This window comes from Enterobacter cloacae complex sp. GYL001, from assembly GCF_049237125.1.
Taxonomy (GTDB): Bacteria; Pseudomonadota; Gammaproteobacteria; order Enterobacterales; family Enterobacteriaceae; genus Enterobacter; species Enterobacter hormaechei_C.
In genome coordinates, this window is sequence record NZ_JBMKGW010000007.1 from 108,080 (window position 1) to 219,828 (window position 111,749).

At 56.3% G+C, this 111,749-nt stretch carries 96 protein-coding genes and 3 pseudogenes (1 of these 99 cut by a window edge); 59 read left to right on the forward strand and 40 right to left on the reverse strand.

Translation table 11 applies throughout. From position 1 onward, the window contains the following. Positions 1-556, reverse strand: partial view of an alpha/beta hydrolase gene (locus ACOTWU_RS14380; RefSeq protein WP_126499289.1) — the beginning only. It extends 572 nt beyond the left edge of the window; 556 of the gene's 1,128 nt are visible here — the first part of the coding sequence; its start codon is at positions 554-556; its stop codon lies beyond the left edge, outside the window. 114 nt (positions 557-670) lie between these two features. Here ACOTWU_RS14380 and ACOTWU_RS14385 point away from each other — a divergent pair, with 114 nt between their 5' ends. The 3 genes from ACOTWU_RS14385 to ACOTWU_RS14395 all read left to right on the forward strand — a co-directional run bounded on the left by ACOTWU_RS14385 (position 671) and on the right by ACOTWU_RS14395 (position 2,671). Beyond that, a complete protein-coding gene (locus ACOTWU_RS14385) occupies positions 671-1,555 on the forward strand; it encodes a LysR family transcriptional regulator (protein ID WP_126499297.1) in 885 nt (294 codons plus the stop codon). Between the two features lie 85 nt (positions 1,556-1,640). After that, positions 1,641-2,318, forward strand: coding sequence for a type A chloramphenicol O-acetyltransferase (catA, locus tag ACOTWU_RS14390; RefSeq protein ID WP_126499288.1), 678 nt, complete (start codon positions 1,641-1,643; stop codon positions 2,316-2,318). A gap of 38 nt (positions 2,319-2,356) precedes the next feature. Further along, positions 2,357-2,671 (forward strand): nitroreductase, encoded by a 315-nt coding sequence (locus ACOTWU_RS14395; protein ID WP_126499287.1) that lies wholly within the window; start codon positions 2,357-2,359, stop codon positions 2,669-2,671. Positions 2,672-2,785: 114 nt separating this feature from the next. Here the strand turns inward: ACOTWU_RS14395 and ACOTWU_RS14400 are convergent, their stop codons facing one another. The 5 genes and pseudogenes from ACOTWU_RS14400 to ACOTWU_RS14420 all read right to left on the reverse strand — a co-directional run. Continuing rightward, a complete protein-coding gene (locus ACOTWU_RS14400; RefSeq protein ID WP_032634159.1) occupies positions 2,786-3,097 on the reverse strand; it encodes a YebG family protein in 312 nt (103 codons plus the stop codon). Positions 3,098-3,206: 109 nt separating this feature from the next. Continuing rightward, positions 3,207-3,821 (reverse strand): Tat proofreading chaperone DmsD, encoded by a 615-nt coding sequence (gene dmsD / locus ACOTWU_RS14405; protein WP_047731124.1) that lies wholly within the window; start codon positions 3,819-3,821, stop codon positions 3,207-3,209. 44 nt (positions 3,822-3,865) lie between these two features. Continuing rightward, positions 3,866-4,720, reverse strand: coding sequence for a dimethyl sulfoxide reductase anchor subunit family protein (locus tag ACOTWU_RS14410; RefSeq protein ID WP_220719709.1), 855 nt, complete (start codon positions 4,718-4,720; stop codon positions 3,866-3,868). 1 nt (position 4,721) lies between these two features. After that, on the reverse strand, positions 4,722-5,339 hold the full coding sequence (locus tag ACOTWU_RS14415) for a DMSO/selenate family reductase complex B subunit (protein WP_017384545.1): 618 nt from the start codon (positions 5,337-5,339) through the stop codon (positions 4,722-4,724). 10 nt (positions 5,340-5,349) lie between these two features. Continuing rightward, positions 5,350-6,384: pseudogene (locus ACOTWU_RS14420) on the reverse strand (molybdopterin dinucleotide binding domain-containing protein); the annotation flags it as partial. Positions 6,385-6,441: 57 nt separating this feature from the next. Here ACOTWU_RS14420 and ACOTWU_RS14425 point away from each other — a divergent pair. The 5 genes from ACOTWU_RS14425 (at position 6,442) to ACOTWU_RS14445 (ending at position 12,402) form a co-directional block, all read left to right on the forward strand. After that, entirely contained in the window at positions 6,442-8,034 is a 1,593-nt protein-coding gene (locus tag ACOTWU_RS14425) for a site-specific integrase (protein ID WP_163311709.1), read from the forward strand. A gap of 13 nt (positions 8,035-8,047) precedes the next feature. Continuing rightward, complete coding sequence (locus ACOTWU_RS14430) at positions 8,048-8,662, forward strand: hypothetical protein (RefSeq protein ID WP_252049297.1); 615 nt, start codon at positions 8,048-8,050, stop codon at positions 8,660-8,662. 1,443 nt (positions 8,663-10,105) lie between these two features. Beyond that, the gene (locus tag ACOTWU_RS14435; protein ID WP_252049295.1) at positions 10,106-10,417 is read left to right on the forward strand and encodes a hypothetical protein; all 312 of its coding nucleotides are present in this window, start codon (positions 10,106-10,108) and stop codon (positions 10,415-10,417) included. 434 nt (positions 10,418-10,851) lie between these two features. After that, complete coding sequence (locus tag ACOTWU_RS14440; RefSeq protein WP_116349416.1) at positions 10,852-11,343, forward strand: hypothetical protein; 492 nt, start codon at positions 10,852-10,854, stop codon at positions 11,341-11,343. A 69-nt stretch (positions 11,344-11,412) separates the two neighbouring features. Next, complete coding sequence (locus ACOTWU_RS14445; protein WP_116349417.1) at positions 11,413-12,402, forward strand: hypothetical protein; 990 nt, start codon at positions 11,413-11,415, stop codon at positions 12,400-12,402. 715 nt (positions 12,403-13,117) lie between these two features. On the opposite strand, the pseudogene ACOTWU_RS14450 reads toward ACOTWU_RS14445, so the two are convergent. The 3 genes and pseudogenes from ACOTWU_RS14450 to ACOTWU_RS14460 all read right to left on the reverse strand — a co-directional run. Continuing rightward, positions 13,118-14,542 (reverse strand): annotated as a pseudogene (locus ACOTWU_RS14450) (DMSO/selenate family reductase complex A subunit); the annotation flags it as partial. Between the two features lie 130 nt (positions 14,543-14,672). Continuing rightward, complete coding sequence (locus tag ACOTWU_RS14455) at positions 14,673-14,978, reverse strand: DUF1161 domain-containing protein (protein WP_003857424.1); 306 nt, start codon at positions 14,976-14,978, stop codon at positions 14,673-14,675. Positions 14,979-15,106: 128 nt separating this feature from the next. Then, on the reverse strand, positions 15,107-15,862 hold the full coding sequence (locus ACOTWU_RS14460) for a glycosyltransferase family 25 protein (protein WP_040117589.1): 756 nt from the start codon (positions 15,860-15,862) through the stop codon (positions 15,107-15,109). A gap of 136 nt (positions 15,863-15,998) precedes the next feature. Between ACOTWU_RS14460 and ACOTWU_RS14465 the strand changes: the two genes are divergently transcribed. After that, complete coding sequence (locus ACOTWU_RS14465) at positions 15,999-16,709, forward strand: YnfC family lipoprotein (protein WP_017384542.1); 711 nt, start codon at positions 15,999-16,001, stop codon at positions 16,707-16,709. 17 nt (positions 16,710-16,726) lie between these two features. On the opposite strand, the gene speG is transcribed toward ACOTWU_RS14465, so the two are convergent. Both speG and ACOTWU_RS14475 read right to left on the reverse strand, forming a co-directional pair. After that, positions 16,727-17,287: a spermidine N1-acetyltransferase gene (speG, locus tag ACOTWU_RS14470; RefSeq protein WP_003857416.1), complete on the reverse strand. Its 561-nt coding sequence runs from the start codon at positions 17,285-17,287 to the stop codon at positions 16,727-16,729. Beyond that, positions 17,287-17,625, reverse strand: coding sequence for a DUF1283 family protein (locus tag ACOTWU_RS14475; RefSeq protein WP_252049294.1), 339 nt, complete (start codon positions 17,623-17,625; stop codon positions 17,287-17,289). The genes speG and ACOTWU_RS14475 overlap by 1 nt, the downstream gene beginning before the upstream one ends. A gap of 150 nt (positions 17,626-17,775) precedes the next feature. Between ACOTWU_RS14475 and ACOTWU_RS14480 the strand changes: the two genes are divergently transcribed. The 7 genes from ACOTWU_RS14480 to ACOTWU_RS14510 all read left to right on the forward strand — a co-directional run bounded on the left by ACOTWU_RS14480 (position 17,776) and on the right by ACOTWU_RS14510 (position 26,576). Next, complete coding sequence (locus ACOTWU_RS14480; protein ID WP_040117590.1) at positions 17,776-18,102, forward strand: YnfA family protein; 327 nt, start codon at positions 17,776-17,778, stop codon at positions 18,100-18,102. A gap of 110 nt (positions 18,103-18,212) precedes the next feature. Then, entirely contained in the window at positions 18,213-19,427 is a 1,215-nt protein-coding gene (gene manD, locus ACOTWU_RS14485; protein ID WP_017384541.1) for a D-mannonate dehydratase ManD, read from the forward strand. Positions 19,428-19,441: 14 nt separating this feature from the next. Then, a complete protein-coding gene (locus tag ACOTWU_RS14490) occupies positions 19,442-20,461 on the forward strand; it encodes a Zn-dependent oxidoreductase (protein ID WP_220719581.1) in 1,020 nt (339 codons plus the stop codon). A gap of 73 nt (positions 20,462-20,534) precedes the next feature. Beyond that, on the forward strand, positions 20,535-21,920 hold the full coding sequence (locus ACOTWU_RS14495; RefSeq protein WP_032670001.1) for an MFS transporter: 1,386 nt from the start codon (positions 20,535-20,537) through the stop codon (positions 21,918-21,920). Next, a complete protein-coding gene (gene uxaC, locus ACOTWU_RS14500) occupies positions 21,917-23,323 on the forward strand; it encodes a glucuronate isomerase (protein WP_058700311.1) in 1,407 nt (468 codons plus the stop codon). Before ACOTWU_RS14495 ends, uxaC begins: the two co-directional genes overlap by 4 nt. Positions 23,324-23,350: 27 nt before the next feature. Then, on the forward strand, positions 23,351-24,889 hold the full coding sequence (locus tag ACOTWU_RS14505; protein WP_045348162.1) for an MFS transporter: 1,539 nt from the start codon (positions 23,351-23,353) through the stop codon (positions 24,887-24,889). A gap of 223 nt (positions 24,890-25,112) precedes the next feature. Continuing rightward, entirely contained in the window at positions 25,113-26,576 is a 1,464-nt protein-coding gene (locus tag ACOTWU_RS14510) for a fructuronate reductase (RefSeq protein ID WP_252049293.1), read from the forward strand. A gap of 44 nt (positions 26,577-26,620) precedes the next feature. On the opposite strand, the gene ydfZ is transcribed toward ACOTWU_RS14510, so the two are convergent. Next, on the reverse strand, positions 26,621-26,824 hold the full coding sequence (gene ydfZ / locus ACOTWU_RS14515; RefSeq protein WP_003857405.1) for a putative selenium delivery protein YdfZ: 204 nt from the start codon (positions 26,822-26,824) through the stop codon (positions 26,621-26,623). 287 nt (positions 26,825-27,111) lie between these two features. On the opposite strand from ydfZ, the gene ACOTWU_RS14520 reads away from it, so the two are divergent. Further along, positions 27,112-27,543 carry a universal stress protein gene (locus ACOTWU_RS14520; RefSeq protein ID WP_015570611.1) on the forward strand — a complete coding sequence of 144 codons (432 nt, stop codon included), beginning with the start codon at positions 27,112-27,114 and terminating at the stop codon, positions 27,541-27,543. A 35-nt stretch (positions 27,544-27,578) separates the two neighbouring features. Here the strand turns inward: ACOTWU_RS14520 and ACOTWU_RS14525 are convergent, their stop codons facing one another. Together ACOTWU_RS14525 and ydfG are read right to left on the reverse strand one after the other, a co-directional pair. Next, on the reverse strand, positions 27,579-28,265 hold the full coding sequence (locus ACOTWU_RS14525; RefSeq protein WP_003857403.1) for a GntR family transcriptional regulator: 687 nt from the start codon (positions 28,263-28,265) through the stop codon (positions 27,579-27,581). A 90-nt stretch (positions 28,266-28,355) separates the two neighbouring features. Further along, positions 28,356-29,102: a bifunctional NADP-dependent 3-hydroxy acid dehydrogenase/3-hydroxypropionate dehydrogenase YdfG gene (gene ydfG, locus ACOTWU_RS14530; RefSeq protein ID WP_022647991.1), complete on the reverse strand. Its 747-nt coding sequence runs from the start codon at positions 29,100-29,102 to the stop codon at positions 28,356-28,358. A gap of 143 nt (positions 29,103-29,245) precedes the next feature. On the opposite strand from ydfG, the gene dcp reads away from it, so the two are divergent. Then, positions 29,246-31,279, forward strand: a complete 2,034-nt coding sequence (dcp, locus tag ACOTWU_RS14535; protein WP_126499228.1) for a peptidyl-dipeptidase Dcp — start codon at positions 29,246-29,248, stop codon at positions 31,277-31,279. 261 nt (positions 31,280-31,540) lie between these two features. Here dcp and ACOTWU_RS14540 read toward each other — a convergent pair whose 3' ends face one another. Further along, the gene (locus tag ACOTWU_RS14540) at positions 31,541-32,599 is read right to left on the reverse strand and encodes a YncE family protein (RefSeq protein WP_017384534.1); all 1,059 of its coding nucleotides are present in this window, start codon (positions 32,597-32,599) and stop codon (positions 31,541-31,543) included. A gap of 164 nt (positions 32,600-32,763) precedes the next feature. On the opposite strand from ACOTWU_RS14540, the gene fhuE reads away from it, so the two are divergent. Beyond that, the gene (gene fhuE / locus ACOTWU_RS14545; protein ID WP_126499238.1) at positions 32,764-34,932 is read left to right on the forward strand and encodes a ferric-rhodotorulic acid/ferric-coprogen receptor FhuE; all 2,169 of its coding nucleotides are present in this window, start codon (positions 32,764-32,766) and stop codon (positions 34,930-34,932) included. Between the two features lie 5 nt (positions 34,933-34,937). Here fhuE and ACOTWU_RS14550 read toward each other — a convergent pair whose 3' ends face one another. After that, positions 34,938-35,159, reverse strand: a complete 222-nt coding sequence (locus ACOTWU_RS14550) for a hypothetical protein (RefSeq protein WP_126499229.1) — start codon at positions 35,157-35,159, stop codon at positions 34,938-34,940. Positions 35,160-35,526: 367 nt separating this feature from the next. On the opposite strand from ACOTWU_RS14550, the gene ACOTWU_RS14555 reads away from it, so the two are divergent. Both ACOTWU_RS14555 and ACOTWU_RS14560 read left to right on the forward strand, forming a co-directional pair. Further along, positions 35,527-36,441, forward strand: coding sequence for an extracellular solute-binding protein (locus ACOTWU_RS14555; RefSeq protein WP_126499239.1), 915 nt, complete (start codon positions 35,527-35,529; stop codon positions 36,439-36,441). 14 nt (positions 36,442-36,455) lie between these two features. Further along, positions 36,456-37,202: a molybdate ABC transporter permease subunit gene (locus tag ACOTWU_RS14560; protein ID WP_017384530.1), complete on the forward strand. Its 747-nt coding sequence runs from the start codon at positions 36,456-36,458 to the stop codon at positions 37,200-37,202. 320 nt (positions 37,203-37,522) lie between these two features. On the opposite strand, the gene ACOTWU_RS14565 is transcribed toward ACOTWU_RS14560, so the two are convergent. Both ACOTWU_RS14565 and ACOTWU_RS14570 read right to left on the reverse strand, forming a co-directional pair. After that, positions 37,523-37,762: a DinI family protein gene (locus ACOTWU_RS14565; RefSeq protein WP_003857390.1), complete on the reverse strand. Its 240-nt coding sequence runs from the start codon at positions 37,760-37,762 to the stop codon at positions 37,523-37,525. An 87-nt stretch (positions 37,763-37,849) separates the two neighbouring features. Further along, positions 37,850-39,112, reverse strand: coding sequence for an amino acid permease (locus ACOTWU_RS14570; protein WP_017384529.1), 1,263 nt, complete (start codon positions 39,110-39,112; stop codon positions 37,850-37,852). Between the two features lie 632 nt (positions 39,113-39,744). Between ACOTWU_RS14570 and ACOTWU_RS14575 the strand changes: the two genes are divergently transcribed. Together ACOTWU_RS14575 and ACOTWU_RS14580 are read left to right on the forward strand one after the other, a co-directional pair. Then, positions 39,745-40,110 carry a hypothetical protein gene (locus tag ACOTWU_RS14575; RefSeq protein WP_045348167.1) on the forward strand — a complete coding sequence of 122 codons (366 nt, stop codon included), beginning with the start codon at positions 39,745-39,747 and terminating at the stop codon, positions 40,108-40,110. 10 nt (positions 40,111-40,120) lie between these two features. Beyond that, positions 40,121-42,217 carry a pyrroloquinoline quinone-dependent dehydrogenase gene (locus ACOTWU_RS14580; protein WP_045335264.1) on the forward strand — a complete coding sequence of 699 codons (2,097 nt, stop codon included), beginning with the start codon at positions 40,121-40,123 and terminating at the stop codon, positions 42,215-42,217. Positions 42,218-42,291: 74 nt separating this feature from the next. On the opposite strand, the gene ACOTWU_RS14585 is transcribed toward ACOTWU_RS14580, so the two are convergent. Then, complete coding sequence (locus ACOTWU_RS14585; protein WP_063151511.1) at positions 42,292-42,882, reverse strand: DUF4142 domain-containing protein; 591 nt, start codon at positions 42,880-42,882, stop codon at positions 42,292-42,294. A 227-nt stretch (positions 42,883-43,109) separates the two neighbouring features. On the opposite strand from ACOTWU_RS14585, the gene ACOTWU_RS14590 reads away from it, so the two are divergent. Both ACOTWU_RS14590 and ACOTWU_RS14595 read left to right on the forward strand, forming a co-directional pair. Beyond that, the gene (locus ACOTWU_RS14590; protein ID WP_003857380.1) at positions 43,110-43,388 is read left to right on the forward strand and encodes a DUF1471 domain-containing protein; all 279 of its coding nucleotides are present in this window, start codon (positions 43,110-43,112) and stop codon (positions 43,386-43,388) included. A gap of 297 nt (positions 43,389-43,685) precedes the next feature. Further along, positions 43,686-43,859, forward strand: coding sequence for a GnsA/GnsB family addiction module toxin (locus ACOTWU_RS14595; protein WP_006808842.1), 174 nt, complete (start codon positions 43,686-43,688; stop codon positions 43,857-43,859). A 178-nt stretch (positions 43,860-44,037) separates the two neighbouring features. Here the strand turns inward: ACOTWU_RS14595 and ACOTWU_RS14600 are convergent, their stop codons facing one another. Next, positions 44,038-45,027, reverse strand: a complete 990-nt coding sequence (locus ACOTWU_RS14600) for a 2-hydroxyacid dehydrogenase (RefSeq protein WP_017384525.1) — start codon at positions 45,025-45,027, stop codon at positions 44,038-44,040. A gap of 210 nt (positions 45,028-45,237) precedes the next feature. Between ACOTWU_RS14600 and ACOTWU_RS14605 the strand changes: the two genes are divergently transcribed. From ACOTWU_RS14605 to ACOTWU_RS14615, 3 genes are read left to right on the forward strand one after another with little or no spacing between them, the layout of a single operon-like run. Then, positions 45,238-47,877 (forward strand): YdbH family protein, encoded by a 2,640-nt coding sequence (locus ACOTWU_RS14605; RefSeq protein ID WP_126499230.1) that lies wholly within the window; start codon positions 45,238-45,240, stop codon positions 47,875-47,877. Then, positions 47,874-48,065, forward strand: coding sequence for a YnbE family lipoprotein (locus ACOTWU_RS14610; RefSeq protein ID WP_003857369.1), 192 nt, complete (start codon positions 47,874-47,876; stop codon positions 48,063-48,065). The genes ACOTWU_RS14605 and ACOTWU_RS14610 overlap by 4 nt, the downstream gene beginning before the upstream one ends. A 7-nt stretch (positions 48,066-48,072) precedes the next feature. After that, complete coding sequence (locus tag ACOTWU_RS14615; RefSeq protein WP_023296550.1) at positions 48,073-48,390, forward strand: YdbL family protein; 318 nt, start codon at positions 48,073-48,075, stop codon at positions 48,388-48,390. Here the strand turns inward: ACOTWU_RS14615 and feaR are convergent, their stop codons facing one another. Beyond that, positions 48,391-49,299: a transcriptional regulator FeaR gene (gene feaR, locus ACOTWU_RS14620; RefSeq protein ID WP_126499231.1), complete on the reverse strand. Its 909-nt coding sequence runs from the start codon at positions 49,297-49,299 to the stop codon at positions 48,391-48,393. 241 nt (positions 49,300-49,540) lie between these two features. Between feaR and ACOTWU_RS14625 the strand changes: the two genes are divergently transcribed. Then, positions 49,541-51,040, forward strand: a complete 1,500-nt coding sequence (locus tag ACOTWU_RS14625) for an aldehyde dehydrogenase family protein (protein ID WP_017384522.1) — start codon at positions 49,541-49,543, stop codon at positions 51,038-51,040. Between the two features lie 98 nt (positions 51,041-51,138). Here the strand turns inward: ACOTWU_RS14625 and ACOTWU_RS14630 are convergent, their stop codons facing one another. From ACOTWU_RS14630 to paaZ, 4 genes are all read right to left on the reverse strand, one after another. After that, the gene (locus ACOTWU_RS14630) at positions 51,139-52,245 is read right to left on the reverse strand and encodes a GGDEF domain-containing protein (RefSeq protein WP_180262898.1); all 1,107 of its coding nucleotides are present in this window, start codon (positions 52,243-52,245) and stop codon (positions 51,139-51,141) included. A gap of 51 nt (positions 52,246-52,296) precedes the next feature. Further along, positions 52,297-54,270, reverse strand: coding sequence for an alkyl/aryl-sulfatase (locus ACOTWU_RS14635; protein WP_017693485.1), 1,974 nt, complete (start codon positions 54,268-54,270; stop codon positions 52,297-52,299). A gap of 168 nt (positions 54,271-54,438) precedes the next feature. After that, entirely contained in the window at positions 54,439-56,712 is a 2,274-nt protein-coding gene (gene tynA / locus ACOTWU_RS14640; protein ID WP_032671108.1) for a primary-amine oxidase, read from the reverse strand. Between the two features lie 195 nt (positions 56,713-56,907). Next, positions 56,908-58,947 (reverse strand): phenylacetic acid degradation bifunctional protein PaaZ, encoded by a 2,040-nt coding sequence (paaZ, locus tag ACOTWU_RS14645; protein ID WP_220719569.1) that lies wholly within the window; start codon positions 58,945-58,947, stop codon positions 56,908-56,910. Between the two features lie 285 nt (positions 58,948-59,232). On the opposite strand from paaZ, the gene paaA reads away from it, so the two are divergent. The 13 genes from paaA to paaY all read left to right on the forward strand — a co-directional run bounded on the left by paaA (position 59,233) and on the right by paaY (position 70,426). Beyond that, entirely contained in the window at positions 59,233-60,162 is a 930-nt protein-coding gene (paaA, locus tag ACOTWU_RS14650) for a 1,2-phenylacetyl-CoA epoxidase subunit PaaA (protein ID WP_032103760.1), read from the forward strand. Positions 60,163-60,174: 12 nt separating this feature from the next. Beyond that, positions 60,175-60,462, forward strand: coding sequence for a 1,2-phenylacetyl-CoA epoxidase subunit PaaB (gene paaB, locus ACOTWU_RS14655; protein ID WP_003857353.1), 288 nt, complete (start codon positions 60,175-60,177; stop codon positions 60,460-60,462). 8 nt (positions 60,463-60,470) lie between these two features. After that, positions 60,471-61,217 (forward strand): 1,2-phenylacetyl-CoA epoxidase subunit PaaC, encoded by a 747-nt coding sequence (gene paaC, locus ACOTWU_RS14660; protein WP_015570597.1) that lies wholly within the window; start codon positions 60,471-60,473, stop codon positions 61,215-61,217. A gap of 11 nt (positions 61,218-61,228) precedes the next feature. Beyond that, positions 61,229-61,726, forward strand: a complete 498-nt coding sequence (paaD, locus tag ACOTWU_RS14665; protein ID WP_040118299.1) for a 1,2-phenylacetyl-CoA epoxidase subunit PaaD — start codon at positions 61,229-61,231, stop codon at positions 61,724-61,726. A 7-nt stretch (positions 61,727-61,733) separates the two neighbouring features. After that, positions 61,734-62,804 carry a 1,2-phenylacetyl-CoA epoxidase subunit PaaE gene (gene paaE, locus ACOTWU_RS14670; protein ID WP_033486769.1) on the forward strand — a complete coding sequence of 357 codons (1,071 nt, stop codon included), beginning with the start codon at positions 61,734-61,736 and terminating at the stop codon, positions 62,802-62,804. Next, positions 62,801-63,568: a 2,3-dehydroadipyl-CoA hydratase PaaF gene (gene paaF / locus ACOTWU_RS14675; RefSeq protein ID WP_015570595.1), complete on the forward strand. Its 768-nt coding sequence runs from the start codon at positions 62,801-62,803 to the stop codon at positions 63,566-63,568. The genes paaE and paaF overlap by 4 nt, the downstream gene beginning before the upstream one ends. Further along, positions 63,568-64,356 carry a 2-(1,2-epoxy-1,2-dihydrophenyl)acetyl-CoA isomerase PaaG gene (gene paaG / locus ACOTWU_RS14680; protein WP_087654018.1) on the forward strand — a complete coding sequence of 263 codons (789 nt, stop codon included), beginning with the start codon at positions 63,568-63,570 and terminating at the stop codon, positions 64,354-64,356. Before paaF ends, paaG begins: the two co-directional genes overlap by 1 nt. A 1-nt stretch (position 64,357) precedes the next feature. After that, entirely contained in the window at positions 64,358-65,782 is a 1,425-nt protein-coding gene (paaH, locus tag ACOTWU_RS14685) for a 3-hydroxyacyl-CoA dehydrogenase PaaH (protein WP_126499233.1), read from the forward strand. Further along, positions 65,772-66,194, forward strand: a complete 423-nt coding sequence (gene paaI, locus ACOTWU_RS14690; RefSeq protein ID WP_015570592.1) for a hydroxyphenylacetyl-CoA thioesterase PaaI — start codon at positions 65,772-65,774, stop codon at positions 66,192-66,194. The genes paaH and paaI overlap by 11 nt, the downstream gene beginning before the upstream one ends. Beyond that, positions 66,194-67,399, forward strand: a complete 1,206-nt coding sequence (pcaF, locus tag ACOTWU_RS14695; protein WP_017384512.1) for a 3-oxoadipyl-CoA thiolase — start codon at positions 66,194-66,196, stop codon at positions 67,397-67,399. Before paaI ends, pcaF begins: the two co-directional genes overlap by 1 nt. Positions 67,400-67,425: 26 nt before the next feature. After that, a complete protein-coding gene (gene paaK / locus ACOTWU_RS14700; protein WP_017384511.1) occupies positions 67,426-68,742 on the forward strand; it encodes a phenylacetate--CoA ligase PaaK in 1,317 nt (438 codons plus the stop codon). Between the two features lie 133 nt (positions 68,743-68,875). Next, on the forward strand, positions 68,876-69,811 hold the full coding sequence (gene paaX / locus ACOTWU_RS14705; protein ID WP_039270818.1) for a phenylacetic acid degradation operon negative regulatory protein PaaX: 936 nt from the start codon (positions 68,876-68,878) through the stop codon (positions 69,809-69,811). A gap of 9 nt (positions 69,812-69,820) precedes the next feature. After that, the gene (gene paaY / locus ACOTWU_RS14710; RefSeq protein ID WP_006810541.1) at positions 69,821-70,426 is read left to right on the forward strand and encodes a phenylacetic acid degradation protein PaaY; all 606 of its coding nucleotides are present in this window, start codon (positions 69,821-69,823) and stop codon (positions 70,424-70,426) included. 42 nt (positions 70,427-70,468) lie between these two features. Here paaY and ACOTWU_RS14715 read toward each other — a convergent pair whose 3' ends face one another. Then, positions 70,469-71,104, reverse strand: a complete 636-nt coding sequence (locus tag ACOTWU_RS14715; RefSeq protein WP_040117609.1) for a helix-turn-helix domain-containing protein — start codon at positions 71,102-71,104, stop codon at positions 70,469-70,471. A gap of 202 nt (positions 71,105-71,306) precedes the next feature. Here ACOTWU_RS14715 and ACOTWU_RS14720 point away from each other — a divergent pair, with 202 nt between their 5' ends. After that, positions 71,307-73,283 carry an alkyl/aryl-sulfatase gene (locus tag ACOTWU_RS14720; protein ID WP_040117610.1) on the forward strand — a complete coding sequence of 659 codons (1,977 nt, stop codon included), beginning with the start codon at positions 71,307-71,309 and terminating at the stop codon, positions 73,281-73,283. Positions 73,284-73,340: 57 nt separating this feature from the next. On the opposite strand, the gene ACOTWU_RS14725 is transcribed toward ACOTWU_RS14720, so the two are convergent. After that, entirely contained in the window at positions 73,341-74,093 is a 753-nt protein-coding gene (locus ACOTWU_RS14725) for a hypothetical protein (RefSeq protein ID WP_017384508.1), read from the reverse strand. 1 nt (position 74,094) lies between these two features. Then, positions 74,095-74,292 carry a hypothetical protein gene (locus ACOTWU_RS14730; protein WP_003857318.1) on the reverse strand — a complete coding sequence of 66 codons (198 nt, stop codon included), beginning with the start codon at positions 74,290-74,292 and terminating at the stop codon, positions 74,095-74,097. 257 nt (positions 74,293-74,549) lie between these two features. Between ACOTWU_RS14730 and ACOTWU_RS14735 the strand changes: the two genes are divergently transcribed. The 8 genes and pseudogenes from ACOTWU_RS14735 to ACOTWU_RS14770 all read left to right on the forward strand — a co-directional run bounded on the left by ACOTWU_RS14735 (position 74,550) and on the right by ACOTWU_RS14770 (position 80,423). Then, a complete protein-coding gene (locus ACOTWU_RS14735; protein WP_017384507.1) occupies positions 74,550-74,984 on the forward strand; it encodes a nuclear transport factor 2 family protein in 435 nt (144 codons plus the stop codon). Then, positions 74,981-75,700: an SDR family NAD(P)-dependent oxidoreductase gene (locus tag ACOTWU_RS14740; RefSeq protein WP_040117612.1), complete on the forward strand. Its 720-nt coding sequence runs from the start codon at positions 74,981-74,983 to the stop codon at positions 75,698-75,700. Before ACOTWU_RS14735 ends, ACOTWU_RS14740 begins: the two co-directional genes overlap by 4 nt. After that, the gene (locus tag ACOTWU_RS14745; RefSeq protein WP_023303690.1) at positions 75,697-76,956 is read left to right on the forward strand and encodes an NAD(P)/FAD-dependent oxidoreductase; all 1,260 of its coding nucleotides are present in this window, start codon (positions 75,697-75,699) and stop codon (positions 76,954-76,956) included. Before ACOTWU_RS14740 ends, ACOTWU_RS14745 begins: the two co-directional genes overlap by 4 nt. 1 nt (position 76,957) lies before the next feature. Continuing rightward, on the forward strand, positions 76,958-77,680 hold the full coding sequence (locus ACOTWU_RS14750; protein ID WP_023296566.1) for a DUF1365 domain-containing protein: 723 nt from the start codon (positions 76,958-76,960) through the stop codon (positions 77,678-77,680). Continuing rightward, entirely contained in the window at positions 77,677-78,897 is a 1,221-nt protein-coding gene (locus ACOTWU_RS14755) for an SAM-dependent methyltransferase (protein WP_126499234.1), read from the forward strand. Before ACOTWU_RS14750 ends, ACOTWU_RS14755 begins: the two co-directional genes overlap by 4 nt. Then, positions 78,894-79,379, forward strand: a complete 486-nt coding sequence (locus tag ACOTWU_RS14760) for a DUF2878 domain-containing protein (protein WP_040117615.1) — start codon at positions 78,894-78,896, stop codon at positions 79,377-79,379. Before ACOTWU_RS14755 ends, ACOTWU_RS14760 begins: the two co-directional genes overlap by 4 nt. Further along, positions 79,376-79,893 (forward strand): annotated as a pseudogene (locus ACOTWU_RS14765) (hypothetical protein). Before ACOTWU_RS14760 ends, ACOTWU_RS14765 begins: the two are co-directional and overlap by 4 nt. After that, positions 79,890-80,423 (forward strand): DUF3833 domain-containing protein, encoded by a 534-nt coding sequence (locus tag ACOTWU_RS14770; protein ID WP_032653483.1) that lies wholly within the window; start codon positions 79,890-79,892, stop codon positions 80,421-80,423. The pseudogene ACOTWU_RS14765 and the gene ACOTWU_RS14770 overlap by 4 nt, the downstream one beginning before the upstream one ends. On the opposite strand, the gene ACOTWU_RS14775 is transcribed toward ACOTWU_RS14770, so the two are convergent. Both ACOTWU_RS14775 and ACOTWU_RS14780 read right to left on the reverse strand, forming a co-directional pair. Next, positions 80,420-80,878 carry a DMT family transporter gene (locus ACOTWU_RS14775; protein ID WP_045341552.1) on the reverse strand — a complete coding sequence of 153 codons (459 nt, stop codon included), beginning with the start codon at positions 80,876-80,878 and terminating at the stop codon, positions 80,420-80,422. The two genes, ACOTWU_RS14770 and ACOTWU_RS14775, sit on opposite strands and share 4 nt — an antisense overlap. A 4-nt stretch (positions 80,879-80,882) precedes the next feature. Then, positions 80,883-81,317: a DMT family transporter gene (locus tag ACOTWU_RS14780; RefSeq protein WP_003857304.1), complete on the reverse strand. Its 435-nt coding sequence runs from the start codon at positions 81,315-81,317 to the stop codon at positions 80,883-80,885. Positions 81,318-81,415: 98 nt separating this feature from the next. Between ACOTWU_RS14780 and ACOTWU_RS14785 the strand changes: the two genes are divergently transcribed. Continuing rightward, positions 81,416-82,348 carry a LysR family transcriptional regulator gene (locus ACOTWU_RS14785; RefSeq protein WP_045341554.1) on the forward strand — a complete coding sequence of 311 codons (933 nt, stop codon included), beginning with the start codon at positions 81,416-81,418 and terminating at the stop codon, positions 82,346-82,348. Between the two features lie 3 nt (positions 82,349-82,351). Here the strand turns inward: ACOTWU_RS14785 and ACOTWU_RS14790 are convergent, their stop codons facing one another. Together ACOTWU_RS14790 and ACOTWU_RS14795 are read right to left on the reverse strand one after the other, a co-directional pair. Further along, positions 82,352-83,380: a methionine synthase gene (locus tag ACOTWU_RS14790; protein ID WP_003857302.1), complete on the reverse strand. Its 1,029-nt coding sequence runs from the start codon at positions 83,378-83,380 to the stop codon at positions 82,352-82,354. A gap of 25 nt (positions 83,381-83,405) precedes the next feature. Beyond that, entirely contained in the window at positions 83,406-84,380 is a 975-nt protein-coding gene (locus ACOTWU_RS14795) for a DUF1852 domain-containing protein (protein WP_039272119.1), read from the reverse strand. A 168-nt stretch (positions 84,381-84,548) separates the two neighbouring features. Here ACOTWU_RS14795 and ACOTWU_RS14800 point away from each other — a divergent pair, with 168 nt between their 5' ends. Continuing rightward, positions 84,549-85,088 (forward strand): DUF2058 domain-containing protein, encoded by a 540-nt coding sequence (locus tag ACOTWU_RS14800; protein WP_003857300.1) that lies wholly within the window; start codon positions 84,549-84,551, stop codon positions 85,086-85,088. A 7-nt stretch (positions 85,089-85,095) separates the two neighbouring features. Here ACOTWU_RS14800 and ACOTWU_RS14805 read toward each other — a convergent pair whose 3' ends face one another. Together ACOTWU_RS14805 and azoR are read right to left on the reverse strand one after the other, a co-directional pair. Further along, a complete protein-coding gene (locus ACOTWU_RS14805) occupies positions 85,096-85,782 on the reverse strand; it encodes an RluA family pseudouridine synthase (RefSeq protein WP_015570578.1) in 687 nt (228 codons plus the stop codon). 90 nt (positions 85,783-85,872) lie between these two features. Continuing rightward, positions 85,873-86,478 (reverse strand): FMN-dependent NADH-azoreductase, encoded by a 606-nt coding sequence (azoR, locus tag ACOTWU_RS14810; protein WP_015570577.1) that lies wholly within the window; start codon positions 86,476-86,478, stop codon positions 85,873-85,875. A gap of 203 nt (positions 86,479-86,681) precedes the next feature. On the opposite strand from azoR, the gene hrpA reads away from it, so the two are divergent. Continuing rightward, positions 86,682-90,584 carry an ATP-dependent RNA helicase HrpA gene (hrpA, locus tag ACOTWU_RS14815; protein WP_252049292.1) on the forward strand — a complete coding sequence of 1,301 codons (3,903 nt, stop codon included), beginning with the start codon at positions 86,682-86,684 and terminating at the stop codon, positions 90,582-90,584. A gap of 85 nt (positions 90,585-90,669) precedes the next feature. Here hrpA and ACOTWU_RS14820 read toward each other — a convergent pair whose 3' ends face one another. The 4 genes from ACOTWU_RS14820 to ACOTWU_RS14835 form a co-directional block, all read right to left on the reverse strand. Next, positions 90,670-91,329 carry an O-methyltransferase gene (locus tag ACOTWU_RS14820; RefSeq protein ID WP_045345243.1) on the reverse strand — a complete coding sequence of 220 codons (660 nt, stop codon included), beginning with the start codon at positions 91,327-91,329 and terminating at the stop codon, positions 90,670-90,672. Between the two features lie 73 nt (positions 91,330-91,402). After that, the gene (locus ACOTWU_RS14825; RefSeq protein ID WP_017693459.1) at positions 91,403-92,782 is read right to left on the reverse strand and encodes an efflux transporter outer membrane subunit; all 1,380 of its coding nucleotides are present in this window, start codon (positions 92,780-92,782) and stop codon (positions 91,403-91,405) included. Next, entirely contained in the window at positions 92,779-93,861 is a 1,083-nt protein-coding gene (locus ACOTWU_RS14830) for an HlyD family secretion protein (RefSeq protein WP_017693458.1), read from the reverse strand. Before ACOTWU_RS14830 ends, ACOTWU_RS14825 begins: the two co-directional genes overlap by 4 nt. Before the next feature lie 22 nt (positions 93,862-93,883). Beyond that, a complete protein-coding gene (locus ACOTWU_RS14835) occupies positions 93,884-95,536 on the reverse strand; it encodes an MFS transporter (protein WP_017384496.1) in 1,653 nt (550 codons plus the stop codon). A 214-nt stretch (positions 95,537-95,750) separates the two neighbouring features. Here ACOTWU_RS14835 and ACOTWU_RS14840 point away from each other — a divergent pair, with 214 nt between their 5' ends. From ACOTWU_RS14840 to cybB, 3 genes are all read left to right on the forward strand, one after another. Next, the gene (locus ACOTWU_RS14840) at positions 95,751-96,545 is read left to right on the forward strand and encodes a YdcF family protein (RefSeq protein ID WP_017384495.1); all 795 of its coding nucleotides are present in this window, start codon (positions 95,751-95,753) and stop codon (positions 96,543-96,545) included. A 198-nt stretch (positions 96,546-96,743) separates the two neighbouring features. After that, positions 96,744-98,183 (forward strand): aldehyde dehydrogenase, encoded by a 1,440-nt coding sequence (aldA, locus tag ACOTWU_RS14845; RefSeq protein WP_045327920.1) that lies wholly within the window; start codon positions 96,744-96,746, stop codon positions 98,181-98,183. A gap of 87 nt (positions 98,184-98,270) precedes the next feature. After that, a complete protein-coding gene (cybB, locus tag ACOTWU_RS14850) occupies positions 98,271-98,801 on the forward strand; it encodes a cytochrome b561 (RefSeq protein ID WP_015570570.1) in 531 nt (176 codons plus the stop codon). A 41-nt stretch (positions 98,802-98,842) separates the two neighbouring features. Here cybB and ACOTWU_RS14855 read toward each other — a convergent pair whose 3' ends face one another. Beyond that, complete coding sequence (locus ACOTWU_RS14855; RefSeq protein ID WP_220719565.1) at positions 98,843-99,910, reverse strand: oxidoreductase; 1,068 nt, start codon at positions 99,908-99,910, stop codon at positions 98,843-98,845. 13 nt (positions 99,911-99,923) lie between these two features. After that, complete coding sequence (locus tag ACOTWU_RS14860) at positions 99,924-100,667, reverse strand: DeoR/GlpR family DNA-binding transcription regulator (RefSeq protein WP_015570569.1); 744 nt, start codon at positions 100,665-100,667, stop codon at positions 99,924-99,926. Positions 100,668-101,399: 732 nt separating this feature from the next. On the opposite strand from ACOTWU_RS14860, the gene ACOTWU_RS14865 reads away from it, so the two are divergent. Both ACOTWU_RS14865 and ACOTWU_RS14870 read left to right on the forward strand, forming a co-directional pair. After that, on the forward strand, positions 101,400-102,737 hold the full coding sequence (locus ACOTWU_RS14865; RefSeq protein WP_045911718.1) for a TolC family outer membrane protein: 1,338 nt from the start codon (positions 101,400-101,402) through the stop codon (positions 102,735-102,737). Positions 102,738-102,858: 121 nt separating this feature from the next. Beyond that, on the forward strand, positions 102,859-111,749 hold an 8,891-nt coding region (locus ACOTWU_RS14870; RefSeq protein ID WP_421625782.1), incomplete at its 3' end, for an Ig-like domain-containing protein.

Consider the following 111,749-nt stretch of genomic DNA (forward strand, 5'->3'; position numbering starts at 1 on the left):
TGGCGACCGCCTTCACGCGGGTATCCATGGATGCCGCGTTCAGCGCCATACCGCCCCAGCCGCAGATCCCGAGAATGCCGATACGGTTACGGTCGACTTCTTTCTGTAATCCGAGGAAATCCACTGCGGCGCTAAAGTCTTCGGTGTTGATATCAGGGGAGGCAACGTTACGCGGCTGGCCGCCGCTTTCACCCGTGTAGGATGGGTCGAAGGCCAGGGTCACGAACCCCTGTTCAGCCAGAGTCTGGGCGTAAAGACCGCTGGATTGTTCTTTAACCGCACCGAATGGTCCACTGACGGCAATCGCCGCCAGCTTCTGGTCGCCGCTGTTCCTGGGAATGTACAGATCGCCCACCAGGGTGATCCCGTATCGGTTCTCAAACGTCACCTTGCGGTGGTCGACTTTATCGCTCTCGGCGAAGGTCTTATCCCAGGTTGTCACCATCGAAACGGGGGCGGCAGGATTTCGTGTTTCTGCATAACTCATTGTTGTTACTCCACTTAATGATGCGCACAGCAGCAGCGCAACGGACAGTTTTTGGGTGAATGTTTGCATAAGAGGTACCGTGTGTTGTTGTAATGCGGTCATTATAGTTAGCAGAAATAGTGCTGATTAGAGGCCAAAAGCTGCTAGGATTAATATCATATTGTTATGAATTGATGAGGCATGATGGCGAAGCGGGAAAACTACAATGAGCTGTATCTGTTTATCCAGGTGGTGCGGGAGGGAAGTTTCACGGCAGCCGCGCAACGGCTCGGGCTGGCACAATCCGGGATCAGCCGATCAGTTCGCGAGCTGGAAGAGCGGCTGGGCGTTCAGCTTCTGGTGCGTACCACGCGCAAACTGTCGCTGACCCATGCCGGGGAGCAACTTTACCAGACCGCTGGTTCAGCCTTTGATGCGCTCGATACCGGGCTGACCAGACTCGCGCATTACCGCCAGACGCCGTCCGGCACGGTGCGCATTAATGCCAGCCAGCACGCCATCGAAAAATGCCTGCTGCCAAAGCTCGCTATCTTCAAACAGCGTTACCCGGATATCCGTCTGGAATTGATCAATGAGAGCCGGTTCGTGGATATCATTGCCGAGCGATTCGACGCGGGCGTCCGGCTGGGACCGGAGGTGGGACAAGGAATGATTGCCGTGCGCATCACGCCCGATATGGAGATGGCTGTGGTTGCCGCTCCGGCGCATTTTCGGCGCTATGGTTTCCCGCAGACGCCCGCCGATCTGGATGCTCATCCCTGCATTGCCTACCAGTTTGCCGACGCTAACCACTATCAATGGGAGCTTGTTCATGACGGGAAGCATATTACTCACCGCCCGGAGGGGCAATGGGCCTTTTCCGACAGCTACATGGAGGCCGAAGCGGCCCGGCTGGGACTCGGGCTGGCCTATGTCCCGGTTGAGCTGGTGGCTGACGATCTGGAGCGTGGCACGCTTATACGCGTCTTACGGCGCTACAGCCTGCGGATGGACGGACTGTACCTCTATTATCCACACCGCAACGTGTCCCCGGCGCTGAGAGCGGTGATTGATACGCTGAAAATTTAGGGTGCCCCTACGCTACGGTCTATACAGCCCATACGTTTGTGATACGCTACTATTTTATATAGCGCAGCTCAACTAAGGCTATGAAATGACAAAAATAACGCCAGAATATACGGTAGTTGACTTATCACGTTGGGCAAGAAAGGAACACTTTGAAGTATTTCAGGGCTTTGCTCAATCTACATTTAACCAAACGGTTCAGCTGGACATTACCGTGCTGCTAAAGCATATCAAAGAGGTTGGCTGGAAATTTTATCCTGCGATTATTTCCCTTATTTCTCACGTCGTAAACCGGCATCCGGAATTCCGGATGGCCATGAAGGATGATGAGCTTGTAATATGGAATGAGGTTCATCCAAGCTATACTCTTTTCCATAAAGAAACGGAGACATTTTCATCGTTGTGGAGTCATTACGATGGAAATATTCACCATTTTCAGCGCGTTTATGCAGAAGATGTCGCCCGCTATGGCAATATCCTTGCTTACTGGCCTAAGGAAGAGTCCCGGGAAAATATATTTTTCATCTCGGATATCCCGTGGGTCAGCTTTAGCAGTTTCAACGTCAACGTCGCTAACATGCGGAATTTTTTTGCGCCCATGTTCACGTTTGGAAAATACTATAACCAGGATGGAAGAGTCTTGTTGCCATTCGCTGTTCAGGTCCACCATTCTGTTTGTGATGGCTTCCATGTGGCAAGGCTGATCAACGAGTTACAAGAGTTGTGTGATAATCTACCGCACCATTCAGAGGCGCCCAACGTGTGATTCACGTGTTTTTAACATACGCCTGACGAGGGGAAATAATGGAACCGAATTTTACGCCAGAACAGATTGAAATGATTAACCGCATTGTTTTCGAGCAGATCGAGACCATGCATGAGAAAGTGGCTGAAATAATCGCAGATACAGAGACGGTGGCGCATCAGCGCCTGAAGGATAACGGGATCACTATGACAGATTTCTATCCTGCGAATAAAAATTTCCTGATGATGACCCTTGTACAGGATCTGATAGATAAAGTGCACGGGGGCGATAAGGGCCTGGCCAAAACAATGATAACCATGGAAGCAAAAAGGCTGAATATCAGCGTAAACGTTGAGGCGGACAAATCAAGATAACAGGACGTAAATTTACGGTTACGGTTGATGAATATAAGGTTCAGCCGACCATAATAAAGCCGCGAGCCGTTTTCGGCCCGCGGCAGCAGGACAGGTGATGAGATGTTCTGACGATCAGGCGGCTTTGACGGCCCGGATTTTTTTGCTGCTATCCGCATCTGATGCTGTTTTATCCGTTGCAGCATTGAGCTCAGGAAGCTTGCTGGTACGCAGGATATGCTGCACGGACTCTTTCTGCTCGGCGAGATAAAGACCAAGGTTCTCCGCCTGCGTTTCATCCATCTGCATTCCGCTTTGCAACAGCCAGTCGGTGAACGCTTCTGCCATATCGAGCAGTTTGTCGTGAGCGTCAGCCTCTTTCTTACTGGCAAATGTCATTTTCTCTTCACCTTTTCTTACGACAACAAATTTTGTTTCAACAGCCATTGTGCACCCCTGTATACTGTAATTATATACAGTATAGCAGTTGTGACGTTGTGTTGCAGCAAAAATGTGCGAACCTGGCCTGCACAACGGGTGGACAAGCCAGGCGCTGTTATCGGTACAGCGTTTTTTCGGCAATCGGGATCAGCAAAGTAGACTGCCATTCCGCCAGCGTCAGCTGGGCAAGTTTACCCAGCGCGGTGTAGAACGGATGGGCCGCGTTTTCAACGAATACGCTCAGGAAACGCGTGCTCCATGGCAGCAGATGCCAGGCAAGAAGCTGGTCGCGTTCTGTTTCGCGACCGTTCTCGGCAAGCCATGCCGCCAGCATCAGCAACGTTCCGAAATGATCTTCGGGCTCATTCTGCTGCATCTCAAAGGCGATATGGTTTTCACGCATCCACTGACGCAACGCGAGGGTCGAATCGCCAAACAGCACGGACTCGCGATCAAGCCAGACCGAGCCCCACGGGGGGGCGGGCAGGGCATACGGGCCAATAAACAGACGCTGCCAGGCGTCTTTCAACGCTTCATCCGATGGGGTCTTAAACATACTGGCGACAGGCAGCAGATTTTCCTCCGCCAGCGGCCAGTCCTGAACCCAGTCACCTGCGGTCAGGGCACTCACCAGCGGCGCGGTCTGCTCGCTGTCTGGGGCGAAATAAAACAGCGCGCCCAGTACCCGGGCGCTGAACGCGAACGATTCGCGGTGTGAGACTTCATTCATTACAACTTTCCTTACTTGCGCGCGGGTAGCCCCGCGCACCTGTGTTAACCTGCAATTGCTAACCCTGCGGTCATATGCAGACCATAAAATAGCCCACGGCCAATCAGTTCACCTAGCGCCACCAGCACGACACCTGCAAACAGGCCGAGCGTTTTTGGCTCCTGACGACGAATCAGCGGGCAGAGCCAGCAGCCTAAACCCGCCGCCAGCAGCGCGATGCGCCATACCTGAAGCGAACCATAATCCGGAAGCAGGGCGTTAGCCTGCTGGATGGAACTCTGTATCGTCCCCAGCGTATTGCTTTGCAACACGACGACCGCCACGCAGACGATAAGTGCCAGTACGCTGACAGACGCGGCAAGAGTACCTTTGAATGTCACGTTTGCCACGCGCAGCAGCAGCGCGGCCAGCAGAGGACCAGCAAGCACCATCGTCAGGAAGAAGCTCAGCGTGGTGTAACCCGTATACCAGGTCGGGACAATCTCAATCTGATAGACCCGGGTCATCGCCCAGACGAAAACGATGCCCAAGAGCTGGCTGACAACCAGCCAGATTTTGCCCAAAGCTGGGGGCATTTTACCGATAACCGACACCAGCCACCAGAAACCGCCCACGGCAAAGAAGATCGAACCCGCCGCGATCTCATTACTCAGCGCTGACGCGCCCACGCGGTTAAGCGAGTTGAAGGCACGCAGCGGAGAGCCAAGATGCAGTACCGAGGCCATAAACCCAATACCCATTACCAGCCAGAGAAAAAACAGGCTGCGCACGATGCGCATTCTGGCCTTGTCATCATTTTCCTTAAGCCAGACGAAGCCCATCACGATTAACGCGCCGGCCACGCACTGCCCGAAAACGGTGAAGATCACCAGCGGCCATTCATGCCATCCACTTCCCATCTCACACCTCCTTCGGGTTTGCCAGGTAGCCGGTGGTGTCACCCGTCGGACGGCTGTTGGCGTTAGGTTTAATCACAATACTCGGCTTCGTGAAGTGCGCAGACGGCAGCGGCGCGACGGCAGCAAGCTGACCGTGTTTTTTGCGCAGCTCCTCAATCGGGCCAAAGTCCAGCGCGCGCAGCGGGCAGGACTCGACGCAGATGGGCTTTTTGCCGTCGGCCACCCGGCTGTGGCAGCCGTCGCACTTGGTCATGTGGCCTTTGGCGGCATTGTACTGCGGCGCGCCGTACGGGCAGGCCATGTGGCAGTAACGACAGCCGATGCAGACATCCTCGTCTACCACCACAAAACCGTCGTCGCGCTTGTGCATCGCCCCGCTCGGGCAGACCTTGGTGCAGGCCGGATCTTCGCAGTGGTTGCAGGCAATCGACAGGTAATAGGCGAAGACATTCTGATGCCAGACGCCGTTATCCTCCTGCCAGTCGCCGCCCGCGTATTCATAAATTCGCCGGAAGCTGACGTCCGGGGTCAGGTCTTTGTAATCCTTGCAGGCCAGCTCGCAGGTTTTGCACCCGGTGCAGCGGCTGGAATCAATAAAAAATCCATACTGAGTTGTCATCGGTTAATCCTTATGCCTTCTCGATCTGCACCAGGTTCGTGTGCTGCGGGTTGCCTTTCGCCAGCGGTGACGGGCGGTGCGTGGTCAGGGTATTGATGCAGGAGCCGTGATCGACACGATCGCCGCTCATGTTGGCGTCATGCCAGGCGCCCTGGCCCATCGCGCTTACGCCGGGCATGATGCGTGGGGTGACTTTCGCGGCAATACGCACTTCGCCGCGGTCGTTGAAGACGCGCACCATATCCCCGTTTTTGATACCACGTTGCTCCGCATCCACAGGGTTAAGCCACACCTCCTGGCGACAGGCGGCCTGGAGCACATCCACGTTGCCGTAGCTGGAGTGGGTACGGGCTTTAAAGTGGAAACCGAACAGTTGCAGCGGGAATTTGCTGCGCTCGGGCGCGTCCCAGCCTTCAAAGGTTGAGGTATAGACCGGCAGCGGGGTGATGGTTTCGTCTTTTTGCAGTTCCCAGGTTGCCGCAATATCCGCCAGCTTGCTGGAGTAGATCTCGATTTTGCCCGACGGGGTTTTCAGCGGATTGGCATCCGGATCGTCACGGAATTTTTTATAGGCCACAAAATGTCCGTTAGGATCTTTGCGCTTATAAATACCCATTTTTTTCAGCGCATCGTAGGATGGCAGCAGCGGATCTTTGGCGACCATTTTGGCGTACAGGTAGCGCAGCCACTGCTCCTGCGTACGGCCTTCGGTGAATTTCTGATGGATATCCGGTCCGAGGCGTTTCGCCACTTCACTCATGATCCAGTAGATGGGCTTGCGCTCGAACTTCGGGGCGGTAACCGGCTGGAGAAAAATCAGGTATCCCATGTTGCCGGCGTAATCGTTGGGGATGATATCTTCCTGCTCGACGGTCATCAGGTCCGGCAGAACAATATCGGCATACTTCGCGGACGAGGTCATAAAGTTGTCGATGACGACGATCGTTTCGCACTTGCTCTCATCCTGCAAAATGTCGTGAGTTTTGTTGATATCGGAGTGCTGGTTGATGATGGTATTACCCGCGTAGTTCCAGATGGACTCCACTGTCAGACGGATGGACGGACTTGAAGTAGTTGACTCAACGCTACTTAAGGTCCTGATATGACTGACATTAACCATGACAACACTGTATATTCATCCAGTTCTTTCTCTGGGTCTCCCTATCTGTATGGGCAAGTCTACACCCCAAGTCCTGACACAAGGCTGACACAAATCAATCTACTCGGCGTAGCTAAGCCTCAGTTAGTCCGTAGAGCCAATGGTCGATATACTATCCGCTTCAGACTCAAGGGACAGACCACACCGTTTCTTTCAGTATCGACCCGCAGCACAGACAGGAGAGTAGCCACAATGCGTCAGAGAGAGCTTGCAGCCACAGCTAAGGCCTTCATGTTGGATAGACCTGAAGTCTCGCTACAGGAGCTTACAGAGCACCTCCGGTCTATGGCTGAGCAGTTCCTGACAGACGCTAGTGACGATTACTGGAATGGACTTGAGGTCGCTACTTTGGTGGACGAGAAGTCCAACCTGAAGGAGCTAGCCGCTACGCAAGCCTTAAGTCTGGACCAGCAGAAGGGCATAAGGTTAGCGCTTGAAGTCCTGACCGCAGCACAGCAGAGGGTAGACACTGGTGATACCTCTGGTCTGATTAAGCTGATTGATGATAATAACCATACTGATTACTCAACTATAGGCGACTCTACGTCAATTCTGAAGAATGAGCAGGGGGATAGACCAGTAGTTTTCACACAGGAGCGCCAACCTGAGGTCACTATCTGTAGTTTTTCTGAGCTAGTGTCCTCGCTGCTGGCTGAGAAGGTCCAGACCCTGAAGTCCTCCAGCTACAAGGACCTCTCGTCCTCACTAAATACTGTCTCCCGGTTCCTGCCTGAAGACATGGACCTGATGTCTCGCTCTGAGTGGCTGGCTGTCAGGGACGCTATGCTGGCTTCTGAGGTGAGACCGTCGACGATTAACAAGCTGCTGACTAAGGCGAAGATGTGTCTGGACTATGGCCTGATGAATGGGCAACTTGAGGGCCGCAACCCGATTGAGCGCATGAAGTTAACTAAGGATGTAGACTCCAAGCGTAGAGCATTCACTGACGAGGAGCTGGAGAGACTTCTTGTCCGGGTAGAGGCTGAGTATCAGTTCACGCGACACACCGCTCACACGACCTCTGAGGCTCGCAGATGGGCGACTCTGGTATCTGTGGTCACTGGAGCTAGGTCTGCTGAGGTCTGCCACCTGATTAAACGTGACATTGTAACGATTGATAAGATGGTCTGTATCGACATCAATGAAGATGGGGACGGGAAGTCCGTAAAGAACAAGCATTCAGTCCGACTTGTACCGCTAACCGATGGCGCTTATGGGTTTGACCTGACGTCCTTTCTGTCGTGGGTAGACGCTCAGCCTGATGATGGTCCTCTCTTCGGGATGACACCGAGCGCCTACTCTAGCTGGTTTAACTCTCGGGTCCTGACTGAGGCCCTGCCAGACGCCGATAACGTCTCGCTTCATAGTCTGAGGCATTGGCTGGCGACCCGTATGAAAGAGCGTGGTGTCAATCTGGTGGACGCTCAGGGCATCTTAGGTCATAGCTCGCAGTCAATCACTTACGACCTGTACGGGAAGGGGCACGCGGTTGGACGTCTGGCTGATGCGCTAAATCTGGCACTGGTAGGGATGTGAGTGGAGAATCGTAATGGTTAAAGAGTTTAAAGTTAAAGTCCGTAAAGAAAATAAGCCGTCATATGAATGTATGATTACTGCTGAAACCTGTTTGGGGTTAGCAGGTCTGGCGACCGAGGAGTGGGAGCGTGAGCACCATTATCGTACAGGTATCATATTCACTGCCTTTGCTATTGAGGCTATGTTCATCTTCTATAGAAAACAGGTTGACCCCGGTTACGATAAGACGAAACCAGAGTGCAGAAAGACAATGCACAAGAAAACGTTAAAATTGTGCGGCTTTACTAATTATATGGGGACAAAACCTTATCAAATTATCAAAGAGTGTCTTGAGGTAAGAGATGCAATTGCTCACGGCGATTCGTACACTTCCAGCTTTAATTTCTCAGCGGATCATTTGGATAACCAAGACGATATTGCAAGAGGTGTCTTGGCGGTAAACTCCGAACAATTCCGGGGATTAACTGCCGACCTCCTTAAGAAATACATTGAGATGGCAAAGCATATTGACCATGAGATTTATGATAACGGTTACAGGCCTTCTGAAGAGGACCTCCCGGCAGCCGAGCGTAGAAACCTGATGTTAGCTTTCGGGGTCAGTGGGGTGTCAATGTGGCCTAGCGTCTGAACGTAGGGGCTTAACTAGCATTTTAAGGATAGATATGGTTCTGCGAAATATTATAATTGATATAGTTTACAAGGGTTACAATTAGCGGGCATTATACCCTCACTATAGGGAAGGGGACTAAACTATCACTATAGGGGACCCCTAGCCCTCGACCCATACACACATTCATTAAGTCTCAGGCTTCCGGTAGCGGACCGATTGGAAACCATCCGCGCACGCCTAGTGTTAAATCACCTTGCGCCTGAGACCATTCTCTTTAACGTAGGTTATCTTCCCTTTTGACAGGCGGGGAGCAGAAGACCGCATCCGACTTTAAGTTGGCTCTGCGATAATCGCTGCGCGGATAACTGAAGAACCAAGACATCATTGCTGAGGTCTGCCATCCATTGAGGACAGGCGGAAACTCAAAGAGGTTAGACCAGTGGTGTCTGAGGTTTGGGCTTTGAGTCCTGACCAGCAGGCTGGAGGAGACCATGAGTTTATCTTGTTATGGATTGTGTTATCACAATTCCCATAAGAAGAACTTTAAGTCCAGCCAGCCAAAGTAAACATGGTCGCAAATCTTATACCCTCACTATAGGGACCATGCATTCCGCCTCCGGTCTTGATGCGTCAAGTTATGCGGAAGCTCTCCCGACATTAAGTCTTTCTCAGAAGACATCCCAAGGCAAGACAGCCTCTGTCAGACCTCCTGTATCGACCTCCAGCTCGTTAGCGTTCTTCAGTCATCTCATTGGCTTAAGTCTATCACCGCTCACCATCTGGGGTCCTTACAGCTCGTCCTGACATGCGGTCTCACCTTTATATGTACATGTAGAGACACCGGGTCACTCCAGACACCAGATGCAAAACTTTGCAACCGAACGGAAAACTTTCCTACCGTCTGGTAGTGGACTTGACGCGCTCAAAACTGAGCTGGTTGGCGAGGAAGTCTCCCTCCGAGTGGAGGACCAAAGACGCTAAGCGATTCTCTACCGTCCCGCAAAAAATGCGGGCCGTGAAGACAGGGCGTTACCGCTCAAAACTGAGCAGTCACCACCACCACCATCATCTCTGGTCTTCACACGACCTCATCATCACCTCAAGTCTTTCTGTATGTCTCCTGTTGCCTGTGAGTCTCCCTATCGTTGGGGGCTTGAGTAGGCTCTCAGGGTGTGACTTCAAGAGGCATAACAAAAGGAGTACAACGATATGTCAAACCTTAACGCTAACCACATCATCTACATCGACGGTCAACCATTCAAAGCGAATGAGGACGGGATGTGGAACCTGACCGAAATCTGGAAGACCCTGAAGCTACCGAGGGGTAAGGCCCCTTCCGAGTGGAAGACCAAAGAGGCGAGACGATTTGCAGCCACTCCGGTAAAATTGCGGAGTGAGCGGGTCGGCTCTACACAGCACATCTTCTCTAATAAGCAAGTTACGCTCCGGTACGCTGGATGGGTGTCTTATGACTTTGAGTATATGGTCTACGCTGCCTTTGAGTCCATTCTGGCGATGCCTGAAGTCCAGACCGTTGTCGTCAACAAGATGGTGGAGCTGGGCTATCACGCCGAAGCTGAGCTACTGGAGCGACACTCTAACGCTGACCGAGACTACGCCCATCACCAGATGTCTACCCTGTTTAGTAAAGCGGACGGACGCAAGCCTGAGCGCCTGTATAAGGCTGTCAAAGCTGGTCACGTGACCAAGGATAAGGCCTTGAGTCTGCTCCCCGCAGGTAGCGCCTGGGCTGCACGAGTGGAGGGACTCTAAGATGATGATTGACCCTCGTACACCTATTGGCAAAGCGACCCTTCGTTACCGTGGTCTTCCCACTCGTCACCTCCTGTCCCTGCTGAGACTTGGAGTCGCTGACTCTGAGCGCCCGTACTACAGTCGAGACGAACTTATAGCGATGCTGGTCGACCGTGATTTGAATAATCAGTTACGTCGGGCGTTCGCCAAACTAGAGTCTTAACCTTATGGGGCAGAAAAGACCGCCGCATAAACCTATCGTCTGATGACCGCTCCGGAAATCTCCGGACCGCCCGTAGTGAGCTGGAGTCTTGAGTGGAAATTCCCACGCAAGGTCTTTGACCATACCAAACCTAATTTAAAACCTTTTGAGATGACCGATGCGGGGAGACCCGTAGGCATAACTGTGTCTGCGGTACCGATAGTCTCAACTCTCAAGAGGAGTAATTACTATGTTATTCAATAACCAAGACTGGAAACTGTCAGTCACCGACATCAATCTCTATGAAAATACTGTGAGTCTGGACGGTCAGTCCTATCCGCTGTCGCTCGCTATCAAGACCCTCATTCCGGGCTACCTGTCAGGCCTGCCGTCTACCAGCCGTGAGTCTATGGAGTTACTGGAAGCTCTGGCTGAAGCTGGCGTAGCTATTGGTAACTTCTTCAGTAATGACCTGATGATCGCCTACCAACGCCGCCAGATGAATAAGCGTGTCGAGGCTGAGCGTATCGCTAAAGAGCTGGCGTCTCAGAAAGAGCGTACCCGCGAAATGTTCATGACCGACGAAGAGTGGCAGAAAGAGTTACAGCGCCGCGAACAGGTCAAAGCTGAACGCCGGACCTATGGTGAGAACCTCCGCAGTGCTACCCATTCCGCTGGTCGCTCCCGTGCCGCTATCGTCGCTGACATTGAGTCAGGCGGTAACTGGATGGACAGCCTGTAAGACACACAAGTGGTCCTGACCCGATGTCGGGACCCACAGTATCCAAACTAATTTAGGAGATTGATTATTATGACTATGACTAAAGACGCTTTCCAGTTCGGCATTGAGCCTGTTCGTATCACCGACACCGACAACATTCAGGTCAATGAAGGTCTGCCGACTAACGCTGACCCGCAGGTCTATGCCCTCCAGTTAGCTAAGACGGTTAAGGCTATGCTGAACGGTGTACTTAAAGACGCTCAAGAGAACATCCCGTTCCCTGTAGAAGTCCTGCCTACCCGCAATAGCCTGCCTACTCCAATCATTGCTCACACTCTGGCTGATCGCTCTGTGGTCGTTCCTGTCCGTGGTGGTAAGCGACCTGAAGTCGTGACCGTTCCGTCTGGACAAGAAATCGTGGTCGAACCAATCGAGCAGGCTATTCTCATCTCTGAGCAGACCAAGCTCTGGGACGCCAAGTCATCCACCGGATTCACTCAGGGCACACTTCAGCAGGACGCTATGAACATCTGTGAGAATGTGGTCCGTACCATCAACGCTCGCATGGTCGACGTTCTGGAGTCCTCCAAACTGTTGAAGACCGTAGAGCTTCCTGTCCTGACTGGTAGCCTGACCGCTAAGGCAGACGCTATCATGGACGCTCTGTATGACAACACCGAGCCATCTTTCGGTTCTGAGGTTTCTGACTATGGCATTATCGCCCATGAGTCACACATCAAGGCTCTCTCTCGTCTGGCTGCTAAGCAGGGCTTCTCTGGTGAAGACGCTATCGTGGATATGCTGGGTACCGACATCGCGTATTACAACGGTGAGGACAAAGGTGTGTTCATGTTGGCTAAACGCTTCACGGCCCTGAGCTTCGGCTGCTTCCGTCACGACGGTGAGAATATTACGGTCGTCCTTTCACGTGATGGCGACTCTCAGTCCCACGACTTGGAAATCCTCGGTAAAGTGTTCGTTGTCGCTGAAGCTGCTACGACCGTCAAGATGGGCACTGGCTCAGCTACTGCCGTCCTGCCTGTAGTCAAACGCCTGAAGTTCACCAAGACCGAAGCGTAAGACCAATGGGTAAGAGCATTAGTAAAGGCTTCAGGTCCATCGCCAAGGGCCTGACAGGTGGTGGTGGGACTCAAGGTGGGGCTTCGGTCCCGCCTCCTGTAGCTCCTCCTGTAGCTCCTCCAGATGACGCTCAGCAAGCTGTAGTCGATACCCAAGGTCAGGAGACCGAGGGAGGTAAGACCATGAGCAGAGGTAAGTCTGGACTGAATATCAGCAGGACTTCAGGTGGTGGGCTATCACTGTGATTAACTAACTATGGTCTGGACCAATGGTCTGGACCTGTTGTTAATGTAATAATATAACATAACAGATAGGGGCTTTATGTCTATGACTTCCGCAGACCTGAAGTCCCTCCTGACTCTGGTCTATAAACTCGTGTTCCTCTCTGTGGGTCTCTACATGGTCCTCTCTGGTCGACTTGGTGTGGATGTGTTCGACACTCTGTCTAAGGCTGTGGGTGGACTTCTAGGTCCTTAGGTTTGGACTCACAGTGGGACCGATGGTTTCTGACAGAAAAATGTGAATGACCATCTAATACATTAAGCCAGCAGACTTCCCCCCATAGGCCCACCTCAAGTCCAGACCGAGGCCACCGGGGGTCCTGACCAGCCGTCTAGACATCCCGTCTAATGACACAAGTCTGGCACAAAGAATGACACAAGGTCTTGACTCAATGCAGGACCTCAGGCCTACTAAGGGTCCGCTTCAAGTCCTTGAAGTTCCAGATGAACTTGATCGGCACATCGAGCTTATCTTTGCCGCGTACGCCGTCGCGCAGGGCGGTCATCTCCGGTCCACGGGCAATGGCATCCGTCCAGCTGAAGCAGGAAATTTGCGTTTTCACCGGATTTTCCGGCAGCGGCATGCGTTCGATGGTGATGGTGTAGGTCGATTCGCGCGCGCCGCTGTTGCCGCCGTTAATGCCGACGTTGCCGGTCAGGATCGGCAGCATGGCGATGGCGCGGGACGTTTGCTCCCCGTTAGCCTGACGCTGTGGGCCCCAGCCCTGGCAAATGTAGGCCGGTTTCGCCGAACCGATTTCACGGGCCAGCTTAATGATGCGATCGGCAGGGATGCCCGTTATGCGAGACGCCCACTCCGGGGTTTTCGCGGTTTTGTCATCACCCTGGCCGAGAATATAGGCTTTGTAATGACCATTAGCCGGTGCGCCTTCCGGCAGGGTTTTTTCGTCATAACCCACGCAGTATTTATCGAGGAAAGGTTGATCGACCAGATTTTCATTAATCAGCACCCACGCAATACCTGCCACCAGCGCGGCATCGGTGCCCGGACGAATCGGGATCCACTCGTCTTCACGCCCTGCGGCAGTGTCGGTATAACGCGGATCGATAACGATCATCCGCGCGTTTGACCGTTCGCGCGCCTGCTCAAGGTAGTAAGTGATCCCGCCGCCGCTCATGCGCGTTTCCGCCGGATTATTGCCGAACATCACGACCAGTTTGGTGTTTTCGATATCCGATGTGCTGTTGCCGTCGTTGCTGCCGTAGGTGTAGGGCATTGCGCAGGCGATCTGCGCGGTGCTGTAGGTGCCGTAGTGGCTGAGGAAGCCGCCGTAGCAGTTCATCAGGCGCGCGACCAGCGAGGCATAAGGGGAGGAGCGGGTGATGTTGCCGCCTACAATTCCGGAGGAGTAGTTAATGTAGACCGCTTCGTTGCCGTATTTTTCGACCACGCTTTTCAGGCTCGCGGCGATGGTGTCCAGCGCTTCTTCCCAGGTGATACGCTCAAACTTGCCTTCTCCGCGTTTGCCCACGCGTTTCATCGGATAGTTCAGACGGTCTGGGTGATTAATGCGACGGCGAATTGAACGGCCTCGCAGACAGGCGCGAACCTGATGGTTGCCGTAAATATCCTCGCCGGTATTATCCGTTTCAACCCAGTAGACTTCGTCATCGCGAACGTGCAGACGTAGCGCGCAGCGGCTACCGCAGTTTACCGAGCAGGCGCCCCAGACAACTTTGTCTTCTGCGGGCTGAATAGCGGACTGCACAGCGGCGGCGGCGCTTTTCAGACCAAAAGGTAATGCGATCCCACCGGCGGCAAGCGCCAGAGATCCTATGGCAGTAGATTTAACCAGAGTTCGACGGCTTATACCGCCGTGATGTTCAACTTCGGACATAACTCACCCCATCATTGTTAATAATTATTTTCACCCGTGACTACAACCGGGCTAATGATGGGGGGAGTGTTACTTATTTAGAGGTATTAAATATTAATCCTCGTCAAATCAGGGGAATTGAGTGGGAAAATCATTGCGGCTCAGCGGGCGCATTCTCTTGCGTACCTGCGCCGCTCACCGGGTAGTTGCCGCTACTGGTGCGGGTGTACAAAATTTTGAAAGTATCGTTGGCACAATGCCCAACGACCTGCGCATCCGGCTGATCGGCCTGATCGTTCGGGACGATGTTCAGGGTAAAGCCAGACTCCGGTACGCCGTTGTTGATAATCTTCTGCTGAATGTCGCTTTTCACGCGCTCGCAGGAGTCCGGGGCCGCAAGAAGAGCGGGTGAAGCACTCATTAACAGCAGGGCGGTAATCCAGGGTAACCGTTTCATCTGTAGCTCCTTTTCACTGTGTGGACTGTAAGCATAGCAGGGTTAGGGTAAGCTTTTGTTTTTGGACCTGTCTTTCTGAATTGTCCTGGAAATGCTAAATCGCTCGGTAATTAAAAAGAATAATACTCTTACCCTTTCCCTTGATTTATTATTGGATTGAACAATGGTGTAATCGCGCGTCGGTAACGATGGCGAAGCTTTGCAGCTAAAGGTCTTTCCCGCATCAGTAATTCCCAGATTTCTTTCTTTTTGGCATCTAAAGCGGCATCGCCTTTCGATTCATTAATAGTTGAGGCGTTCGCTTCTTCGGAAAGACATACAGGAAAAGGTATGATTGAATGAATTTTAGCCAAAGATAAATCTTCGAATAAGCTCCATTTGTCAGAAACCATCCACACAGGGTATAGGTTCTGAAGGAGATTACTGGCAGCTTTTTGATTAATAATATAAGCGTGAGCAGTCGTGGCTTGTTGAGTTTTATGAATGCTATATGAGCCATTTATGCTTTTGAGAGGTTTTTTGTAATATTTATTAACTCGACTAAGAAGTAGAATCTCAGGTTTAGTCGTGCTAAGCGTTACGTTGTCGAGTATTTCACGTAAATCATTATTTATTACGACATCATCCTCGAGGATGAGAGCTACGTCGATATTTTCATATGTTATTTTTTTATATATTTCCTGGTGACTTAATGCGCAACCCACTTCACCTGGGAGAAAAGCATAATTCACCTCACGCGTGACATTTCTGCGTTCAGTTTCAGTCATTTTCCGACCGTCAATTGCTTCGATAAATTCGTGTGCAATGTTCAACTTTAATAGTTGAGATTCCATTTTTGCACGACGCTCGAGCGAGTGTTTGAGATTGATTATAAAAGTTCTCATCCTTTGAACGTTCCTTGAAGACTGTTTGGCTGGACTACATTCGTACATTTTACCAGTATTCGAACCAATTCAACATCGTTACCATACTATTTGCTACTATGAGTATCACAACCCTTTCATTCTTTTGGTAAATGATGTGAATAAATACGCAGCGATAACGCTACTGGCAACGGTACTGGTGGGATGCGACAACAACACCGCGCCGCTGTCATTTACGCCGGAGATGGCGAGTTTTTCGAACGAGTTTGACTTTGATCCTCTGCGCGGGCCGGTGAAGGATTTTACCCAGACGCTGTTCAACGATAAGGGTGAAGTCTCTAAACGTGTGACCGGCACGATGTCAACGGAAGGGTGTTTCGATACGCTTGAACTGCACGATCTCGACGCTAATACGGGCGTTGCGCTGGTGCTGGATGCTAACTACTACGTCGATGCTGAAACCCAGCAGCAGAAGGTAAAGTTGCAGGGGAAATGTCAGCTGGCGGAACTGCCGTCTGCCGGCCTGACGTGGGACACCGACGATAACGGGTTTGTGGTTGCCGCGCACAGCAAAGAGATGGAAGTGAAGTACCAGTATGACGCCGACGGCTACCCGCTGGGTAAAACTACGGTTTCCGGCGACAAGCGTTTATCGGTCAAGTCGGTGCCGTCGAAAGATCTGCGCAAGCGCATGGATTATACGGCGGTAAGCCTGTTGAACGATAAACCGATGGGCAATGTAAAGCAGAGCTGTGATTACGATCGCCACAATAACCCGGTGAGCTGTGAGCTGGTGATCACCGATGACAGCGTCAAACCTGCCGTTGAGCACAAGTACACCATCAAAAACAGCATTGAATATTATTGAGAATAAAACCGCGCAGGTTACTGCGCGGTGGGTTTAAGCAGGCTGGCGGAGGAGGACTTATGCCCGGCCAGATGCTGATGCTGGAAAATGCACATGCGGATGGTGTTACGGTATTCGCCGTTAATAAAGAACTCATGGATCAGTTCACCTTCCACCATAAAGCCCAGCTTACGGTAGATATGAATCGCTTTTTCGTTCTCTTTGTCGACGATAAGGTAAAGCTTGTAGAGATTCAGGACGTTAAACCCGTAATCCATCGCCAGCTTTGCCGCCCGCGACGCAAGACCTTTCCCCTGGTGCTCCGGTGAAATAATGATCTGAAATTCCGCCCGACGGTGAACGTGGTTGATCTCAACCAGTTCAACCAGCCCGGCTTTCTCACCCTCGCACTCCACCACAAACCGGCGTTCACTCTGATCGTGGATATGCTTGTCGTAGAGATCGGACAGCTCGACAAACGCCTCATAAGGCTCTTCAAACCAGTAACGCATCACGCTGGCATTGTTGTCGAGCTGGTGAACAAAGCGTAAATCTTCGCGCTCCAGCGGACGGAGCTTAACGTCACACGGCGTCGACATTACGGTGCTACCGTGCGGCCAGTGCGACGATCCAGACAGCGCAGGGTGTTAGGCTCCCAATAGGCGTTGACGTTGGCACTTTGCTGGCATTTGTCGCGGGCATCAAACGCGACGTCTTCTTTATCCCACTCTTTTTCCACGCGCTTATTCACTTTCTGACGCAGGCTGCGGGTGTCATTCCATTGTTCTTTGTCCATGGCGGCGTTCTGACGGCTTTGCGCGCTGTCACCAGACTCAATGATGAGTTTGCTGGTTTCGGCTGATGCCGTTGCGGCGAAGGCGAACGATGACAGCGCCAGTACGGCTGTCAGACAAAGGTGTTTGCTTAATGTAGTCATAGCGTTTCCTTTAAACGGGTGCAGACAATCGGATTACCCCGTTGGATTCTACACCAATCCGAAAGGGTGTCATACCCGCGCGGCAGGTATGGGAACGATGTGAACATTATCGCGTATGATGTCTAAATCAATCCTCACGAAACGAGAAAAATGTTCAAAACGACGCTGCTTTTTTTCGCGACCGCGCTGTGCGAAATCATCGGATGCTTTTTGCCGTGGCTCTGGCTAAAGCGGGGCGCTTCCGCGCTGCTGCTGATCCCGGCGGGTGTGTCCCTGGCCCTTTTTGTCTGGCTGCTCACCCTGCATCCGGCCGCCAGCGGGAGGGTATATGCGGCCTACGGCGGAGTGTACGTCTGTACCGCGCTGCTGTGGCTGCGCGTTGTCGATGGCATCAGGCTAAGCCTGTATGACTGGGCAGGCGCGCTGATTGCCCTGTGCGGCATGTTGATCATCGTGGCCGGCTGGGGACGCGCATAAGCGTCCTATAGTGTGATCGCCCGCTGATTTTACGATCATTATACTTGTATGGTAGTAGTGTAGTTGCGTAAATTTCCTGCATCACAACGAGCGATGTAAGGAAATGGATTATGAAGATTGTCGGGGCTGAAGTATTTGTCACCTGCCCGGGGCGTAACTTTGTCACCCTTAAAATCACCACCGATGAGGGCATTGTCGGCCTGGGTGATGCCACGCTGAACGGACGTGAACTTTCCGTTGCCTCCTACCTGAAAGATCACCTGTGCCCTCAGTTGATTGGCCGCGATGCGCACCGCATCGAAGATATCTGGCAGTTCTTCTATAAAGGCGCTTACTGGCGTCGTGGTCCGGTCACCATGTCAGCGATTTCTGCCGTGGATATGGCGTTGTGGGACATTAAGGCGAAAGCCGCGAACATGCCGCTCTATCAGCTTCTGGGCGGAGCCTCCCGGGAAGGGGTGATGGTTTATTGTCACACCACCGGGCACACCATTGACGACGTGCTGGAAGATTATGCCCGTCATAAAGAGATGGGCTTCAAGGCAATTCGCGTGCAGTGCGGCGTGCCGGGAATGAAAACCACCTACGGCATGGCAAAAGGAAAAGGGCTGGCGTATGAGCCAGCGACCAAGGGCGCCTGGCCGGAAGAGCAGCTGTGGTCCACTGAAAAATACCTCGACTTCACGCCGAAACTGTTCGACGCAGTGCGCAGTCAGTTCGGCTTCAATGAACATCTCCTTCACGACATGCACCACCGTCTGACGCCCATCGAAGCGGCGCGATTCGGCAAAAGCATTGAAGAGTACCGTCTGTTCTGGATGGAAGATCCGACTCCCGCTGAAAACCAGGAGTGTTTCCGCCTGATCCGCCAGCACACCGTCACGCCAATTGCGGTGGGGGAAGTGTTCAACAGCATCTGGGACTGCAAGCAGCTGATTGAAGAGCAGCTCATTGACTATATCCGCGCCACCATAACCCATGCGGGCGGCATCACCGGGATGCGTCGCATTGCGGACTTTGCCTCACTTTATCAGGTGCGTACCGGCTCACACGGCCCGTCGGATCTGTCGCCGATTTGCCACGCCGCGGCGCTGCATTTTGACCTGTGGGTACCGAACTTTGGCGTGCAAGAGTATATGGGGTATTCGGAGCAGATGCTGGAAGTGTTCCCGCACAGCTGGCGCTTCGATAACGGCTATATGCACCCGGGCGACAAGCCAGGGCTGGGCATTGAGTTTGATGAGAAGCTGGCGGCGAAATACCCGTACGATCCGGCTTATCTGCCGGTGGCTCGTCTGGAAGACGGCACCCTCTGGAACTGGTAAACGAGGAGCGAATGATGAAAAGCGTAGTGATCCAACAGCCGGATGTGCTGGTGATTGAAGAGCGTCCTCTCCCGTTGCCGGGCGCAGGCGACGTCCGCGTCAAAATTAAGCTCGCCGGTATTTGCGGTTCAGATAGCCATATCTATCGCGGGCATAACCCGTTTGCGAAATACCCGCGGGTAATCGGTCACGAGTTCTTTGGCGAAATAGACGCGGTTGGCGAAGGCGTGGAGGGCACCCGACTGGGCCAGCGCGTTTCGGTTGATCCGGTGATCAGCTGCGGGCACTGCTACCCGTGTTCCGTTGGAAAACCGAACGTTTGTACTTCGCTGGTGGTGCTGGGCGTCCACCGTGACGGCGGCTTCAGCGAATACGCCGTGGTGCCGGCGAAAAATGCCTGGCGCATTCCGGATGCGATCTCTGACCACCACGCGGTGATGGTTGAGCCATTCACCATTGCCGCCAACGTAACGGGGCAGGCAAAACCCACCGAACAGGATGTGGCGCTGATTTACGGCGCAGGCCCGATGGGGCTGGTCACCGTGCAGGCGCTGAAGGGCGTTTACAAGGTGAAGCAGGTCATCGTGGTGGATCGCATTGATGAGCGGCTGGAGATGGCGCAACGCAGCGGCGCAGACTGGGTCTTCAACAACGGCGAGCATTCTTTACAGGCCGCGCTGGATGAAAAAGGCATCAAGCCGACGTTAATCATCGATGCTGCCTGTCATCCGTCCATTTTACAGGAAGCGATTACGCTGGCGTCTCCGGCGGCGCGCATCGTGCTGATGGGCTTCTCCAGCGACCCGAGCCAGATTGTGCAGCAGGGGATCACCGGCAAAGAGCTGTCGATCTTCTCTTCGCGCCTGAATGCCAACAAATTCCCGGTGGTCATTGAATGGCTGGAAAAAGGGCTGATCGACCCTGAAAAACTGGTCACCCATACATTTGACTATCACCACGTTACAGACGCCATCGAACTGTTTGAAAAAGACCAGCGGCAGTGCTGCAAAGTCTTGCTCACGTTCGACCAATAATAATTCACGCGGTTAAGAGCCTGCGAAGACAGGCTCTCAGTGGTACGCATCTTACCTTGCAGAGATAGCCATTATGACTCAAGCACAACCTCAAAGAAGTACGTCAGATCTGGTGAAAGCCGCCGTATCTGGCTGGCTGGGCACCGCCCTGGAGTTTATGGATTTCCAGCTCTACTCCCTTGGCGCCGCGCTGGTGTTTCATGAAATTTTCTTCCCTGAGCAGTCCGCGGCCATGGCGCTGATCCTGGCGATGGGCACCTACGGCGCAGGCTACATCGCGCGTATTGTCGGGGCATTTATCTTCGGCAGAATGGGCGACAGAATTGGCCGTAAAAAAGTGCTGTTTATCACCATCACCATGATGGGGATCTGCACCACCTTAATCGGCGTCCTGCCAACCTACGCGCAGATCGGGATTTTCGCACCGGTGCTGCTGGTGACGCTGCGTATTATTCAGGGGCTGGGCGCGGGGGCTGAAATCTCCGGCGCAGGCACCATGCTGGCCGAATACGCCCCGAAGGGTAAACGCGGCATCATCTCCTCGCTGGTGGCCATGGGCACCAACTGCGGGACGCTGAGCGCCACGGCGATCTGGGCCGTGATGTTCTTTGCCCTCGATCGTGAAGAACTTATTGCCTGGGGCTGGCGCGTGCCGTTCCTCGCCAGCGTGGTTGTGATGATCTTCGCCATCTGGCTGCGTATGAACCTTAAAGAGAGCCCGGTGTTTGAGAAGGTAAACGATGCCGAATCCGTTGCGCCGGTTGCTGCGCAGGATACCTCGGTCGGCGCGATGTTTAAGAGCAAATCGTTCTGGCTGGCGACGGGGCTGCGCTTTGGTCAGGCCGGTAACTCTGGGCTTATCCAGACCTTCCTTGCCGGGTACTTGGTACAGACGCTGTTATTTGATAAGGCGATCCCAACCGATGCGCTGATGATCAGCTCGATTCTTGGCTTCGTCTCCATCCCGCTGCTGGGCTGGCTGTCCGATAAAGTGGGGCGCCGTCTGCCATATATCATCCTTAACATTTCAGCCATTATTCTGGCTTACCCGATGCTGTCGATTATCGTCGATAAGAGTTACGCGCCGGGCGTGATTATGCTCTCTATCATCGTTATTCATAACTTTGCGGTGCTCGGGCTGTTTGCGCTGGAAAACATCACCATGGCGGAGATGTTTGGTTCGCGAAACCGCTTTACCCGCATGGCGATCTCCAAAGAGGCGGGCGGTCTCGTGGCGGTAGGCTTTGGTCCGGTGCTGGCGGGGATCTTCTGCAATATGACCGGGTCCTGGTGGCCGATTGTGGCGATGCTGGTGGCGTACTCGCTGATTGGGCTGGTCTCCGCTTTGCTGATGCCAGAAGTGCGCGACCGCGATTTGAGCCTGGTGGAAGATGCAGCTGAACCCCTGCGCCAGAGCGATACCGCAGCGAAGCAGCGGAAATATGGAGCCCTGTCATGAGTTTTATTAACGATAACTTTATGATTGGCAATGCGAGAGGTGTTGAACTTTATCGTAACGTCGCGAAAGCGCTGCCAATTATTGATTATCACTGTCACCTGGACGCGAAAGATATCTTCGAGAATAAAAATCTCGATAATATTACCGAACTCTGGCTGGCTGGCGATCATTATAAATGGCGCGCCATGCGCGCCAACGGTATTGACGAAAAATACATTACGGGCGATGCCCCGGCGGAGGATAAATTTGCGGCATGGGCTGAAACGGTCGAAGCGAGCTATGGAAATCCGCTCTATCACTGGACTCATTTAGAACTTCACCACTATTTTAACTGTGACGAACCGCTGGGCAGGCATAACTGGCGTGAAATAATGGAGCGCTGTAATCTGCTATTGCAGCAGCCTGATTTTACGCCGAGGGAACTCATTAAACGCTCCAGGGTAGAAGTTATTTGCACGACAGATGCTCCGCTTGATGATTTACGCTACCATCAATTATTGCGTGATGACGCGACGTTCAACGTTAAGGTATTACCGACCTTCCGTCCGGACGATGTTTTTGCGCAAAACGCGGAACAGTTTGCCGACTTTATCGATCGATTAGGTGAGACGACAGGATCTAAAATCCAGACATTCAGCGATTTTGTTAAGGGAATGAGGCAGCGTATTGCCTGGTTCCACAAAATGGGGTGCCGAATTTCCGATCACGGACCCGTGGAGATCCATTTTCAGTCAGCAGATGAAAGTCAGGTTGAATCCGTGTTTGCCCGAAAGCGCCGGGGTGAAAATCTGGACGCCCGTAATAATGCGATTCTTGACAGTGCCATTTTTATTATACTGGCGCATAATTACAGGCAGCATAACTGGGCAATGCAGATACACTTCGGTGCGATTCGCAATAATAATTCCCGCATGTACCGTTCTTTGGGTAGTAATACTGGTTTTGACTCGCTGACCGATCAGTCGAATCTTGCGGCCAATCTCAACCAACTCCTGGATGCAATGGCGCAGGCTGAAGCTTTGCCCAAAACTATTCTATATAACCTCAACGCCAGCTATAACGATATTGTCGCGACGACTATCGCTAATTTTCAGACTGCGGAATTGGGCGTTAAATCGCCGATACAGTTTGGCTCCGGATGGTGGTTTAACGACACTCAACGCGGAATGGAAAACCAGCTACATAGCCTTGCGGATCAGGGGCTATTAATGAATTTTGTCGGTATGTTAACCGATTCCCGTAGTCTGGTTTCGTATACTCGCCACGATTATTTCCGACGTATTTTGTGCAATATCATTGGTGGCTGGGTGGAGCGTGGTGAAGTTCCGGATAATAACGCCATCCTAACGAAGATGGTTAAAAATATTTGCCATGATAATGCTGAAAACTATTTCAGATTCTAAATTCTACTCACTGAGTGGGGATGGAACATGTCTCGTACTGCAAAAAAAATTACTATTCCGGTTAGTATCGGCTACGGACTAACGGATATTATGGGCGGCGGTGCCTTTACCGTTATCGGCGCCTGGTTATTATTCTTCTATACGACATTTGTTGGGTTGTCACCGGTTGAAGCGGCGTCTATTGTTGCTATAGCGCGCATTGTCGATGCTATCGTTAGTTTGTTTATGGGAAGTTTCACTGACCATTTTTACAAAAACTATTTTGGTAAAAAATTTGGTCGCCGACGTTTCTTTTTGCTGATCGGTGCACCGTTGATGCTGGTCTATGCATTGCTGTGGCTTGATGGCATGACATACGGTTTTTATCTCGCCGTCTATCTTGCATTTGAAATTATTGCTGCAATGGTACTGATCCCGTGGGAAACGTTACCGTCAGAAATGACAAAAGACTTTAACCAGCGGACCAAACTCTCTACCTGTCGCATGTTTCTTTCAGCGTCCGGGACGTTTCTGGCGACATTTATTCCCGGATTACTGATAGGCTTTTTCGGGGAAAACAGCGCCCATGCCTACCTCATAAACGGCGTTATTTTTGCTGTACTGTTTATGGTATGTGTATTCATCTCGTGGAAAGTGACCTGGGAACGCGAGTTGACGCCGGAAATGCTCTCCGGGCTGGAAAAAAACACACGCCCACAAACAGCAGGGGAGAAGCTGGCTGCCTTTGGACGACTTTTTAAGGAGTATGGTTCCACCCTGAAAATCCGGGCCTTCAGGAAACATCTCGCCATCTATCTGCTGTCGTTTACCGGCAAAGATGTCTACAACACGGTATTTGTATTTTTCTGCGTGTACTGTCTGAATGTCTCTTCCTCACTGGCAGGCACGCTGCTGTCGATGAGTATTGTGGGGCTGCCCGTCACGTTAATTGCGGGTATAGGGATCATCAGATATGGGCCATCAAAGCTATATGTATTTGCCTATTCACTGATGTTGCTCTGTTTGGGGGGCTTCTTTGCCGTGTACCAGATCCCTGCGCTGAATACCGTCGCGACGCTGGTCATTCTGGCCGGGGTGTATCAGGTGGGGCGCTGCGTCCTTGAGTTTACACCGTGGAACGTGTTCCCGTTCATTCCAGATATCGATGAAATGGTCAGCCGTCAGCGTCGTGAGGGACTGTTTGCCGCGGTAATGACATTCTCCCGAAAAACCACGGTCGCTATTGCCACCTTTATTGTGGGTCTCCTGTTACAAAGCGGCGGATTTGTAAAAGGGAGCCAGACGCAGCCAACCGAAGCCATCCACACCATCGCAATGCTGATGTTCATCGGCACTGCTGCCTTGCTTATCCTGGCCCTGTGGCAGGCTCTGACATTCAACCTTAACAAGCGTACGCACAAAATCTTTGTGGATGAGCTGGATCGCCTGAAAGCCAACGGCTCTCCCCAACGCGTATCCGCCGAAGCTCGCCGGGTCGTGGAAGATTTAACAGGCTATTCCTACGACAGGTTGTGGCGTGAGCCGACGGTCCGGTCCGGCGAGCAGACGGTGCGCACCCCTGTATGAGCTGGTTTATATCTTTTGCCAGATGTCACACAACTTGATTTTTATATCACACCACTTGGCCGAAAGTTAATGTAAATCAATGTTCATGGCAGCATAACCAGTATTGTGATCGGCAGGATAAAGTAATGACACTGCCATTCTAGTTGGTTTAGTCAACCGGCGCAGCCGCACTGTCACCAGAGCGGCTGCGGATCTCAGCGTTCATAATTAACGAGTCTCAATCATGGAAAACCGTTTATTACAGGCGAAGGCAACGGGTCCTCAGTACGATCGCGACAGCCTCAAGGCACGCATTGTTCATTTAGGGTTTGGCGCCTTTCACCGTGCGCACCAGGCGGTGTACACCGATATACTCGCCGCAGAACAGGGCAGCGACTGGGGTTACTGCGAAGTTAACCTGATTGGCGGCGAACAGCAGATCGCCGATCTGAAGGCACAGGATAATCTTTATACCGTAGCAGAGATGTCTGCCGATGCGTGGACGGCGCGCGTGGTCGGCGTCGTCAAAAATGCGCTGCATGCGCAGGTCGACGGCCTTGAAACCGTGCTGGCGGCGCTGTGCGATCCGCAGGTCGCCATTGTTTCCCTGACCATCACCGAGAAAGGGTATTGCCACTCCCCGGCAACCGGACAACTGATGTTCGATCATCCGTTAATCGTTGCCGACCTGCAAAACCCCCATCAGCCGAAATCTGCGCCAGGCGTAGTGGTTGAAGCGCTGGCGCGGCGTAAGGCGGCGGGGCTGCCAGCATTCAGCGTGATGTCATGCGATAACATGCCGGAAAACGGCCACGTGATGCGCAATGTCACCTGCGCCTACGCGCGCGCTGTTGATGGCGAACTGGCCGACTGGATTGAAGCGAACGTCACCTTCCCGTCAACCATGGTGGACCGTATTGTGCCCGCCGTCACGGCTGAAACGCTGGATAAAATTGAACAGCTGACCGGCGTACGCGATCCGGCAGGTGTCGCCTGCGAGCCGTTCCGCCAGTGGGTGGTAGAAGATAATTTCGTCGCCGGACGTCCACAGTGGGAAAAGGCCGGTGCGGAACTGGTTTCTGATGTCATTCCATTTGAAGAGATGAAGCTGCGTATGCTTAACGGCAGCCACTCGTTCCTGGCCTATCTCGGCTACCTGGCCGGTTATCAGCACATTAACGACTGCATGGAAGATGAACATTATCGCGCAGCCGCGCATGCGCTAATGCTGAAAGAGCAGGCGCCGACGCTGAAAGTGAAGGGGGTGGATTTAGCTCACTATGCCGACCTGCTGATCGCACGTTACAGCAATCCGGCCCTGCGCCACCGCACCTGGCAAATCGCCATGGACGGTAGCCAGAAATTGCCGCAGCGGATGCTCGATTCCGTTCGCTGGCACCTTGTCCACCAGAAACCCTTCCCGCTGCTGGCCCTGGGTGTGGCGGGCTGGATGCGTTATGTCGGCGGTGTGGATGAGCAGGGTAACGCGATTGAGGTGAGCGATCCGCAGCTGGCGGTGATTCAGGCGGCGGTAAACGGTAGCGCTGAAGGCGAAAGCCGCGTTAGCGCGCTGTTGGGCATTGAGGCTATTTTCGGTAACGAGCTGCCGAAGGACGCGGTGTTTGTGGCTGCGGTCATGCAGGCCTATCAAACGTTGCTGCAAAAAGGCGCGAAGGCCACGGTTGCTGAGTACGCCTCCCGGCTTTAACGCGATGACATGCCGCCGTCCGCGGCGGCATGTCGGGGCGCAGCTTAGTGCATCCCCAGGCGAATCAGCTCAATCGGTTCGAACTTACCTTCGCATCCTTCGACTTCAACCGTTTTACCACGGCGCACCTGCTCGGCATTAAGGCCGTCGCTGTGGATCGCTTTAATCACGCCGAACTGGCCTGTGCCGCTAATCATGACGCGGCTGCCAGTAGTGATTGCATTTCGGTTACGGTCGTATGTCATCATGGTATTTTCTCCTCTCGTACTTATCCGTTACGGCGCTAATTCAACGGCTGCCGTTCACGGGGCACTATTAATACGCCTCTCTTTAACGAAATTATTTGCTTTTGATCAAGCTCACACTTTTTTCTTATTTCATGCAGGCGTTGACGGTTCAGGACACCACTTTACAAAGCGGACAGTTATTTTCCTTAATTGATAGTTTCCGGGTGCAAGTGTTTAGGCTTTGTTTATATCCACAATGTCATTCTGGAGGCAGAAAATAACCCTTCATCGGAAAAGGAGTCAGGCTTATGTATAAGAAAATTTTGATGCCTGTTGACGTGTTTGAAATGGATTTGAGCGATAAAGCGGTACGCCACGCGGTCAACCTCGCGAAGGCGGAAGGCGCGACGATCACCCTGGTCAACATTCTCCCTAACAGCAGCCGTTCGTTACTGCGGGGGTTCAATGCAGATATTAAGAAGTTCGAAGAGTATATGACCGCCGAGTCTGATAAGAAGATGAAGGCGCTGAAACGGCTCTTTGATATGTCCCCGGACAATATTGACTGTGAAGTTCGCTTCGGCAACGTACGCGATGAAATCATCAAGCTCAGCAAAGAGGGGAAATATGATGTCATTGTTATCGGATCAAAAAATCCGAGCATTACAACCCATCTGCTGGGTTCAAATGCTGAAACTATTCTGCGCTACGCCACTATTCCGGTATTAGTGGTCCGCTAATTACTTCGCCGCAACCGAAAGGGGGCGGCGAGGTTTTATTCTTCGCTGAACCACTCGCGGTTTTCCTGGCGAATTAACTGAACTGACTCACTAATTTCCTGAAGGTGAAGCGTCATCGCTTTATCTACGGCTTCCACGTCGCGTTTTTCCAGCGCGCTGAAAATATCATGATGCTGGCGCAGCAACATCTCTGGCGGAGAAACATGGTCGAGGCTCATGTAGCGCACGCGGTCGATGGTAGCTTTGATGTTTTCGACGGTATCCCACGCGAGCTGGCACTCGGCGATCTGCGCCAGTTTCTGGTGGAACTCGTCGTCCAGCTGGAAAAAGTCGTTTAACTGTTTGCGGTCGATGGCGATTCGTTGCTGATGCAGGTTTTGCTCCAGCAGGTAGCACTGGTTATCGTTGATGAGCGACGCGGCGCGACGCACCACGGCGCACTCGATGGCCTGGCGAACAAAACAGCCATTCCGTACCTGCGAAAGCGAAATTTTATTTACATAGCTGCCGCGCTGAGGGCGGATCTGAATAAGGCCGTTTTCTGCAAGCTTAATAAACGCCTCACGTACGGGCTGACGGGAAACGTCAAAACGTACCGAAACCTCTTTTTCTGAGAGTGGCGTTCCCGGTGGGATCAGGCAGCGAACAATATCACGGCGCAAGATGCGATATATTTGCTGATTAACGGGCTGGGTAGGATTAAGTTGCGATTCAGCGGCCATGGGTTGTGATTTCTCAGAGAGTTAACCTGAACATACTACCATTCTTTTCCCTGCCATCACATACCCGGCCCGCAGGCCGGGTGGGGTAAATTAACCGCGATGCACGCTGAGTCCGGCATAGGTCTGGCTGACGGGCATCATCTCAACCGTATTGATGTTGACATGCTTCGGCAGGGTCGCGACCCACCAGACGGTTTCGGTGATATCTTCCGGCGTCAGCGCATTCGCGTTTTCATAGGTTTTATCCGCTTTCGCGTCGTCGCCTTTGAAACGCACGTTGGAGAATTCAGTTCCGCCTACCAGACCCGGTTCAACATCGGTCACGCGGATCGCGGTTCCGTGCAGGTCGGTGCGCAGGTTCAGGCTGAACTGGCGGACAAAGGCTTTGGTCGCGCCATAGACGTTGCCGCCCGCGTAAGGCCAGCTTCCGGCGGTGGAACCGATGTTAATGATATGGCCACGGTTACGTTCAACCATGCCCGGCAGCACGGCGCGGGTCATGTACACCAGCCCTTTGTTGTTGGTGTCGATCATGTTTTCCCAGTCTTCCACGCTGGCTTTGTGGGCAGGCTCCATGCCCAGTGCCAGGCCAGCGTTATTGACCAGCACGTCAATTTCACGCCATTCGGCAGGCAGGTTGGCAATCATCTCTTCGATGGCGGCGCGGTTGCGGACGTCCAGCTGCGCGGTCAGAATGCTGTCACCCAGCTCGTCTTTTAGCTCCTGCAAACGCTCCTGACGGCGCCCTGTTGCAATCACTTTGTGTCCGTTGGCGACGAAGCGACGCGTGATGCTTTCACCAAAACCCGCTGTCGCCCCGGTAACTAAAATAATCATCTCACTGTTCCTCAACGCTTTTTGTGTTGTACTAACATAGCACGCTCTCCGGCACGTCGTTAAGGCAACATTTGTATGACGCCATTGCAGGCCGGCGCAGGCTGGCCTACTCTGGGGAGAAATACCGTGCTCAGGAGTAAACGATGTCGGTCAACAATCCTTTTTTTGAAATTAGCCTGTTGCCTTATCAGGCGCCACGTTTTGATGCGATTAACGACAGCCATTATCGTCCGGCATTTGATGAAGCAATGCGCCTGAAGCGTGCAGACATTGACGCGATTATCGCGCAGCGCGCCGCGCCGGACTTCGACAATACCGTGCTGGCGCTGGAAAAGAGCGGGGCCATGCTGTCGCGCGTGAGCAGCGTGTTCTTCGCCATGACGTCCGCACACACCAACGATGATCTTCAGGCACTGGACGAACAGTTCTCCACCGAACTGGCCGGGCTGGCGAACGATATCTGGCTAAACGATACGCTTTTCGCCCGCGTGGAAGCCGTCTGGCAGGATCGCGAGGCGCTGGATGCCGAATCCCGACGACTGACGGAGGAGATGTATCAGCACTTTGTTCTTGCTGGCGCGCGTCTGAACGCCGATGAAAAAGCCGAGCTGAAAGCCCTGAATACCGAAGCCGCCACCCTGACCAGCCAGTTCAACCAGCGCCTGCTGGCGGCGAACAAGGCGGGAGGGCTGGTGGTGGACGATGTTCACCAGCTTGACGGGCTCAGTGCGGAGGAGGTGGCTGCCGCGGCTCACGCTGCCGCAGAAAAAGGGCTGACGGATCGCTGGCTGATCCCGCTTTTGAATACCACGCAACAGCCCGCGCTGGCGGCGCTGTCGTTGCGCGAGACCCGTAAAAAGTTGTTCAGCGCGGGCTGGGAACGCACTCAGAAAGGCGACGAAAACGATACGCGCGAGCTGATCCATCGGCTTACCGCGTTACGGGCAAGACAGGCGCAGCTGCTCGGCTTTGACAACTATGCGAGCTGGAGCATTGCCGATCAGATGGCGAAAACGCCGGAAGCCGCGCTCGAATTCATGCGCGGGATAGTTCCTGCGGCACGCGGCAGGGCCGCGCTGGAGCAGGCGGATATTCAGAAGGTCATCGACGACGAGCAGGGTGGTTTTACGGTACAGGCCTGGGACTGGGCGTTTTATGCCGAACGCGTGCGCTCAGCGAAATACGCGCTGGATGAGTCACAGATCAAACCCTATTTCGCGCTCAATACCGTGCTGGAAGATGGCGTATTCTGGACCGCCACGCAGCTGTTCGGTATCCGCTTTGTCGAGCGTTTCGATATTCCGGTTTACCACCCGGATGTTCGCGTGTGGGAGATTTTCGACCACACGGGTGAAGGCATGGCGCTGTTCTACGGCGACTTTTTCGCGCGTGATTCCAAAGCGGGCGGCGCGTGGATGGGGAATTTTGTTGAGCAGTCTTATGAGTTTGCCGCGCGTCCGGTGATTTATAACGTCTGCAACTATCAAAAACCGGCGAACGGGCAGACCGCGCTAATCTCCTGGGATGATGTGATTACCCTGTTCCACGAGTTTGGCCATACCCTGCATGGCCTGTTTGCCAGCCAGCGCTATGCCACGCTTTCAGGCACCAACACGCCACGTGATTTCGTTGAATTTCCTTCGCAAATCAATGAACACTGGGCCAGCCATCCCCAGGTGTTTGCGCACTTTGCTCGTCACTATCAAACAGGCGAACCGATGCCGGATGCGCTGCGGGAAAAAATGCTCAATGCGACCCAGTTTAATAAGGGTTATGACATGACGGAGCTATTGAGCGCCGCGCTGCTGGATATGAACTGGCACGGCATTCAGGAGCCCGTTGAAGACGTGGAAGCCTTTGAAGCCGCCGCGTTGAAAAAAGAGGGGTTGGATCTTCCAGCCGTACCGCCGCGCTATCGCAGCAGCTATTTCGCCCATATCTTCGGCGGCGGCTACGCGGCAGGGTATTACGCCTATCTCTGGACGCAGATGCTGGCGGACGATGGATATCAGTGGTTTGTCGAGCAGGGCGGTTTGACGCGCGAAAACGGACAGAAATTCCGCGAGGCGATTTTGTCCCGCGGCAACAGCACTGATTTAGCTGAACTTTACCGGAACTGGCGCGGGCACGATCCGAAGATTGAACCGATGCTGGAGAATCGCGGATTGAGTGCGTAAGGCTTTTTTAGTGTGGGAACAGAACCGGGCGCGAGGCCCGGTTTTTTCTTTCCCAAAATGAATCCTTAATTCTGCGAAATTTGCAGGAGGATAGGGGCCAGCTTCACGTAGCTACACCTTTACTTTTACCCAGTAAGGATCCCCGCGACTTTAGAACATCTGGCGCTTTAACCCGGCTTTATCCGTTGGCCGGACTAAATATACTGCTTCAGCGTCCACGTTTATAAGTCAGCCATCCCTCACAGGATGGCTGTATATTGTTTAATTTAATGAAATACGAACCACACTATCCGGGCCTTTCGTCGTGTTGTCGTCATTGAAGTCCTGCTTCACGGTTACGTATAACGTTTTACCGTCCGGTGTTACCAGAAGACTGTTGGGATGGCTGGTGAACGTCCAGCTGTTTTTCACAGCATAGCTCCCGGCGTCAAGCTGCAACACCTTCCTGGATTCGCGCTGAGTGATGAAAATTTCGTTGCGCTCAGCGTTAAACTTTATTCCCAGCGCATCGCCTTTAAGACGCTTGATAACTTTCCCGCTGCGCTCATCAAATACCAGTGTGGTTTTGGCTTTTGAATCATCAGTCACGAACAGGCGCCCGGTGGCCGGATCTTCTGCCATATTCAGGAACAAATACGCTTTTTTATCTCCCGGCGTCCAGCGCTGTTCGATTTTATACGTCTCCGGGTTAATCACCAGAATTTCACCGCCGCCATTGGCGGCATAAAGGCGGTCTGTCAGCGGCGAATAAATAATCCCCGTCACCCATTTCCCGGCATTTTCGATTCGGGCTTTTAGCGTCATGGTGTTGGCATCAACCACGGAGATAAACCCAGGGTCGGCAACGCCGCCGATAAACAGTTGTCCCTTGTGGAAGAGGATTTCACGCGCACCAACCGGGTCGCCATCCTTGTCTTTGCCTTCAAACATCAGGCGCTGTAGCACCTTGCCGCTTTGCACGTCCACTTTCGATACCCCGCCATCAAGGGTGTTGGTGGTGTAGTAGACCTTGCCATTATCGTCCGCTGCCATGCCGAAGTTTTTCAGGTCGGTGTGGGTTTCACCTTGCGTGGCAAGCGTTGTGGGATCCAGTTTATAGAGCACCCCGCCGTTGACGTTTTTGAAACTCTGCGCGCTCGCAACGTACAACGCGTTTGCCGTTGGGGAGTAAACCATCTCATACAGACCGTCAGCGAGTTCGCGCTGCTTGAGCTCAGCCGAATCCGGGAGGGCTGCTGACGCCGTTGCGCTCAGGGTTAACGCCGCGGTAAGAATGCTTAAGCCCCATGTCTTTCCTTTTAGCCAATGGAATGTGTTCATTTTTTGTTCCTGTCATGCGCGAGCCGCGCTGATTTTGATAAATATACATTTATTTACATTTAACTTACAAAATTACCTGTGCATAATAAAGCAAATAATTATCATTTCCATTCTTATTTGGATGAATGATTTGCACATAACGACAACAACAGACAGGTAACATGATGATTTTTAATGGCAGGGCTAATCGCGCGAAAGCGCCCGCAGGATTAATTCCTGCTTCCTTCTCACTTTCACTGCTTGCGCTGGCAATGTCCGCCGTCATGCACCCGGCACAGGCGGATGAAAATACGCAAGAACAAGAGATGGTTGTCTACGGTGACGGGAACGGGAGCGCCGACTCGCAGCAGGATTATGCGGTAAAAACCACGCGTTCAGGCACCAAAATGCTGCTGACCCCGCGCGATATCCCCCAGTCAGTCAGCGTCGTGACGCGCCAGCGTATGCAGGATCAAGACCTGCAAACCATTGACCAGGTACTTACCAATGCCACCGGCGTTTCGTCGCAGCAGGTTGATAGCGAGCGTTCCAGCTACTTTTCCCGCGGCTTTGAAATCACCAATTTCGCCTACGATGAGATCCCCACATCAATGGGCGACGCGTGGAACTTTGGCGATGCGCAGGAAGATACTGCCATTTATGATCGTATAGAGATTGTGCGTGGCGCAAACGGCCTGATGACCGGCGCTGGCGATCCGGGAGCAACGGTGAACATGGTGCGTAAACGTGCCGACAGTAAAACCTTCAGGGGCAACGTCAGCGCAAGTTACGGAAGCTGGAACAAACAGCGTTATGTGGGCGACATCTCCGCGCCCCTCAATTCCGACGGCAGCCTGCGTGGGCGCGTCGTGGCAGGTTATCAGGATCAGGACAGCTGGCTTGACAGATATGGCAAGCGCAAGAAATTTCTCTATGGCGTCATTGAAGGCGATGTAACGGAACACACGACGGCCTCGCTGGGCTGGGACTATCAGCAAACAAACACAGCCAACCCGACCTGGGGCGGATTACCCAGCCTGTACAGTAACGGCAGCCGTACCCATTACGATCGCAACGTCAATACCTCGGCAGACTGGACGGGATACTCCGTTGAGTCGCGTAAAGTTTTTGCTAACCTCACCCACAACTGGGATAACGGCTGGTCGGTGCGTTTCAATGGAACCCACGGCGAGCAAACGTTCAATGATACCCTGCTTTATGTGATGGGCAATCCGGACGCCACCACCGGAGAAGGCGCATCAGGCTGGGGTAGTAAGGATCGCGGCAAGCGCACTCTGGACGCCTTTGATGCCTACGCCAGCGGGCCTTTTGAACTTCTCGGGCGTCAACATCAGCTGATGGCCGGAGCCAACTATAGCCGACAGCACAATGCTACCTTCAGCAAAGACGGGCCAATGGACAGTTCTCAGATTGGCATCTTCAACAACAGCTGGGACGGCAGCGTGGCCGAGCCGGAGTGGGGCGACTGGTATCAAAATGCGGATGATATCGTGCGGCAAAAATCGGCGTATACGGCGGCACGCCTGTCGCTGGCGGATCCGTTGTCGCTAATCGTTGGCGCACGTTATACCCAGTACAGCTCAGATGGCAGCAGCGGCGATATGCGTAAATACAACACAACCCCTTACGGCGGGCTGGTGTATGACATCAACGACAGCCTTTCCGCTTACGCCAGCTATACCTCAATTTTTGCCCCGCAAACCAAACGCACGAAAGAGGGGGCATGGCTCTCTCCCGTCACCGGTAAAAATTATGAAACCGGCCTGAAGGCAGACTGGATGGACGGTCGACTGACCACCAACGTTGCCGTATTCCGCATAGAACAGGAGAACGCGGGGGAGGAAATCAGCGGGGTATTCGTTAATGGATCCAGCGAACAAGCTTATCGCGCAACCAAAGGCGCAGTGAGCAAAGGGGCGGAATTTGAGGTGAACGGTGCCGTTACCGACAATCTACAGCTTACCTTCAGCGCGACCCGCTATGTTGCCCGTGATTCAGATGGCCGCTTCAACAGCTTTGCGCCGCAGACGCAGCTTAAGGTGTTCAGCCGTTACCGCGTCCCGGCGCTTCCGGATCTGACCGTAGGCGGCGGCGTGAACTGGCAGAATCAGGTGTACAAAGATGTCACCGGTCCGGACGGCGAGACGCAGCGCCTCTATCAGGGCAGCTATCCGCTCGTCGACTTGTTCGCGCAGTATCAGCTGACGAAACAGCTGGCGGTGCAGGCAAACGTTCGTAACCTGTTCGACCGCGAATACTACTCATACCTCGATGACTCTGCCGTCTATGGCGAACCGCGTAGCGTCTCGGTAAGCATGAGTTACACATTCTGATCTAATCAGCTTATTGCTATCCTGGCCATCACCTGTTCCGAAATGCGCTTCGGCCCCACCAGCGGCAACGACACGGCGATGGCCGCCATGCCATTGCCATCCTGGTAACGAATAATGTGCCGGTTTGAACGGGTGACGAGCCTGGTGCCGGAAACATTGGGCCAGTTAAAGAAGACGTATGTTGGATATGCAGTAAAACAGCCAGACGCAAAAGCGTAAATATTCAATGAACAGGACGCCCTCAGACTCGAGGGTAATCCTGAGCAATACACAACTCCTCAAGTTATTTAATCACTATGTATCTATCTATATAGCGAGTTGGGCTACAACTGTGCAAAAGACCTTGATGACAATGAGTTCAAGATTCTTCTACGCAAAGCCACGAGGAGTTTACGCAGCATGTTTCATGAACAATTGCCCACATTTGGATGACAACATCTGACTAAGTTGACCATGCACCACCCAGACCGATTTCCTTTAATTCAACCTTGCATCAACGGCGCGCTTGAGGAGGTTGTCATTGCGGTGATTTTTCTGGAAAATTCGATATATAAAAGAATACATAACGAGAGGGTGTTTATGGCCAGGAAACGAATGCAGGTTGTGCAGGTGGCGGTTGCGCTGCTGCAAATGCCATCCATGGCGCTGGCAAAGGATATCAGGGTGACTTATGCCGGTTCCATGGGCAAAGTAATGGACCAGGGGTTAGGTCCGGCTTTTTCCAGAGCAAATAACGACGGCTATCAGGGGCAGGGCCAGGGTGCATACGGGATGGCACGCCTGCTTGCAAGCCACAAAATTGAGGCCGATGTGTTTGTCTCCATCACCCCGGGGCCGATGCAAATTCTCAAAGACGCCGGGCTGATAGATGAGGCGGTCCCTGTCGCCAGTACCAGCATGGTGGTCGCTTACAGTCCTGAGGGTAAATATGCAGCGCAGTTTGAACAGGCCAACAGAAAGAAAGACGGCTCGTGGCTGACTCTGCTGACGCAGAAAGATGTCTTATTTGGCCGCACCGATCCTTATGTCGACCCAAAAGGCCAGAATATTGTGTTTAGCCTGATGCTGGCGGAAAAGTATTACAACATGCCGGGCATCACCGATAAAATTTTAGGCTCGCTGCAAAACCCACAGCAGACTCATCAGGAAGGAGGGCTGCTGGCGCGTCTGGAAAGCGGTCAGGTGGATGCAGCAGCGGGATACGAGAGTGAAGTTCGCTCAGCGCATTTGCCGTATGTCGCGCTGCCGGATGAAATAAACCTCAGCAACCCGGCGATGACGAAACAGTGGTATGACACCGTCAGTTTTACCATTAAAGACAGCAAAGGCCAGGATCAAATTCTGCACACTCAACCAATGGTGTTCTATGCGGCGGTGCTGAAAAACGCGCCGAATGGTGTAGAACAGGGACAAAAGTTCGTATCGTTCATGCAAAGCGCCGAGGGGCAGAAATTGTTCAAAGCGTTTGGCTACGCCGAACCTAAAGGAGACAGCTTATACGCCCGCTAAGAAAACCGGGCTGGGTGGCGGGGTGGTTATCTCTGCCCGCTATCCTGCTGTTAAGTATCCCCTTTATCACGCTGATTAGCGTCACGCCCTGGCATCATCTGAAGCTGGCCTGGCGCGACGACAGCGCCATTGCCGTCTCAATGGGACTGGGTGTGCTGGCGCTCGGAATTATCATTCTTATCGGCATGCCGGTGGCATGGTGGCTGTCACAAGCCACGGGTCGAAAACGATTGATCGGTGAACTGCTGGTGATGATCCCTCTGCTGACGCCACCGCTGGCAATGGGGATTTTGCTGGTTTCGGCTTTCGGGCCTTATGGCGTGATTGGCCGCTGGCTTTCACTGTTGGGAGCTACGCTGGTAAATAATCCGGCGGCGTTTGTGCTGGCTCAGGTTTACGGCGCTTTGCCTTATTTTATCGTGGTGTCGCGTTCGGCGTTTGCCACTGTTCCCAAAAATATTCTTGAAGCGGGACAAACGTTGGGAGCTTCTCCCTGGAACCGCTTTCGTTTTCTTACATTACCCCTGGCATTGCCTGGGCTGGCTTCTGCCGTAACACTCGCCTGGGTTCGCGCGGTAGGCGAGTTCGGGATCGTGATGATCTTTGCTTATTTCCCGCAGGGTATACCGGTAAAGCTGTATACCAATCTGCAAAATGACGGGGTGGACACAGTATATACTTTGCTATGGATGCTGCTGGTAGTGACGCTTCCCCTGCCAATGGTCTGCTTTGCTCTTGGCAAACGAATGGCCAGGAAATGAACACCCCTTAGATCGTCCGTTCCTCGTTCATAGCGGATGAGCTTGCTCACGTTTCCATTTCAGCGGGCTACCTCGAATAACCCCAAACCGGATTCTTCACAAAAGGCCACACACAGAAACCTCCAGTCAGTCAGACTGAAAGTGCAGGGCAGGAAGAAAATGTGGCGCGCGCTGGATATGTCTTACAATCGGATCGGTGGGATTATGCTGGGGGAACCATGGAGGCGTAAATCGGTACGTCGCGATAGCGGAAGAAATTACGCAAAGTTAACGTTGTATGCTCTTTGTCTCCCGAAGCCAGAACCGGGCTTTGCGCCCGGTTACTCTTGTATTAACCACATGTCCGACTCTTCGAACATCTCCTCAAGCATGCGGTTGAGCTTTTCACGGTCGCTTTTGCTGGCGTCGCTGTTCAGGCCGTTCGCTTGCATTGGCTTAACCGTCACGCTGGCATCAGGAAAAATCCGGTGCACGCGTTTTGTCAGTTCGGCCAGAATGATTTCCCTGGCTCCCTCCAGCCCCTGTACGTTTCGCTTGTCATAAACCAGTTCCACAAACATGATTGTTTACCTTATGGATATTACGCATGTGATTCAGCCTGAACGTAAAATACTACTGTATATGGGTACAGTCAAACGGCGTTCAGACTAAAGCATTGTCCAGAGCAATGCAGACAGCGTTGCCAGCCCCCCCAATACGACCAAAAACACCGTCACGCCGCGAAGCTCTGCCAGCGAGGGGCGGGTGTATATGAGGTACGCCGGGATCAGGAACAGGATCACCGCGATCAGTGGTCCGCAGAACATTTCAATCAGGCTGAGCACATCCGGATTGGCATAAACAATGCCATAGGTCAGCAGGAACAGCGCCAGAGAGGCCAGCCGCTTGCTGGCGTTGGCCTTTTTGCCGGATACGCTGGCAGCCAGCTGACCAAACGTTTGTGCGACCGACAGACCTACGCCGAGGAAGGATTTCGTCATACCGATGATAGCGATGAGCGGGGCAATGTGGTAAATCAGGCTGAAATCACCGTTTCCCTTCATCACCGACAGCACATTCAGGTTTTCCGCCTTCGCTCGCACAAAGTTGTCATGGGGGATCCCCAGCACGCAGCTCAGCACGAAAAAGAGGATACTGGCGAAGATAGCTAAGTAGGCGATACGGATCACGAACAGTGCCTTTTTCTCACCCTCCGCTTTCCTCTCCCGGTAGTAAGAGCTCAGCGGGGAGACCATAGGCGCACAGCAAAACGAGAAGGTAATAAGCGGCAGCGTCAGCCAGATATTTTTCAGCGTTACCGGCAGCGGCGTGGCGTTCATTTCAGCGGCCGTATCGGTCAGGTTAGACAGATGCCATCCCGGGATAAGTGATACGGCGATCAGCAGTACAGATGCCGCGAACGGCAGCGCCAGTGCGCTCATAATGGCCACGACTCTGTCCCGGCCCTTGCTAAGCACCACATACAGCGCAGCAACCACGATAAACGACAATGGCCCACGGCTGAGGGCGGTAATATGCAGATGCTCCACCAGTAAATTACTCAGCGCATTAATCAGCGCCACCCCGTAAACCAGGGTTACCGGGAAGAAGGTCACACAATAGAACAGGGTGATCAGCTTTTCACCCCTTCCGCTGAAGAAGGAGCCGAAGATCGGCAACGTGCCGTTTTCAGTCTTCTCTTCACGCATATATACACGACAAAGGAGTAAATGGGGGATCAGGGATAACGGCAGCCCCAGCAGGAGCATAACCAGAAAAATAACCGGACCACGGGTGCCGATTTCCACGGGAAGGAACAGTGTTCCCGCTCCGACGGCTGTACCATAAAGGCCCAGCGTCCAGATATTATCCTGCCAGTGCCAGTTAGAGCGTGTTGTAATATTAGCTGAGAGAGTTGTGGCTTTATTCATCATATTTTACCGCGTTGTTAGAGGGACGACGACTTATTTAGTTTTTATCTGTCTGTAGTCGTCGCTGCGCCATTACGTCACGGGTGGGAGGGGTTTGATGTTGCATACCGAAAACCTTATGTGTATGCCTGCAATAACTATCGTTATTCTTTGACGATGCTTTAACAGGCGGTTAATTAAGAAAGGGATTTGTTAAATTAACGAACAAATAACGACTGACTTTCCCTGCCTGCACGTCTGTTAATTAAAGAATAAACACCCTGTTTTATTAAGTACCATAAGGCGCCATCATATTGAAGGGGGGCTTATTTAATTATTTTATTGGGCGTGAAATTATCCCGTTATGCCTGAAATTAAAAAACAGAATGTAGACAATCGTGTAACCCGCTCGTAGCTTTCGAACCGTCTTGTAACATAACGCTCTCTTTATGGTGGCGAAGGGGTTAAGGACGTCGTATGCCTGCTATTAAACGCCCCATAAGAAAATCCTCTTCTATACTCAGTTACGTTTAGTGAAATATGCCGCCGCTCCACACGTCGCGTTCCCTTAATAGCGGCGGGCAGCAGGGGTATATATTCACGAAAACGCCTTAATAATGGTCAATTTTGCATTTTAGAGGGGGTTTCCTGGTATGTTGCATTCTCAATCCTCGCGGGTCGGCAGCATTTTGCTGCTGCTGGCCGCGATAATAGCCTTCGCGGTAGCGCTATACGCCTGGTGGACGCCGCTTACCGGCGTCAATGGCACCATTGGCGCACTGGGCGTGGTCATTGCCAGCGTAGTGCTGGCAATCCTGACCTTTATGTTACGTGCGGCATCGCGTCGTGGGGCGCGCGTTTTTCTGATTATTGTCACCCTGGTGGTGTTGGCGGGTATTGCTTTCGCCGCCGCGCTGCTGCACCAGTACATCATAACGGCAGCCATGGTGGTCGGCCTGATTGGTCTGATTATGCTGAGCAGCCATTCCGCTCGTTACAACCATCCCGTCAGAAGCTGAGGAGCCGCCCGTGCACAACGATAAGCATTATCCCTTCATAAAAGTCAGCATGACGGCGCTGGCGCTGCTGGTCGCTCCGCTCGCGCTACAGGCGCAGGATAAGGCCGCTGAAGCCTCTCAGGGGACACAGGAATCACTGAACATTGATGCGGCCGATCAGCAGGCGCCCGGAACCACAAAAACCACCGACGATGCCTCAACCGGCAGCGGTGATGGAAAGAAAGTCGCCTCGGCCAGCCAGCCAGCGACGCCGCTGGTGCCCGGCACCGCCACCTGGGACAGCTTCCACGGCCAGCTTAACGCGCAGAAATACAGTCCCCTGACCCAAATTACGGCGGATAACGTCGGGAAATTAACGAAAGTCTGGGAGTTCCATACCGGCGACGTCTCGGACGGTAAAGGCGATACGCCAGCTACCGTCTGGTCCGCAACGCCCATTTTCGCCAACGATACGCTCTACATCGGCACGCCATTCGATCGCCTGATTGCGCTGGATCCGGGGACGGGTAAAGAAAAGTGGCACTATGACACCAAATCGTCGCGCAAGGCGCTGACCCAGCCGGTGCTGAAAAATCGCGGCGTTTCCTACTGGCAGGCCAAAAATCCGGTGACAGGTGAGGCATGCCAGAAGATGGTCTATATGGGCACCGTTGACGGCAAGCTCTTTGCGCTGGACGCCGATTCAGGCAAACCGTGCAGCGGCTTTGCGAACAACGGCGTGCTGGATCTGAACCAGTGGAACACCGTTAACGCGAAGTATCCGCTCTCTGTCCTGCAACCGCCAACCGTTGTCGGCAACCATCTGCTGGTGGGCTGGGCCGGGAAGGACTGGGCCTATGCCGAAGCCCCTCCGGGCACCGTATTTTCAGTCAACGCCCAGACCGGTAAGCTTGAATGGACCTTTGAGGCGATCCCGGCAGAGATCCGCAAGCGTACCGGTACCGCCAACGTCTGGACGCACATGTCCGCCGACGAGGCTAACGGGCTGGTCTATCTCCCGGTCTCATCGCCGTCTCCCAACTATTGGGGCGGCAACCGCGTAGACGCTATTCCGCTTGGCACCTCGACCACCGCCCTGGACATCAACACCGGTAAAGTGGTCTGGTCACGTCAGTGGGTACACCACGACGTCTGGGATTACGATATCAACTCCGCCCCGACGCTGATGGACATCACCGTAGACGGCAAGCAGATCCCGGCGCTGGTGCAGGCCACCAAGCAGGGTTTCCTGTTTGTGGTTAACCGCCTGACGGGGGAGGACGTATGGCCAATCGAAGAACGTCCGGTTCCGCAGGGTGATGGGTCGGTCCAGGGCGAAGTTCTCTCGCCCACGCAGCCATTCCCGACCAAACCCGCACCGCTGCTCGACCAGTCGAAAAAACCGGAAATCTGGAAGCTGGCGGATATCGTCGGTGGCGGCCAGTGCTCCCGTCTGTGGGATAACCTGACCTATGAGGGAATGTATACTCCGCCGACCACCAAAGGCGAAGGCACGCTCACCTATCCCGATAGCGCCGGCGGCGTCCAGTGGGGCGGGGTGGCGTTCGATCCGCAAAAACAGATCGCCATCGTCAACACCTCGCATATCGTCCAGTACGTGAAGCTCTACAGCCGTGAGGATTACGATAACGCAGACAAAGACTCCGGCAACGAAAGCGGCTTTGCCCCACAGGAAGGCGCCCCGTACGGTATGCGTCTGCTGGTGGCGAGCAACTGGCTTGGCATGCCGTGCTGGCAACCGCCGTTTGGTGAAATCGTGGCGCTGGACATGCACACGGGCGATGTGAAATGGCGTCGTCCGGTTGGCGCCTCCCAGCAGTATGGCTTCTTCATGCCGGAAAGCTGGGGTTCGCCTACCATTGGTGGTCCGGCAGTGACGGCGGGCGGCGTGATCTTCATCGGTGCTTCAATGGATGCCAAAGTGCGTGCCTACTCGGTAGAGAGTGGTGAAGAGCTGTGGTCCGATCAGGCCGAAGCTCCGGCGGTAGCGAACCCGTCCGTCTATGAATATAAAGGTCGCCAGTATGTGGCCTTCGTGGCAGGCGGGAATACGATCCTGAAGGATCAGGTGGGCGATCAGGTGGTGGTCTACGCCTTGCCGGAATAATTCAGCAGGAAGGGGAAATAAACGTGGGGCCTGCGGGCCCCACTTTATTTTGCAGTAGTCGTTTTACCGACGCGTTATTTATCGGCTGATGCGCCAGCACGCGTTGACATCTGCTCGGCGGACTTCAGATGGTGCTCAACGACCGGAGTGTGCTCGTTGGCCAGAGCCTTCACATCCGGATCGTCGATTTTACTGGCGTCGCTCTTAAGCTTCGACAGCACCTTCTCGTGGTCCTTCACGCCAGCATATTCCATATACATTTTGTCAAAAGCGTCACCGCGCTGGTTTTCCAGCCTTGAGTTCAGGGCTTTATGCGCGGCGTCTGGTTCGGTCGGCAGCTCCACGCCCTTTTTCTGGGCAACGGTCTTGACTTTGGTCAGCGCGGCGCCGTGATCGTCGACCATTTTCTGGGCGAATGTTTTCACTTCACTGGTTTGGGCCTTGTCCAGGGCGAGCCTGGCGGCGGCAACTTCGTTGATATTGGCCTGCGCCATGTCCTTCAATGCTTTCTCGTCGCCGGAGCTGAGTCTGGCGTCCGGTTGAGCCTGGCCCGCAGTTTGAGTTTGCGCGGCGCTGGTTGTCTGGGCTTGTACGCCAACGGTGCTGAACATTGCTGCAACTGCTGATACGGCTAGCAGCCTTTTCAGGGTTTTACTCGTGTGCATATTGTTCTCCTGATGGTCATGGTACAGGTAAGTTTCGGTTGCTTCAGGCGCAACCGGCAGATAAATGACGACTGCACAGGTCAGTATAGTAGATGAACCTGCTGTACCCGCTGTTCAGGTCAGTAATGGCTGGTCGTGATGCTCAATCCTTCTACAATATTGATACGGATCATTTACATATTTGCTGCTAATGTTAAATATATAGATTCATCAACAGGAGGAATGATATGAAAAAAGCACTATTAGGGAGTGTATTGGCTTTAACAGTAGCAAGCTTCGGCGCGTCTGCGGCAGATATGATTTCCAAGGATGAAGCGCACCACTTCAAGCTTGAATACCTTGGTAATGTATCTGTAGGGGCTTCAGGTGGACAAATTTCTTCACCTTCAGATCTTCATCAAAAACTCTCAAAACTGGCAGACGAGAAGGGCGGGAAATACTACGTCATCATCGCTGCCCGCGAGCATGGCCCTAACTTCCAGGCCGTCGCAGAAGTCTTTAAATAATTTTCTCAAATAACACAAAAACCCGCTTCTGGCGGGTTTTTTGCTTACAGACAGCCAAAAAAATGCCCCTGATGCGGGGCGAGTGTGAGTCAAAGCTTTTCTTATATTTATCTATTTTGTGCTCTAAGGCTTTGGGACAATAACACCTTGTTCAAATAATGCAATCTAAATGCATATTTAAATGCGACGGCTGCATACGTTACACAGATAGTCTACTCTTTATATGATGAAAGGCAGTTAATCGTTAGCTGTCGCCTGCTGGAGAATGGAAACAGTAAACGGTTGCAAGAGGTAAACATGAACGTTGACGCACTGACGCAAAAGGCAGAAGAAGAAATTTCAGCGCTTATAACCAAAAAAATTTCAGAGTTACGTAAAAAAACAGGGCAGGAAGTGTCTGAAATTGAGTTTATCGCTCGTGAAGCCATGACAGGCCTCGAGGGATATGAGGTAAAAATCAAACTTATTTAATCAAAATTATTACCTGTTTCGGGACACTGGATAAAGCAGAGCGGCAAACGTCAGCTAAGACTATCCTGCGCGTGGCAGGATTGAAGCCAAAAAGCCCGGTGACGCTGCGCTTACCGGGCCTACAATTAACGCAATCCACAGGCCGGGCAGGGCGTAGCCGCCACCCGGCTTACCAGGCTTACACTATCGCGTTCGGGCACGCTTCGCCCTTTTCGAGTTGACGCAAATTCCCCAGCGTGGTTTCCGAAATGCTGATCAGCGCTTCGGCGGTCAGGAACGCCTGGTGTCCGGTGAACAACACGTTGTGACAGGCAGACAGGCGACGGAACACGTCGTCCTGGATCACGTCATTAGATTTATCCTCAAAGAACAGATCGCGTTCGTTCTCATACACATCCATACCCAACGCGCCGATTTTTTGCGTTTTCAACGCTTCGATAGCCGCCTGAGAGTCGATCAGCCCGCCGCGGCTGGTATTGATGATCATCACGCCGTCTTTCATCTGGTCGAACGCCGACTGGTTAAGCAGATGATAGTTCTCCGGGGTCAGCGGACAGTGCAGGGAGATAACGTCAGACTGCGAGAAGAGCGTTTTCAAATCGACATACTCCACGCCCAGCTCCAGCGCAGCGGCGCTTGGGTACGGATCAAACGCCAGCAGGCGCATGCCAAATCCTTTCAGGATGCGAAGGGCGGCCACGCCAATTTTGCCGGTACCGATCACGCCTGCGGTTTTACCGTACATGGTAAAGCCGGTCAGCCCTTCCAGAGAGAAGTTAGCATCACGGGTTCGCTGATAGGCACGGTGAATACGACGGTTGAGCGACATCATCATCCCGACCGCATGTTCTGCCACGGCTTCCGGAGAATAGGCCGGGACGCGAACGACCTTCAGACCCAGCTCTTTGGCGGCATCGAGATCGACGTTGTTAAAGCCCGCGCAGCGCAGGGCAATGTATTTCACGCCCTGTTTTTTTAACTCTTCCAGCACCGGTCGGCTACCGTCGTCGTTAACGAAGATACACACGCCTTCGCAGCCGTGGGCGGTTTTAGCCGTCTTTTCAGTTAGCAGAAAGTCGAAAAATTCAAGATCGAAACCGTACGTCTCGTTAACATGTTGCAGATACTTTTTGTCGTACTGCTTTGTGCTATATACCGCGAGTTTCATAAGACTTTCTCCAGTGATTTTGGAACCACGTTAGCATGTTTAAAATTATCTTACAATTTTTCAAAATTCATTGAAATCAATAAGTTCTATGAATTATTGTAGAGCATCTACTCTTAAAAATGGCATTACCTTCAACTGACTGGCTAAACATGCGACAATGAGCGGCAAGAACGGCTTATTTTTTTCGCAAAATCAGGATATTAACTGCCCATGAAGGGTAAATACAAAGCCGCAATCGCGCTATTACTGCTGCTATTTCTTGTGCCGCTGACGCTGCTGATGACGCTCGCCCAGTGGGTACCCACGCTCGCCGGGATCTGGCTCCCCGTTGGAACGCGCATCGCGTTTGAAAAAAGCCCACGGCTCACGCGCCACGCCCTGATCATCCCCGATCTCCGCTATCTGGTAGAAGAGTGTGAAATTGCCCGCGTGGAAAACGTGACTCTGTCACACCCCAGCCGCTGGGATCTGGATATTGGCGCACTTGAACTTAACTCTGTCTGCCTGAGCAAATTACCGCAATCGGCGCCATCTACGGTGGCGCCGAAAACGCTGGCGCAGTGGCAGGCCATCCTGCCCAAAACCTGGCTGACCATCCATCGCTTTACCCTTTCTCCCTGGCAGCAGTGGGAGGGTGAGCTGCATGCCTCACTGACGCCAGCCCGCCAGGACATCACCTATAAAGGCGAGCAGGTGAGCATTAAGGGGCAGTTACGCGGCCAGACCCTTTCCATCAGCCAGTTCGATGTGCAACTGCCGGATCAGCCGCAGCCCGTGAAGCTGGTCGGTGAATTTACCCTGCCGCTGGTGCCGGACGGCGTGCCGGTGAAAGGGCATACGGTCGCGACCTTTAACGTGCCACAGTTATCCTCGCTGGTCGATGCCGATCTGGACTGGGAGGACAATCAGGGCCAGCTGGTGGTCATGGCGCGGGACAACCCCGATCCGCTGCTCGATTTACCGTGGCAGATCACCGCTCAGCAGTTGACCATCAGCGACGGACGCTGGAACTGGTTAGCCTCCGGCGTGCCAATGAGCGGACGCGTCGGGCTGAAAGTGGATAACTGGCAGCAGGGGCTGGAGAAAGCCACCTTCACGGGGCGGCTCAACGTGCTGACCCAGGGGGATGCGGGTAAGGGCAACGCGGTGCTGAATATCGGTCCCGGCTCGCTCAGTATGGATAACAGCGCTATGCCGCTGCACCTGAGCGGGGAAGCCAAGCAAAACGATCTGATCCTGTATGCCAGGCTCCCGGCGATGCTGACCGGCAGCCTTTACGATCCGCAGCTTACGTTTGAACCCGGCGCTTTATTGCGCTCGCGCGGGCGCATCATCGACTCGCTGGATATCGATGAGATCCGCTGGCCGCTGGCGGGCGTGAAGCTCACGCAGAAGGGCGTGGACGGCCGCCTGCAAGCCATTCTGCGGGCGCATGAAAACGAGATGGGCGATTTTGAGCTGCATCTGGACGGCCAGGCTAACGACTTTTTACCGGACAACGGTTTGTGGCAGTGGCGCTACTGGGGTAAAGGGAATTTCACGCCAATGAACGCGCGCTGGGATGTCCGGGGAACCGGGGAGTGGCGCGACAACGTTATCGAACTGACCGATCTTTCCACGGGGTTCGACAAATTGCAGTACGGTACGATGCTGGTCAGCAAGCCGCGCCTGGTGCTGGATCACCCGGTGCGCTGGTCGCGGGACCCGGATAACCCCACCTTTAGCGGCGCGCTCGCGCTTAACGCCGGGCAAACAAGCTTTTCAGGCGGAAGCGTGCTGCCGCCGTCCGTTTTGACCTTCAGCGTTGACGGGACAGACCCGACGGTGTTCCAGTTTAAAGGGAACCTGCATGCGGACGACATCGGCCCGGTCCAGGTGAATGGACGCTGGGACGGCGAACGCCTTCGCGGTCAGGCCTGGTGGCCAAAACAGTCTCTTACGGTGTTTCAGCCGCTGATCCCGCCAGACTGGAAAATGACCCTGCGCGGCGGCGAAATGTACGCGCAGGTGGCTTTCTCCGCGGCCCCCGATCAGGGGTTTGAGGCCGGGGGGCACGGGGTGCTGAAAGCGGGCAGCGCGTGGATGCCGGATAACGAGATCAACGGCGTGGATTTTGTTCTTCCGTTCCGCTTAAGCCAGGGTACCTGGTCGCTGGGCACGCGCGGGCCGGTAACATTACGAATCGACGAGGTGAAAAACCTGGTCACAGCCCGAAATATCACCGCGGATCTCCAGGGCGATTATCCCTGGACCGAAGCGAACCCGCTCCTGCTCACCAACGTGAAGGTGGAAGCGCTCGGCGGGAAAATCACCATGCAGCAGTTGAGAATGCCGCAGCACGATCCGGCTTTACTGCGCGTGGATAATATTTCCTCCAGCGAACTGATAAGCGCGGTGAATCCGAAGCAGTTTGCCATGTCCGGCCCGGTGAGCGGCGCGCTGCCGTTCTGGCTGGACAATGAAAAATGGATCATTAAAGATGGCTGGCTGACCAACCCGGGGCCGATGACGCTGCGCATCGACCAGGACACGGCGGATGCCATTGTGAAAGACAACATGGTTGCCGGGGCGGCGATCAACTGGCTCCGCTATATGGAAATTTCGCAGTCGTGGACAAAACTCAATGTGGATAATCTGGGTGTGTTAACCATGCAGGCGGCCATTAAAGGCACCAGCCGCGTCGAAGGCAAAAGCAGTTTCGTAAACCTGAATTACACCCATGAAGAGAACATTTTTACCCTCTGGCGCAGCCTGCGCTTTGGGGACAATCTGCAAACATGGTTTGAGCAACATGCGGCGATACCCCTTCTCCGCGGTTCGACAGGCAAGGAAAGTGAGGAACAACAATGAAAAAGAGGGCTGGTGTACTCACCGTGGCCGTCGTCGCGCTGCTGTCAGGCTGCACGCCGCGCATTGAAGTGGCGGCGCCCAAAGAGCCGATCACCATCAACATGAACGTGAAAATCGAGCATGAAATCCATATCAAGGTGGATAAAGACGTTGAAGCCCTGCTGAAATCCCGCAGCGATCTGTTCTGAGGATGCCATGAAACGATTTGCTCTGATGTTACTGGCGCTGGGGATGAACGTTCACGCCGCCACGCTTACGCTCAACGATGCGCGTGCCCAGGGGCGCGTAGGGGAAACCCTGAGCGGCTATCTTGCGCCCGTTCAGCACGACGCTGAAACCCTGGCGCTGGTGAACCGTATCAACGCCGCACGCACGGAAAGTTACCAGCAGCTGGCTGACAGTAATAATTTACCCGTCGACGAGGTGGCGAAAATGGCGGGACAAAAGCTGGTGGCCCGCGCGCAGCCGGGTGAGTACGTGAAGGGAATTAACGGCAAGTGGCTGAAAAAATAGCTAGCGATAACGCCTGCGGTATTCGCCCGGCGAAACCCCGAAACGCTGCTTAAAGGCGGTGGAAAAATGGCTATGGTCGGTGAAACCCCAGCTGTAGCCAATCCCCGCCAGCTTTTCGTCATCGCTGATGGAACGCAGCGCCTGAGCGCATAAATCGAGGCGACGGTTCTTAATATACTGCGCTACCACCAGCCCTTTCCCGGCAAACATGCGGTACAAGCTACGCACGGACATGCCGCTCTCTGAAGCTATCCACTCCGGTCTTAACGCCTCCGACTGAATATGATCATCAATCAGGGACAGAACGTGGCGGAACTGACGCTCCTTGCGCGGCAGCACCTCGTCACGCTGCTGGAAGGCCGGACGCAGCAGACACACCATCGCCTCAAGCGCCGCTTCGCTTTCACTGGCGCTGAGATCGACATTGCCCATGCTCTCCTGTAGCAGTCGGTAGCTCAGCTGTACGGTAGGCAGACTGCGGGAGAGGGGCAGCGCGCACCTCACTTCCTGAAAACGCGCGTGTTGCTCAATGATTTGTCGCGGGAGCAGGAGCGAAATCTGGCGGGAACGCTCCTGCCAGTAAATGGAGCACGGGCGGGAGGCGTCAATCAGCGTGATATCCCCGGCTTTCAGCATCGCGCGCTGGTCGTCCTGTTCGATTCCGGCGCTGCCTTCCAGCTGAAACACGGTGTAGAACCAGGCGTCGTTGCCGTTTTTGATCTCCTGACGGGTGCGAAACAGGTTAACGCCTGCGGCGGTCACCGTGCTCAGCTTCAGACTTTGGGTGTAGCTGGTTTCCAGCTCGCCGAGAAACGCCCCCTCTAACGGACGTGCCGCAAAGCGCCCACAAACCTGGTTAATTTGCGCCAGCCACTGCTGAAAATTGTCCTGTTCGCTTGCACACGCCATTGATGTTCTCGCTGCACCGTCACTGTTTTCGCATTGTTGCATTTATGTTGCATTTTGTCAGGGCTACGAGGCTGACTATAGGAAAGAACACTCAACGGATACAGCGATATAAGCGGGAATTATCACGATTTGCGGACCCTGTCACAGCTGGCAAAGCGAATGTCACACAGACAAAAGCAGGAATGCGAATCCCCTCTTAGACTGCATACACACCCTGCGAAGCATAACGAAGGAGTATTCTATGTCCGAATCACACGTCGCCATCCTGCCGGGCGTGCAGCAGTTTTTAGATCGCCAGCACGGCCTGTGGATCGAAGGGCGTCAGGCGGCATCCGATAGCGAAAAGCGTCTGAACGTCTACAACCCGGCGACCGGAGAGGTTATTGCCTCTACCGCCGATGCCAGCGTCGATGATGTCGATCGTGCGGTGATGTCTGGCTGGCGCGCCTTTGTCGCCCGAAGCTGGGCCGGACGGCTGCCGGCAGAGCGGGAACGTATCCTGCTGCGGTTTGCGGATCTGGTGGAACAGCATGGCGAAGAGCTGGCACAGCTCGAAACCCTGGAGCAGGGGAAATCGATTAACATTTCCCGCGCCTTCGAGGTGGGCTGCACCCTGAACTGGATGCGCTACACGGCAGGGCTGACCACCAAAATTGCCGGTAAAACCCTCGATCTCTCGATTCCACTGCCGCAGGGCGCGCGTTATCAGGCGTGGACGCGTAAAGAGCCGGTGGGAGTCGTGGCGGGGATTGTGCCGTGGAACTTCCCGCTGATGATTGGCATGTGGAAAGTGATGCCCGCGCTGGCGGCAGGTTGCTCCATCGTGATCAAACCGTCGGAAACCACGCCGCTCACCCTGTTACGGGTGGCGGAACTGGCGAGCGAGGCGGGGATCCCGGAGGGTGTGTTCAACGTGGTGACCGGCAGTGGCGCCGTCTGTGGCGCGGCGCTGACCTCGCACCCGCGCATTGCCAAAGTGAGCTTTACCGGTTCGACGGCGACGGGCAAGCAGATTGCCCGCGCGGCGGCGGACACGCTAACGGGCGTGACGCTGGAGCTGGGCGGCAAAAACCCGGCCATCGTGCTGAAAGATGCCGATCCGGCGTGGGTGATTGAAGGACTGATGACCGGCAGCTTCCTGAACCAGGGGCAGGTCTGCGCGGCCAGCTCGCGCATTTATATTGAGGCTCCGCTGTTCGACACGCTGGTCAGCGGGTTTGAACAGGCCGTGAAATCCCTCAGCGTCGGGCCGGGCATGTCGCCGGAGGCGTTTATCAACCCGCTGGTGTCGCGCGCCCACTGCGATAAGGTCCAGGCGTTCCTGGATGAGGCGAAGGCGCACAATGCGGAGCTGATCGCCGGGAACCGGGGGCCAGACGGCAAAGGCTATTACGTTTCGCCAACGCTGGTGGTCAACCCGGATAATCATCTGCGACTGACGCGTGAAGAGGTCTTCGGGCCGGTGGTGAACCTGGTTCGTGTGGCCGACGGGGAAGAGGCGCTTCAGCTGGCGAATGACACTGAATATGGCTTAACGGCCAGCGTCTGGACGCAGAACATCAGTAAAGCGCTGGCGTATACCGACAGGTTACAGGCCGGAACCGTGTGGGTGAACAGCCACACGCTGATAGACGCCAACCTGCCGTTCGGCGGCATGAAGCAGTCCGGCACCGGGCGCGATTTCGGCCCCGACTGGCTGGACGGCTGGTGTGAAACTAAGTCGGTGTGTGTGCGGTATTAAAAAAACGCCGGGTGGCGGCTACGCCTTACCCGGCCTACGGGATGGAGGAAAAAGGTTGGTTTTGTAGGCCGGGTAAGCGCAGCGCCACCCGGCGTAACTTACAGCGACCACCGATTCCGCCCGGCCTCCTTCGCCCTGTACAGCGCCGCATCGGCGCGGGCGATGATTTCCGGGCCGGCCAGTCCTGCGGTATAGCCTGCAATGCCCATACTCGCCGTCACACATTCACTCACCTTCGACGCGCTGTGCGGAATGGCTGCGTTGCGCAGGCCAGCCTGGATCCGCGCGGCGACTTTCTCAGCAACGCTTTCTTCGCAGTCAAAGAGGATCACCACAAACTCCTCGCCACCGTAGCGCGAAACCACATCCTCTGGCGTGCGCACCGAGGTGTTCAGCACCTCTGCCACCCGCGCGAGGCACGCATCTCCCACCTGGTGACCGTAGGTATCGTTATACAGTTTGAAGTAATCGACATCCAGCATCAGCACCGCGAAGCGTTTGCCTTGCTCCACGGCGTTTTCCAGCACCAGCTCCATCGCCCGGCGGTTGGCCGTTTTCGTCAGCGGATCCTGATGGGCCAGCGCATCCAGCCGTGAAATTAAACGCTGATTCTGCTGGTTGCGACGCCACGCCTCTTCAAACCAGCTCAACAGGATATAGCGCCCGCACACGAGAATGAACGTGAACACCACCCACAGCCCGGCAAAGCGATAATTAATTTCCTGATTCAGCAGCATGCTGGCAACGGGCAGGCTTACCCATAGCGGAACGGTGAAGCAGAGAAGTGCCACCGGGTGAAAATAGAGCGCGGTCATACCGGCCATCAGCAGGGTAACGAATATAGGCCAGGGATGAGGAAGCTGTAACACGTTGATAAACCAGTAACAGCTTATCGACCACAGCAGGCTGCACATAAACAAAACAGCGCTGACGCCGCGGATGTGTCGCCAGGCCATGATCACCAGCGCCACGGAAAGGATCACCACGCCCAGCATGGAGGCGTCAATCATCTGCCGCAGAGGGGGGCTGATGTGCAGGAGGGCATCGATATGGCCGAACAACGAATTGCGCAGCAGGACCATAAGGGCAAAGCTGGCATTCACAAAGGCGAGCCACGGCAGGTTCACGGCCAGCCCGTGAACAACCATTGATTTACGGGTAGGCCATATCGCGGGTTCGGGTGTGGCTGGATGTCTTTTTTCCATTGAAGAGAATTTTCCTTGAGCGGGCGGAACGTCCGCCCGCGAGTGCTGCCTTTACGGGGTCACAATGTTAAACCAGAATTCAAATTTATCCATGTAACCGAGCATGGCATCGAGTTTTGCGGCATCGCCGGTCACTTTGATATCGCCGTTATCCTGCGCCTGTTTAAGCGTCACTTCTTTCAGGATGATTTTATTGAGCGTATCGCGGTTGAGGGTCACGGTCGCGTCAGCGTCTTTCGCTTCGGCGTTCGCCGTGTGGTTCAGCACGCCATTTTCCAGCTCCAGCTTGTATTTGCCGCCGTCGCTGCCGAGGTCGATGTTAAACACCGATTTTGCATCCGCCGCTTTTTCACCGTTAATGTGCACCGCCAGATAGTCAAAGAACATTTCTGGCGTCATCGCGCGCACGGTATCCGGGCTGGCGGTGTTCGGGGTCGGTCCTTTCACCACGCCGTTACGCAGCTCCTGGGCGCCGGTCAGGTAGAAGTTACGCCACGGGCCTGATTCAGCCTGATAACCCAGCTGCTCCAGCGCATCCGCTTCCAGGTTTCGCGCGGCCTGATTATTTGGATCGGCAAAGACCACTTTGCTGACCACCTGAGCCACCCAGCGGTAGTTCCCCTGGTCAAAGTCGGTTTTCGCTTTGCTCAGGATGGCATCCGCACCGCCCATATAGTCCACAAATTTCTTCGCGGCTTCTTCAGGCGGCAGTTCGTCCAGGGTCGCCGGGTTGCCGTCAAACCAGCCTAAATAGAGCACGTAGGTCGCTTTAACGTCATGGCTGACAGAACCGTAATAGCCACGGTTTGCCCAGGTATTGGCCAGGGAGTTTGGCAGTTTGAAGTTGGCGGCAATCTCGTCACGGGTCAGCCCTTCGTTCGCCATGCGCAGGGTCTGGTCGTTGATGTAACGGTAGAGGTCGCGCTGGCTTTTCAGCAGGTTAACCACGTTGTCGTTGCCCCATGTCGGCCAGTGGTGCTGCGCCATAATGATTTCTGCTTTGTCACCCCAGCGTACAATCGCCTGGTTGATGTATTTCGACCATGGCAATGGCTCACGAATTTTCGCCCCGCGCAGGGAGTAGGTGTTGTGCAGGGTATGGGTGACATCTTCCGCAGACTCGATCAGTTTTTTCTCTTCGATATACCAGAGCATCTCGGAAGGCGCTTCCGATCCCGGCGCGAGCATAAAATCATAGGTCAGGCCGTCGATCACCTCTTTCTGACCATCTTTCTCGATGATATTGGTCGGGGCGATCAGGGTCACCGTCCCGGCGGAGGTGGTAGTGCCGAGACCCGCACCGACCTGGCCCTTCGCATCCGGCTTCAGAAGGTTGCCGTACATATAGCTGGCGCGGCGGCTCATGACGTTACCCGCCATGATATTCTCCGCGACGGCGGCCTCCATAAATCCGGCGGGCGCGTAGACTTTCACCTTGCCGGACTTCACATCTGCTTCATCCACCACGCCGCGCACGCCGCCATAGTGGTCAACGTGGCTGTGGGTGTAAATAACGGCGACCACAGGCTTATTACCGCGATTTTTATAGTAAAGATCCATCCCGACTTTGGCCGTTTCCGCCGACACCAGCGGGTCGACCACGGTAATGCCTTCTTTACCTTCAATAATGGTCATGTTTGACAGGTCGAGGTTACGTATCTGGTAGACGCCTTCGGTCACTTCAAACAGACCGCTGATGTTAATCAGCTGGGACTGACGCCATAAGCTCGGGTTAACCGAGTCGGGCGCCTTATCGCCTTCTTTGATAAAAGCGTACTGCTGCGGATCCCAGACGGTGTTGCCTTGCTCACCTTTGATAATGTCCTGAGGCAGCGGGGCAATAAACCCTTTGTGGGCGTTGGTAAAATCGGTGTTATCGGAGAAAGGAAGCTGGTTGAAGAGTGCGTTGTTGGCCTGTTGCGTTGCTGCGGTGGCATCCTTAGGTGCTTCTGCGGCCCAGGCGGAACTGGCAGAAATAAAACATCCCGCCAGCGCGAGACTCCTGACGATCTCATTGATTCTCATCCTAAAACCTCTCAGTAAACTGTGACGTTGTTTGTGGGGACTTCGAATCCTGGTGAAAGTGTGTCAAGAAATGCAAAAGGATTAAGCGAGGTAACAATAACTATAATCGGGGAGAGTAATTCAGCAAGTAAGCGGATGAAAAACCGGGCATTACGCCCGGTCGGTAGGTTATTTCTGCTCTTTTTTCTTGCCGAGCGTTGGCGTCTCGTCAAAGAAATTCCACGGCTTGAGTAACGTGTGCACCCATTCCGTCGGCATTATCGGCCACTCCTCGGCACGGGCGACATGGGTGGTGCCGGTGGTCATCCAGATGACGTTATCCTGGTCGTTCAGCGACTCGTTATCTTTGCTGTACTGGCCGAGGCCGGTATCGTGCGTGGAACGGTTCGGGTATTTTCCCTCCGGGTACATCTCGTCGGGATGGTAACGCGTCACCCACAGCTGTTTATCCATAAAGCTCAGGCGGTGATAAATCCACTCGTCCGGGGCAAACTTCGCGCCGGACGCTACCGGGTGTGTACCGCCCGCGTAAGGGATGATCTGATACGAGACCGGGTTGCCCATGCGGTTCTCTTTGCTGGTATTGCTCAGCAGGCGGATGGTGCCCGGGTCAAACTTCTGCGCCGCCTGCTTTTCGGTATCAATATCATACTGATTAACCTGCATGGTGCTGGTGCGCGGTCCGCCAGCGGTGTTCGGTTTGACGTCCGGATCCATGGCCACCAGCTTATTGTTGATGCCGTCCACGTCCATATCCAGACGGAAGTTGTAGATGTGCTGGTGGGTGGTACCGACAATATTATGGTCGATCAGCGTTCCGTATCGGGTGTCATCCTTCGCGGTGGCATCATGCATGGTTTTCGTCTGCACGCCTTTCACCGCTTCAATGCCCGTAGCCCCTGCATCAATGCCGATAGTGCCGTTTTCGTGGAATACCCAGTCGAAGATGTAATCGTAGTTACCCACGGTGCTGACCCAGCGCACCACCAGCTCGCGGCGTTCGGTGCTGACGTTGGGTTTACCTAACTCCTGATGCTTATATTCCGGCCCGGCGTAACGCTCGAAAATGGCGATCGCCCGGGGGATCTCCATTGGCGCGCCGGTGTAATCCGGGATGGTTTCGTTGAGCATCACGGCGTTAGACGGAACATCCTTGCCGCGCACCAGCGGGGAGGTCAGGGTACCCATGCCGTAATCGCCGGAGTCCAGGTAGGCTTTAAAGTACCAGCCGATATCCGGGTCGCCGTACGGCACAATCATGCCGCCGAGCGATCCCTGATACATCACCTGTCGCTTTTTGCCGTTGTCGTTATAGGTCACGGTGGAGATTATCGGGCCGACGCGTGAGTCCAGGCTCAGATGAAAATCCCAGTTCTGCCAGTGCACCCTATCCCCGGTGATGGTGTAGTTCTTGCCTTCCGGCTCGATAATTTCCAGCGGTTTTTTCACCGTTTCAACGCGGTCGCGGCCATCATAAGGGCGCGGCGTGAGCGGAACCGGCACGACCGGGCCTTCCTCAATCTTCTGGATTTTCTTCTGCTCGAGATCCACCACCGCAACCAGGTTTTCGATCGGGTGCGCCCAGTAGTTACCGTCGCCCACGTCGAGATAGCTGATCACTTTCAGCAGGCGGTCTTCCTGTTTCAGCCCATCCTTGCCGTCAAAAAAGCCGACGGTAAGCGGAGTGGTGATCACTTTCTTCGGGTCGGTAATGCCGCGCTTTTTCAGCACGGCGGCAAACTCCGGGCTTTCATTGATGATCTGCTGCACGGTATTGAAGTCATCCAGCAGCACCATGCCGTGCGCGTCTTTGATCGGCTCCCAGCGAAGGATCTTTTTCTCCTTCAGATCCACCCGGCTTTCGATGATGTGTTTACCATCAAGCATGATGATATTGGCCTGGCGGGGCGCATCCACCGCCGTGCCGTTAAGCACAAAGTCCCAGACTTTGGCCTTTTCTGGCTCCGCCAGCGCAATCTGGGTAAAGCGGGTATTGGGTTTAAAATCCGCAGAGGCTTTCACAATGGCTACGGCCTGGTTGATTTCATCAGCCGTCAGCGCGTTTAACGGGTGGGGGCTTTTTTCAACCTGGAATGTCTGATCAAGACCGGACTGAAAAACATCGTTGATAAAGGTCTCCGGGATAAACGCCTTATTGTTCTTCATCACCACGGGCACCTGGAGCGTCAGCGGTTTGCCGTTAACGATGGCGGTGTTTGCGCCGGGTTTGACCTTCACAAAGGCACCGTCTTTGACGATGGTGAACATCTGGGCGTAATCATCCCACTGCACGTCCGCGCCAAACGCCTGAAGCGTTTTGTCCATCGGGACCATATGCGCCTCGCTGCCGTGAGCGTAAACAGGGGATTGCCAGGCGCAACAGAGCGCAACGGCCATGGCCAGTGCCGTTCTACGGGCAGAAAAAGAAGAATTGCTTCCCATCGCAGACCTCATCTTGTTGTGTTTATTGTGTTGTGTCAGCCTTATCCTGACAGGCGCGCACGAAAAGCGTTTGCCTGCATCTGCCAGGTTGTTTGTCAGTCTTGCCAGGTTAAAAAAAGACCGGGGGATATCACACCCCGGTCAGGTAGTTGTAGGCCGGGTAAGCGGAGCGACACCCGGCAAGAAAGAGGTGGGTCAGAAGTCACCCTGCTGGCGCGCCACCAGCGTCAGGATGGAGTAGAGCGCCACGGCCTGCTGGTGCTGGTTGAAGATCTCCACCGCCCATTCCACCACGCCGGTGGGTTTTTCCTCGGCATTGCGCTGTTTCTTCAGCGTTTTACGTTTACAGGTCAGGCGCACCTGAATGGTATCACCCGGCTTGACCGGCTCAATAAAGCGCAGGTTTTCCATGCCGTAGTTGGCAATAACCGGCCCAACCCCGGCATCGACAAACAGCCCCGCCGCGGCGGAAATCAGGAAATAACCGTGTACCACGCGCTCACCAAAAATCGACTCCGCCGCGCCAATTTTGTCCATATGGGCGTAGAAATGATCCCCGCTCAGGCAGGCAAAATTCACGATATCCGCTTCCGTCAGGGTACGACGCGGGGTCAGCAGGCTGTCGCCCGGCTGTAACTCCTCGAAGTATTTACGGAAGGGATGAACGCGATCTTCCTGCACCTCCGCGCCACGGACCCACTGTTTACCGATCGCGGCGAGCATGGACGGGCTGCCCTGAATGGCCGTGCGCTGAAGATAGTGCTTCACCGCGCGCAGGCCGCCCAGCTCTTCGCCGCCGCCCGCACGTCCCGGACCACCGTGCACCAGCTGCGGCAGCGGTGAACCGTGGCCGGTGGATTCTTTCGAGGATTCCTGGTTGAGGATCTGAATACGTCCGTGGGCGCGCGCTGCCCCGGCAATAAACTGCCGCGCCACGCGGGTATCTGCCGTAACCAGCGTTCCCGCCAGGCTGCCGCCGCCCGCCCGCGCCAGCTGCATGGCGTGTTCGGTGTTACGGCAGGGCATCAGGGTTGCAACGGGGCCAAAGGCTTCGATGGCGTGGACGGCCGGGGTTTCGTCCGGCTGCGGGCAGAACAGCAGGGTGGGCGGGAAGAATGCGCCAGCCGCCTGCAAATCAGCTTTACCACCCAGACGGATCTGACAGCCCGCGGCAAGGAGATGATCGACTTTTTCCTGCACGTCAGCACGTTGCTCACCGTTGACGAGGGCCCCCATCTTCACCCCTTCCTGGGCCGGATCGCCGACGACCACTTTCTCCAGCCGCGCAATCAGCGCCTGGCTGACGGCGTCAACCTGCGCTTCCGGCACGATGATGCGGCGGATGGCGGTACATTTTTGTCCGGCTTTGGCGATCATCTCGCGCACCACTTCTCGGATAAACAGCGCAAACTCCGGGTGTTCCGGCGTCACGTCCTCACCCAGCACGCAGCAGTTGAGAGAATCTGCTTCCATGGTAAACGGAATGGAATGCGCGACGATATTCGGGTGGACGCGCAGACTCTGCCCGGTGCTGGCCGATCCGGTAAACGTCACCACGTCCTGGCTGTCGAGCTGGTTAAGCAGATCGCCCGCGCCACCGCAGATCAGGCTGATGGCGCCGTCCGGCACCAGCCCGCTCTCGACGATCGCTTTCACCATCGCCTGAGTCACCTGCGCGGTGGCGGTGGCGGGCTTGATGATGGCGGGCATCCCGGCAAGCCAGGTGGGCGCGAGCTTTTCCAGCATCCCCCAGCACGGGAAGTTGAACGCGTTGATATGCACCGCCACGCCGAATTTCGACGTTAACACGTGACGTGCCGCAAAGCCGCCTTCCTTCGACAGCGGGATCAGTTCATCCTCCGGCCACAGGGTATCGTCCGGCAGCTCACGGCTGCCGAGGCTTGCGTAGGTGAAGAGGGTGCCGATACCGCCTTCAATATCCACCCAGCTGTCGGCCTTCGTCGCGCCGGTCTGGGCTGACAGGGCATAAAAGCGATCCTTCTGGCTCAGCAGATGTTTGGCCACCGCCTTCAGCATGGCGGCGCGCTCGATAAAGCTCATTGCACGGAGCGCTTCTCCGCCGTGTTCAATGGCGTAACGGCGCGCGGCCGCCATATCCAGCCCTTCGCTGGTCACTTCATATAGCGTTTCCCCGCTGATGGCGTGGGTGATGTTGCGCTCGCGGCCCCGGCCCGATTGCCAGGTGCCGGACAAGAAGCTGGCTAACTGCTGCATTTCTTCTCTCCAGATGTTTCGTGATTTCACTATCAATAGTTTGATCGTGAATCATAAAAATCAAGCTGAGTTTTAATGAATTGTTAACGTTGTGATCTGTATTGCTTAGCCTGACCACCCGAAAGTCTTGCGTTATCGGCCTTTCATCAAAAGGCTTGCGAGCGTCGTCACAAAATAAACAAACGCTTCTTGGGGTTATATTTAACCTTTGTGTAACTTTTAAGAAACCAAATGATTCACCATTTTGCTATTTGTGGTGATTTAACGAATCACAAAGGTGGTTATGTGACGCAAGAACAACGCTTTGAGCAACGCATCGCACAGGAGACGGCCATCGAGCCGCAGGACTGGATGCCGGATGCCTACCGCAAGACGCTGATCCGCCAGATTGGACAGCACGCCCATTCTGAGATTGTCGGCATGCTGCCGGAAGGAAACTGGATCACCCGCGCGCCGACGCTGCGCCGGAAAGCCATTCTGCTGGCGAAGGTGCAGGACGAAGCCGGACACGGCCTGTACCTCTACAGCGCGGCGGAAACGCTGGGCTGCGCCCGGGAGGACATCTATCAAAAGATGCTCGACGGCAAGATGAAATACTCCTCCATCTTCAACTATCCGACCCTGAGCTGGGCCGATATCGGCGTCATTGGCTGGCTGGTGGACGGGGCGGCCATTGTGAACCAGGTGGCGCTGTGTCGTACGTCTTACGGTCCGTATGCCCGGGCGATGGTGAAAATCTGTAAAGAAGAGAGCTTCCACCAGCGTCAGGGTTTTGAGGCCTGCATGGCGCTGGCGCAGGGCAGCGAAGCCCAGCGGCAGATGTTGCAGGACGCCATCAACCGTTTCTGGTGGCCCGCGCTGATGATGTTTGGACCCAACGACGACAACTCCCCAAACAGCGCCCGCAGTCTGGCCTGGAAGATCAAACGCTTTGGCAACGATGAGCTTCGCCAGCGCTTCGTGGACAACACGGTGCCTCAGGTGGAGATGCTCGGTATGACCGTGCCGGACCCCGACCTGCGTTTCGATGAAGCGAGCGGCCACTACCGCTTCGGCGAAATCGACTGGCAGGAATTTGACGAGGTGATCACCGGGCGCGGGATCTGCAACCACGAACGTCTGGCCGCAAAACGTAAAGCCTGGGACGACGGCGCATGGGTGCGTGAAGCCGCTCTGGCCCACGCGGAAAAACAACGCGCCCGCCAGGCCGCATAAGAGGAATCAACCATGAGCAATGTTTACTGGCCGTTATACGAAGTTTTTGTCCGTTCGAAGCAGGGGCTGTCGCACCGGCATGTGGGCAGCCTTCACGCTGCCGACGACCGCATGGCGCTGGAAAACGCGCGCGATGCCTATACCCGCCGCAGCGAAGGCTGTTCCATCTGGGTGGTGAAGGCGAGTGAAATCGTCGCTTCCCAGCCGGAAGAGAGCGGGGAGTTTTTCGATCCGGCGGAAAGCAAGGTCTACCGCCATCCGACGTTTTACACCATCCCTGATGGCATCGAGCATATGTGAGGTTGGGGATGAACAACGTATCTGCTTATGCCCTGCGTCTGGGCGACAACGGTCTGGTGCTCTCACAGCGTCTGGGCGCCTGGTGCGGCCACGCGCCAGAGCTGGAAATTGACCTGGCGCTCGCCAATATCGGCCTTGATCTGCTCGGGCAGGCGCGCAATTTCCTGACCTACGCCGCTGAACGGGAGGGTAAGGGCGATGAAGACACCCTGGCCTATGGCCGCGATGAGCGTCAGTTCCGCAATCTGCTGCTGGTGGAACAACCAAACGGCAGCTTCGCTGACACCATTGCCCGTCAGTATCTGATGGATGCGTGGAACGTGGCGCTCTACGAGCGGCTGATCCATAGCAGCGACAGTCAGCTTGCCGCCATCGCGGCAAAAGCCATTAAGGAGGCGCGCTATCACCTGCGCTTTAGCCGCGGCTGGCTGGTGCGGCTGGGGGACGGAACAGAAACCTCCGCACAAAAAATGCAGCAGGCGGTGGATAGCCTGTGGCGCTTTACGGCTGAACTGTTCGACGCCGACGACGTCGAGCTGGCGCTAATTGATGACGGCGTGGCGGTTGATCCGCGCGACCTGCGGGACCCGTGGGAGCGCGAAGTGTTTGCTGGCCTGGCGGAAGCCACCCTCCGCGTGCCCGAAGAGGTGGCGTATCGCACGGGCGGCAAGAAGGGGCTACATACTGAACACCTCGGGCCGATGCTGGCAGAGATGCAGTATCTCCAGCGCGTTTACCCCGGCCAGCAGTGGTAATGGAGGACGCCATGCAACGCCTCGTCGACATCGCGCCTGCACAAATCCCGCAGATTTGGGCGCTGTTAAGCCAGATCCCCGACCCGGAAGTGCCGGTGCTGACCATCACCGACTTAGGCATGGTGCGCAGCGTGAAGGCGCAGGGGGAAGGCTGGGTCATCGGCTTCACGCCAACCTATTCGGGCTGTCCGGCAACGGAGCATCTGCTGGGGGCGATCCGCGAAACCCTGACCGGAAACGGCTTTAGCCCGGTACATATTGTGCTGCAACTGGAGCCCGCCTGGACCACCGACTGGATGACCGACGATGCCCGCAGGCGCCTGCGTGAATATGGCATCAGCCCGCCTGTCGGCCATAGCTGCCATGCCCACCTTCCCGCTGAGGTGAGCTGCCCGCGCTGTGCGAACACCGATACCTCGCTTATCAGTGAATTTGGTTCTACGGCCTGCAAAGCGCTCTACCGCTGCAATACCTGCCGTGAGCCCTTCGACTATTTCAAATGTATTTGAGGCTGCCATGACAACGTTTCATTCATTAACAGTGGCAAAAGTAGAACCCGAAACCCGCGACGCGGTGACCATTACCTTCGCGGTGCCGCAGGCGTTACAGGAGGCGTACCGCTTCCGTCCCGGTCAGCATCTGACCCTGAAAGCCAGTCCTGGCGGGGATGAACTGCGCCGCTGCTACTCCATCTGCCGGAGCACCGCGTGCGGTGAGATCAGCGTGGCGGTCAAAGCCATCGAGGGCGGACGTTTTTCCCGCTATGCCCGGGACGAGATCAAACCGGGCATGGCGCTGGAGGTGATGGTGCCCCAGGGGCAGTTTGGCTATCAGCCGCAGGCCGAACGCGAAGGCCACTATCTGGCGATTGCCGCCGGGTCCGGGATCACCCCGATGCTGGCGATTATGTCCGCTACGCTGGCCACTGAAGCCCACAGCCACTTCACCCTGATTTACGGCAACCGCAGCAGCCAGAGCATGATGTTCCGCCGGGCGCTGGCGGACCTGAAAGATAAATACCCGCAGCGTTTGCAGCTGATCGCCATCTTCAGCCAGGAGACGCTCGACAGCGATCTGCTCCATGGCCGCATTGACGGGGAAAAGCTCCAGGCGCTGGCAAAAACGCTGGTGAATTTCCGTCAGTACGATGAAGCCTTCATCTGCGGCCCGTCGGCGATGATGGATGAGGCCGAAGCGGCGCTGCAAGCGCTGGGTATGCCGGAAAAAGCGATCCATCTTGAGCGCTTTAACACGCCGGGTACCGCCGTTAAACGGACAGCCAGCGTGCAGGCCGACGGGCAGAAGGTCACCGTCCGTCAGGACGGGCGCGACAGGGAGATCACCCTGACGGCGGACGACGAGAGCATTCTTGACGCGGCCCTGCGTCAGGGGGCGGATCTGCCTTACGCCTGCAAGGGCGGCGTATGCGCCACCTGCAAATGCAAAGTGCTGCGCGGAAAAGTCGATATGGCGACCAACTACAGCCTGGAGCCGGACGAGCTGGCCGCAGGCTATGTGCTGAGCTGTCAGGCGCTGCCGTTAACCGCCGATGTTATCGTCGATTTTGATGCGAAGGGGATGGCATGAGTGAACTGATTGTCACCCGTCACGGTCGCGTGTTGCAGCTGACGCTTAACCGTCCGGCGGCGCGCAACGCGCTCAACAATGCGCTGCTCCTGCAAATCGCGGAGCAGCTTGAGGCCGCCGCCGCGGATGCTGAGATCGCCGTCTGCGTGGTGTACGGCAACGAACGCTGCTTTGCCGCCGGGGCCGATCTCAACGAAATGGCGGAGAAAGACCTGCCCGCCACCCTGAACGATATCCGCCCGCAGCTGTGGGCGCGGATCAACGCCTTCACCAAACCGCTGATTGCCGCCGTGAACGGCTTCGCGCTGGGGGCAGGCTGTGAGCTGGCGCTGCTCTGCGATGTCGTGATTGCTGGCGATAACGCCCGTTTTGGCCTGCCGGAAATCACCCTCGGGATCATGCCGGGCGCAGGCGGCACCCAGCGGCTGATCCGCAGCGTGGGTAAATCGCTGGCCAGCAAAATGGTGCTGACGGGCGAAAGCATCACGGCGGTTCAGGCGCACAGCGCCGGGCTGGTCAGCGACGTCTATCCGGCCTCGCTGACGCTGGAGTACGCCCTGAAGCAGGCGGCGCGGATGGCGCGCCACTCGCCGCTGGCGCTACAGGCGGCGAAGCAGGCGCTTCGCCAGTCGCAGGAAGTCCCGCTTCAGGCCGGGCTGGCGCAGGAGCGTCAGCTGTTTGCGTTGCTCGCGGCCACCGACGATCGCCGGGAAGGTATCAACGCCTTTTTACAAAAACGCACCCCAGACTTTAAAGGACGCTAATTGTGGAATCTATTCTGAGCCATGTTGAGCAGGGCGTAATGACCATTACGCTGAACCGCCCGGAGCGCCTGAACAGCTTTAACGACGTCATGCACCAGCAGCTTTCCGAATGCCTGAAGCAGGCCGAGCGCGATGACGCCATCCGCTGCCTGCTGATCACCGGGGCAGGACGTGGTTTCTGCGCCGGGCAGGATCTTAACGACCGTAGCGTCGACCCGAACGGCCCCGCGCCCGATCTGGGCATGTCCGTTGAGACTTTTTACAACCCGCTGGTGCGCCGCCTGGCAAAACTGCCGAAGCCGGTGATTTGCGCGGTTAACGGCGTGGCGGCGGGCGCGGGGGCCACGCTGGCCCTCGGCTGCGACATGGTGATTGCGGCCCGTTCAGCCAGCTTTGTGATGGCCTTCAGCAAGCTCGGGCTGGTACCGGACTGCGGCGGAACCTGGCTGCTGCCGCGCGTGACCGGACGCGCCCGCGCCATGGGGCTGGCATTGCTGGGCGATAAGCTCAGCGCCGAGCAGGCACAGGCCTGGGGAATGATCTGGCAGGTGGTGGACGACGACCAGCTCTCCGCCACCGCACAGCAGATGGCGCTGCATTTTGCCTCGCAGCCGACCTTTGGCCTGGGCTTGATCAAGCAGGCGATCAACGCCGCCGAAACCAATACCCTCGACGCCCAGCTTGATCTGGAGCGCGACTATCAACGTCTGGCCGGACGCAGCGACGACTACCGGGAAGGCGTCAGCGCGTTCCTGGCAAAACGCGCGCCGAACTTTACGGGGAAATAAGATGGTGAATATCCATACGGTCGCCGTCATTGGCAGCGGCACCATGGGCGCCGGTATTGCCGAAGTGGCAGCCAGCCACGGTCATCCGGTTCTGGTGTACGACATTGATGCAGCGGCGATTTCCCGCGCCATCGACGGCATTCATCAGCGGCTCTCCTCTCGCGTTGCGCGCGGAAAACTTTCTGCCGACGCCGGGGAACAGATCCTCGCCCGCCTTACGCCGGTGACGACTATCAGTGCTCTGGCGAAAGCCGATCTGGTGATCGAGGCGGCCTCCGAGCGGTTTGAGGTAAAAAAAGCGCTGTTTACCCAGCTGGCAGAGATCTGCCCGCCGCAGACGCTGCTTGCCAGCAATACCTCGTCCATTTCCGTTACCGCGATTGCGGCGGAGATAAACCACCCTGAACGCGTCGCCGGGCTGCACTTCTTCAATCCTGCCCCGGTGATGAAGCTGGTGGAAGTGGTCAGCGGGCTGGCGACCTCTCCCGAAGTGGCCGATGCACTGTGCGAGCTGGCGCTGAGCTGGGGAAAGCAGCCGGTACGCTGCCAGTCCACGCCGGGGTTTATCGTCAACCGCGTGGCGCGCCCGTTCTACTCGGAAGCCTGGCGTGCGCTGGAAGAGCAGGTGGCAACGCCCGAGGTGATCGACGCCGCCCTGCGAGACGGCGGAGGCTTCCCGATGGGGCCGCTTGAGCTGACGGACATGATAGGTCAGGACGTCAACTTTGCCGTGACCTGCTCCGTGTTTAACGCCTTCTGGCAGGAGCGTCGTTTTCTGCCGTCGCTGGTGCAGCAGGAGCTGGTGCTGGCGGGGCGTCTGGGTAAGAAAAGCGGGCAGGGCGTTTACCGCTGGCTGGAGGAGAAACCCGCCGTCAGCTGGCTCGCCCCGGTCAGCGACAGCTTCAGCCCGATGCGCGTACAGCAAAGAAGTGACGGTGTCACGGAAATTGACGATCTGTTGCTGATCGAAACGCAGGGTGAAACCGCGCAGTCGCTGGCGCTGCGCCACGGCTGCCCGGTGGTGGTGGTCGACCGCATCGAGCGGGATGTGGCCGTGATAGCCGCCGCACCGGGCAACCCGCACGCCGCCACGCAGAAAGCCATTTACTGGTTGCAGCACCAGGAGAAACGGGTGGTACAGATTGCCGATTACCCCGGCCTGCTGGTCTGGCGCACGGTAGCGATGATTGCCAACGAAGCGCTGGACGCCCTGCAAAAAGGGGTCGCCAGCGAGCAAGACATCGATACCGCCATGCGCTTAGGGGTCAACTATCCCTGCGGGCCCATCGCCTGGGGCGAGCGCCTTGGCTGGCAGCGTCTGTTAACGCTGCTGGAGAATCTGCAACGTCACTACGGCGAGGAACGCTATCGCCCCTGTTCACTGCTGCGCCAGCGTGCGCTTCTGGAGAGTAGCTATGAGTCATAACGCCTGGCATAACGCCCGCGCGATGTATGAACGGGACGCCTGCGCGCAGGCGATGGGGATGGACATTATCGACATGGGCGAGGGCTACGCGGTGGTGACCATGACCATCACCCCACAGATGCTCAACGGGCATAAAACCTGTCACGGCGGACAGCTGTTCTCGCTGGCCGATACGGCCTTTGCCTACGCCTGCAACAGTCAGGGGCTGGCGGCGGTGGCCTCAGGCTGCGCCATCGATTTTCTGCGTCCGGGCTTTGCCGGAGATAAGCTCACCGCCACCGCGCGGGTGAAGCATCAGGGCAAACTGACCGGCGTCTACGACATTGAAATTCAGAACCAACAACAGAAAACCGTCGCTCTTTTTCGCGGGAAATCGCACCGCACTGGCGGCAGTGTGACAGGAGAAGCCTGATGCGTGACGCATTTATTTGTGAGGGGGTGCGTACCCCGGTTGGTCGCTACGGCGGAGGATTATCCAGCGTGCGCGCCGATGACTTAGGTGCCGTGCCGCTGCGTGCGCTGCTGTCGCGTTACCCGCAGCTCGATCTGGAGCGCATAGATGACGTGATCTTCGGCTGCGCGAATCAGGCCGGGGAGGATAACCGCAACGTGGCGCGCATGTCGGCGCTGCTGGCCGGGCTGCCGCAGACGGTATCCGGCACCACCATTAACCGCCTGTGCGGCTCCGGTCTGGATGCCATTGGCTTTGCGGCGCGCGCCATCAGGGCCGGGGATGGCGATCTGCTGATCGCAGGTGGCGTCGAATCCATGTCCCGTGCGCCGTTCGTGATGGGCAAAGCCACGGCGGCGTTTCAGCGTCAGGCGGAGATCTTCGACACCACCATCGGCTGGCGATTTGTGAATCCGCTCATGCATCAGCAATACGGAACTGACAGCATGCCGGAAACGGCAGAGAATGTAGCGGAATTGTTAAATATAAGCCGTGCCGATCAGGACGCATTTGCCCTGCGCAGCCAGCAGCGCACCGCGCGGGCGCAGCAGAATGGCGTTCTGGCGCAGGAGATTATCCCGGTACAGGTGGCGGGCAAAAAAGGTGCGGTAACGGAAGTGAGCGTGGACGAGCATCCGCGCGCCGAAACCACCCTGGAACAGCTTGCCGCGCTGAAAGCCCCGTTCCGTAAGAACGGTGTGGTGACGGCGGGGAACGCCTCTGGCGTCAACGACGGGGCGGCGGCGCTGATTATCGCCAGCGAGCCGATGGCGCTTGCCCAGGGGTTAACCCCGCGCACCCGCATTGTGGCCATGGCGACAGCGGGCGTCGAGCCGCGCCTGATGGGATTAGGCCCGGTGCCCGCCACCCGCAAGGTGCTGGAGCGTGCCGGACTCAGTATCACCGATATGGACGTCATTGAGCTTAACGAAGCCTTCGCCGCACAGGCGCTGGGCGTGCTGCGTCAGCTGGGCTTGCCGGATGACGCGGAGCATGTCAACCCGAACGGCGGGGCGATCGCGCTAGGTCATCCGCTGGGAATGAGCGGTGCCAGACTGGCGCTGGCCGCAAGCAATGAATTGCACCGACGCGGCGGGCGCTACGCGCTGTGTACGATGTGCATCGGTGTGGGTCAGGGCATTGCCATGATCCTTGAGCGTGTTTGAGCGAACAATAATGTGAGTACCCTGCGATGATAAATACAACAAAGCTTGATCCGATCGAAACCGCGTCCATTGATGAATTGCAGGCGTTGCAGACCGCGCGCCTGAAGTGGACGCTGCACCACGCCTACAACAACGTTCCGATGTACAAACGCAAGTTTGATGCCGCGGGCGTTCACCCTGACGATTTCACCGAGCTGGCGGACCTGCAAAAATTCCCGTGCACCACCAAGCAGGATCTGCGCGACAACTACCCGTTTGATACCTTTGCGGTGCCAATGGAACAGGTGGTACGCATCCATGCCTCGTCGGGCACCACCGGAAAGCCGACCGTGGTGGGGTATACCCAGAATGATATCGACAACTGGGCCAATATCGTCGCCCGTTCCCTGCGCGCCGCCGGGGGCAGCGCGAAGGATAAAATTCACGTCGCTTACGGTTACGGGCTCTTCACCGGCGGGCTGGGGGCGCACTACGGTGCCGAGCGTCTGGGAGCGACGGTGATCCCGATGTCCGGCGGCCAGACGGAGAAGCAGGCGCAGCTGATCCGCGATTTCCAGCCGGATATGATCATGGTGACGCCGTCTTACTGCCTGAACCTGATTGAAGAGCTGGAGCGTCAGATGGGCGGCGATGCCAGCGCCTGTTCCCTGCGCGTCGGCGTGTTTGGCGCCGAGCCGTGGACGCAGGCGATGCGCCGCGAAATTGAAAAACGGCTGGGCATTACCGCGCTGGATATCTATGGTCTCTCCGAAGTGATGGGGCCGGGCGTGGCGATGGAGTGTCTTGAAACCGCTGACGGCCCGACCATCTGGGAAGATCACTTCTACCCGGAGATCGTCAACCCGAATGACGGCACGCCGCTGGCCGACGGCGAGCAGGGTGAGCTGCTGTTCACCACGCTGACCAAAGAGGCGCTGCCGGTGATCCGCTACCGCACCCGCGACCTGACGCGCCTGCTGCCGGGCACCGCACGCACCATGCGCCGGATGGATCGCATCAGCGGGCGCAGCGACGACATGCTCATCATTCGCGGGGTTAACGTCTTCCCGTCACAGCTGGAAGAGGAGATCGTTAAGTTCGAACACCTTTCGCCGCACTATCAGCTGGAGGTGAACCGCCGCGGGCATCTTGATTCACTTTCGGTGAAGGTCGAGCTGAAACAGAGCAGCTTAACGCTGACCCATGAACAGCGCTGTCAGGTGTGCCATCAGCTGCGTCATCGGATTAAATCGATGGTGGGGATCTCAACCGACGTGATGATCGTTAACTGCGGCAGCATTCCGCGCTCCGAGGGTAAAGCCTGCCGGGTGTTTGATTTGCGTAAAGTGGCAGCCAACGGTTGAATTTCCCTCACCCCAGCCCTCTCCCAAAGGGAGAGGGTGTATTAAGTTCCCTCTCCCTTTGGGGGAGGGTTAGGGTGAGGGTACACCCCAGATTCGTATGCTATGATTCATCCACGAAAAAAATAACAACAGAATGAATCACATGAATAAACTTGATGCCTTTATCCAGCACGCAGTCAGCTCTGTTCCCGTCAGCGGAACGTCGCTTATCTCCTCGCTGTATGGCGACGCGCTTTCCCATCGCGGCGGAGAGATCTGGCTCGGCAGCCTGGCGGCCCTGCTGGAAGGGATGGGTTTCGGGGAGCGCTTTGTGCGCACCGCGCTGTTTCGCCTCAACAAAGAGGGCTGGCTGGACGTGTCCCGCATTGGCCGCCGCAGCTTTTACCGTCTCAGCGACAAAGGGCTGCGCCTGACCCGCCGTGCGGAAAGCAAAATCTACCGCGCGGAGCTGCCCGCCTGGGACGGCAAGTGGCTGCTTCTGCTGTCAGAAGGGCTGGATAAAACCACGCTGGCCGATGTGAAAAAACAGCTGATATGGCAAGGGTTTGGCACATTGGCACCGAGCCTGATGGCCTCGCCGTCGCAGCATCTGGCGGACGTACAGTCGCTGCTCCACGACGCGGGCGTGGCGGAAAACGTCATTTTCTTTGAAGCCCATTCGCCGCTGGCCTTGTCACGCGCGGCGCTACGATCCCGCGTGGAAGAGTGCTGGCAGCTGACCGAACAAAACGCGATGTACGAAACGTTTATCAACTCGTTCCGTCCGCTGCTGCCACTGCTGAAAGAGGCGCCGCCTGAGGATTTGACCCCGGAACGCTGCTTCCAGATCCAGCTGTTACTCATTCATTTTTATCGTCGCGTGGTGCTGAAAGATCCGCTGTTGCCGGAGGAGTTACTTCCTGCGCACTGGGCGGGACAGAGCGCGCGACAGCTGTGTATTAACATCTACCAGCGCGTGGCGGCGGGAGCCCTGGCGTTTGTCAGTGAGAAGGGGGAAACCTCCGTGGGCGAGCTGCCCGCTCCCGGCACGCTTTATCACCAGCGTTTTGGTGGTCTGAATATCACATAAGGAGAGGGTATGCCTGTTTATCAAATTGATGGTCTGACGCCGGTCGTGCCTGAAGAGAGCTATGTTCACCCGACCGCGGTGCTGATTGGCGACGTGATCCTCGGAAAAGGTGTTTACGTGGGCCCTAACGCCAGCCTGCGCGGTGATTTTGGCCGGATCGTGGTGAAAGACGGCGCGAACATCCAGGATAACTGCGTGATGCACGGTTTTCCGGAGCAGGACACGGTGGTGGAAGAGGACGGGCATATCGGCCACAGCGCGATCCTGCACGGCTGCATTATCCGCCGTAATGCGCTGGTGGGGATGAATGCGGTCGTGATGGACGGGGCGACGATCGGCGAAAACAGCATCGTCGGGGCGGCGGCGTTTGTGAAGGCCAAAGCGGAGATGCCTGCGAATCACTTAATTCTTGGCAGTCCGGCGAAAGCGATTCGTGAGTTAAGCGCGCAGGAAATAGAGTGGAAAAAGCAGGGCACGCGGGAGTATCAGGTACTGGTGGATCGCTGTAAGCAGACGCTGCATCAGGTGGAGCCGCTGCGGGAAGAAGAGCCCGGACGCAAACGGCTGGTCTTCGATGAGAATTTACGGCCCAAGTCGGCTGGCCGAGATAAATAAGGCCGTTCGTTCCCGCATGTTGCTCAAGGCGTGAAGATGAGCTTAATACGCTTCCGGCAGGGGCCGGTCAATCGACACCAGCTTCCCGCGCTTCATGGTGATATAGCCCCCGGCTTTGAGATCTGCCAGCACGCGAAAGACATGCGTGCGTGACAGGTTAGTGCGCTTAATGATAAACAGCGCCAGGCCCTCATTCTCTCCCGTGTGGGTCTCCTGCCGATAGAGATAGCGGTACAGCATCGGTTTTATGGTCTGGTAGCTGGTGACCTGCCTGCGTTCATTGTGCAGGTCGATGGTGAAAATGGACATGTAGGTCAGTATGGTGGCCAGCGCCTGCATGCGCTCAGACCCGCCCCCGAAAAATAGCTGGTCGAAGTCGGCCCAGGCTATTCTCACCAGCTTCACCTTTGCACTGCTGCGATATTCATACTTCGCCAGTGGACAATACCTTTCCATTAACCCTATCGGCATATACTCGATAGTATTGCCAATATTTAGGCCATCATCAGGCATTAATATTGTCAGCGATCCTTCAGTGCAAAAATAGATATAGCCAGGCTCGACGGTGAATTTTTTATTTGCGGCAACGGTTAAGGCCTCGCCTTTACAAAGCATGTGCGGAAAGAATTGCCCAATATTGAGTTGCTGATAATAGGTATGGATATCCTGAAAATTCACGCTAAGCCTCTCCCCGCAACGTCTGCCGTGGTAACGAGTATAGCAGCAATAGCCCCCGGATTACGAACCGATAAATAACCAGTCCCATATGGGACTATGATGAGAAAGTATTCTGATTAGAATGGTCGTCAATGAGTTCGCATTAAAATTATCCGCCAACAGTAAATATCCAGGCGGCGCAATTAATCTATGAGGCCATTCAATGAAATTAACCCTAATTGCTAAACATCTGGCGCTTGCCGGTGTGTTAACGTCGCTGTCGCTTTCCGCGTTTGCGGAAGTGCAGCCGCAGGATGCCACTGCCACAACCCGGCAGGCAAATAACGCCCTGTATAACAAATTACCGTTTGCCGATAAAACCGACTTTGAGAACGCCCATAAAGGTTTTATCGCCCCGCTGCCACAAAACATGATTAAAGGCGAGCAGGGGAACGTTATCTGGAACCCGGCGAAATATGATTTCGTGAAAGAGGGTGAAAAAGCCCCGGATACGGTAAACCCGAGCCTGTGGCGTCAGTCACAGCTGATCAACATTGGCGGGCTGTTTAAGGTCACCGACGGCGTGTATCAGATCCGCAATCTCGATCTCTCCAACATGACCATCATTGAAGGCGAGAAGGGCATCACCGTTATCGACCCGCTGTTAAGCGCTGAACCGGCGAAAGAAGCGCTGGATCTCTACTATGCAAACCGCGGCAAGAAACCGGTCGTCGCTGTGGTGATCACCCACAGTCACGTCGACCACTACGGCGGCCTGCGCGGTGTGGTTGACGAAGCCGACGTGAAGTCCGGCAAAGTGAAGATCTACGCCCCGGAAGGCTTTATGAAAGAAGCGGTTTCCGAAAACATTATGGCCGGGAATGCGATGAGCCGCCGTGCGAGCTATATGTACGGCAACCTGCTGAAGCCGGATGCGAAAGGCCAGGTGGGGGCGGGTCTTGGCACCACCACCTCTGCGGGTACGGTGACCCTGATCCCGCCGACCAACTACATTACCCATACCGGCCAGCAGGAAGTGATTGACGGGCTGACCTACGACTTTATGATGGCGCCGGGCTCAGAAGCCCCGTCCGAAATGCTGTGGTATGTCAAAGAGAAGAAAATGATCGAAGCCGCAGAGGACGTGACCCATACCCTGCACAACACCTACTCCCTGCGCGGCGCGAAAATCCGCGATCCGCTGGCCTGGTCTAAGTACATCAACGCCGCCATTGAGCGCTGGGGCGCGGACGCGGAAGTGATTATTGCGCAGCACCACTGGCCGACCTGGGGCAACGAGAATATCGTCAAGCTGATGAAAGGCCAGCGCGATATGTATCGCTACATCAACGACCAGACCCTGCGTATGGCAAACAAGGGGCTGACCCGCGACGAGATCGCCGCTGAATTTACACTGCCGGAATCGCTGGAAAAACAGTGGGCGAGCCGCGGCTATTACGGTTCCGTCAGCCACGACGTCAAAGCCACCTACGTGTTTTATCTCGGCTGGTTCGACGGCAACCCGGCTACCCTCGACGAACTGCCGCCTGAACAGGCTGCGAAGAAGTTTGTGGAATACATGGGAGGGGCCGATGCCATCATGCAGAAAGCCAAAGCTGACTATCAGCAGGGCAACTACCGCTGGGTGGCGCAGGTGACCAGCAAAATCGTCTTCGCCGATCCGCAGAACACTGCGGCACGTAATCTGGAAGCCGACGCGCTGGAGCAGTTAGGTTACCAGGCGGAAGCGGGCACCTGGCGTAACTTCTACCTGACCGGCGCGCAGGAACTGCGTAATGGCGTGAAGAAGCTGCCGACGCCGAACACCGCCAGCCCGGATACCGTGCGGGCGATGACCCCGGAAATGTTCTTCGACTACCTGGGCGTGCACATCAACGGGGTGCGGGCCGGTAACGCGAAAGCGGTCTTTAACATCGATCTCGGTAAGGATGGCGGCAAATACAAGCTGGAGCTGGAAAACGGCGTGCTGAACCATACCGCCAACGCGCAGGCGAAGGATGCTGACGCAACCATCACCCTGGACCGCACCACGCTGAACGACATCATCCTTAAGAAAGAGACGCTGAAGCAGGCGATGGACAAGGGTGACGTCAAGGTGAGCGGAGACAGAGCGAAGCTGGAAGAGATGCTGAGCTACATGGACACATTTGACTTCTGGTTCAATATTGTCACGCCATAAGTTTAGCGTTCATCCTGGTTAATCCTGGCGCCTTATTACGATAAGGCGCCATTTTTTTCATTCACGCATCGCCAGCGCGCTGGCGCTTGCCGGATCGAACAGCGAAATACTCTCGATCTGATCCAGCATGATCACTTTGCGAAAATCCATGGCGCTTTTGGGCTCCGAATCGAGCGTAATGTCATGCTCGGCATACCATTTGCTGTAGTTATGTTCGATACAGAGCTGCATGTTCTTCCCGTCACGGTAGCCGCTCAGCATCGGAATAAGCACGATATTGGCCGTTTTTTCATACTCCAGCGTGGCGGTATGGATCATGCCAATATAGATCCGCCGCGATTTCAGCGTGACGTGCGCCAGTTCACCTTCCTCCATGCACTGATAGAGCAGTTGTTCAATCCCGCTCGACTGCGCCAGCCGCTTGTACAATTTTTTCCGGCCATCGCCGTCCAGCCGCGCGCTTCCGGCCCAGTTCGATCGGTAGAGACAAAACAGGATCGCGAAGGTCAGCATCACCACCACCGGGGCCTGAATCCCCAGGAAGCTCCAGTTCATAAAATCAATTTGCCAGTCGGCATATTTTGCTGACGTGAAATGGAACGTGTTATCGGCGGCGGAGAGGGCGAACAACAGCAGCCACAGCAGGCCGGTGGCGATCACCCCCTGAAGAACAAAAATACAGCCATACAGCGCAACAAGAAAATAGACGTCCCAGCCAAAGGATCGCTTGATTTTAAACCGTGTTGAGAGGTCGCGGCTGGTGTACCAGTACCCGCATACCATCAATACCATGAATATTGCCGTTCCCATTTCAGGCCCTCTTCAGCGCGTTGACATGGCGCAGAAAGTCCTGCCGTACTTCGTGGCTTTTGTAGTTAACCGAGGCGTTTCCATCCTGATCGATGATGATGCGGTCGCCATCCTCTACGGCTTCGATAATTTCCTGGTGACTCATGACCTGCAACAAGGATTCCGGGCTGGAAAAGAGCGTCATCAGTAAATGTTTCATCGCGTGACATCCTTATGAATTAAAAGGATAAGTCTGGAAGATAAATGGCACCTTTGCCTTAAGGTTATCCCTAAAAAAACGGCAGCCTGGCGGCGAAATTCATATTTTTCACAAAATGGTTGTGCGTGGTGATATTCCATGTAACTGAAAAATAATAAGAATAAAAAATATATCTGCGCAAACTTGGACAAATAAAGTTAATTGTGTAAGTTTAATTATGCGATTCCGCTACGTTGTTTACACCCAGGATGTGACCCATGAGCACGTTGCCGTCCGTCATCAGTCGGTTCGTTGATTACTACGCCACGCTGGATACCCAGCCACCTTCGGCGCTGGCGGGGATTTATCGCGCCGATGCCACGCTTATCGATCCCTTTGGCGAACACAGCGGGGTGTTCGCGATTCAGCGCTATTTCACCCATCTGCTGGCTAACGTCCAGCACTGTCGCTTTACCGTCGATGCACCGTTGCAGCAGGGCGATCGCTTTGTTGTCACCTGGATGATGCACTGGTCGCACCCACGTATCGCCGGGGGGGCAATGCGCCAGCTGCCGGGCTGCTCCGTGGTAGACATGCGCGACGATCGCATTGTTCGCCAGCGGGATTACTACGATGCCGGAGAGATGATTTACGAACATCTCCCGATACTCGGCTGGGCCGTGCGCGGCGTGAAGCGAAGAGTGAAATCATGAAAACGGTTCTGATCACCGGCGCAAGCTCGGGCATCGGGGCGGGGCTGGCGAAATCTTTTGCCGACGATGGTTACCGGGTGATTGCCTGCGGGCGCGATGCGCAACGTCTGGCAGCCGTGCATCAGCACAGCCCCAACATTACGGTGCGCCTGTTCGATATGACAGACAGGGACGCCTGTCGCCAGGCGCTGGCGGACTGTACTGCCGACACGGTGATTCTCTGCGCCGGAACCTGCGAGTATCTCGACCGCGGCGAGGTGGATGCCGAGCTGGTGGCGCGGGTCATGACCACCAATTTCATCGGGCCGGTAAACTGCCTTGCGGCGTTGCAGCCGCAACTGGTATCTGGCAACCGCGTGGTGCTGGTCAGTTCGATGGCGCACTGGCTTCACTTCCCGCGAGCCGAAGCGTATGGCGCCTCTAAAGCGGCGTTAACCTGGTTTGCCGACACGCTGCGCCTCGACTGGGAACCGAAAGGGATTGCCGTCACGGTCGTTTCACCCGGTTTTGTCGACACGCCGCTGACCCGCAAAAACGATTTCCCGATGCCGGGCCGGGTCAGCGTGGGGGACGCCGTCCACGCTATTCGTCGCGGTCTGGCAAAAGGGAAGGATCACATCGCGTTTCCCGCCGGGTTCAGCCTGGCGCTGCGCCTGCTTTCCGGCCTGCCCGATGTACTTCAGCGCGCACTGCTGCGCAGGATGGTGCGACCATGAAAATCGCAATTATCGGCAGCGGTATCGCCGGGTTAACCTGTGCCTGGCGGCTCGCCGGACATCACCAGGTTACGCTGTTTGAGGCGCAGGCCACGCCGGGCGGCCATACCGCAACGGTGGATGTCGACACGCCGCAGGGCAGCTTTGCCATCGATACCGGTTTTATCGTCTACAACGACCGCACCTATCCGCGCTTCATGGGGTTGCTCAGCGAGCTGGGCATCTGCGGGCAAAAAACGCAGATGAGCTTTTCGGTGCACAACCCGCAGAGCGGGCTGGAGTACAACGGGCACACGCTGACGTCGCTGTTCGCCCAGCGACGTAATCTGCTCAACCCGGCTTTCTGGACGCTGCTGAAGGAGATCGTGCGCTTTAACCGGCTGGCGAAACAGACGCTCCGGGGCGAAGTCGATGGTTCCGCCACGCTGGAAACGTTCCTGCGCCAGCACCGTTTTACGCCCTTTTTTGCGCGCCACTACATCCTGCCAATGGGGGCGGCTATCTGGTCGTCGTCGCTACAGGAGATGAAACGCTTTCCGCTGCCGCTCTTTTTACGCTTTTTTGAAAACCACGGTCTGCTGGACATTACCCATCGTCCGCAGTGGTACGTGGTGCCAGGCGGCTCCAGGGAGTATATCCGCGCGATGCTGGATACGCTCGGCGATCGCCTGACGCTGCACCTTAACGCGCCGGTGCAGCAGGTTATTCGCCACGATCGTGGGGTTGATATTGCGCGTGAGGGCGTAACAGATACTTTTGATCAGGTGATCTTCGCCTGCCACTCCGCTCAGGCGCTGGCGATGCTCGCCAGCCCAACGCAGGCTGAACGCGAGGTGCTGGGGGATATCGGCTGGCAGCGTAACGAGGTGGTGCTTCACCGCGATCCGCGCTGGCTGCCGGTGCGCGAACGCGCGTGGGCGAGCTGGAACTACCGCCTCAGCGAGCAGGATCAGGCCAGCGCCTGCGTCACCTACAACATGAATATCTTGCAGGGACTGCCGCCGGGTAGCCCGCTGTTTTGCGTCACCCTCAACCCGGAAACGCCGGTGGAGGAACGGTTTGTGCTGCGCCGCTTTGTCTATGAGCATCCGCTTTTTAACCCGCAAAGCTGGCAAGCTCAGGCCCGGCGAGGCGAAATAAACGGTCGCCAGCGGAGCTGGTTCTGCGGCGCGTACTGGTACAACGGCTTCCACGAAGATGGCGTGCGCAGTGCGCTGGACGTGGTCAACGCTATCGCGACCGGGGAGGGCAACTGAGATGAACAGCTGCCTTTACCACGGTACATTGCGCCATCGTCGGCTTGCGCCGAAAGCGCACCACTTTACCTACAGCGTGTTTATGGCCTGGCTCGATCTGGATGAGCTGGACGCGCTGCCCTCTGTCGGCGTGCGTCGTAACCGCGTTGCGCCCGCGGCATTTTATGATGCGGATTACCCGCTGGGCACGCCGCTCAAAGCGCGTGTCCTTGAGCGTCTGGAAAATCTGACCGGCGAACGTCCGGCGGGGCGGGTCATGCTTCTGACTCAGCTGCGCTATTTCGGTTTTCATTTCAACCCGGTCAATTTTTACTACTGCTATGACGGGGAAGACACCCTGCGCTGGGTTCTCGCCGAAGTCCGTAACACGCCGTGGAATGAACGACATTACTACGCGGTAGCGGGGCGGGACGCCCCGCCGACGGAGAAAGCGTTTCACGTCTCGCCCTTTAATCCGATGGATATGATCTACCACTGGCGCTTCAACAGCCCGGACAGCACGCTGCGCATGCATATCGAAAACCATCAGGAGACGAAGGTGTTTGATGCCACCCTGACGCTGCGCCGGGTCCCGCTGACGCGCACGGCGCTGCGTTCGCTGCTGGCGCGGATCCCGTTGATGACCCTCAAAACCGTTTTCGCCATTTACTGGCAGGCGCTCAGGCTGTGGCTGAAGCGCGTACCGCTGCATAACCATCCCCTCAGCAGGAGTGAACGCTCATGACCAATCCCGTCTTTGCGCTTGAACCCGATATCCCGCGCAACGTCCGCGTCGCGCGATGGTTGCTCTTCCGCCTGCTGAATGGCCTGCACGGTGGCTCGCTGACGCTGCGTGAAGGTGCGCAGACGTTCCAGTTCGGCGACGCTTCCGCCGCGCTTCACGCTGAGGTGCAGGTACTTGCTCCGGGCGTCTACTGGCGCATTTTAACCGGGGGCAGCCTCGCCGCGGCACAGGCGTGGATGGATGGCGACTGGGAGACGCCCCACCTGACGCCGCTGCTGGAGCTGATTGCGCGCAATAGCCAAATCCTCGGAAAGCTGGAAAAAGGGTTTCGCCTGCTCGGGAAACCGGTGGAGCGGCTGCGGCACTGGATGCGGCGCAACTCCCGCGCGCAGGCGCGGGAAAATATTGCCGCCCATTACGATCTGGGCAACGCCTTTTACGCCCATTTCCTTGATGAACATCTCCTGTACTCCAGCGCGCTGTTTAGCGGGGACGAGCAGGATCTGACCGCGGCTCAGCAGGCGAAAATGGCGAGGCTGTGCGACCAGCTGGCGCTCACGGCAAACGATCATCTGCTGGAGATTGGCACCGGCTGGGGGGCGATGGCGGAATATGCCGCCCGTCATTACGGCTGCCGGGTGACCACCACCACGCTGTCGCAGGAGCAATACCACTGGGCCACCGCGCGTATCGCCCGGGCAGGGTTGCAGGATCGTGTTGAGGTGCTGCTCTGCGACTACCGCGATCTGACCGGGGTCTACGACAAGCTGGTGTCGGTTGAGATGATTGAGGCCGTCGGTCAACGCTACCTGCCAACATTTTTCCGCACCTGCCAGGCGCGTCTGCGTCCAGGCGGGCGGATGGCGATTCAGGCCATCACCATTCAGGATCAACGCTATCGCGACTACAGCAAAAGCGTCGATTTTATTCAGCGCTACATCTTCCCCGGCGGCTTTTTGCCCAGCATCACCGCCATGAATGAACTCATGACCCGCCATACCGATTTTGTGGTGCGTAACCTCTTCGATATGGGGCCGGACTACGCCCGCACGCTGGCGCACTGGCGTCAGCGGTTCGTTCACGCCTGGCAGGAGATTGAAAAGCTCGGGTTTGATGACCGTTTCCGCCGGATGTGGCTGTACTACCTCGGCTACTGTGAAGCCGGGTTTAATGCCCGCACCATCAGCGTGGTGCAGCTGACTGTGGAACGCGTATGAAGCGCTACGGGCAGGTATTTCTGTTGGCCGTCGGGTTTGATCTCTACTGGACGCTGGTGGTGCTGTTTCGCGAGCAGGGGCTGGTCATCTGGATCGCGCTGGCGGTGCTTGCCTGGCTGTTGTTACCGCCATCATACCGGATATACGCCCTTGTGCTGGCGGCGTCGGGCGCGCTGCTGCACGCTCTCTGGGCGCTGACGGGGCTGATTGCGTTCACGGGCGCTTCTCTGATGCCGCTATGGATGGTGGCGCTGTGGCTGATGTTTGCCACCGTCTGGACGCAACTGACCCGCACGACCACCTTGCCGGGCTGGTTGCTGACGGTGCTGGCGACCCTGGGCGGGCCGGTGGCCTACCTGATCGGCGAGCGTCTGGGGGCCATTACGTTTCAGGAGCCGACCTTTATCGTCGTCAGCTGGATGTTCCCCGGCTGGCTGGTGCTGATGCTGTTTTTCCACCTGTTAATAGGGAGACGACAATGAGAAAGCTGGTACTGATGCTCGCGTTGTTCGTCTTCACCTGTACCGTGCAGGCGGCAGAGTGGCTGAGCTGGCGCAAGGTGGGCGACGCCACTCTCACCTGGGGGCCATTTACCGTTTATAGCTCTCAGCTTCTGACGCCCGACGGCCGCTATACAGGGTTAGACGGCGATAATGCGCTGATTATTACCTATGCCCGGGACATCGATGGTGACGACCTGGTTGAGGCGACCCGCGACCAGTGGCAGGGCATTTTGCAGCAGGAGCCGCAGAGTGAAGCCTGGCTGCGGATGCTAAAAGCGCTCTGGCCCGACGTCATGCCCGGCACGCAGCTCGCGTTTGTGGTTAATAACGGCCAGGGGCAATTCTGGTATCGCCCCACGGCGTCGCAGAAAAAATTTACGCCACTCGGGCCACGCCAGACGGCAGCGTTTAGCTCACGCTTTCTGGCGATCTGGCTCGAACCCGTACCGAGTATCCTGAACTGCGTCAGCAGTTAATCGGAGGACCACAATGAAACGTTTCCTGTTAATGGCGCTTGCCCTGACGATGCTGGTGGCCGGATGTAGCACCGAGGTGACAGAGTATCGTCAGCAGCAGCCACGGCTTGATATTTTTACTTACTTCCAGGGGAAAACCGAGGCGTGGGGGATGGTGCAGGATCGCAGCGGTAAGCAGATCCGTCGTTTTCACGTCGAGATCGCCGGGGATGTTATCGGCGATACGCTGACCCTGAATGAACATTTTGTCTACGATGACGGCGAGAAGCAGCAGCGCGTCTGGCATATCCGCCGCGTTGGGCAGAATCGCTATGAAGGCACGGCGGGTGACATAGAAGGTGTCGCGACAGGCCAGGCGGCGGGCAATGCCCTTAACTGGCGCTACAGCATGAACGTGAAGGCGGACGGTAAAACCTGGCTGCTGCACTTTGATGACTGGATGTATTTGCAGGACAGCACCCGTCTGTTTAATAAAACCGAGATGAAGAAATTTGGCGTCACCGTCGCCACGGTGACGCTGTTCTTTACCCGCAAAGAGGGCGGTTAATCCTCTTCGGGCTGAGGTTTACTGCTTGAGTAGATGAAGAAGAGCGCAATACTCAGGCAGGCGACGGCCCCGAAACGGCTCACTGAAAACGGAATGGCTTCATTGTTCAGCCAGCCAAAGTTATCAATCAGCATGCTCATGGCCAGCTGGCCCAGGATAACCGCTACCGTGGCAACGGCGGTCCCGATGCGCTGCACGGCGAGCACCATAATCACGATATAGGGCACGCCGCACAGGGCCCCCAGAAGCTGCCATTTGGGCACATCCATCAGGCTGACCGCCTGTTTCGGCTCAAAAAAGAAGATCAGCAGGGCGGTCACCAGCGCGCCGACGGAAAACGTCAGAAACGCGCTTTTAAATACCCCCACGCTGCTGCCTAATTGCCCGTTAATAGCAGCCTGAATGCTCAGCGTTGCGCCGCCAATCACCGCCAGAATAATCATAATCACTGTCATAACGTTACCCCTGCGCAACGAGAATGAGCGCGGCGATGATAAATCCCAGCGCAATAATGCGTTTTGTATCGATCCTGCGGTGCGGCGTACCCAGCAGGCCATAGTGGTCGATAATCAGGCTTTTAAAAACCTGGCCTGCCAGAATGCCGATCATCGTCATGGCAATGCCGATCGCAGGCGTGGCAATGGTGAGAATGATGACGTAAACCGGGCCGAGCACGCCACCCAACAGGTGCCATGAAGGCTGCGCAAAAAATGAGGGACTGTTGCGCGGGCTGAAAAACAGCATCAGCAGAAACGTCAGCCCCGTTCCCACGCTGAATATGCTGAACGCCGCCCACAGGTCGCCCACCTCTGCGCCCAGCGGCCCCAGCAGCCCGGCTTCCACGGACAGCCCCATGCCGCCGGCAATCACCAGTAAAATTAAAATAATGTGCATAACGCTTTTTCTCCTTTTTCCAGGCGGAGAAGATTACGTCTGAACATCATTGAGAAAAATGCCATAATGCAGGAAACACCTTTGCAGGAAATGCATTAATGATGGATGCCGGACATATCAGCATTCGCGCGCTGCTGATCTTCATCGACGTTTATGAAACGCAGAATTTTTCCGTGGTGGCGAGGCGGGAAGGGATTTCTGCGTCGCAGGTCTCACGCGTGATCCACCAGCTTGAGGACGCCCTCGGGCAACAGCTTTTCTACCGCAACACGCGGGCGATTATGCCCACAGAGAGCGGGCATCTTTTTGTGCGCTATGCCCGGGCGATGGCCGGAAATCTGGAGGACGCGCGACGCGAGCTGGATGAACGCGCCCGCGAGCCGTCGGGCACGCTGCGTATCAATGGCCCGGTCTTTTTCGGACAGAGGCACATCGCGCCGGGCCTGCCGGGGCTTCTGGCGCGTTACCCTCGTCTTTCCATCGAACTGACCCTTACCGACGATTTTATCGATCCGCACCGTGACGCCGCGGACGTTATCTTCCGCATCGGCGCGCTGACGGACTCCTCGTTTCACGCCCGGGTGTTCGGTCAGCAGTTCTACCATCTGGCGGCCTCGCCGGACTATCTGCGAAAACATGGCGCGCCCGAGGGGCCGGACGATCTCAGCCGTCACCACTGTCTGGTTTACCGCGGCTCGTCCGGGCCTAACCGCTGGCTGATCCGGCAGCCGGGCGAGGCGTGGGTTCACTATCCCATCGTACCGCTGATGACCTCCAATAACGCGGAAACGCTACTGATTGCGGCGCTGGGCGGCATGGGCGTTGTGCTTTTCCCGGACTGGATGGTGAGCGAACGGCTCAAAAGCGGTGAGCTGGTGGCACTGCTGCCGGAAATGGAGTGTTCAATTAATACGGAGCCACTGACGATTGCGGCGATTTACCCGAACGCGCGTCATCCGCCCCTGAACGTCAGGGCGGTGATTGATTACTATATTGAGCGATTCGGTACGCCACTGTACTGGCAAACCTGAAGGTTAGCGGGCAAGCTCGCGACGGATAATGTCAGCCCCGGCGCTTAACGCCTTCAGCTTACCGTTGGCGACCTGGCGGGAAAGGGGGGCCATACCGCAGTTGGTGGACGGATAGAGCTTGTCTGCATCAACAAACTGCAACGCCTTGCGCAGCGTATCGGCCACTTCTTCCGGCGTTTCGATGGTCTGGGTGGCCACGTCAATTGCCCCGACCATCACTTTTTTACCGCGGATAAGCTCCAGCAGATCCATCGGCACGCGCGAGTTGTGGCACTCCAGCGAGATGATATCGATCTTCGAGGTCTGTAACTTTGGAAATGCCTCTTCATACTGGCGCCACTCGGAGCCGAGCGTCTTTTTCCAGTCCGTATTGGCTTTGATGCCGTACCCGTAACAGATATGTACCGCGGTTTCGCATTTCAGCCCTTCAATGGCGCGCTCCAGCGCGGCGATACCCCAGTCATTCACCTCGTCGAAAAAGACGTTAAAGGCAGGTTCGTCAAACTGAATAATGTCGACGCCGGCCGCTTCCAGCTCGCGGGCCTCCTGATTGAGAATTTTAGCGAACTCCCAGGCCAGCTTTTCGCGGCTTTTATAGTGGGCATCGTATAGCGTGTCGATCATGGTCATCGGGCCGGGCAGCGCCCACTTGATCGGCTTGTCAGTCAGCTGGCGCAGGTATTTAGCGTCGTCAACAAACACCGGCTTCTGGCGCGCCACCGCGTCTACCACGGTCGGCACGCTCGCATCGTAACGGTTACGGATGCGTACCGTCTGACGGTTCTCAAAATCCACGCCGCTGAGATGTTCAATAAAGGTGGTGACAAAATGCTGGCGGGTTTGTTCCCCGTCGCTGACGATATCAATCCCGGCGCGAATCTGTTCATCCAGAGACAAACGCAGCGCATCCTGTTTCCCTGCCAGTAATTCCTCGTCCTGGAGTTTCCACGGCGACCAGAGCGTTTCCGGCTGCGCAAGCCAGGTGGGTTTCGGCAGGCTGCCAGCCGTTGATGTCGGGAGCAATGTTTTCATAAAAGAACCTTTTATCCGTATTAAATTAAAGCGTGAAGTGTTGAGACCACTGCTCAAGAAGGGTTTTATAGGGTTTGATAAACCGCTCTTCGGTATATTTACCCTGTTCAATGGCCAGCCGGCTGCGCTCTTCACGGTCATAGACGATTTTGGTTAATGAGTGATCCTGCTGATTCAGGTCAGGCTGATAGCACTGTCCCGCAGCGGAATTGGCATTGTAAATTTCTGGTCGATAGATCTTCTGGAACGTCTCCATGGTGCTGATGGTGCCGATCAGTTCCAGATTGGTGTAATCACGCAGTAAATCGCCGGTGAAGAAGAAGGCAAAAGGCGCGACGCTGTTTTCCGGCATGAAATAGCGAACCTTCAGGCCCATCTTCGCGAAGTACTGTTCCGTTAGCGACTCGCCGTCCGGCTGGTACTCATAGCCCAGCACCGGGTGGTGGTTACCGGTACGACGATAGGTGTCTTTGCTGGAGACGCTCAGGCAGATCACCGGCGCTTTTTTGAAGTTCGCCTGATATTCCGCAGAATGAACGAAGCTTTTAAAGATATTGCCGTGCAGCTCGCCAAAATTTTCGGGGAGGGTGAAGCGGGGCCGATCTTTATTATGCTCGAGCAGCAGGACGCTGAAATCATAGTCACGAACATACGATGAGAAGTTATTTCCGACGATGCCTTCGATGCGCTCGTGGGTTTTTTTATCCACGATCGTCGTTTGCAGAATTTCGATGGCCGGGAAAGTAAAATCGCCGCCGATATTCATATCGACAGAAATAATCTCCAGCTCGACGGCATAGCGGTCAGCTTTCGGGTTATCCCAGCTCGCCAGCGCGTTAAAGCGGTTGTTGATCATCACCAGCGTATTGCGCAGGTTCTCCTGACGCTTCTCGCCACGCGCCAGGTTGGCGAAGTTGGTGGTGGTACGCGTGTTTTCTGACGGGTTATAATTTTCATCAAAGCAACTGCGCTTAAGGGTAAATGTGAAAGCCTGACTCATTTGGTTATGCATCCTAAGTTCATGTTGCCGGAACGTTATCAATGCATAATTTATGCCTGAGCCACTGGCGCAGGGGAAGTGACTTAATTTCACTGCAACATGAGGGTTCTTCATGAACTGCGCGATTCAGGTATAATCCCCCGACATTTCCAACCGGTTTAAACGAACATGACAAAACTCACCCTACAAGAGCAGATGCTGAAAGCGGGCTTAGTCAGCAGTAAAAAGATGGCGAAGGTCCAGCGCACGGCGAAAAAATCCCGCGTCCAGGCTCGCGAGGCGAGAGAGGCTGTTGAAGAGAACAAGAAAGCCCAGCTGGAGCGTGATAAACAGCTGAGCGAACAGCAAAAACAGGCGGTGCTGGCAAAAGAGTTCAGGGCGCAGGTGAAGCAGCTGATTGAGATGAACCGCATCACCGTGGCGAAGGGCAACATTACCTTCAACTTTACCGACGGCAACCTGATCAAAAAAATCGAGGTCGATAAGCAGACGCAAACCCAGCTGATCAACGGCCGTCTGGCGATTGCCCGACTGGTGATTAACGCGAAGGGCGACTGTGATTACGCGATTATCCCGGCGGTAGTGGCGGATAAAATTGCCCAGCGCGATGCGGACAGCATTGTGCTAAACAGCGCCCTGAGTCAGGAAGAGCAGGACGAAGACGATCCGTACGCAGACTTCAAAATCCCTGACGATTTAATGTGGTAATCCCCGCTCAGAACGGCGCGGCGTGACGGGCGTTCATCGTCTCGCCGCTCAGCGGATGAATAAAATTCAGAGCGCTTGCATGCAGCATCAGCCGGGGCGTTTCTTCCGCCCCCGGCCATTCCAGACCACCATACAGATCGCACCCCAGAATAGGGTGGCCTAACTGCTGGCAGTGAATGCGCAGCTGGTGGGTGCGCCCGGTCTCCGGGGTAAGCTCAACCCGCGTCAGCGGCATTGTCGTATCCTGGTAAATACGTTCCACCACCCGATAGCGCGAGCGAGCGGGCTTACCGGTGCGGGCACAGATCGTCATCAGCGGAAACAGCGCCGGATCTTTGGCAATCGGCGCATCCACGGTCCCTTCGTCCTGTTCCACATGTCCGCACAGCAGGGCGGTGTAAACCTTGTTCACGGCGCGCTGACTGAACTGGTGGCAAAGCGCGGCGTTGATCGCTTTGTTACGCGCAATGACCATCAGACCCGAAGTGCCAAAATCAAGACGATGCACCAGCGTGCAGCCGGGAAAGGTTTGAACAAGACGGTGGTGGACGGAATCGAGGTTTTGCGGATTTTTCCCCGACAGGCTGAGCAGACCGGAAGGTTTATTGATCAGCAGCAGATGCTCGTCCTGCCAGAGGATCTCAATGTCGTCGTGACAGGGTGGTGCAATAAACGTATCGATAATGACAGACATCAGGCCGCCGGGCTGGAGAGTGGGTGCGGATGATAACGAAATACGGGGGAAAAGAAAAACCCTCCCACCGGGCGGTGAGAGGGGGAAAACTTAGGCAGCGACCAGGCTGTCGATAGCGGCTTTCGCGTCGGTCTGCGCTTTGGTGGCCACTTCCGGGCCGTAAGCGATACCTTCAGCGAACACGAAGTTCACGTCGGTAATGCCGATGAAGCCCAGGAACAGCGTCAGGTACGGTGCGACCAGGTCGGTAGGGGTATCTTTGTGAATACCGCCGCGGCTGGTCAGTACAACCGCACGCTTGCCTTTCACCAGACCTTCCGGGCCGTTCTCGGTGTAACGGAAGGTTACGCCAGCGCGCGCCACCAGGTCGAAGTAGTTCTTCAGCTGGGTAGGAATGTTGAAGTTGTACATTGGGGCGTTGATCACGATAACGTCGTGCGCCTGCAACTCAGCAATCAGCTCGTCGGAGAGCGCCAGGGCTTCCTGCTGACGCGGGGTAAGAGGCGCATCGCTCGGACGCAGCGCGCCAACCAGCTCGCCGTCCAGCACAGGAATTGGGTTTGCCGCCAGGTCACGCACGGTGATTTCATCCGCGCTGTGCTGTTCACGCCACTGTTCAACGAAATAGTCAGACAGCTGACCAGACTGTGAATACCCTGCCAGAATACTGGATTTCAACACTAATACTTTGCTCATGGGAAATTCCTGTTTTGTATTTGATTGAGGGGGTTGCCCCGTTGCTTGTTGACACTTTATTCACAATCCTGCCACAGGGATAGCGCAATATATCGAAGCCTATGTTCGAATTTTTTGAATAAGGCGCGAAAAGCGCTGATGTGGTACTCTATACCAATCATTAAAAAGAGATTTTATCCGGCAGTGCACTGCCCGTTAACGCTATGACAGAACACCAAAAATTGACCTTCCCGATGCTGATGCAAAAGCTTGATTCGCTGATGCTGCGCGATAAACAGCGGTTTGCGCGCCGTCTGCACGGCGTTAAGAAGGTTAAAAATCCTGATGCACAACAGGCCATTTACCAGGAGATGGCCAACGAGATTGAACAGGCGGCAGGGAAAGTTGTGCTGCGTGAAGCCGCACGTCCGGAGATTACCTATCCGGAAAATCTGCCCGTCAGCCAGAAGAAACAGGACATTCTTGAGGCCGTACGCGACCACCAGGTGGTGATCGTCGCGGGGGAAACCGGTTCAGGTAAAACCACTCAGCTGCCGAAAATCTGCATGGAGCTGGGCCGCGGGGTGAAAGGGCTGATCGGTCACACCCAGCCGCGTCGTCTGGCGGCGCGCACCGTGGCGAACCGTATTGCGGAAGAGCTGCAAACGGAGCCGGGCGGCTGCATCGGCTACAAGGTGCGATTCAGCGACCACGTCAGCGATAACACCATGGTTAAGCTGATGACCGACGGTATCCTGCTGGCGGAAATCCAGCAGGATCGTCTGCTGATGCAGTACGACACCATCATCATCGATGAAGCGCACGAGCGCAGCCTGAACATCGACTTCCTGCTCGGCTACCTGAAAGAGCTGCTGCCCCGGCGTCCGGATCTGAAAATCATCATCACCTCCGCGACCATCGACCCGGAGCGCTTCTCAAAACATTTCAACAATGCGCCGATTATCGAGGTGTCAGGACGCACGTATCCGGTGGAAGTGCGCTATCGCCCGATTGTGGAAGAGGCGGACGATACCGAGCGCGACCAGCTTCAGGCCATCTTTGATGCCGTCGACGAGCTGGGCAACGAGAGTTCTGGCGACATTCTGATCTTCATGAGCGGCGAGCGCGAGATCCGCGATACCGCCGATGCGCTCAGCAAGCGCGATCTGCGCCATACTGAGATCCTGCCGCTGTACGCGCGCCTGTCGAACAGCGAGCAGAACCGCGTGTTCCAGCCGCACAGCGGGCGCCGCATCGTGCTGGCGACCAACGTGGCCGAAACTTCGCTGACCGTACCGGGCATTAAATACGTGATCGACCCGGGTACGGCGCGCATCAGCCGCTACAGCTACCGCACCAAAGTTCAGCGCCTGCCGATTGAGCCGGTTTCGCAGGCGTCGGCTAATCAGCGTAAGGGCCGCTGCGGCCGCGTGTCGGAAGGGATCTGTATTCGTCTCTATTCGGAAGACGATTTCCTGTCGTGCCCTGAGTTTACCGATCCGGAGATCCTGCGGACCAACCTGGCATCCGTTATTCTGCAAATGACCGCGCTGGGGCTGGGCGATATCGCCGCCTTCCCGTTTGTGGAAGCGCCGGATAAGCGCAATATTCAGGACGGGGTGCGGCTGCTGGAAGAGCTGGGGGCCATCACCACCGACGAACAGGCGACGGCCTACAAGCTAACGCCATTGGGCCGCCAGCTTAGCCAGTTGCCGGTCGACCCGCGTCTGGCGCGCATGGTGCTGGAGGCGCAAAAACACGGCTGCGTGCGCGAGGCGATGATCATCACCTCGGCGCTCTCCATTCAGGATCCGCGCGAGCGTCCGATGGATAAGCAGCAGGCGTCGGATGAAAAACACCGTCGCTTCCACGATAAAGAGTCCGATTTCCTCGGCTTTGTGAACCTGTGGAACTACCTTGGCGAGCAGCAAAAAGCGCTCTCCTCGAACCAGTTCCGCCGTCAGTGCCGGGTGGATTTCCTCAATTATCTGCGCGTACGCGAGTGGCAGGATATCTACACCCAGCTGCGCCAGGTGGTGAAAGAGCTGGGTATCCCGGTGAACAGTGAACCGGCGGAGTACCGCGAAATTCATATCGCCCTGTTGACTGGCCTGCTGTCTCATATCGGGATGAAGGATGCGGATAAGCAGGAATATACCGGCGCACGCAACGCGCGTTTCTCCATCTTCCCGGGCTCCGGTTTGTTTAAGAAGCCGCCGAAGTGGACCATGGTCGCCGAGCTGGTGGAAACCAGCCGTCTGTGGGGGCGTATCGCCGCGCGTATCGATCCGGAGTGGGTTGAACCAGTGGCGCAGCACCTGCTGAAACGCTCATACAGCGAGCCGCACTGGGAGCGCGGGCAGGGCGCGGTGATGGCGACGGAAAAAGTCACCGTCTACGGCCTGCCGGTGGTGGCCGCGCGTAAGGTTAACTACAGCCAGATCGATCCGGCGTTGAGTCGCGAGCTGTTTATCCGCCACGCGCTGGTGGAAGGCGACTGGCAGACGCGTCATGCCTTCTTCCGCGAAAACCTGAAGCTGCGCGCCGAGGTGGAAGAGCTTGAGCACAAGTCCCGCCGTCGCGACATTCTGGTGGACGACGAGACGCTGTTTGAGTTTTACGATCAGCGCATCAGTCACGATGTGATCTCGGCGCGCCATTTCGACAGCTGGTGGAAGAAAGCCAGCAAAGAGGCCCCGGACCTGCTCAACTTCGAAAAGAGCATGCTGATCAAAGAGGGCGCGGAGTCGGTCAGCAAGCTCGATTACCCGAACTTCTGGCATCAGGGCAACCTCAAGCTGCGTCTGACCTATCAGTTTGAGCCGGGCGCGGATGCCGATGGTGTGACGGTGCACATTCCGCTGCCGCTGTTAAACCAGGTGGAAGAGAGCGGGTTTGAGTGGCAGATCCCCGGTCTGCGCCGCGAGCTGGTCATTGCGTTAATCAAATCCCTGCCTAAACCGGTGCGGCGTAACTTTGTGCCGGCGCCGAACTACGCCGAAGCGTTTTTAGGCCGCGTCACGCCGCTGGAGCTGCCGCTGCTGGACGCCCTGGAGCGTGAGTTCCGCCGCATGACCGGGACCACCATCGACCGCGACGACTGGAACTGGGATCAGGTGCCCGATCACCTGAAAATCACATTCCGCGTGGTGGACGATAAAAACAAAAAGCTGCTCGAAGGCCGTTCTCTGACGGAGCTGAAAGAGGCGCTGAAAGGTAAAGTCCAGGAGACGCTCTCTGCGGTGGCCGATGACGGCATTGAGCAGAGCGGGCTGCACATCTGGAGCTTTGGTCAGCTTCCGGAAAGCTACGAGCAGAAGCGCGGGAACTATAAGGTCAAAGCCTGGCCCGCGCTGGTGGATGAGCGCGACAGCGTGGCGATTAAGCTCTTTGACAATCCGCAGGAGCAACAGCAGATGATGTGGCGCGGGCTGCGTCGACTGCTTCTGCTCAATATCCCGTCGCCGATTAAGTATCTGCACGAGAAGCTGCCGAACAAAGCCAAGCTGGGGCTCTACTTTAACCCGTACGGTAAGGTGCTGGACCTGATCGACGACTGCATCTCCTGCGGTGTGGATAAGCTGATCCACGAGGCCGGCGGTCCGGTCTGGACGGAAGAGGGCTTTGCTCAGCTTCATGAAAAGGTGCGCGCGGAGCTGAACGACACCGTGGTGGAGATTGCCAGACAGGTCGAGCAGATCCTCACCGCCGTGTTCAATATCAACAAGCGCCTGAAGGGGCGGGTGGATATGACCATGGCCCTGGGGCTGTCGGACGTCAAGGCGCAGATGGCGGGGCTGGTGTATCGCGGCTTTGTCACCGGCAATGGCTTTAAGCGTCTGGGCGATACGCTGCGTTATTTGCAGGCGATAGAGAAGCGTCTGGAGAAAATGGCGGTCGATCCGCATCGCGATCGTGCGCAGATGCTGAAAGTCGAAAACGTGCAGCAGGCGTGGCAGCAGTGGCTCAACAAACTGCCGCCGGCGCGTCGCGATGACGACGACGTGCGGGAGATCCGCTGGATGATCGAGGAGCTGCGCGTCAGCTTCTTCGCTCAGCAGCTGGGAACGCCGTATCCCATTTCGGATAAGCGTATCTTGCAGGCGATGGAGCAGATTTCCGGCTAAAACCGTTGCCCGGTGGCGCTGCGCTTACCGGGCCTACGGTAAAACATGTAGGCCGGGTAAGGCGTAGCCGCCACCCGGCTTTTGTTCACCCGTTCACCATCGCCAGCGTAAACCCATCCCATCCCTTAATGCCCACCGTTTGCAGCGCAGTGGCGGTTAAGCGCGGGTTATCTCCAGTCATCTCGATAAACTTCCGTACTCCCTGCACGCGTGCATCGTCGCTTTGCCCGTTAATCACCTCGCCGTCACGTACCACGTTGTCGCCGATAATGACCGTGCCGGGGCGGGAGTAGTGCAGCGACCACTCCAGGTAACCGGGATTGTTAGGCTTATCGGCATCAATAAAGATCAGGTCGAAGGGAGGGACGTCACCGAAATTCTCGAGCGACTTTAGCGCCGGGCCTTCAATCAATTCGATACGATCGCTGAGTCCCGCGAGGTGAATGTTCTGGCGTGCAACAGCGCCATGTTTCGGGTCCGCTTCAAGCGTAATCAGCTTTCCATCCGGCGGCAGGGCGCGCGCCATCCAGATTGAGCTATACGCACCCAGCGTACCGATTTCCAGTATTCGACGCGCCTGTGTCATGCGGACAAACAGCGCCAGCAGTTGCCCCTGATTAGCGGCAACATCGTGCTCGGGCAAACCGGCGCGTTTGTTGTTTTCAAGCACGCTCTGGAGAACCTCATCCTCAGGAATAAGCGAAGAAATCATGTAAGTATCTACTGAACACCACTGTTGTTGCATAGATTGACTCCCTGGAGGGTATCGTCGGGTGCGAAATGTAGGCCCGGTAAGCGCAGCGCCACCGGGCATGTCTTCAGGCACTGCTCCAGCCGCCGCCCAGCGCTTTATACAAATCAATTTGCGCCAGCAGCAGGTTGTTTTTCACCTGTACCACGCTGGTCTGCACCGAGAACAGCGTGCGCTGCGCATCGAGCTCATCCAGATAAGAAGAGTATCCGTTGCGGTAGCGGTTTTGCGCAATCCGCAGCGTCTCCTGCGCGACCGTCTGCTGTGCCAGCAGCTCGGTAAGCTGTTCCTGATAGCGGGTGATGGCATCAAGGCTGTCATTCACCTCAGCAAACGCGTTACGCACGGTTTTTTCGTAGCTATACAGCGCCTGATTCCGCTGGGACTGAGAGATATCTACCTGCGCATTCAGCGCCTGACGGTTCAGCAGCGGCGCAAGAATACTGCCGCCCACGCTCCAGAGCTGTAGCGGGTTATCCAGCAATCCCGACAGCGTGCGATCCTGCACCGATCCCGTGGCCGTGAGGTTGATCGACGGCAGCAGGCTGGCGCGCGATGCCGCCAGCGTCGCGTCCGCCGCAATCAGCTGACGTTCAGCCTGGACGATATCCGGGCGCCGGTTCAGTAGCGTCGACGGCAGCTGGGAGGGCAGTTTCAGCGGCGTCAGGGCATCAAAGCTTTCACCGCGCGCAACGTCACCCGGGTTGCTGCCCAGCAGCAGGCTAAGCGCATTTTCCTGCTGCGCAATCTGGTGCTGAAGCAGTGGAACCTGGGCGCGGGTGGCGCGCAGCTCAGAATCCGATTGCATCAGCTCAAGGCGAGAGCTGTATCCCGTCTCAAACTGTCGTTTGGCGAGGTTGAACGCCTCTTCACGCGACTTCAGCGTGGACCGGGTAACGCGCAGCTGTTCGTCCAGCGACAGCAGGGTGACGTACCCGGAGGCCACCGAGGATGCGACGGTCAGATCAGCCGCCGCAGCCGCCGCCTTTTGTGCCTCCAGCGACGCTTCAGCGGCACGGGAGGTGCTGCGGTTTACGCCCCAGATATCCACGTCGTAGCTGGCGGTCAGGCTGCCTTTGTACAACGTACCGTATACCGGAAGCCCCGTGGCGGCGGACTGCGAGCGCGCGCGCGTCCCGGTCACGCCCGCGTCAAGCGACGGGAACAGGCTGCCGTCAGCGGCGTACACCCGGGCCTGGTACTCGTTAATCCGCTCGCGGGCAATCAGCACGTCGCTGTTATTCTTCAGCGCCTGATCCACATAGCGATTCAGATTGCTGTCGTGAAAATTTCGCCACCAGAGCTGCTCTGTCGGGCTGGCTGGCCCCGACGTCGCGCGCCACTGGGCCGGTATGTGCAGGGACGATTTGGCGGGCTCAACGTCTACCGACTGGCATCCCGCCAGGATAGTCATTATCAGCAGGCCGGCTATCGGGCGAAGCGTCATTGTTTCGCCTCCCGCGTGTCGATGGTCACCTGCACCGACATGCCAGGACGCAGCAGCCGGTACGCCTCCGGCTCACCGAGTACCTCAATGCGTACCGGGATGCGCTGGGCGATTTTAACAAAGTTGCCCGTGGCGTTGTCCGGGGTGATAGCGCTGAACTCGACCCCTGTGGCCGGGGATATGCTCTCCACGCGGCCCTGATAGGCTTTATCGTTTAAGGCATCGACGGTAAATTTCACCGGCTGTCCGACGCGTAAATTCGCCAGCTGCGTCTCTTTGATATTGGCGATCACCCAGTGCTGCGGCGGGACCAGCGTGGTAAGGTGCGTCCCGGCGGTGACGTACGCCCCCAGACGCACTGCAATCTGCCCGAGCTGACCGTCACGCGGCGCGACAATGCGGGTGTTTTGCAGATCGATCTGCGCCAGCTCCAGCGCGGCTTTCGCGTTCTCAACGTCCGCTTCCAGCGAACCGCGATTGACGATGACCGTTTGTAAATCCTGACGCGACATCTCAAGCGTTGCTTTCGCCTGGTCGATATCGGCGCTCCCCTGGGCGGCACTGGCCAGCGCCGAATCGCGCTCGCGAATGGAGAGGGAGCCGTCCGCGGTCAGCTCTTTCACGCGTTTCAAATCCGCCTGGGTTTTCAGACTTTGGGCACGGGCGTTTTTCAGCGCCGCCTCGTTTTTGGCAATCACCGCTTCCGCGCTTTTGCGCTGTTGCAGGTTGTTATTCAGGGCTGCAATTTTCATTGCCAGCTGCGCCTCGGCCTGATGGACGCGCTGGCGATAGATGCGGTCATCTATCTGCAACAGCAGCTCGCCTTTTTTAACCTGCGCGAAATCCTGAACATGGACCTCGGTAATGTAGCCGTTTACCTGGGGACTGATGAACGTTGTCTGGCCGCGCACGTAGGCGTTATCGGTAAACTGGGCATGACGCGTGAACGGGGGCAGCTGCCAGGCATAAAGGATCACCAGTACCCCGACAATGCCGATAGCCGCGGCGGTGAAAATGGAAACGACGCGCACATTTTTGCGGGTGTTGGCCTGCTCTTTGGCGGCATCCTGCTGACTCATAACTTCTCCTGAAAAATAGTCATTACTTGTTGCCAGTGGCGTTCTTAAGGGCCATACGGGCGGTGATGCGCAGACGCAGCAAGCGCCATAAAATCCAGACCAGCGTGGCAGTGGCAATGCTCGCCGTCAGGAGATAAGTATCGTTGTAAGCCAGAATGTTTGCCTCAAGCGTCGTCACCGACTGAAGCTGAGTTATGGCCTGGGTTCCCAGCAGGGAACTGTCGCCTACCAGGCTTTTGTACATCTGGGTGTAAAGCTGTATGCGTTCGTTCACCAGCGGGTTAAGGGTGGTGAGCTGGTCAGCCAGCAGGCTGGAATGGTACTTCTCGCGCCAGGTCTGGAAGGTGCCGAGGATCGCGGAACCCAGCAGGCCCCCAAGGTTCTGACTCATGCCAAACATCACGGAAAAGCTGACCAGATTGCGCGGATCGGCGATCACCCCGCCAATGGCGGCCAGCATCGCAGGCGCAAGGAAGAACGCGCTGCCGAAGCCCAGCAGGAACTGGCTGAATATAAGCTGATCCGGCCGGGTCAGGTTGTTGGACTGGCTGTCCAGCAGCGAGGCAACGATCATCAGCGCCAGCGAGGTGATAATCGGCCAGGCCAGTTTAGTGGGCTTAATCGTCAGACAGCTGGTGACGATACCGCAGACGATCCCGGCGAAAATAGCCCACGCCAGATGGGTCATCTGTTCATTCTGTAAGCCTACATATTGCAGCCAGCCGATGACGCCCGTGTTCTGCTCCGCCAGTACGATGCGGATCAGCAGCATGATCAGCCCCAGGCGTACGATGCTGCCGCTGGAGAGCCAACGGGTATTAAGCAGCGGGTTGTTGCGGTTATGTTCAAACACGATCGCGGAGACAATCAGCACCAGCGAGAGAGCCAGCGCCCAGCCGATCCACGGCGCTTCAAACCACCAGTCCAGACGCCCTAACGACAGAACCGCGCACAGCAGCGCCATGCCGGGCGCAAGCAAAAAGAAGGTGATGAAATCTTTCTTCTCGAAGACCTTGCGTCGATCGCCCGGCGGCAGCTTGAGCGCCATCACGCAGGCCAGCGAGATCAGGGCCAGACCCAGCTCGAAGAAGTACAGCCCGCGCCACTCATCAAGCTGTAACAGCTCGGTGGAGAACAGCCGCGCCAGCGGGATCGCCAGCGACGACCCGGTTATGCCGATGGTCAGCGCCTTCAGTCGGTGCTTCGCGGGCCAGGCCTGGATCTGGTAATAAATGCCGAGCGAGCTGAGCGCGGCGGCGACCATCCCGTGTGCCGCACGTACCATCAGCGCCGAGCTGAGATCGTTCACAAACAGGTGGAAAAAGGTGACCAGCACATACAACACCAGGAAGCCTTCCGTAAAGGCGCGCAAACCGTACTGCTGGCGAAACTTTACCAGCAGCAGGTTGATGGAGACGTTGGTCATGACATAGACGGCAGGCAACCAGGCGATTTCAGTCGACCAGGCGCCAAAGGTGCCTTGCAGGTTTTGCAGATTGGCGGTGACGACCGCGTTACCCAGCGCCCCGGTCAGACACACCAGCAGGCCGACCACGCCATAGGCGATTCGTTTCGACGTCGGATGCTCCGGGGTGGAAGGGGAACCCAGCAGGGCGGGTTTCTCGTGTGGCTGCCACTCGCGAGGAGCATAAGGGTCGCGTTGGGGCAGGCGCATAACGGGGTTTACCTTTCAAAAAGTTGAATTGTGAGCGGGCTAATGATTCTAAGGCTGACGCAAATCATAATTCAAGTGAATACGATTTTCTCATGTTAATCAAATGTGAGTGCTTTTTGAGCACATCCCGGCCCGTTTTTTCAGCATTCATGCCATAGCATGACGCGAAGAAAGGGGGATAATCGAAGGCTCTGTATGCTGTAAGGAGGTAACGATGACAATGGCACTTTTCCCCTGTCTGCCTGGCACAACCCTCGACGCCGTGAATACCGTTGGGGCGTGGCTTGCTCAGGACGACTATCAGGACAACCAGCCCGTTGATCTGGTGATTCTGGCGGGTAATGCGGTGATCCCCGCGATTGATGCTGCCTGTAAAATCGCGGCTGAACAGGGTGTTCCTCTGATCATCAGCGGCGGGATCGGTCACTCGACGACCTTCCTCTACGCCGCGATTGCGAAACACCCCCGCTATAACAGGATACCCACCACCGGGCGTGCTGAGGCGGCTATTCTGGCCGACATCGCCCGTGAATTCTGGAACATTCCGGCCGAGCATCTTCACGTTGAGGATCAGTCGACCAACTGTGGCGAAAACGCCCGCTTCAGCCGGGCGTTGATGAAACAATCCGGACTGAACGCCGCCCGGGTGCTGGTGGTGCAGGACCCGACAATGCAGCGTCGCACAATGGCTACGTTTGCCCGCGTTTGCCGCGACGAGGCCGCATCGCCCGCATGGGTGAGTCATCCCGGCCTGACGCCCGTGCTGCAAAACAGCGACGACGGTCTGGTGTTTAGCGGCCCGGTCGAGGGGTTATGGCCGGTAGAGCGCTACTTGTCGCTGGTGCTGGGTGAATTTCCGCGACTCAGGGACGACATCAACGGCTATGGTCCGGCGGGACGTGATTTCATTGCCCATGTCGATATCCCTGCCGATGTGGACGCCGCGTGGCAGATCTTGCGAAACGACGTCATTCTCACCGACGCGCTGGTGAGCCGTTCCCTGCTGTGATGCTCTGCCCGTTTGCGCCATCTTTTACGCAAACGGGCATCCTGTGTTGCCGATTTGTGATTTTGGAAACGGGCTGACCCGTTTCTTTTATGAGATATCTCACAAAAACAGACTCATAGAGTAGGCAATTGCCCCGGTAATTATAGTTTTTAACATTAAGTTTACTTGTTAAAAACAGTGTGATTACAGGAGCAGGTTATGACAGTACCCGTACAACATCCTATGTATATTGATGGACAGTTTGTTGCCTGGCAGGGTGATGCATGGATTGACGTGATCAATCCGGCCACGGAAGAGGTCATTTCCCGTATTCCCGACGGCAGCGCCGAGGACGCCCGCAAGGCCATTGACGCGGCAGATCGCGCGCAGGCTGGCTGGGAGGCGCTGCCTGCCATTGAACGCGCCAGCTGGCTACGCAAAATTTCCGCCGGGATCCGCGAGCGCGTCAGTGAAATCAGCGCGCTGATTGTGGCCGAAGGCGGCAAGATCCAGCAGCTGGCGGAAGTGGAAGTGAACTTTACCGCTGACTATATCGACTATATGGCCGAGTGGGCGCGCCGCTATGAAGGGGAAATCATTCAGAGTGACCGTCCGGGCGAGAATATTCTGGTGTTTAAGCGTGCCCTGGGCGTCACCACCGGCATTCTGCCGTGGAACTTTCCCTTCTTCCTGATTGCCCGTAAGCTCGCTCCCGCGCTGATCACCGGTAACACCATCGTTATCAAACCGAGCGAATTTACCCCAAACAACGCCATTGCGTTTGCCAAAATCGTCGATGAGATTGGCCTGCCGAAAGGCGTCTTTAACCTGGTGCTGGGCCGGGGTGAAACCGTCGGACAGGAGCTGGCCGGGAACCCGAAAGTGGCGATGGTCAGCATGACCGGCAGCGTCGGGGCAGGTGAAAAGATCATGGCTGCGGCGGCGAAAAACATCACCAAAGTGGGGCTAGAGCTGGGCGGTAAAGCCCCGGCCATCGTGATGGACGATGCCGACCTCGAGCTGGCCGTGAAGGCCATTGTGGATTCACGCGTCATCAATACCGGACAGGTGTGTAACTGTGCGGAACGTGTCTATGTCCAGAAGGGGATCTACGACCGCTTTGTGAATCGTCTGGGCGAGGCAATGAAAGCCGTCCAGTTTGGCAATCCGGCTGAGCGAACGGATATTGCCATGGGGCCGCTGATCAACGCCGCCGCGCTGGAGCGCGTGGAGCAGAAGGTGGCGCGCGCGGTGCAGGAGGGGGCTAAAGTGGTCCTTGGCGGTAAAGCGGCAGAAGGCAAAGGGTATTTTTATCCCCCAACGCTGCTGCTGGACGTACGTCAGGATATGGCCATCATGCACGAAGAGACCTTTGGCCCGGTGCTGCCGGTGGTGGCTTTCGACACCCTGGAAGAGGCGCTGAAAATGGCCAACGACAGCGACTACGGTTTAACCTCGTCTGTTTATACGCAGGACCTGAACGTCGCCATGAAAGCCATTAAGGGGCTTAAGTTCGGCGAGACCTACATTAACCGTGAAAACTTTGAAGCGATGCAGGGCTTCCATGCAGGCTGGCGTAAATCCGGTATCGGCGGGGCGGATGGCAAACACGGTCTGAATGAGTATTTGCAGACGCAGGTGGTCTATTTGCAGTCGTAATCAGGAGCCCCCTCCATGCGAGGGGGTTCACATTTTCAGGAAAGGTGGTTATGTTGGCGCGATAATGATTCTTTATCGGGAAACAACATGCGCACAAAATATACGGGTCTGCAAATCAGCATTCACTGGCTGGTTTTTCTGTTAGTCATTATGGCCTATTGCGCCATGGAGTTCAGAGGGTGGTTCCCAAGAACCGATCGTCCGCTTATTAATATGATCCACGTTTCCTGCGGGATCAGCATCCTGGTGCTGATGGTGGCGCGCCTGCTTATCCGCCTCAAATTCCCGGCTCCGCCTATTCAACCGAAACCAAAAGCGATGATCACCGGGCTGTCCCATCTCGGGCATCTGGTAATCTACCTGCTGTTCATTGCGCTGCCGCTGATCGGTATGGTGATGATGTATAACCGGGGAAATGACTGGTTTGCGTTTGGCCTGACGATGCCGCATGCGGCGGAGGGGAATTTTGACCTGGTGGATACCCTAAAGGAGTGGCACGTAACGCTGGCGAATCTGGGGTATTTCGTGATTGGTTTGCACGCCTTTGCCGCGCTGATGCATCACTACTTCTGGAAGGACAACACGCTGCTGCGCATGATGCCGAAAAAGCGTCAGTAACCGATAATGCCCTGCTAACCCGCAGGGCATTTTTTTGCGGCTTATTGCAGTTGCGCGCGCTCCTGCGCCGTTAAGTCAAGTTCCAGAGTTGAACCCGTTTCCGAAGATTTTACCGCCGCTTCCAGCACCGCCATCACCGCCAGGGCTTCCACCGGATGGACCGGGTTGTCAATCTTGCCGTTCAGGGCATCGCGCACGTTTATATAGTACTGCCGCTGGTCGCCTTTTGGCGCAGGGATAGCGCTGGCTTCACCCTGGGCATTAAACAGCACCATAGCGTCGCTGTCTTCACCCCAGCTTTCGCTACCCGGAACGACGCCTGCCAGCAGCTGGGCTTCCTGCTGATCGATGTGCGCTTTCACCACGCTGGCCTTATCGCCGTGGACGGTAAAGCGGGCAACGCCACCCGCCACCAGCATGCTGCAATGGAGGACCACTTTGTGTTCCGGATAATTCAGCACCACGTGCGCCCAGTCGTTAATCTCCGCGCCGTCACGCAGGGTGGCGATGTTGCCCTGTATCGACTGCGGCAGACCAAAAAGCTGTAGCGTCTGGTCAATCATATGCGGGCCTAAGTCGAACCACAGGCCGCTGCCGGGCACGTTTTGCTCTCTCCAGCGCACGCGAACCTCCGGACGGAAACGATCGATATGCGACTCAAAATGTTTCACCTTACCGATACGGCCTTGCTCAATCACCTGCTTAATGCCGAGAAAATCGCTATCCCAGCGGCGGTTATGGAAGACCGAGAGCAGGCGCTGTTTTTCTTGCGCAAGCGCAATCAGATCTCGCGCTTCCTGCATATCCAGCGTAAACGGCTTATCCACTACCACATGCTTGCCGGCATTGAGCGCCAGGGTGGCCAGCGGCGCATGGGTCGCGTTAGGGGAGGCGATAACCACCAGGTCGATATCCGGGTGCTGAATGGCCTCTTCCGGCGTGGCGACAACGAGGACGTCCGGCAGGTCGCGTTTCACTTTCTCTTCATCCCGGGATGAGACCACCGCCAGCTTCAGGCCTTCGACGGACTGGATCAGCGGGGCATGGAACGTCTTACCTACAAAACCATACCCGATCAGCGCAATATTCATTGTCTTCACTTTATTCATGACCTTCTCCACGTTAATGCGCGCCAACGGTAACCTGCAAGGCGCTATGGTCCCCGAGCTCTGCCCAGGGACGATCTAAAAACAGTTGATGAATCTCGGATAACCCTGACACCAGATACGGTTCGCACTGGTTGAGTTTTAAATGGTCGGCGACTACCCAGTGCGCCTGGCTTGCGGCCAGCATGGCACGCTTCACTTCGGCATCCGCCTCCTGACTGGCGCTCAATCCGAGTTCGGCATGGATGGCGCATGCGCCAAGGATGGCAATATCCGCCCGGTAGCGAGAGAGCAGGGAAAGGGTGGCGCTTCCGGCAAACAGGCGTTGTTTCTGATCCCACTTTCCACCGAGCAGGATCAGGTCAATATCTTCCCGATCGCTAACCTGCTGGGCGATATCAAGAGAAGGGGTGATGATGGTCAGCGGCCCCTGAAGGAAAGAGGCAACGGCCAGCAGTGTGCTTCCGGCGTCCAGAAAAAGCGTCGAGCCCGCAGGCACGCATTGCGCAACCTGTTTACCCAGCCGCTGCTTAATTTCAGGGAGCAAGCTATTCCTGCTTACTCGGGTCATCGTCGAGAGATTCAGCGCGATGGCGCCGCCATGGTTTTTTTGTGCCAGTCCCTGTTTTTCCAGGTCGGTCAGATCGCGACGGATGGTGTCCGCCGAAACCTGCAATCGCTCTGCCAGCTCGGTAATGCTGGCCTGGCCTTGCTCAGTAATGATATCAAGCACATATTTCTGTCTGGCGGTTTTATGCATGGGGCAGTATCCTGCAAAATGTCGCAATAAATCGCAGTTTACAGCATTTTGCAGGAAAGGGAATCGCGACAGGTGCGGGATGTTATTCAAAAACAGTTTAATGATGTGATTATTGATATCGCATTAATCAGTCATCAAAAACATGTATGTATCTTTTAGGTATGTTGTTATCGCTATGTTTTACTTGAAAATTTGGCTTAAGCTGCCGGATTATTGGCTCTAACCAGAATGTTTAGCTAATTTGTAATTATAAATTAGTGCATATATCTATTAGTTTCTATTTTTAAAGTAAAATAATTCAATTTTATTCGGTGTATTACTTAAGTTGACATTTCTTTGAAAATCTTTGTGTCTGATTCGGGGTGAAATTAACGCAAAAATGTACACCGGGGCATTTTAGAATTTTCTTTATATTACAGGGGGTTTATTTGTTTCATCTGAAAGGCCTTTTATAACGTTTTGTCCAGAAACCCCATCTTTTTTCTTATTTGTAACACCGCATTAACATTGCGGGTGTGGTTGCTCATATCACATTTTGTTATGCTGCGAATCAATAAATATTTAAGTAAATTCTTAAAAGAAAAAAAGAGATTGAACGGCTCTCATCTCAATTGAAATGGGCTTGGGGAACTATTACCCAAATTAATCGAGAAGAGGTGAGGGATTTCTGAAGGATTATTTGTACCTCTTCCTGGGTATTTATTTGGCTATCACCTGGAGTCGGGGGATATTATGAAGATGAAATGCAATAACAGGTTGCTCAGATTATCTGTCTCCCTGACCTTAATTTCGCTGGTGGTGACTGCGGCTAATGCAAATAACGGCCAGGCGGGGATATCTCCCGTTGCGGCAATGACGATGAAAGAAAGTATTCTTTTCGCTCTCGATCGCGACCCCTCGGTGAGCCAGCAGGCAGCGCAACTGGGGATCGGCCAGGCACAAATAGACGAAGCGCGCAGTGGCTGGATGCCACAAATAGCCCTGAACGGGAGTACGGGTCACAGCCAGACCACCGATTCAAGCGGCTCGTTGCGAAATTCCGCAGCCTGGGGCCTGAGCCTGACGCAGCTGGTGTACGATTTTGGCAAGACCAATAACAGCATCAGCCAGTCTTCAGCTCAGCGTGACAGCTATCGCTACCAGCTGATGAGCACGATGTCTGCCGTCGCGGAAAAAACGGCCCTCAGCTATGTGGAAGTAAAACGCTACAGCGATCTGTTGCAGGCGGCAAAAGAGAACGTGAAGGCGCTTAAAAACGTTGAGCAGCTGGCAAAACTCCGCGCCGATGCTGGCGTAAGCTCCACCTCTGATGAGCTTCAGACCCGCACCCGTATCGCCGGGATGCAGGCGACGGTAGAGCAGTATAATGCGTCTCTGAACAGCGCCCGCGCGCGGCTGGCGGTATTAACTGGCATACAGGCTGAACGCTATTCACCGGTTCCGGGAGGTCTGGCCGTGGAGCCGGATTCTCTCAATCGGATTGATTATTCACTGATCCCAACGGTGATGGCCGCGCAGAACATGGAGCGTTCAGCCCAGTACGGCGTAGAAACCGCCAGGTCTCAGCACTGGCCGACCTTAAGCCTGAAAGGGGGCCGCACCCGCTATGAGTCTGATAATCGCGCGTACTGGGATGATCAGATCCAGCTCAATATTGACGCACCGCTTTATCAGGGCGGCGCGGTCTCGGCGCGCGTCCGTCAGGCCGAGGGCGCAAGGGCAATGGCATCGTCCCAGGTCGATCAGGCCCGTTTTGATGTCCTGCAAAAAGCCTCCGTCGCACAGGCCGACTGGACCGGGGCGCGTGGACGAATGGAAGCCGGGAAGCGTCAGCTGGAAAATGCGTTGCGCGCCCGCGATGTCTACAAAAATGAATATACCCTGAGCAAGCGCAGCATTAACGATCTGCTCAGCGTGGAGCAGGATGTCTGGTCTGCCACCTCAGCGAAAATAATGGCTGAATACGATGGCTGGAGTGCGGCGATTAATTACGCCTCCGCGGTGGATAATCTCATGCCGCTTATCGGAATAGAGAAAAACGCTGCCGCGAAATTACCTGATTTAAGTTAAAAAAAGGCGCGCCTTTCTGCGCGAAATAAGTCAGACAATAATGGGTGATTTTTCCCAAGGATAGCTACATCCCTCTGGTGGACATATCCACAGGAATACGCGCACCTGCAAGGAGAAGAATATGAGTACCGCAAAAATTGTTGATGTCATCATTCGCAAAACGGCAGAGAAGACGAAATTAACCGGTGAAGGGAATCTCTCGGTCTCTATTTCATCGCCGAGCGTGATTGAAATTCAGGGTTCTGCTCAGGACGTGGTGCGTTATGTCCGCCAGGGGAATGACCTCCTCATTTATATGAAAGATGGCAGCGTGATCCGCTGCAATAATTATTTTGTCGAAGACACGGAAACCCATAATCATTCCGAGCTGGTATTTAACGATAACCAGGCGTTGACGCATATTTCATTTGCCGATGCCGGGGAAGCATCAGGCGTTGCCGCCACCGAATTAACCGCCCAGGCTGCACCCATTAGCAGCATTGAACCTTTCCTGGAGCAGGGAAGCGTCTTAAGCGATGCGCCGTGGGGCTGGATTGCCGGTGCGGCGTTAGGGGGCGGTGCGATCGGCGCACTGCTGGCTCACGGCGGCGATGGTGAAACCAAAACCAAAGTTATTGATAATACAAAAGAAGTCGAAAGCGCCACGCCGACATTTTTGCTGACGGACAACGCGGGTGACAAGCAGGGCGTGCTGAGTGCAAAAGAGGTCACGGATGACAACACCCCCACCTTCAGCGGTACCGGGCAGCCGGGCGCGACCATTCAGGTTAAAGACGGCAACGGCAGCACCATCGCCAGCACCATGGTTGCGAAGGACGGCACCTGGACGGTAACACTCCCGACCCAGGCGGACGGGGAACATACCTGGTCCGTCGTACAGATCGACGGCAATAAAACGACCTCTGCGGGCAGTATTACCGTAACCGTTTCTACAGCGGATACCAGCGTGACGCTCGCCACCACGGCGGGCGATAACGTGATCAACGCCAGCGAGCAGTCCGCTGGCTTTACGCTGTCCGGCACCAGCAAAAACCTGGCCCAGGGAACGGCGCTTACCGTCACGCTCAACGGTAAAACCTATACCGCAGAAGTGGGGGCAAACGGCGCATGGAGCGTGAAGGTCCCTGCTGCCGACGCACAGGCGCTGGGCGATGGTACCTGGACGGTCAACGTCAGCGGAAAAGACGCGGCGGGCAACACCGTGTCCGGCAGCCAGACGATTGGCGTGGATACCGCCTCGCCAGTGATCTCTGTCGACACGATCGCCCAGGACAACATCATCAACGCGGCTGAACATAATCAGCCGCTGACGCTGACCGGGAAAACCGATGCGGAAGCGGGCCAGATTGTGACGGTCACGCTAAACGGCAAAAATCACACGGCGACCGTGGGCAGCGACGGCAGCTGGTCCGTTACGCTTCCGGCCAGTGAAGTACAGGCGCTGGCTAACGGCGAGCACACCCTGACGGTAAACGTCAGCGACAAAGCGGGTAACGGGTCATCCACCACCGCCGATATCACGGTCGATACCGCAGCGCCAGTGGTCACTATCAACACCGTCGCGGGCGACGACATTTTGAACACCAGCGAGCAGGGGCAGGCGCAGATTATTTCCGGCCAGGCGAACGGCGCGGCGGAGGGCGACGTTGTCACCGTGACCGTTGGCGGACAGACCTTCACCGGTGTGGTGCTTGCCGACGGCAGCTGGAGCGTCGGCGTGCCTGCCTCCGTCATCGGTGCGCTCGGTGAGGGCAGCCACACGATTTCTGTCTCCGTCACTGATGCCGCGGGCAACACCGGCAGCGCGACGCACGGCGTGACGCTGAGCGGCAACCCGCCGGAATTCACGATTGACGCCATCAGCCAGGATAACGTCCTGAATGCGCAGGAGGCCATGCAGCCCCTGAGCCTGAGCGGGACCAGTAATCTGCCGAACGGCAGCGCTGTCACCGTGACGCTGAACAACGTTAACTATCAGGCCACCGTTGAGAACGGTCGCTGGTCCGTTCAGGTGCCGGTTTCCGACGTGCTGGATCTTGCGAATACCCTTTACACCGTCAGCGTCAGCGGCACCGACAGCGTGGGTAACAGCGGCTCCGCCGAGGCGAATCTGCTGGTAGACACCGTGCTGCCGCAGGTGATCGTCAACACCTTTGCCGGGGATAACCTGGTCAATAACGCCGAAGCGGCGGTTGACCAAACCCTCAGTGGACGCGTCACCGGCGCGGCGGCGGGCGATACCGTCTCTGTCACCGTGGGCGGCAAGAGCTACACCGCAACGGTTGGCAGCGACCTCAAATGGAGCGTGACGATCCCATCGGCCGACCTCCAGGCGTTTGGCGACGGCGATTTAACCTTCAGCGCCTCTGTCACCAATGCGCACGGCAATACCGGCACCGGCGAACGTGATATCAACATCAACGCCGAACTGCCGGGCCTGCGCGTGAACACGATCTCTGGCGATGACGTGATTAACGCCATCGAGCAGCAGCAGGATCTGGCCGTAACCGGCTCCAGCACTCATCTGGCGGAAGGCACACAGATCACCGTTACCATCAATAATGTCGAATACGTCACCACGGTTAACGCAAGCGGCAACTGGCAGATTGGCGTGCCGGCGGCGGATCTTCAGGCATGGACGGCGGGAGGCATGACCGTCAGCGTCAGCGCGGAAGATGCCTGGGGCAACACCGTGGCGGCTGAACACCCGATCGAGCTTGACCTGAATGCGGTGGCCGTCACCATCGATACCGTAACCACTGACGATATGCTCAACGCGGCGGAAAAAGGTGCGGATGTCACGCTTTCTGGTCAGACGCAGGGCGTGGAGGCCGGGCAGACCGTGGTGGTGAAATTCGCGGATCAAACCTTTACTGCACAGGTGCAGCAGGACGGCTCCTGGCACCTGACCGTTCCGGCGAGCGCGATGGAAACGCTGATCGACGGGCGTGCGCAGGTGAGCGTCAGCGTGACTAACGTCAACGGCAACAGCGCGGACGCCTCACGCGTGGTGATCGTCGATACGCAGCCGCCAGCCATTACGCTTGATAACCTGACCGACGACAACATCATTAATGCGGCAGAAGCGCAGCAGGATCTGGTGCTCAGCGGCAGCACAACCGCTGAAGCGGGCCAGACGGTCACCGTGACGCTGAACGGTAAATCTTACCAGACCACGGTACAGGCGGACGGTCGCTGGCAGCTGAACGTGCCTGCCGCCGACGTAGGCGCGCTGACCGATGGCAATGTCACCGTGACGGCCACCGTCAGTGACGTGGCGGGCAACAGCAGCAGCGCGGACCGCGTTGGGCTGGTGGATGCCACCGTGCCGCAGGTGACCATCAACGATTTCGTCACCGACACCAACACCGTTAACCAGCTGGCCCATGCTCAGGCGCAGATCCTGAGCGGCTCCGTCACCGGCGCGGCGGCGGGTGATTTGGTCATCATCACCATCAATAACGTGGACTACACCACCGTGGTGGATGCGGCAGGCAACTGGAGCCTCGGCCTGCCTGCGTCCGTCGTTCAGGGGCTGACGGACGGCACCTGGACCATTAACGTCTCCGTGACCGACCAATCCGGCAACACCGGCAGCAGTTCAGTGGATGTGGTGGTCAATACTGTGACGCCCGTTATCGGTATTAACACGCTGGCCGCGGATGACGTGATCAATGCGGCAGAGAAGGGCGAAGATCTGCTGCTTTCCGGCACCAGCAACCAGCCGGAAGGAACCACCATCACCGTTAATCTGAACGGTATCAACTACACCGCCACCACCGACGCCAGCGGCAACTGGAGCGTTACCGTCCCCGCCTCTGCGGTGAGCGCGCTGGGTGAAGCCAATTACACCGTGACGGCGAGCGTCACCGATAATGTGGGCAACAGCGCCGCTGCCACGCACGATGTACTGGTGGACAGCTCGCTGCCGGTTGTTACCCTCAACAACTTCGCGGGCGACAATATCGTCAACGCGGCGGAAGTGGCCGCAGGGCAAACCCTGACCGGAAAGGTTTCTAACGCGGCATCGGGCGATACCGTCACGATTATCCTCGGCGGGCAGACATACACGGCCACCGTACAGGACGATCTCACCTGGAGCCTGCCGTTAACCCAGAGTCAGTTAACCGCGCTCGGTAACGGCGACCTGACCGTATCGGCCAGCGTGACGAACGCGCACGGCAATACCGGATCGTCTTCCCTGGATGTCACCATTGACGCCCAGCTGCCCGGCCTGCGCATTGATACCGTCGCCGGTGACGACGTCATTAACGTTATTGAACACGCGCAGAACCTGGTTATCGCCGGCACCAGCACCGACCTGGCGGCGGGTAGCACCGTCACCGTGACCATCAACGGCAAGAGTTATTCCGCCTCGGTACTGGCGGATGGCAGCTGGCAGGCTGCGGTTCCGGCCGCCGACGTCTCCCGGTGGGCGGACGGGTCGCTCACCATCAGCGCCAGCGCGCAGGATACCTCCGGCAACCCGGTGAATATCGGTACCGTTGTGGATGTCGATCTCGCCCCGGTGGCGATAAGCATCAACAGCGTGACGGACGACAACGTGCTTAACGCGGCAGAAAAAGGCCAGGATCTGGTGCTGTCCGGCTCCTCCTCGAACGTTGAAGCGGGCCAGACCGTTACCATTATCTTTGCGGGTAAAACCTGGACCACGACGGTCGATGCCAACGGCGACTGGACCTGCACCGTACCGGCTGCCGATCTGAGCGGCCTGAAGGACGGCGACGCCAGCGTACAGGTCAGCGTCACCAACGTGAACGGCAACGCAGCCTCTTCCTCGCAGGCATTCAGCGTCGATACCGCCGCGCCAGCGGTCACCATCAACACCATCAGCGGCGACAATATGCTGAATGCGGCAGAGGCGGCGCAGGATCTGACCCTGAGCGGAACATCTACTGCCGAAGCAGGCCAGACGGTCACCGTGACCTTCAACGGCAATCAGTACACCGCCCAGGTGCAGGCGAACGGCAGCTGGACGCTGGACGTTCCGGCGGCGGATCTGGCGGGGATCGCCGACGGCAGCGCGGCGGTCACGGTGACCGTGTCCGATAAAGCGGGCAACCCGGCCAGCGCGGGGGCGTCCGTGCTGGTCGACACTACCGTGCCGCAGATTACCTTCAACATTGTGGCGGGCGACGACATTGTTAATATTGCCGAGCACGGCCAGGCGCTGATTGTCACCGGCAAGGTGACGGGCGCGCAGGCGGGCGATGTGATTACCCTGACCCTGAACGGCAAAGACTACACCGCGATGCTGGATGCGTCCGGCAACTGGAGCGTGGGCGTTCCGGCGACGGACGTGGGCGCGCTGGCTAACGGCGATCAGACGATCTCCGCGACACTCACCGATAAAGCGGGCAACAGCACCAGCGCGACGCACGCGTTTGACGTCTCCCTGACCGCGCCGGTGATTACCATCAATACCCTGGCGGTTGACGACGTGATCAACGCGACCGAAAAAGGCCAGGACCTGTTGATCTCCGGCACCAGCAACCAGCCGGACGGGACCCGCATCACCGTAACCCTGAACGGTATCAGTTACGCCGCCACCACCGATGCCAGCGGTAACTGGAGCGTCACCCTTCCGGCGGCAAACGTCTCGGTACTGGGCGAAGCGAGCTACAGCGTGACGGTCAGCGTGACCGATACCGCGGGTAATAGCGCGAATACCAGCCATAGCGTGCTGGTCGACAGCGCGCTGCCGCAGGTCACCATTAATGCGGTTGCCACCGACGACGTGATTAACGCGGCGGAAGTGGCTTCCGGACAAACCCTGAGCGGGAAAGTGAGCGGCGCGGCGAGCGGTGACACTGTCACGATCGGTATCGGGGGCAACACCTATACCGCGACGGTTCAGGACGACCTGAGCTGGTCGGTTAACGTGGCGTCTGACGTCTTAACCGCTATCGGTAACGGCGATCTCACCGTAACTGCGAGCGTGACCAATGGCCACGGCAACACCGGCACCGGCGAACGCGACATCACGATTGATGCCAGCCTGCCGGGCCTGCGCGTGGATACCGTAGCAGGCGACGATGTGATCAACAGCATCGAACATGGTCAAAACCTGATTATCACCGGCTCCAGCGACGGGCTGGCGAGCGGATCGGCGCTGACGGTCACCGTCAACGGCAAAATCTACGCGGCAACCGTGCTGGCGGACGGCACCTGGACGGCGGCTATTCCGGCGGCGGACGTCGGCGCGCTGAGCGCAGGCACGATCACCGTGACCGTTGACGGCCAGAGCGCGGCGGGTAACCCGGTTTCCATCAGCCACGACGTGAAAGTGGATCTGGCGGCAGTCGCCATCAGCATTAATCCGATTGCTTCTGACGACGTAATCAACGCGGCTGAGAAAGGCGCGGACCTGGTGCTGTCTGGCTCGACCACCAACGTGGAAGAAAACCAGACCGTTACCATCACCTTCGGCGGCAAGTTGTACACCGCGACGGTGGATGCCAGCGGCAACTGGACGGCGACCGTACCGTCTGCCGATTTGGGCGGACTGAAAGACGGCGACGCCAGCGTGCAGGTAAGCGTCACCAACGTGAACGGCAACAGCGCCTCGGCGGGCCGCGAATACAGCGTGGACGCCACCGCGCCGACGGTGTCCATCGAGATCGTCAGCGACAACAACATCATCAACGCGGCCGAAGCGCAGCAGGATCTGGTCGTTAACGGTGTCTCCAACGCCGAAGCGGGCCAGACCGTGACCGTGACGCTGAACGGCGTGGACTACACCACCACCGTACAGGCGAACGGCAGCTGGAGCGTCACCGTACCCTCTGCGGATATCGGCGCGATTACCGACGGCGATTACACCATCACGGCAGCCGTCGCGGATAAGGCGGGTAACCCGGCCTCGGCGGACCGCGATGTGCTGGTGGATACCACGGTGCCACAGCTGACCATTAACACCGTTTCCGACGACGACGTGATCAACAGCGCCGAGCATGCGCAGGCGCTGATTGTCACCGGTTCCGTGACCGGTGCGGCGGCGGGCGACGTGGTGACCGTCACCATCAATAACAAAGATTACACCGCGACCCTGGACACTTCCGGCAGGTGGAGCGTGGGCGTGCCTGCGGCGGACGTGAGTGCCCTGGCCGCCGGGGATTACACCATCACCGCGGCGCTGACCGATAAAGCCGGAAACAGCAACAGCACAACGCACGAGGTTGAAGTCAACCTCACCGCGCCGGTGCTGACCATTGACACCGTGTCCGGTGACGATGTGATCAACAGCAGCGAGAAAACGCAGGATCTGACCATCACAGGTACGGCTTCCGGGCTGGCAGCGGGCGCGGTGGTCACCGTGATGCTCAACGGCAAAGCGTACAGCGCCACGGTGGACACCAATGGCCAATGGACCACAACCGTTCCGGCGAGCGAGGTGGGGCAACTGGGTGAAGCGCTTTACACCGTGTCGGCCTCCGCGACGGACAGCGTCGGCAACAGCTCCAGCACCTCGCACACCGTGAACGTGGAATCCGTGCTGCCTGGCGTCATCATCAACACCGTGGCGGGCGACGACGTGATCAACGCAGCGGAGCTGGCAACCGGCCAGACCATTAGCGGCACAGTGGTGAATGCCGAAGCGGGCAACACCGTGACTGTGTCTGTTGGCGGCCACAGCTACACCGCAACGGTACAGGACAATCTCACCTGGTCCGTCAGCGTACCGGAATCTGTGCTCACCGCGCTGGGCAATGGCGATCTGACTGTGACCGCCAGCGTCACGAACGGCGTGGGCAACAGCGGCAGCGGCGAGCGCGATATCACTATCGACGCGAATCTGCCGGGCCTGCGCGTGGACACCGTAGCGGGCGATGACGTGATTAACAGCATCGAACACGGGCAGAATCTGATTATCACGGGTTCAAGCGACGGCCTGACGGCGGGTACGGCGCTGACCGTCACCGTAAACGGTAAAACCTATCCGGCCACCGTGCTGGCAGACGGCACCTGGAGCGCGGCGATCCCTTCTGCGGACGTGAGTGCCCTTGCCGCAGGCACGGTCACCGTGAACGTTGAAGGCCAGAGCAGCGCGGGCAATCCGGTGACTATCAACCATGATGTGACGGTGGATCTGGCAAACGTCGCCATCAGCATTGACGCCATCGCTTCCGATGACGTGATCAACGCCGCCGAGAGGGGTGCGGATCTGGTGCTCTCCGGCACCACCTCGAACGTCGAAGAAAACCAGATCGTCACCATCACCTTCGGCGGCAAGAACTACACCGCCACGGTGGACGCTGAGGGTAAATGGACCGCCACGGTGCCGTCTGCGGATCTGACCGGTCTGAAAGACGGCGACGCCAGCGTGCAGGTCAGCGTCACCAACGTGAACGGCAACAGCGCGTCTGCGGGACGCGAGTACAGCGTGGATGCTACCGCGCCGTCCGTGACCATCAACATGATTGCCACCGACGATATCCTGAACGCCTCAGAAGCGCAGTCCGACCTGGCAATCTCTGGCACCAGCACCGCCGAAGCAGGCCAGACGGTGACCGTATCGCTGAACGGCAAAGATTACACCACAACCGTCAGCGCGAACGGCAGCTGGACGCTGAACGTGCCGGCAGCTGACCTTGCAGGATTAACCGACGGCAGCGTCACCGTGACCGCGGCCGTCAGCGACAAGGCGGGTAACCCGGCGTCGGTGGACCACAACCTGACGGTGGACGTCACCGTTCCGGCAGTGACCATCCACACCGTGGCAGGCGACGACGTGATTAACGTGGCTGAACACAATCAGGCGCAGATTATCAGCGGCTCCGCCACCGGCGCGGCGGCGGGCGATAAGGTCACCGTTACCATCGGCGGCCAGTCGTACACCACCGTGCTGGATGCGGCGGGTAACTGGAGCGTGGGCGTTCCGGCCAGCGTCATTTCCGGCCTCAGCGACGGCAGCGTGACCGTCACTGCGTCAGTCACCGACGCGGCGGGCAATACCGGCAGCGGCACGCATAATGTGACCGTCGATACCGG

Excerpts from the sequence above, each read along its gene's own strand:
- ACOTWU_RS14385 (WP_126499297.1), top strand. The coding sequence starts at position 671 with ATGGCGAAGCGGGAAAACTACAATGAGCTGTATCTGTTTATCCAGGTG.
- catA (WP_126499288.1), top strand. The coding sequence starts at position 1,641 with ATGACAAAAATAACGCCAGAATATACGGTAGTTGACTTATCACGTTGG.
- ACOTWU_RS14395 (WP_126499287.1), top strand. The coding sequence starts at position 2,357 with ATGGAACCGAATTTTACGCCAGAACAGATTGAAATGATTAACCGCATT.
- ACOTWU_RS14400 (WP_032634159.1), bottom strand. The coding sequence starts at position 3,097 with ATGGCTGTTGAAACAAAATTTGTTGTCGTAAGAAAAGGTGAAGAGAAA.
- dmsD (WP_047731124.1), bottom strand. The coding sequence starts at position 3,821 with ATGAATGAAGTCTCACACCGCGAATCGTTCGCGTTCAGCGCCCGGGTA.
- ACOTWU_RS14410 (WP_220719709.1), bottom strand. The coding sequence starts at position 4,720 with ATGGGAAGTGGATGGCATGAATGGCCGCTGGTGATCTTCACCGTTTTC.
- ACOTWU_RS14415 (WP_017384545.1), bottom strand. The coding sequence starts at position 5,339 with ATGACAACTCAGTATGGATTTTTTATTGATTCCAGCCGCTGCACCGGG.
- ACOTWU_RS14425 (WP_163311709.1), top strand. The coding sequence starts at position 6,442 with ATGACTGACATTAACCATGACAACACTGTATATTCATCCAGTTCTTTC.
- ACOTWU_RS14430 (WP_252049297.1), top strand. The coding sequence starts at position 8,048 with ATGGTTAAAGAGTTTAAAGTTAAAGTCCGTAAAGAAAATAAGCCGTCA.
- ACOTWU_RS14440 (WP_116349416.1), top strand. The coding sequence starts at position 10,852 with ATGTTATTCAATAACCAAGACTGGAAACTGTCAGTCACCGACATCAAT.
- ACOTWU_RS14445 (WP_116349417.1), top strand. The coding sequence starts at position 11,413 with ATGACTATGACTAAAGACGCTTTCCAGTTCGGCATTGAGCCTGTTCGT.
- ACOTWU_RS14455 (WP_003857424.1), bottom strand. The coding sequence starts at position 14,978 with ATGAAACGGTTACCCTGGATTACCGCCCTGCTGTTAATGAGTGCTTCA.
- ACOTWU_RS14460 (WP_040117589.1), bottom strand. The coding sequence starts at position 15,862 with ATGAGAACTTTTATAATCAATCTCAAACACTCGCTCGAGCGTCGTGCA.
- speG (WP_003857416.1), bottom strand. The coding sequence starts at position 17,287 with ATGTCGACGCCGTGTGACGTTAAGCTCCGTCCGCTGGAGCGCGAAGAT.
- ACOTWU_RS14475 (WP_252049294.1), bottom strand. The coding sequence starts at position 17,625 with ATGACTACATTAAGCAAACACCTTTGTCTGACAGCCGTACTGGCGCTG.
- ACOTWU_RS14480 (WP_040117590.1), top strand. The coding sequence starts at position 17,776 with ATGTTCAAAACGACGCTGCTTTTTTTCGCGACCGCGCTGTGCGAAATC.
- manD (WP_017384541.1), top strand. The coding sequence starts at position 18,213 with ATGAAGATTGTCGGGGCTGAAGTATTTGTCACCTGCCCGGGGCGTAAC.
- ACOTWU_RS14490 (WP_220719581.1), top strand. The coding sequence starts at position 19,442 with ATGAAAAGCGTAGTGATCCAACAGCCGGATGTGCTGGTGATTGAAGAG.
- ACOTWU_RS14495 (WP_032670001.1), top strand. The coding sequence starts at position 20,535 with ATGACTCAAGCACAACCTCAAAGAAGTACGTCAGATCTGGTGAAAGCC.
- uxaC (WP_058700311.1), top strand. The coding sequence starts at position 21,917 with ATGAGTTTTATTAACGATAACTTTATGATTGGCAATGCGAGAGGTGTT.
- ACOTWU_RS14505 (WP_045348162.1), top strand. The coding sequence starts at position 23,351 with ATGTCTCGTACTGCAAAAAAAATTACTATTCCGGTTAGTATCGGCTAC.
- ACOTWU_RS14510 (WP_252049293.1), top strand. The coding sequence starts at position 25,113 with ATGGAAAACCGTTTATTACAGGCGAAGGCAACGGGTCCTCAGTACGAT.
- ydfZ (WP_003857405.1), bottom strand. The coding sequence starts at position 26,824 with ATGATGACATACGACCGTAACCGAAATGCAATCACTACTGGCAGCCGC.
- ACOTWU_RS14520 (WP_015570611.1), top strand. The coding sequence starts at position 27,112 with ATGTATAAGAAAATTTTGATGCCTGTTGACGTGTTTGAAATGGATTTG.
- ACOTWU_RS14525 (WP_003857403.1), bottom strand. The coding sequence starts at position 28,265 with ATGGCCGCTGAATCGCAACTTAATCCTACCCAGCCCGTTAATCAGCAA.
- ydfG (WP_022647991.1), bottom strand. The coding sequence starts at position 29,102 with ATGATTATTTTAGTTACCGGGGCGACAGCGGGTTTTGGTGAAAGCATC.
- dcp (WP_126499228.1), top strand. The coding sequence starts at position 29,246 with ATGTCGGTCAACAATCCTTTTTTTGAAATTAGCCTGTTGCCTTATCAG.
- ACOTWU_RS14540 (WP_017384534.1), bottom strand. The coding sequence starts at position 32,599 with ATGAACACATTCCATTGGCTAAAAGGAAAGACATGGGGCTTAAGCATT.
- fhuE (WP_126499238.1), top strand. The coding sequence starts at position 32,764 with ATGATTTTTAATGGCAGGGCTAATCGCGCGAAAGCGCCCGCAGGATTA.
- ACOTWU_RS14555 (WP_126499239.1), top strand. The coding sequence starts at position 35,527 with ATGCAGGTTGTGCAGGTGGCGGTTGCGCTGCTGCAAATGCCATCCATG.
- ACOTWU_RS14565 (WP_003857390.1), bottom strand. The coding sequence starts at position 37,762 with ATGTTTGTGGAACTGGTTTATGACAAGCGAAACGTACAGGGGCTGGAG.
- ACOTWU_RS14570 (WP_017384529.1), bottom strand. The coding sequence starts at position 39,112 with ATGAATAAAGCCACAACTCTCTCAGCTAATATTACAACACGCTCTAAC.
- ACOTWU_RS14575 (WP_045348167.1), top strand. The coding sequence starts at position 39,745 with ATGTTGCATTCTCAATCCTCGCGGGTCGGCAGCATTTTGCTGCTGCTG.
- ACOTWU_RS14585 (WP_063151511.1), bottom strand. The coding sequence starts at position 42,882 with ATGCACACGAGTAAAACCCTGAAAAGGCTGCTAGCCGTATCAGCAGTT.
- ACOTWU_RS14590 (WP_003857380.1), top strand. The coding sequence starts at position 43,110 with ATGAAAAAAGCACTATTAGGGAGTGTATTGGCTTTAACAGTAGCAAGC.
- ACOTWU_RS14595 (WP_006808842.1), top strand. The coding sequence starts at position 43,686 with ATGAACGTTGACGCACTGACGCAAAAGGCAGAAGAAGAAATTTCAGCG.
- ACOTWU_RS14600 (WP_017384525.1), bottom strand. The coding sequence starts at position 45,027 with ATGAAACTCGCGGTATATAGCACAAAGCAGTACGACAAAAAGTATCTG.
- ACOTWU_RS14605 (WP_126499230.1), top strand. The coding sequence starts at position 45,238 with ATGAAGGGTAAATACAAAGCCGCAATCGCGCTATTACTGCTGCTATTT.
- ACOTWU_RS14610 (WP_003857369.1), top strand. The coding sequence starts at position 47,874 with ATGAAAAAGAGGGCTGGTGTACTCACCGTGGCCGTCGTCGCGCTGCTG.
- ACOTWU_RS14615 (WP_023296550.1), top strand. The coding sequence starts at position 48,073 with ATGAAACGATTTGCTCTGATGTTACTGGCGCTGGGGATGAACGTTCAC.
- feaR (WP_126499231.1), bottom strand. The coding sequence starts at position 49,299 with ATGGCGTGTGCAAGCGAACAGGACAATTTTCAGCAGTGGCTGGCGCAA.
- ACOTWU_RS14625 (WP_017384522.1), top strand. The coding sequence starts at position 49,541 with ATGTCCGAATCACACGTCGCCATCCTGCCGGGCGTGCAGCAGTTTTTA.
- ACOTWU_RS14630 (WP_180262898.1), bottom strand. The coding sequence starts at position 52,245 with ATGGAAAAAAGACATCCAGCCACACCCGAACCCGCGATATGGCCTACC.
- ACOTWU_RS14635 (WP_017693485.1), bottom strand. The coding sequence starts at position 54,270 with ATGAGAATCAATGAGATCGTCAGGAGTCTCGCGCTGGCGGGATGTTTT.
- tynA (WP_032671108.1), bottom strand. The coding sequence starts at position 56,712 with ATGGGAAGCAATTCTTCTTTTTCTGCCCGTAGAACGGCACTGGCCATG.
- paaZ (WP_220719569.1), bottom strand. The coding sequence starts at position 58,947 with ATGCAGCAGTTAGCCAGCTTCTTGTCCGGCACCTGGCAATCGGGCCGG.
- paaB (WP_003857353.1), top strand. The coding sequence starts at position 60,175 with ATGAGCAATGTTTACTGGCCGTTATACGAAGTTTTTGTCCGTTCGAAG.
- paaC (WP_015570597.1), top strand. The coding sequence starts at position 60,471 with ATGAACAACGTATCTGCTTATGCCCTGCGTCTGGGCGACAACGGTCTG.
- paaD (WP_040118299.1), top strand. The coding sequence starts at position 61,229 with ATGCAACGCCTCGTCGACATCGCGCCTGCACAAATCCCGCAGATTTGG.
- paaE (WP_033486769.1), top strand. The coding sequence starts at position 61,734 with ATGACAACGTTTCATTCATTAACAGTGGCAAAAGTAGAACCCGAAACC.
- paaF (WP_015570595.1), top strand. The coding sequence starts at position 62,801 with ATGAGTGAACTGATTGTCACCCGTCACGGTCGCGTGTTGCAGCTGACG.
- paaH (WP_126499233.1), top strand. The coding sequence starts at position 64,358 with ATGGTGAATATCCATACGGTCGCCGTCATTGGCAGCGGCACCATGGGC.
- paaI (WP_015570592.1), top strand. The coding sequence starts at position 65,772 with ATGAGTCATAACGCCTGGCATAACGCCCGCGCGATGTATGAACGGGAC.
- pcaF (WP_017384512.1), top strand. The coding sequence starts at position 66,194 with ATGCGTGACGCATTTATTTGTGAGGGGGTGCGTACCCCGGTTGGTCGC.
- paaK (WP_017384511.1), top strand. The coding sequence starts at position 67,426 with ATGATAAATACAACAAAGCTTGATCCGATCGAAACCGCGTCCATTGAT.
- paaX (WP_039270818.1), top strand. The coding sequence starts at position 68,876 with ATGAATCACATGAATAAACTTGATGCCTTTATCCAGCACGCAGTCAGC.
- paaY (WP_006810541.1), top strand. The coding sequence starts at position 69,821 with ATGCCTGTTTATCAAATTGATGGTCTGACGCCGGTCGTGCCTGAAGAG.
- ACOTWU_RS14720 (WP_040117610.1), top strand. The coding sequence starts at position 71,307 with ATGAAATTAACCCTAATTGCTAAACATCTGGCGCTTGCCGGTGTGTTA.
- ACOTWU_RS14725 (WP_017384508.1), bottom strand. The coding sequence starts at position 74,093 with ATGGGAACGGCAATATTCATGGTATTGATGGTATGCGGGTACTGGTAC.
- ACOTWU_RS14730 (WP_003857318.1), bottom strand. The coding sequence starts at position 74,292 with ATGAAACATTTACTGATGACGCTCTTTTCCAGCCCGGAATCCTTGTTG.
- ACOTWU_RS14735 (WP_017384507.1), top strand. The coding sequence starts at position 74,550 with ATGAGCACGTTGCCGTCCGTCATCAGTCGGTTCGTTGATTACTACGCC.
- ACOTWU_RS14740 (WP_040117612.1), top strand. The coding sequence starts at position 74,981 with ATGAAAACGGTTCTGATCACCGGCGCAAGCTCGGGCATCGGGGCGGGG.
- ACOTWU_RS14745 (WP_023303690.1), top strand. The coding sequence starts at position 75,697 with ATGAAAATCGCAATTATCGGCAGCGGTATCGCCGGGTTAACCTGTGCC.
- ACOTWU_RS14750 (WP_023296566.1), top strand. The coding sequence starts at position 76,958 with ATGAACAGCTGCCTTTACCACGGTACATTGCGCCATCGTCGGCTTGCG.
- ACOTWU_RS14755 (WP_126499234.1), top strand. The coding sequence starts at position 77,677 with ATGACCAATCCCGTCTTTGCGCTTGAACCCGATATCCCGCGCAACGTC.
- ACOTWU_RS14760 (WP_040117615.1), top strand. The coding sequence starts at position 78,894 with ATGAAGCGCTACGGGCAGGTATTTCTGTTGGCCGTCGGGTTTGATCTC.
- ACOTWU_RS14770 (WP_032653483.1), top strand. The coding sequence starts at position 79,890 with ATGAAACGTTTCCTGTTAATGGCGCTTGCCCTGACGATGCTGGTGGCC.
- ACOTWU_RS14775 (WP_045341552.1), bottom strand. The coding sequence starts at position 80,878 with ATGACAGTGATTATGATTATTCTGGCGGTGATTGGCGGCGCAACGCTG.
- ACOTWU_RS14780 (WP_003857304.1), bottom strand. The coding sequence starts at position 81,317 with ATGCACATTATTTTAATTTTACTGGTGATTGCCGGCGGCATGGGGCTG.
- ACOTWU_RS14785 (WP_045341554.1), top strand. The coding sequence starts at position 81,416 with ATGATGGATGCCGGACATATCAGCATTCGCGCGCTGCTGATCTTCATC.
- ACOTWU_RS14790 (WP_003857302.1), bottom strand. The coding sequence starts at position 83,380 with ATGAAAACATTGCTCCCGACATCAACGGCTGGCAGCCTGCCGAAACCC.
- ACOTWU_RS14795 (WP_039272119.1), bottom strand. The coding sequence starts at position 84,380 with ATGAGTCAGGCTTTCACATTTACCCTTAAGCGCAGTTGCTTTGATGAA.
- ACOTWU_RS14800 (WP_003857300.1), top strand. The coding sequence starts at position 84,549 with ATGACAAAACTCACCCTACAAGAGCAGATGCTGAAAGCGGGCTTAGTC.
- ACOTWU_RS14805 (WP_015570578.1), bottom strand. The coding sequence starts at position 85,782 with ATGTCTGTCATTATCGATACGTTTATTGCACCACCCTGTCACGACGAC.
- azoR (WP_015570577.1), bottom strand. The coding sequence starts at position 86,478 with ATGAGCAAAGTATTAGTGTTGAAATCCAGTATTCTGGCAGGGTATTCA.
- hrpA (WP_252049292.1), top strand. The coding sequence starts at position 86,682 with ATGACAGAACACCAAAAATTGACCTTCCCGATGCTGATGCAAAAGCTT.
- ACOTWU_RS14820 (WP_045345243.1), bottom strand. The coding sequence starts at position 91,329 with ATGCAACAACAGTGGTGTTCAGTAGATACTTACATGATTTCTTCGCTT.
- ACOTWU_RS14825 (WP_017693459.1), bottom strand. The coding sequence starts at position 92,782 with ATGACGCTTCGCCCGATAGCCGGCCTGCTGATAATGACTATCCTGGCG.
- ACOTWU_RS14830 (WP_017693458.1), bottom strand. The coding sequence starts at position 93,861 with ATGAGTCAGCAGGATGCCGCCAAAGAGCAGGCCAACACCCGCAAAAAT.
- ACOTWU_RS14835 (WP_017384496.1), bottom strand. The coding sequence starts at position 95,536 with ATGCGCCTGCCCCAACGCGACCCTTATGCTCCTCGCGAGTGGCAGCCA.
- ACOTWU_RS14840 (WP_017384495.1), top strand. The coding sequence starts at position 95,751 with ATGACAATGGCACTTTTCCCCTGTCTGCCTGGCACAACCCTCGACGCC.
- aldA (WP_045327920.1), top strand. The coding sequence starts at position 96,744 with ATGACAGTACCCGTACAACATCCTATGTATATTGATGGACAGTTTGTT.
- cybB (WP_015570570.1), top strand. The coding sequence starts at position 98,271 with ATGCGCACAAAATATACGGGTCTGCAAATCAGCATTCACTGGCTGGTT.
- ACOTWU_RS14855 (WP_220719565.1), bottom strand. The coding sequence starts at position 99,910 with ATGAATAAAGTGAAGACAATGAATATTGCGCTGATCGGGTATGGTTTT.
- ACOTWU_RS14860 (WP_015570569.1), bottom strand. The coding sequence starts at position 100,667 with ATGCATAAAACCGCCAGACAGAAATATGTGCTTGATATCATTACTGAG.
- ACOTWU_RS14865 (WP_045911718.1), top strand. The coding sequence starts at position 101,400 with ATGAAGATGAAATGCAATAACAGGTTGCTCAGATTATCTGTCTCCCTG.